The organism is Pseudomonas fragariae (ex Marin et al. 2024), from assembly GCF_059621105.1.
Window position 1 is genome coordinate 2982230 of the sequence record NZ_CM184369.1, and the last position, 115343, is coordinate 3097572.

At 60.9% G+C, this 115343-nt stretch carries 85 protein-coding genes and 1 pseudogene (1 of these 86 cut by a window edge); 58 read left to right on the forward strand and 28 right to left on the reverse strand.

Going from position 1 to position 115343, the window contains the following annotated elements; genetic code table 11:
- The 3 genes from AC54XV_RS13235 to AC54XV_RS13245 all read right to left on the reverse strand — a co-directional run.
- On the reverse strand, window positions 1–572 hold the 5' portion of the coding sequence (locus AC54XV_RS13235; protein WP_024638776.1) for an ABC-F family ATPase. Its footprint begins 1018 nt before the window's first position; 572 of the gene's 1590 nt are visible here — the first part of the coding sequence; the start codon lies at window positions 570–572; its stop codon lies beyond the left edge, outside the window.
- Window positions 573–948: 376 nt separating this feature from the next.
- Complete coding sequence (locus AC54XV_RS13240; RefSeq protein WP_024638775.1) at window positions 949–1782, reverse strand: WaaZ-like lipopolysaccharide core biosynthesis protein; 834 nt, start codon at window positions 1780–1782, stop codon at window positions 949–951.
- A gap of 614 nt (window positions 1783–2396) precedes the next feature.
- A complete protein-coding gene (locus AC54XV_RS13245; RefSeq protein ID WP_024638774.1) occupies window positions 2397–2636 on the reverse strand; it encodes a hypothetical protein in 240 nt (79 codons plus the stop codon).
- A 153-nt stretch (window positions 2637–2789) separates the two neighbouring features.
- On the opposite strand from AC54XV_RS13245, the gene AC54XV_RS13250 reads away from it, so the two are divergent.
- From AC54XV_RS13250 to AC54XV_RS13320, 15 genes are all read left to right on the forward strand, one after another.
- Window positions 2790–3491: a DUF3053 domain-containing protein gene (locus AC54XV_RS13250; protein WP_003402740.1), complete on the forward strand. Its 702-nt coding sequence runs from the start codon at window positions 2790–2792 to the stop codon at window positions 3489–3491.
- 109 nt (window positions 3492–3600) lie between these two features.
- The gene (locus AC54XV_RS13255; protein WP_024640960.1) at window positions 3601–4146 is read left to right on the forward strand and encodes a GNAT family N-acetyltransferase; all 546 of its coding nucleotides are present in this window, start codon (window positions 3601–3603) and stop codon (window positions 4144–4146) included.
- Window positions 4147–4176: 30 nt separating this feature from the next.
- Entirely contained in the window at window positions 4177–4800 is a 624-nt protein-coding gene (locus AC54XV_RS13260; RefSeq protein ID WP_024640961.1) for a glutathione S-transferase family protein, read from the forward strand.
- A 70-nt stretch (window positions 4801–4870) separates the two neighbouring features.
- Window positions 4871–5296, forward strand: coding sequence for a DUF3830 family protein (locus tag AC54XV_RS13265; protein ID WP_024640962.1), 426 nt, complete (start codon window positions 4871–4873; stop codon window positions 5294–5296).
- A gap of 115 nt (window positions 5297–5411) precedes the next feature.
- The gene (locus AC54XV_RS13270; protein ID WP_024640963.1) at window positions 5412–5855 is read left to right on the forward strand and encodes a hemerythrin domain-containing protein; all 444 of its coding nucleotides are present in this window, start codon (window positions 5412–5414) and stop codon (window positions 5853–5855) included.
- A gap of 48 nt (window positions 5856–5903) precedes the next feature.
- Window positions 5904–6263, forward strand: coding sequence for a hypothetical protein (locus AC54XV_RS13275; RefSeq protein ID WP_024659648.1), 360 nt, complete (start codon window positions 5904–5906; stop codon window positions 6261–6263).
- 367 nt (window positions 6264–6630) lie between these two features.
- Complete coding sequence (locus AC54XV_RS13280) at window positions 6631–7479, forward strand: transporter substrate-binding protein (RefSeq protein WP_024640965.1); 849 nt, start codon at window positions 6631–6633, stop codon at window positions 7477–7479.
- Between the two features lie 63 nt (window positions 7480–7542).
- Complete coding sequence (locus AC54XV_RS13285) at window positions 7543–8205, forward strand: amino acid ABC transporter permease (RefSeq protein WP_003345502.1); 663 nt, start codon at window positions 7543–7545, stop codon at window positions 8203–8205.
- Between the two features lie 9 nt (window positions 8206–8214).
- A complete protein-coding gene (locus AC54XV_RS13290; protein ID WP_024640966.1) occupies window positions 8215–8877 on the forward strand; it encodes an amino acid ABC transporter permease in 663 nt (220 codons plus the stop codon).
- Window positions 8874–9659, forward strand: coding sequence for an amino acid ABC transporter ATP-binding protein (locus AC54XV_RS13295; protein ID WP_058398600.1), 786 nt, complete (start codon window positions 8874–8876; stop codon window positions 9657–9659). The genes AC54XV_RS13290 and AC54XV_RS13295 overlap by 4 nt, the downstream gene beginning before the upstream one ends.
- Before the next feature lie 40 nt (window positions 9660–9699).
- Window positions 9700–10086 (forward strand): RidA family protein, encoded by a 387-nt coding sequence (locus AC54XV_RS13300; protein WP_003317642.1) that lies wholly within the window; start codon window positions 9700–9702, stop codon window positions 10084–10086.
- A gap of 81 nt (window positions 10087–10167) precedes the next feature.
- Entirely contained in the window at window positions 10168–10932 is a 765-nt protein-coding gene (locus AC54XV_RS13305; protein WP_011267731.1) for an IclR family transcriptional regulator, read from the forward strand.
- Window positions 10933–10948: 16 nt separating this feature from the next.
- Window positions 10949–12154 carry an amino acid deaminase gene (locus tag AC54XV_RS13310; RefSeq protein WP_024660095.1) on the forward strand — a complete coding sequence of 402 codons (1206 nt, stop codon included), beginning with the start codon at window positions 10949–10951 and terminating at the stop codon, window positions 12152–12154.
- A 27-nt stretch (window positions 12155–12181) separates the two neighbouring features.
- Complete coding sequence (gene kdgK, locus AC54XV_RS13315; protein ID WP_024641603.1) at window positions 12182–13105, forward strand: 2-dehydro-3-deoxygluconokinase; 924 nt, start codon at window positions 12182–12184, stop codon at window positions 13103–13105.
- A gap of 129 nt (window positions 13106–13234) precedes the next feature.
- Window positions 13235–15727, forward strand: a complete 2493-nt coding sequence (locus AC54XV_RS13320; protein WP_058398601.1) for a UvrD-helicase domain-containing protein — start codon at window positions 13235–13237, stop codon at window positions 15725–15727.
- 10 nt (window positions 15728–15737) lie between these two features.
- Here AC54XV_RS13320 and AC54XV_RS13325 read toward each other — a convergent pair whose 3' ends face one another.
- Window positions 15738–16004, reverse strand: coding sequence for a DUF1652 domain-containing protein (locus tag AC54XV_RS13325; protein ID WP_003319126.1), 267 nt, complete (start codon window positions 16002–16004; stop codon window positions 15738–15740).
- A 388-nt stretch (window positions 16005–16392) separates the two neighbouring features.
- On the opposite strand from AC54XV_RS13325, the gene AC54XV_RS13330 reads away from it, so the two are divergent.
- A complete protein-coding gene (locus AC54XV_RS13330; RefSeq protein ID WP_003402721.1) occupies window positions 16393–17472 on the forward strand; it encodes a polyamine ABC transporter substrate-binding protein in 1080 nt (359 codons plus the stop codon).
- A gap of 6 nt (window positions 17473–17478) precedes the next feature.
- Here the strand turns inward: AC54XV_RS13330 and AC54XV_RS13335 are convergent, their stop codons facing one another.
- The 3 genes from AC54XV_RS13335 to AC54XV_RS13345 are packed head-to-tail and all read right to left on the reverse strand — an operon-like array spanning window position 17479 to window position 20051.
- Window positions 17479–18192, reverse strand: coding sequence for an ABC transporter ATP-binding protein (locus AC54XV_RS13335; RefSeq protein WP_024638765.1), 714 nt, complete (start codon window positions 18190–18192; stop codon window positions 17479–17481).
- Window positions 18193–18195: 3 nt separating this feature from the next.
- Window positions 18196–19044: an ABC transporter permease gene (locus AC54XV_RS13340; protein ID WP_003402718.1), complete on the reverse strand. Its 849-nt coding sequence runs from the start codon at window positions 19042–19044 to the stop codon at window positions 18196–18198.
- Complete coding sequence (locus AC54XV_RS13345) at window positions 19041–20051, reverse strand: aliphatic sulfonate ABC transporter substrate-binding protein (RefSeq protein WP_032620021.1); 1011 nt, start codon at window positions 20049–20051, stop codon at window positions 19041–19043. Before AC54XV_RS13345 ends, AC54XV_RS13340 begins: the two co-directional genes overlap by 4 nt.
- Before the next feature lie 620 nt (window positions 20052–20671).
- Here AC54XV_RS13345 and AC54XV_RS13350 point away from each other — a divergent pair.
- Window positions 20672–21358 (forward strand): hypothetical protein, encoded by a 687-nt coding sequence (locus AC54XV_RS13350; protein ID WP_024641812.1) that lies wholly within the window; start codon window positions 20672–20674, stop codon window positions 21356–21358.
- A gap of 19 nt (window positions 21359–21377) precedes the next feature.
- On the opposite strand, the gene AC54XV_RS13355 is transcribed toward AC54XV_RS13350, so the two are convergent.
- Window positions 21378–22373 carry an aldo/keto reductase gene (locus tag AC54XV_RS13355; protein WP_058398602.1) on the reverse strand — a complete coding sequence of 332 codons (996 nt, stop codon included), beginning with the start codon at window positions 22371–22373 and terminating at the stop codon, window positions 21378–21380.
- A 204-nt stretch (window positions 22374–22577) separates the two neighbouring features.
- Here AC54XV_RS13355 and lexA point away from each other — a divergent pair, with 204 nt between their 5' ends.
- From lexA to AC54XV_RS13380, 5 genes are read left to right on the forward strand one after another with little or no spacing between them, the layout of a single operon-like run.
- On the forward strand, window positions 22578–23195 hold the full coding sequence (lexA, locus tag AC54XV_RS13360; protein ID WP_011267741.1) for a transcriptional repressor LexA: 618 nt from the start codon (window positions 22578–22580) through the stop codon (window positions 23193–23195).
- Entirely contained in the window at window positions 23195–23815 is a 621-nt protein-coding gene (imuA, locus tag AC54XV_RS13365; RefSeq protein ID WP_058398603.1) for a translesion DNA synthesis-associated protein ImuA, read from the forward strand. Before lexA ends, imuA begins: the two co-directional genes overlap by 1 nt.
- A 7-nt stretch (window positions 23816–23822) precedes the next feature.
- Window positions 23823–25253, forward strand: a complete 1431-nt coding sequence (locus tag AC54XV_RS13370) for a Y-family DNA polymerase (RefSeq protein WP_024638760.1) — start codon at window positions 23823–23825, stop codon at window positions 25251–25253.
- Window positions 25250–28345: an error-prone DNA polymerase gene (locus tag AC54XV_RS13375; protein WP_058398604.1), complete on the forward strand. Its 3096-nt coding sequence runs from the start codon at window positions 25250–25252 to the stop codon at window positions 28343–28345. The genes AC54XV_RS13370 and AC54XV_RS13375 overlap by 4 nt, the downstream gene beginning before the upstream one ends.
- A gap of 55 nt (window positions 28346–28400) precedes the next feature.
- Window positions 28401–29252 (forward strand): urea carboxylase-associated family protein, encoded by an 852-nt coding sequence (locus AC54XV_RS13380; protein ID WP_058398605.1) that lies wholly within the window; start codon window positions 28401–28403, stop codon window positions 29250–29252.
- A gap of 4 nt (window positions 29253–29256) precedes the next feature.
- Here the strand turns inward: AC54XV_RS13380 and AC54XV_RS13385 are convergent, their stop codons facing one another.
- Complete coding sequence (locus tag AC54XV_RS13385; protein WP_024660102.1) at window positions 29257–30186, reverse strand: magnesium transporter CorA family protein; 930 nt, start codon at window positions 30184–30186, stop codon at window positions 29257–29259.
- Window positions 30187–30190: 4 nt separating this feature from the next.
- Entirely contained in the window at window positions 30191–31777 is a 1587-nt protein-coding gene (locus AC54XV_RS13390) for a RimK family ATP-grasp domain-containing protein (RefSeq protein ID WP_058398606.1), read from the reverse strand.
- A gap of 93 nt (window positions 31778–31870) precedes the next feature.
- On the opposite strand from AC54XV_RS13390, the gene AC54XV_RS13395 reads away from it, so the two are divergent.
- Together AC54XV_RS13395 and AC54XV_RS13400 are read left to right on the forward strand one after the other, a co-directional pair.
- Window positions 31871–33019, forward strand: a complete 1149-nt coding sequence (locus tag AC54XV_RS13395; RefSeq protein WP_058398607.1) for a GNAT family N-acetyltransferase/peptidase C39 family protein — start codon at window positions 31871–31873, stop codon at window positions 33017–33019.
- Entirely contained in the window at window positions 33016–33918 is a 903-nt protein-coding gene (locus tag AC54XV_RS13400; protein WP_058398608.1) for a polysaccharide deacetylase family protein, read from the forward strand. Before AC54XV_RS13395 ends, AC54XV_RS13400 begins: the two co-directional genes overlap by 4 nt.
- 20 nt (window positions 33919–33938) lie before the next feature.
- Here AC54XV_RS13400 and AC54XV_RS13405 read toward each other — a convergent pair whose 3' ends face one another.
- The 4 genes from AC54XV_RS13405 to AC54XV_RS13420 all read right to left on the reverse strand — a co-directional run bounded on the left by AC54XV_RS13405 (window position 33939) and on the right by AC54XV_RS13420 (window position 38535).
- Window positions 33939–35198, reverse strand: a complete 1260-nt coding sequence (locus AC54XV_RS13405) for a metal-dependent hydrolase family protein (protein WP_053275807.1) — start codon at window positions 35196–35198, stop codon at window positions 33939–33941.
- Complete coding sequence (locus AC54XV_RS13410) at window positions 35195–36505, reverse strand: MFS transporter (protein WP_058398609.1); 1311 nt, start codon at window positions 36503–36505, stop codon at window positions 35195–35197. The genes AC54XV_RS13405 and AC54XV_RS13410 overlap by 4 nt, the downstream gene beginning before the upstream one ends.
- Before the next feature lie 188 nt (window positions 36506–36693).
- Window positions 36694–37605, reverse strand: a complete 912-nt coding sequence (locus AC54XV_RS13415; RefSeq protein ID WP_024660106.1) for a LysR substrate-binding domain-containing protein — start codon at window positions 37603–37605, stop codon at window positions 36694–36696.
- 24 nt (window positions 37606–37629) lie between these two features.
- Window positions 37630–38535, reverse strand: a complete 906-nt coding sequence (locus AC54XV_RS13420) for a LysR substrate-binding domain-containing protein (protein ID WP_011267752.1) — start codon at window positions 38533–38535, stop codon at window positions 37630–37632.
- A gap of 150 nt (window positions 38536–38685) precedes the next feature.
- On the opposite strand from AC54XV_RS13420, the gene ydiJ reads away from it, so the two are divergent.
- Window positions 38686–41733 carry a D-2-hydroxyglutarate dehydrogenase YdiJ gene (ydiJ, locus tag AC54XV_RS13425; RefSeq protein ID WP_024641124.1) on the forward strand — a complete coding sequence of 1016 codons (3048 nt, stop codon included), beginning with the start codon at window positions 38686–38688 and terminating at the stop codon, window positions 41731–41733.
- 129 nt (window positions 41734–41862) lie between these two features.
- On the opposite strand, the gene yghX is transcribed toward ydiJ, so the two are convergent.
- On the reverse strand, window positions 41863–42750 hold the full coding sequence (gene yghX, locus AC54XV_RS13430; protein ID WP_003402674.1) for a YghX family hydrolase: 888 nt from the start codon (window positions 42748–42750) through the stop codon (window positions 41863–41865).
- Window positions 42751–43156: 406 nt separating this feature from the next.
- Between yghX and AC54XV_RS13435 the strand changes: the two genes are divergently transcribed.
- The 11 genes from AC54XV_RS13435 to AC54XV_RS13485 all read left to right on the forward strand — a co-directional run bounded on the left by AC54XV_RS13435 (window position 43157) and on the right by AC54XV_RS13485 (window position 54650).
- The gene (locus AC54XV_RS13435) at window positions 43157–44212 is read left to right on the forward strand and encodes a GGDEF domain-containing protein (protein WP_024638749.1); all 1056 of its coding nucleotides are present in this window, start codon (window positions 43157–43159) and stop codon (window positions 44210–44212) included.
- A gap of 107 nt (window positions 44213–44319) precedes the next feature.
- Window positions 44320–45270, forward strand: coding sequence for a LysR family transcriptional regulator (locus tag AC54XV_RS13440; RefSeq protein WP_032656052.1), 951 nt, complete (start codon window positions 44320–44322; stop codon window positions 45268–45270).
- Between the two features lie 318 nt (window positions 45271–45588).
- The gene (locus tag AC54XV_RS13445; protein ID WP_032656050.1) at window positions 45589–47049 is read left to right on the forward strand and encodes an NAD(P)-binding domain-containing protein; all 1461 of its coding nucleotides are present in this window, start codon (window positions 45589–45591) and stop codon (window positions 47047–47049) included.
- A complete protein-coding gene (locus AC54XV_RS13450; protein WP_011267757.1) occupies window positions 47046–48020 on the forward strand; it encodes an ABC transporter permease in 975 nt (324 codons plus the stop codon). The genes AC54XV_RS13445 and AC54XV_RS13450 overlap by 4 nt, the downstream gene beginning before the upstream one ends.
- Window positions 48017–48937 (forward strand): ABC transporter permease, encoded by a 921-nt coding sequence (locus tag AC54XV_RS13455; RefSeq protein WP_032656047.1) that lies wholly within the window; start codon window positions 48017–48019, stop codon window positions 48935–48937. The genes AC54XV_RS13450 and AC54XV_RS13455 overlap by 4 nt, the downstream gene beginning before the upstream one ends.
- Window positions 48934–49947, forward strand: coding sequence for an ABC transporter ATP-binding protein (locus AC54XV_RS13460; protein WP_011267759.1), 1014 nt, complete (start codon window positions 48934–48936; stop codon window positions 49945–49947). The genes AC54XV_RS13455 and AC54XV_RS13460 overlap by 4 nt, the downstream gene beginning before the upstream one ends.
- Window positions 49937–50950, forward strand: a complete 1014-nt coding sequence (locus AC54XV_RS13465; protein ID WP_011267760.1) for an ABC transporter ATP-binding protein — start codon at window positions 49937–49939, stop codon at window positions 50948–50950. The genes AC54XV_RS13460 and AC54XV_RS13465 overlap by 11 nt, the downstream gene beginning before the upstream one ends.
- A gap of 51 nt (window positions 50951–51001) precedes the next feature.
- Window positions 51002–52567 carry an ABC transporter substrate-binding protein gene (locus AC54XV_RS13470; protein ID WP_058398611.1) on the forward strand — a complete coding sequence of 522 codons (1566 nt, stop codon included), beginning with the start codon at window positions 51002–51004 and terminating at the stop codon, window positions 52565–52567.
- 69 nt (window positions 52568–52636) lie between these two features.
- On the forward strand, window positions 52637–53161 hold the full coding sequence (locus AC54XV_RS13475) for a CMD domain-containing protein (RefSeq protein WP_032656113.1): 525 nt from the start codon (window positions 52637–52639) through the stop codon (window positions 53159–53161).
- Complete coding sequence (locus tag AC54XV_RS13480; RefSeq protein WP_011267763.1) at window positions 53161–53748, forward strand: peroxidase-related enzyme; 588 nt, start codon at window positions 53161–53163, stop codon at window positions 53746–53748. Before AC54XV_RS13475 ends, AC54XV_RS13480 begins: the two co-directional genes overlap by 1 nt.
- A gap of 104 nt (window positions 53749–53852) precedes the next feature.
- On the forward strand, window positions 53853–54650 hold the full coding sequence (locus tag AC54XV_RS13485) for a phosphodiesterase (RefSeq protein WP_054092198.1): 798 nt from the start codon (window positions 53853–53855) through the stop codon (window positions 54648–54650).
- Window positions 54651–54678: 28 nt separating this feature from the next.
- Here the strand turns inward: AC54XV_RS13485 and AC54XV_RS13490 are convergent, their stop codons facing one another.
- Both AC54XV_RS13490 and AC54XV_RS13495 read right to left on the reverse strand, forming a co-directional pair.
- Entirely contained in the window at window positions 54679–55014 is a 336-nt protein-coding gene (locus AC54XV_RS13490) for a DMT family transporter (protein WP_003402657.1), read from the reverse strand.
- 24 nt (window positions 55015–55038) lie between these two features.
- Window positions 55039–56154, reverse strand: a complete 1116-nt coding sequence (locus tag AC54XV_RS13495; protein ID WP_058398612.1) for a type III PLP-dependent enzyme domain-containing protein — start codon at window positions 56152–56154, stop codon at window positions 55039–55041.
- Window positions 56155–56706: 552 nt separating this feature from the next.
- On the opposite strand from AC54XV_RS13495, the gene AC54XV_RS13500 reads away from it, so the two are divergent.
- Genes AC54XV_RS13500 through AC54XV_RS13575 form a run of 16 tightly spaced genes read left to right on the forward strand, consistent with a single transcriptional unit; the run spans window position 56707 to window position 72466 of the window.
- A complete protein-coding gene (locus AC54XV_RS13500) occupies window positions 56707–57777 on the forward strand; it encodes a DUF6001 family protein (RefSeq protein WP_054092196.1) in 1071 nt (356 codons plus the stop codon).
- Entirely contained in the window at window positions 57774–58328 is a 555-nt protein-coding gene (locus AC54XV_RS13505) for a DUF6031 family protein (protein ID WP_011267769.1), read from the forward strand. Before AC54XV_RS13500 ends, AC54XV_RS13505 begins: the two co-directional genes overlap by 4 nt.
- Window positions 58325–59581 carry an aspartate aminotransferase family protein gene (locus AC54XV_RS13510; RefSeq protein ID WP_058398613.1) on the forward strand — a complete coding sequence of 419 codons (1257 nt, stop codon included), beginning with the start codon at window positions 58325–58327 and terminating at the stop codon, window positions 59579–59581. The genes AC54XV_RS13505 and AC54XV_RS13510 overlap by 4 nt, the downstream gene beginning before the upstream one ends.
- 12 nt (window positions 59582–59593) lie before the next feature.
- Window positions 59594–60061, forward strand: a complete 468-nt coding sequence (locus tag AC54XV_RS13515) for a type II toxin-antitoxin system RatA family toxin (protein ID WP_058398614.1) — start codon at window positions 59594–59596, stop codon at window positions 60059–60061.
- A gap of 1 nt (window position 60062) precedes the next feature.
- Window positions 60063–61172: an SDR family oxidoreductase gene (locus tag AC54XV_RS13520; RefSeq protein ID WP_058398615.1), complete on the forward strand. Its 1110-nt coding sequence runs from the start codon at window positions 60063–60065 to the stop codon at window positions 61170–61172.
- 34 nt (window positions 61173–61206) lie between these two features.
- Entirely contained in the window at window positions 61207–62223 is a 1017-nt protein-coding gene (locus AC54XV_RS13525) for a fatty acid desaturase family protein (RefSeq protein ID WP_024660695.1), read from the forward strand.
- 4 nt (window positions 62224–62227) lie between these two features.
- Window positions 62228–62740 carry a dCTP deaminase gene (locus AC54XV_RS13530; RefSeq protein ID WP_003410416.1) on the forward strand — a complete coding sequence of 171 codons (513 nt, stop codon included), beginning with the start codon at window positions 62228–62230 and terminating at the stop codon, window positions 62738–62740.
- A gap of 2 nt (window positions 62741–62742) precedes the next feature.
- The gene (dcd, locus tag AC54XV_RS13535; protein WP_058398616.1) at window positions 62743–63417 is read left to right on the forward strand and encodes a dCTP deaminase; all 675 of its coding nucleotides are present in this window, start codon (window positions 62743–62745) and stop codon (window positions 63415–63417) included.
- Complete coding sequence (locus tag AC54XV_RS13540; RefSeq protein ID WP_058398617.1) at window positions 63407–65302, forward strand: PEP/pyruvate-binding domain-containing protein; 1896 nt, start codon at window positions 63407–63409, stop codon at window positions 65300–65302. Before dcd ends, AC54XV_RS13540 begins: the two co-directional genes overlap by 11 nt.
- Window positions 65299–66477 carry a hypothetical protein gene (locus AC54XV_RS13545; RefSeq protein WP_032656021.1) on the forward strand — a complete coding sequence of 393 codons (1179 nt, stop codon included), beginning with the start codon at window positions 65299–65301 and terminating at the stop codon, window positions 66475–66477. Before AC54XV_RS13540 ends, AC54XV_RS13545 begins: the two co-directional genes overlap by 4 nt.
- Window positions 66478–66501: 24 nt before the next feature.
- Entirely contained in the window at window positions 66502–67638 is a 1137-nt protein-coding gene (locus AC54XV_RS13550; RefSeq protein WP_058398631.1) for a hypothetical protein, read from the forward strand.
- The gene (locus tag AC54XV_RS13555) at window positions 67635–68681 is read left to right on the forward strand and encodes a hypothetical protein (protein ID WP_058398618.1); all 1047 of its coding nucleotides are present in this window, start codon (window positions 67635–67637) and stop codon (window positions 68679–68681) included. Before AC54XV_RS13550 ends, AC54XV_RS13555 begins: the two co-directional genes overlap by 4 nt.
- A 12-nt stretch (window positions 68682–68693) precedes the next feature.
- Window positions 68694–69281: a hypothetical protein gene (locus tag AC54XV_RS13560; RefSeq protein WP_024641584.1), complete on the forward strand. Its 588-nt coding sequence runs from the start codon at window positions 68694–68696 to the stop codon at window positions 69279–69281.
- Window positions 69278–70861, forward strand: coding sequence for a hypothetical protein (locus AC54XV_RS13565; protein WP_058398619.1), 1584 nt, complete (start codon window positions 69278–69280; stop codon window positions 70859–70861). The genes AC54XV_RS13560 and AC54XV_RS13565 overlap by 4 nt, the downstream gene beginning before the upstream one ends.
- Window positions 70862–70899: 38 nt before the next feature.
- Window positions 70900–71697 carry a TIGR01458 family HAD-type hydrolase gene (locus AC54XV_RS13570; RefSeq protein WP_496718890.1) on the forward strand — a complete coding sequence of 266 codons (798 nt, stop codon included), beginning with the start codon at window positions 70900–70902 and terminating at the stop codon, window positions 71695–71697.
- A gap of 28 nt (window positions 71698–71725) precedes the next feature.
- Window positions 71726–72466: a GntR family transcriptional regulator gene (locus AC54XV_RS13575; protein WP_011267779.1), complete on the forward strand. Its 741-nt coding sequence runs from the start codon at window positions 71726–71728 to the stop codon at window positions 72464–72466.
- 40 nt (window positions 72467–72506) lie between these two features.
- Here AC54XV_RS13575 and AC54XV_RS13580 read toward each other — a convergent pair whose 3' ends face one another.
- Complete coding sequence (locus tag AC54XV_RS13580) at window positions 72507–73397, reverse strand: LysR family transcriptional regulator (protein ID WP_024641581.1); 891 nt, start codon at window positions 73395–73397, stop codon at window positions 72507–72509.
- Between the two features lie 101 nt (window positions 73398–73498).
- Between AC54XV_RS13580 and AC54XV_RS13585 the strand changes: the two genes are divergently transcribed.
- Window positions 73499–73912: a (R)-mandelonitrile lyase gene (locus AC54XV_RS13585; protein ID WP_003402624.1), complete on the forward strand. Its 414-nt coding sequence runs from the start codon at window positions 73499–73501 to the stop codon at window positions 73910–73912.
- Here AC54XV_RS13585 and AC54XV_RS13590 read toward each other — a convergent pair.
- The 8 genes and pseudogenes from AC54XV_RS13590 to AC54XV_RS13625 form a co-directional block, all read right to left on the reverse strand.
- A pseudogene (locus AC54XV_RS13590) lies at window positions 73889–74191 on the reverse strand (3-hydroxyacyl-CoA dehydrogenase NAD-binding domain-containing protein); the annotation flags it as partial. The gene AC54XV_RS13585 and the pseudogene AC54XV_RS13590 sit on opposite strands and share 24 nt — an antisense overlap.
- A gap of 148 nt (window positions 74192–74339) precedes the next feature.
- Entirely contained in the window at window positions 74340–74996 is a 657-nt protein-coding gene (gene dhaL, locus AC54XV_RS13595; RefSeq protein WP_024641580.1) for a dihydroxyacetone kinase subunit DhaL, read from the reverse strand.
- A gap of 3 nt (window positions 74997–74999) precedes the next feature.
- Window positions 75000–76001, reverse strand: a complete 1002-nt coding sequence (locus AC54XV_RS13600) for a dihydroxyacetone kinase subunit DhaK (protein WP_058398621.1) — start codon at window positions 75999–76001, stop codon at window positions 75000–75002.
- A 40-nt stretch (window positions 76002–76041) separates the two neighbouring features.
- On the reverse strand, window positions 76042–77157 hold the full coding sequence (locus AC54XV_RS13605; RefSeq protein ID WP_003402615.1) for an erythritol/L-threitol dehydrogenase: 1116 nt from the start codon (window positions 77155–77157) through the stop codon (window positions 76042–76044).
- Between the two features lie 29 nt (window positions 77158–77186).
- Window positions 77187–77942: an SDR family oxidoreductase gene (locus AC54XV_RS13610; protein WP_058398622.1), complete on the reverse strand. Its 756-nt coding sequence runs from the start codon at window positions 77940–77942 to the stop codon at window positions 77187–77189.
- 208 nt (window positions 77943–78150) lie between these two features.
- On the reverse strand, window positions 78151–79161 hold the full coding sequence (locus AC54XV_RS13615; protein ID WP_011267783.1) for a substrate-binding domain-containing protein: 1011 nt from the start codon (window positions 79159–79161) through the stop codon (window positions 78151–78153).
- A gap of 43 nt (window positions 79162–79204) precedes the next feature.
- Window positions 79205–80182, reverse strand: coding sequence for an ABC transporter permease (locus AC54XV_RS13620; RefSeq protein ID WP_058398623.1), 978 nt, complete (start codon window positions 80180–80182; stop codon window positions 79205–79207).
- Entirely contained in the window at window positions 80179–81666 is a 1488-nt protein-coding gene (locus tag AC54XV_RS13625; RefSeq protein ID WP_011267784.1) for a sugar ABC transporter ATP-binding protein, read from the reverse strand. Before AC54XV_RS13625 ends, AC54XV_RS13620 begins: the two co-directional genes overlap by 4 nt.
- A 279-nt stretch (window positions 81667–81945) precedes the next feature.
- Between AC54XV_RS13625 and rpiB the strand changes: the two genes are divergently transcribed.
- From rpiB to AC54XV_RS13640, 3 genes are all read left to right on the forward strand, one after another.
- Complete coding sequence (gene rpiB / locus AC54XV_RS13630) at window positions 81946–82407, forward strand: ribose 5-phosphate isomerase B (protein WP_003402606.1); 462 nt, start codon at window positions 81946–81948, stop codon at window positions 82405–82407.
- 67 nt (window positions 82408–82474) lie between these two features.
- Window positions 82475–83455 carry a sugar-binding transcriptional regulator gene (locus tag AC54XV_RS13635; RefSeq protein WP_003369595.1) on the forward strand — a complete coding sequence of 327 codons (981 nt, stop codon included), beginning with the start codon at window positions 82475–82477 and terminating at the stop codon, window positions 83453–83455.
- A gap of 69 nt (window positions 83456–83524) precedes the next feature.
- Complete coding sequence (locus AC54XV_RS13640) at window positions 83525–85900, forward strand: glucose/quinate/shikimate family membrane-bound PQQ-dependent dehydrogenase (RefSeq protein ID WP_024641577.1); 2376 nt, start codon at window positions 83525–83527, stop codon at window positions 85898–85900.
- Between the two features lie 87 nt (window positions 85901–85987).
- Here AC54XV_RS13640 and AC54XV_RS13645 read toward each other — a convergent pair whose 3' ends face one another.
- Window positions 85988–86761: a helix-turn-helix transcriptional regulator gene (locus AC54XV_RS13645; protein WP_024641576.1), complete on the reverse strand. Its 774-nt coding sequence runs from the start codon at window positions 86759–86761 to the stop codon at window positions 85988–85990.
- Between the two features lie 288 nt (window positions 86762–87049).
- On the opposite strand from AC54XV_RS13645, the gene AC54XV_RS13650 reads away from it, so the two are divergent.
- Together AC54XV_RS13650 and AC54XV_RS13655 are read left to right on the forward strand one after the other, a co-directional pair.
- On the forward strand, window positions 87050–96547 hold the full coding sequence (locus AC54XV_RS13650) for a non-ribosomal peptide synthetase (RefSeq protein WP_496718897.1): 9498 nt from the start codon (window positions 87050–87052) through the stop codon (window positions 96545–96547).
- Complete coding sequence (locus AC54XV_RS13655) at window positions 96544–114324, forward strand: amino acid adenylation domain-containing protein (protein ID WP_496718899.1); 17781 nt, start codon at window positions 96544–96546, stop codon at window positions 114322–114324. The genes AC54XV_RS13650 and AC54XV_RS13655 overlap by 4 nt, the downstream gene beginning before the upstream one ends.
- A 117-nt stretch (window positions 114325–114441) precedes the next feature.
- On the opposite strand, the gene AC54XV_RS13660 is transcribed toward AC54XV_RS13655, so the two are convergent.
- Window positions 114442–115110: a helix-turn-helix transcriptional regulator gene (locus tag AC54XV_RS13660; RefSeq protein ID WP_024638725.1), complete on the reverse strand. Its 669-nt coding sequence runs from the start codon at window positions 115108–115110 to the stop codon at window positions 114442–114444.
- Between the last annotated feature and the right edge of the window lie 233 nt (window positions 115111–115343).

Consider the following 115343-nt stretch of genomic DNA (forward strand, 5'->3'; position numbering starts at 1 on the left):
ATGGTGTTGATGTCCAGGTGGTTGGTCGGTTCGTCGAGCAGCAGCACTTCCGGATCGGAGAACAGTGCCTGCGCCAGCAGAACGCGCAGCTTCCAGCCCGGCGAGACTTCGCTCATCGGACCGTTGTGCTGTTCGATGCCGATACCCAGGCCCAGCAGCAGTTCACCGGCGCGGGATTCGGCGGTATAACCGTCCATTTCCGCAAACTCGGTTTCCAGCTCGGCAACGGCCATGCCGTCGTCTTCACTCATTTCCGGCAGCGAATAGATGCGGTCGCGCTCGGCCTTGACCTTCCACAGCTCTTCGTGACCCATGATCACGGTGTCGAGCACGGTGAACTCTTCATAGGCGAACTGATCCTGGCGCAGCTTACCCAGACGCACGTTCGGCTCCAGCATCACCTGCCCACCCGAAGGCTCGAGGTCGCCACCGAGGATTTTCATGAACGTGGACTTGCCGCAGCCGTTCGCGCCAATCAGGCCGTAACGGTTACCGGCGCCAAACTTGACCGAGACATTCTCGAACAAGGGTTTGGGGCCGAACTGCATCGTGATGTTAGCTGTGGAGATCAATTACTTTACCTATCAATAACGTGGGCAATAACCGGGGGAGCGCTGGCGTCAGCAGGTGTGGTGTTCAGGACCCCACCGAGGCTGTTCAGTCCGCTCCGTCCGAGCATGAGCTGACCCAACGGGCATACGTCTACAGCAACGGCAGCCTGCCATGACTGCGTTGCCGGGATATGAATGTGGGGGTTCACGCCAGACATTGGCGCGCATTGTCGCATAGGTCGGGCGGCAGTGACATGGTGGTCGGCAGAGGATTACCGAGTTTAACGGGGCGGGGCAGGGCTGGCGCCTGTTTCAGCACCCTTCGCCGAGGGCAAGTGCGTATGCCTGAGACAAGCAGGCTGCGTTGCTGGCAGTACTCTTTGATGGCGAAATACTATTATTGAAGTGCGCAACTGACTTTGTGGCGAACTTCATCAAGGCTCAACTTGGGAATGACCTCATGCGGTACTCGCGAGCTGTCCGAGACATTGAATACCTGGAAGTCGCTCCCGACGACCTGTTTCGACATCAGCTCCAGTGAAGGAAGAATTCTGGATTCGTAATGCTGGTCCAGACCGCAGGGTGAGCAATTGTCGCTGGAGGACTCATAGAATCGGCCCACGGACTGATTCATATCGAAACCGACCAGAAAGACGTTATCGAAACCAAGGTGATAAGACAGTTGCAGCGCCAGATACATGACAGTACGTGCGTCGAAAAAACCAAGTTCCAGATTCTTGCTGAAACCGATATCCCGGCTTCTGCTACTCCATAACGAGCGCTTTCTGACCAGTGCATCTTCTCGCGAGCATAGCGCCGCCATCGTCGATAATCTCGGCGATTTCTTCAGTGCATAAGCGCGTCCGGAAGGTCTGGGGATGTCGCCGCGAAACTGATCTTCCCAGAGGCCTACGTTCTCGCTGGAGCGCATGGCAGCGGCGAACAGCTCAGGTTGCTGGTTGGGGAAATCCCTGTCGGAGCACACGTAGAACAACGGCTTTATGTTCGTGCCTGCGAACATCGAGAACGCGCCGTTCATGGTAATCATGGGGATGCGCGAGAACTCTTCGATCGGGAAATCCTTTGCTGATTTCCCGGAGCCAATCAGGAAGACCGGCCCTTTTTTAGTGCCCTTGCATTGGCTGAAATCAAGCACGCGCGTCGGTTCAGGCATGTGCTTGTCAACAGCATTGCGTACGTAGCGCGTCGAATGAATTGATTGACTAGTCATGACAACCTTGTAAGCACTCGTGGCAAATTAGTTAGGGCATTTCACGGGCAACATTATCGGCTGGTGGCTATTAATTCAATATTTATGAATCTCAAAAGAGTATCACACTGGAAACAACAGGCTACATAGCGCGGGCGCTGATTCAGGAAATGCGCTATTCACTAGATGGTTTTCGCATGCAAGGTCAGATAGGTGATATTGATTTAATATTGATTGGCCACTACTTGATGGCAGCTGGACAGGTTGCTGTTCACAGTCAAAGCTTGGCTAATTGGATGCATGACGATCAGCCATAAACAGGTATCAAGGGCGATACATGTGCGCGGGTCAAGTTGGACGAATTCATTCACAGGAGGGTTTTTCTGCAAGGCCCGGTGATCACCGGGCCTGCCATTTCTGGTGCGTGTTGACGGTTAGTCGGATTTCCTTTCCTGCTTCTTCCTCCTGAACCAGCTTCCCAGCGCGTGGAAAGGGTGAATGAACATCGCAATCGCTCCAAGCAGAAAGACGATGGAGACAAGGATCAGACCCAGGCCCTCGTGTGCAAACATAGTGATTGACTCCTGTTGTCACTTTGTCGGTCCGTTGAAGACTAGCCGCTGAAACGTTTCACCTCATGAAGAAATGTTAAGGAACTTTCCTGGAAAGGCTTCAAGAGGCAACTCTGCGCCGGGCAGACCCTCGCGCGGTTTAGCGCAGACGCCCGGTTTTGCTCCGCCAAACCAGTCGGTATGAGCGTTGGCCCTGCCGGATGAGGTTTTGATGCTGCGTGCAATATTTATCTGCAACCGGGTTCGGCAGGCCTCTTTCTGCTCGTCGAAGGCCTCGCGCTGCGTAACGTTTGCACCGCCCATCACCCAAAACCCTCAAGCGCCAGGTGGCATTCCTACAAGTATCTTCAGTGCTGTCGCGGAACTAGATGAGGCGACGACGAGACTATAAGCACGCTCGCGTTCAGCAGGCGTGGCCTGTGAGCGTGCATTCTTATGATCCCGGAGGTTACTGACATGAAGTCCCTTTTCCGCCCAGCTTTGCTGCTGGCTGTCGCTTTACCCCTGTTCCTGGCTGGCTGCGGCGACAAGGAGCCCGAGCAGCGCACTGCGTTCACCCAGTTCCTGCAAACCCGAATTGTCGACAAGCCGGGCGTACATGTTCCCAAGCTGACGGATGAGGAGAAGAAGACCTTTGGTGACTACACCTCGCACTACGCGGTCATCTCCGACTTTGGTGCAGGCATGGACACAGCGGTGCAGCCGCTCGCCGGTTTGATGCAGAAAGGCTCTTTTCATTCGGTCAGCGATGTCATTCAACGCCGCGCTGACCTGGCCGCCGTGCAGACCGGCCTTGACGAAGTGGGCGAAAAGCTGACCATCGAGCAGGGCAAGGCAGACGCTGCACGCGCGAAACTCAAGCAGCCGGAAGACCTCAAGGTGGTTTATGACAAGGCCTACGACCGAACTGTCAGCGTACCCGCCAACACCTTCCGTGAAGTGCTGCCGCAGATAAAGGGCACCTTTTCCAGTGGTCTGAAGGTTGCCGATTATGTGGACGCGCACAAATCGCAGATCGATATCTCGGGTTCGACGATCACCGTCAAGGATCCTGTGGTCCAGACCGAGCTCAACAAACTGCTGCAAGAGCTGAACGAGCAGGGCAAGAACGCTCAACAAGCCCAGTCCAAGCTGCAATCGCTGATGACCGGCCGCTGATATCGAGCTGCTGCGCCTGAAGTAACGGCCCGGCCCTGATGCCGGGCCGGTCCTTTTGTCAGGTATGATTCGGCCATCTGTCTGCCGGATGCCGGGAATCAACCGCCTGATGACTAACCCCTCTTCAATGACCATTACCCAGCGTGAGGCTTGCTCTGCGGATGCGTTGTGCCTTGCGGCGCTCGGTATGCAGGTTTTTCTCGATACCTACGCAACGCAGGGCATTCGACAGTCCATCGCCCGCGAGGCGCTGGAGGCGTTTTCGCCTGCGATCTTTGCGCAACTGCTTATCGAGCCGACAACGTTCATCGTCGTTGCCGAGTCGCAAGGGCATTTGATCGGCTTTGCCCAGGTCGCGTTGCGCACCGACCACGCAATGCTCGGTGTGTCGAACGCCGCCGAGTTGCAACGCCTCTATGTGCAGGAGCGCTTCACAGGGCGTGGAGCGGGGCGGCTGCTACTTGAAGCCGCCGAGCGGCGTGCAGCAATCCGTGGTGCCTCGCTGTTATGGGCGACGGTCTGGGTTGGCAATCCGCGCGCGCTGGCGTTTTACCCTCGTCAAGGCTATGAATGGAAAGGTACGCCGCACTATGTGTTTCAGGGCGAGACACATGAGAATCAACTGTTTGCCAAACCGCTGATGACTACTGACTGACACGACGTTGCTGTGCAACAAGGACGCTGAATGCTGCGCATACTGGGCAAGACCTCCTCGATCAACGTACGAAAAGTGCTCTGGACGTGCGAGGAGCTGAAGATACCCTTCACTCAGGAAGACTGGGGGTCAGGCTTCAAACCTGCCAACACCGATGAGTTTCTCGCGCTCAACCCGAATGCCATGGTGCCGGTTATCGTTGATGATGACTTCGTGCTTTGGGAGTCCAACAGCATCATTCGCTATCTGGCCAACCGTTATGCTGGCGGTCATGTTTATCCACTGGATCCACGTGCCAGGGCGCAGACCGATCAGTGGATCGACTGGCAAGGCTCGGAGCTGAACAGATCATGGAGTTATGCCTTCATGTCACTGGTGCGACGCTCGACCGAGCACCAGGACCCTGTCGCCATGGCCGCGTCCTGTGCCCAGTGGGCCAGGCATATGCAGATACTCGACAGGCAGCTGGAAAAGACCGGCGCCTATGTCTGTGGCGAGCGTTTTACCCTGGCTGACATCCCCATCGGTCTTTCAGTCAATCGCTGGTTCGAGACGCCTCTCGAGCATCCCGACCTGCCCGCCGTCAATGCGTATTACGAACGCCTGAGCCATCGTTCCGGCTACCTTCTGTACGGGCGCAACGGAACTCCGTGACGGTTCGTCGGGCTCGCGTTTATCCTTGGGCACCATTGTGAGCCTTGTTGCCTGTTAAGGAGTCGTCGAAGTGACCACCATCAAAATTACCGCGGGCGGATATGAGTTTCTGGCCGAAACCCATCCGGATGCGCCGCAAACGGTGGAAGCGTTTCTCAAGCTGCTGCCTTATCGGCAGAAATTCATCCATGTGCGCTGGAGCGGCGAGGGCTGCTGGGTGCCGCTGGATGATTATCAGCTGAAGCTGGATGACACATTGATCGGTTTCGAGAACGCAACCAGCCATCCTTCGGTAGGCGACATTCTTTTCTATCCGGGCGGTTACAGCGAAACCGAGATTATCCTTGCCTACGGCTCGTGCTGTTTCGCCAGCAAGATGGGGCAGTTGGCGGGCAACCATTTTCTGACTATTACCCAAGGCAAGGATAACTTGCGCAAACTGGGTGTGAAGACACTGTGGGAAGGCGCTCAGGATGTGGTTTTCGAACTGGCTTGAGTCGGCCGCCATTGGGCGATAGGCATTTGCCAGTATTTGTTGGAACTGCTGATCTTCGCCAGGGGTCTAGTCCACGATGCTTCCAGCTCCCGGAAGCCGACCTGGAGACATGACCGTGAATATTTTCGAAGCCCTGCGCGAAAGCCATGACCGTCAACGCAGCTACGCTGATGCCCTGATCAAGACCAGTGGCGACAGTGCCGAGCGCGAGAAGGCCTACAAACAGCTCAAGGAAGAGCTGCAGGCCCACGAAACGGCCGAAGAACGGTTTTTCTATATCCCTCTGATGGCCCACGACAATGGCGTGGACCTGAGCCGTCACGCCATTTCCGAGCATCACGAGATGGACGAGATGATGGAAGAGCTCGATGAAACCGAGATGTCCAGTCCAGCCTGGCTGGCCACTGCGAAAAAGCTGTCGGAAAAAGTGCATCACCACCTCAAGGAAGAAGAACAGAAGTTTTTCCAGATGGCGGGCAAATTGCTCGACGAAAAGCAGAAACAGAGCTTGGCCGGCGAATACGTGAAGGAATACGAGGAGCAATTGGCTGAAGGTTGATAGCGCGGTGCAGTGCTAGAATCGGCTTTTTATCAGCGAAGGCATGACATGAAGTTTCTGTTTCTGACGAGCGTGACGGTGATTGCCGCAACCGTATTGACCGGGTGTGCAGCGCCTTCCAGCTCCGCACGTGCCGCAGGACCCTACAAGGTCCTGTCGAGCGCCAAGCAGGATGCTGCCGTTGCCCAGTGCATTCAGGTGACCTGGCAGAACGAAGCCATGTTCGGCACGTCTTCTGACGTGTTCCTGCATGACCTGTCCGGCGGCGGTTTCACCGTGTTTACCACCGAGTCGACCTACTTTGCTGACGTGCGTGGCAAGGGCCCGACCACTGCCGTCGAGTTCTATGCCCCGCAAGGCGATGCCCAGGCCGCGTTGCGCTCTGCGGCCATTGCTACCTGTCTTTAAGCCTTTTCCCCACTCGACACCTCTCGTTCCCACGCTCCAGCGCGGGAACGCCGTTCTGGCCGCTCTTTGTGCCCGTGCCCGTGCCCGTGTTTAGGGCTTATTTGCGTTGATACTCCACGCCCGATAACAGCGCATGCGCACAAGAGTGGGGCCTTACCACTCAAATGTAACAATCGGTAGCGTTACCTGCGGGCTTCGTCCCCGCTTTCCCGACTCAATCCCAAATTCCAGTCTGTTGATTTGTTTCGACTTTTTCATGGGGTGTTTTCCGCGCGTCCTCTATGGCACACTTTCTGCTGTCTATTCCGTTGTTACATACCTATATCCGCTATAGCGGAATAACGAATACTTCGGCGGAGTTTAAGTCATGCATCGCGGACCTTCCTTTGTGAAAGCTTGTGCTTTTGTTCTTTCAGCCTCATTCATGGCCAATACGGTGCAGGCAGCCGAAGGCAGCAAGCTCGATGCAGTATTGAAACGTGGCAATCTGGTGGTAGGGACGGGCAGCACCAATGCGCCTTGGCACTTCCAGGGCGCGGACGGCAAGTTGCAGGGCTTCGATATCGACATTGGCAGAATCATCGCCAAGGGCCTGTTCAATGACCCGGGCAAGGTGGAATTTGTCGTACAGTCCTCGGATGCACGTATCCCCAACCTGCTGACCGACAAGGTCGACATCAGCTGCCAGTTCATCACCGTTACCGCCAGTCGCGCACAGCAGGTGGCATTTACCCTGCCTTACTACCGCGAGGGTGTGGCCCTGCTGTTGCCTGCCAATAGCAAATACAAGGAAATCGATGACCTGAAGGCGGCAGGTGACGATGTGACTGTTGCTGTACTGCAGAACGTGTACGCCGAAGAGCTGGTGCATCAGGCGCTGCCCAAGGCCAAGGTCGATCAGTACGACAGCGTCGACCTGATGTATCAGGCGATCAACTCCGGGCGTGCCGATACAGCGGCCACCGATCAGTCTTCGGTCAAGTACCTGATGGTGCAGAACCCTGGCCGCTACCGTTCGCCTGCCTTTGCCTGGAGCCCGCAAACCTATGCCTGCGCGGTCAAGCGTGGCGACCAGGACTGGCTGAACTTCGTCAACACCGCGTTGCATGAAGCCATGACCGGTGTCGAGTTCCCGGCTTACGCGGCGTCTTTCAAGCAATGGTTCGGTGTCGATCTGCCGGTGCCTGCAATTGGTTTTCCGATGGAATACAAATAAGTCCACTCTGACCTTCAGCGGCAGGGCGGGCCCTCGGGCTTTCCCTGCCAGGTACGGGCAAGCATGAATTACCAATTGAATTTTGATGCCGTGTGGCGCGACTTCCCCAGTCTTCTGGCGGGGTTGGGCCTTGGTCTGGAACTGGCCCTGATCTCGATCGCGATTGGCTGTGTGATCGGGCTGGCGAATGCATTTGCGCTGCTGTCACGCTACAAGGCGTTGCGTATTGTTGCGTCGATCTACGTCACGGTGGTGCGCAATACGCCGATTCTGGTGTTGATCCTGCTGATCTACTTCGCGCTGCCCGGGCTGGGCATTCGACTGGACAAGCTGGCGTCATTCATCGTCACCTTGTCGCTGTACGCCGGTGCCTATCTGACCGAAGTGTTCCGTGCCGGGCTGCTGAGCATCCACAAGGGGCAGCGCGAAGCGGGGCTGGCGATCGGTCTGGGCGAATGGCAGGTGCGGGCCTACATCATCGTGCCGGTGATGTTGCGCAATGTATTGCCGGCACTCTCCAACAACTTCATTTCGCTGTTCAAGGACACCTCTCTTGCGGCCGCCATTGCCGTACCGGAGCTGACCTATTACGCGCGCAAGATCAACGTCGAAAGCTACCGGGTGATCGAAACCTGGCTGGTGACCACAGCACTCTATGTGGTGGCCTGCTACGTGATCGCTCTGCTTCTGCGCACCCTCGAACAACGTTTGGCGATTCGCCGCTAGGAGGCTGTCATGTATCAACCCCCTGGCTGGTTGCAGGAATTGTGGAATGCGCGGGAAGTGCTCTGGTCCGGCTTTATGACCAGTATCCAGTGCTCGGCGCTGGCGATTGCCGCAGGTACGCTGATCGGCATGCTGGCCGGTCTGGTGCTGACTTACGGCGGTTTTTTCGCCCGCTTGCCGATTCGGCTCTATGTGGATCTGATTCGCGGTACCCCGGTGTTCGTGCTGGTGCTGGCGGTGTTTTACATGGTGCCGGCGCTGGGTTGGCAGATCAGCGCGTTTCAGGCCGGCGCAATAGGCCTGACGCTGTTCTGCGGCTCTCACGTTTCAGAAATCGTGCGCGGCGCCCTGCAGGCCATTCCCCGTGGCCAACTGGAAGCCGGCAAGGCCATCGGACTGCGCTTTGGTCAGTCGCTGCGCTACGTGTTGCTGCCTCAGGCCATGCGTCAGATCCTGCCGACCTGGGTCAACTCCTCGACCGAGATCGTCAAGGCGTCAACGCTGCTTTCGGTGATCGGTGTGGCTGAACTGCTGCTCAGCACCCAACAGGTGATCGCGCGCACGTTCATGACCCTGGAGTTCTACCTGTTTGCAGGTTTCCTGTTCTTTCTCATCAACTACGCCATCGAACTTCTTGGGCGGCAAATCGAAAAGCGGGTGGCATTGCCATGACACAGACTCATAACCCTGGCCCGGCGCTGCTCAGCATCGAGGGCCTGCATAAATCCTACGGCGCAGTGGAAGTGCTCAAGGGCGTCGATCTGCGCATGCAGAAAGGCAATGTCGTGACCTTGATCGGTTCCAGCGGCTCGGGCAAGACCACCTTGCTGCGCTGCGTCAACCTGCTGGAAGAGTTTCAGGGCGGGCATATCCGCCTTGAGGGGCAGGACATCGGCTACAGCAATGTAGACGGCAAGCGCACCCGCCATCCGGAGCGTCTGATCGCGCAACACCGGGCAATGACCGGCATGGCCTTCCAGCAATTCAACCTGTTTCCGCACCTCAGTGCCTTGCAGAACATCACCCTGGGCTTGCTCAAGGTCAAGAAGATGCCCAAGGATCAGGCCGTTGCGCTGGCCGAAAAGTGGCTGGACCGGGTCGGCCTGCTGGAGCGGCGTAATCATTTCCCCGGTCAGTTGTCCGGTGGCCAGCAGCAGCGTGTGGCGATCGCCCGCGCCATTGCCATGAACCCCAGCCTGATGCTGTTTGACGAAGTCACTTCGGCACTCGATCCGGAACTGGTGGGCGAAGTGCTGAGCGTCATCAAGGACCTGGCCGAGGAGGGTATGACCATGCTGCTGGTGACGCACGAAATGCGTTTCGCCTACGAAGTGTCGGACCAGATCGTGTTCATGAATCAGGGCCGTATCGAAGAGCAGGGGCCACCCAAGGTTTTGTTCGAGCAGCCGAAGTCGGCGCGCTTGAGCGAGTTTCTCAAGAACATCCGTTTTTAAACGTTCACCACGTCCAATGCTTCAAGACAAGGAAAAACTCATGACTATTACCCGTTATGGCGCAGGCAGTACAGCAGGGGGCGGCCAGCCACGCCCATTCGCCCGCGCAGTCGAGGCTGACGGCTGGCTGCACGTTTCCGGCCAGGTGCCTGCGCAGGATGGCGAGATTATCGTCGGCGGCATCGTCGAGCAGACGCACCAGACCATGCGCAACCTGATCGCAATTCTTGAGGAAGCCGGTTATGCGCTCAAGGATGTGATCCGGGTCGGCGTGTGGCTGGAAGACCCGCGGGACTTCTGGAGTTTCAACAAGGTGTTCGGTGAGTACTTCACCCCGGAGCATGCACCGGCACGCGCTTGCGTTCAGGCGAGCATGATGGTCGACTGCAAGGTCGAAATCGACTGTATCGCTTACAAGCGCAAGTAGCAGACGTGCAGCTACACGTTGCAAGCCGCAAGCCCGATCACCTGAGGCTTTTGGCTTGCCGCTTTCCCAAGGAATGAACTCATGACCGAAGACACTATCAAGCGCCGGGCACGTGGACTGGACCGGGCGTTCGATATCCTGGATTTTCTCAAGGAAAAGGCCAGGCCCATGCGCCCCAATGAGATTGCCAGCGGCATCGGCAGCCCCAAATCGACGGTTTACGAGCTGGTGGCCTCGCTGCTGGAACGGCGCATTCTGGAGACAGTGGGCAAGGACGGGCATGTCTATCTTGGCCGTCAGTTGTATTTCCTGGGGCAGGCACACTTGCGGCACTTCGATTTCACTCGCGAGGCCGAAGCCTGCCTGTGCGAGATCGTCAGCCAGACGCGGGAAACTGCGCAGATGTGCCTGCTCAATGGTCGCAAATACACCGTGGCACTGATGAAGGAGGGCGAGCGTCATTTCAGGATTTCTTCGGACATCGGCGAAAACGCGCCCATCCCATGGACGGCGTCCGGGCGTCTGTTGCTCAGCCACCTGAGCGATCAGCAGATCATCGACCTGATCGACCCCGACGATTTCATTCTGCCGGGTGGCGAACGTCTGCCGCTGGAGACCTTTCTTCGGGAAATCCGCAAGGCCGGCGAGGAGGGCTTCTTTTCCTTCGACAGCGTGGCTGACACCTTCACCCACTGCTTCGCCGCCCCCGTGAACAACGAACACGGTCAGTGCATCGCCACGCTGTGCATCGTCGCGCCGCGTGCCGACGCCAAGACCCACTACGACGACTATCGGCGGGTGCTGATCGACAGCGCCAATGGCCTGGCTCGCCGTATCAATGAATAACCGCAGGAGATTACCGATGAGCACCGCCGTAATGGACAAGGGTACTGCGCAGCCGGGTGACAGCCTGGTCAGTGATGTCAGCCTGCCCGCACTGGTGATTCACAATCACGCGCTGCAACACAATATTCGCTGGATGCAGCAGTTTGTCAGCGACAGCGGTGCAGAGCTGGCACCGCACGGCAAGACCAGCATGGTGCCCGCGCTGTTTCGCCGGCAACTGGACGCGGGCGCATGGGGCCTGACCCTCGCCACGGCAGTCCAGACGCAGGCCGCTTACGCGCATGGCGTGCGCCGGGTGCTGATGGCCAACCAACTGGTCGGTGCGCCGAACATGGCGATCGTTGCCGACATGCTGGCTGATCCGATGTTCGAGTTTCACTGCATGGTCGACCATCCGGACAATGTCGCTGCGTTGGGCGAGTTTTTCGCTGCGCGTGGCCTGCGTTTGAACGTGATGATCGAATACGGCGTACCCGGCGGGCGTTGCGGCTGCCGTAGCGAAGAACAGGTGCTGGCGCTGGTCGACGCTGTTCTGGCTCAACCGGCGCTGGCATTGACCGGCATTGAAGGGTACGAGGGCGTCATCCACGGCGACCACGCTATCGAAGGCATCAAGGCCTTTGCCGCGTCACTGGTGCGTCTGGCTGTCGACCTGCAGGACAAGGGCGCCTTCGCACTGGATCGCCCGATCGTCACGGCGTCCGGCTCGGCCTGGTATGACCTGATCGCCGAGGCATTTGACGCTCAGGCGGTTCGCGAGCGCTTCCTCAGCGTGCTGCGGCCGGGCAGCTATGTGGTGCATGACCACGGCATCTACAAGGACGCGCAGTGCTGCGTGCTGGATCGGCGTGCCGAATTGAGCGAAGCGTTGCTGCCTGCCCTGGAAGTCTGGGCGCATGTGCAATCCATGCCGGAACCGGGCTTTGCAGTGATTGCCATGGGCAAGCGCGATGTGGCCTACGACGCCGGGTTGCCCAATCCGCTGCTGCGTTACAAGCCAGGCGTGCAATCGACTGCCGGTGACGATGTCAGCGCCTGCAAGGTGACGGCTGTCATGGACCAGCATGCATTCATGAGCGTTGCACCCGGATGCGAGTTGAAGGTCGGCGATATCATTTCCTTCGGCACCTCGCACCCGTGTCTGACGTTCGACAAGTGGCGTTCAGGTTGCCTGGTGGATAATGACCTGCGGGTAATCGAGCCTTTCAGTACATATTTCTAGTCAAAATATTTGCAGGAGTATCGTCACATGAGCCTTCCCCGGGTCGCCCTTATCGGCGAATGCATGATCGAACTGCAACAGCATGCTGATGGCAGCCTGCGCCAGAGCTTCGGCGGCGACACGCTCAATACCGCGGTATACCTTTCCCGATTGCTGGGTGAGCGGGCCAAGGTCGACTACGTCACGGCGCTGGGCGACGACAGCTTCAGCGATGCGATGTGCCGGATCTGGGCGGACGAGGGCATCGGTCTGGGCAAGGTGCAGCGCCTGCCTGGACGCTTGCCGGGGCTCTACTGCATCCAGACCGACGCCAATGGTGAGCGGCGTTTCCTCTACTGGCGCAACGAAGCTGCCGTGCGCGACTGCTTCATGACCCCGGCGGCCGAGCCGATCCTGGCAGCGCTGGCCAGCTACGACGTGCTGTATTTCAGCGGCATTACCCTGGCAGTGCTTGGCGAGCAGGGGCGTGCCAAACTGCTGGAGGCATTGGCGCGCGCGCGTCAGCGCGGTGTCAGGGTCGCCTTCGACAACAACTATCGTCCGCGGCTGTGGGCCAGTGTCGAGCAGGCCCGCGAAGCCTACCGTGCGTGCCTGCAGCATGTGGATCTGGCCTTGCTGACCGAAGACGACGAGCAGGCGCTGTATGGCTATGCCGACAGCGAACAGCTGCTGGCCGCCTATCGCGGGCGCGGCATCGGTGAAATCGTCGTCAAGCGTGGCGCCCAGAGTTGCCTCGTCGAAGCCGGCGGCGAACGTTTCGACATCGCAGCGCAGAAGGTCGAGCGTGTGGTCGATACCACGGCTGCGGGAGACTCGTTCAGTGCCGGCTATCTCGCGGCCCGGCTCACGGGTGAACGCCCGCTGCAGGCGGCGGAAGCAGGGCATCGCCTGGCCAGTATCGTGATCCAGCACCCGGGCGCGCTGGTGCCCAAGTCGGTCATGCCAGTCTGATAGCACTTGCCACGGAACATGCAGTTGATCGGCTAACACACTGACAGACAAGCATATCGCTGGAACCCGCGCGAAAATCCGGCCACCATAGGCGACCTTTTCGCCTGCGAGCCCACCACCGGAGTCTGCGTGCCTGACGACCTGCCTTCTGCGCTTCCTCATGACCTGGATGTCGACCTTGTACCGCCCCGGCAATTGCCGTTTTTCCGACGCCTGTTGGCGCGGCTGATGGGGCGCGGCCTTACCGGGCTGCGCTCGCAGCACGCGCCCTCATGGTCGCAGGGGCATGCCGACGGTTATCTGAACGGCCACATCGAAGGCGTGCGTGAAGGCTATGAAGAGGGTTATCTGGATGGCCAGGAGTCGGGCCGTCAGGTGCTGGTCATCAGCGATACCCGGCCAGCCCGGCATCGTGGCCCCAAGGTCGACGATCATCTGTTCGATGACTGGCGACTGGCGCTCACACCTGAACTGAAAAAGCGCATCAAGGCCGATGTCGCCGAAAAACTCCCCGCACATGCCCAGCCCAGCGCGGCGCAGTGGAAGATGATTTTCAGCGATACGCCGTCTACCTACGTGATTGCCGGGGCCGGCGCAGGCAAATCCACGTCGCTGGTCCTGCGGATTCTGTTGCTGCATCACTACCTGGGCTTCGAACTGAACGCCATGACGGTGGTGACCTTCACCCGTGAGTCGCGCAAGGACTTCATCAGCAAACTGATCGATGTCATGGCCCTGTGGGGGCATGCGCTGGAGCAAAAGCAGGCGCGCGAGGTGGTACGTACCTTCCATTCGCGCATTCTGCCGCTGGTGCGCAGCCTGCCGGGGTTTGAGCAGCTGCGCGCGTTCGAGAACCTGAGCAGTCAGTCTTCCGGCCTGGAAGAGGCGGACAGCAACCCCTTCGACTTGCGGATCAACGATGCGCAGCGCCAGCAACTCAATCTCTGCTACCGCGATCTGTACGCCGGCAACGAGCGTTTTCGCGAAGTCATGGCGCCGCTGTATCGCCATGCCCTGCAGCTCAAGGAACTGGACCGCGATCACCCTGATGTGCAGAAACGGGTCGCCGTGACCGAGCTGTCCTCGAAACGCGATGAGGAGTGGTGCGACACCGTTGAAGATCTATGGATTCGCGCGGGAGCCTGGCCTATAAAAGGCATTGAGCCCATGCGCCAAGCTGTTGAAATAAATGGTTTTCCGTTTTCTTTTCACGGCTATATCGCCGAGCTGGATGCCTGGGTCGTGCTGGGTCTGGACGCCAGTGAGGACCAGCAACTCAAGCGGCCGGGCGCCAAGCTGCCGGTGTGGGCAGAGGGCGTGATAAAGCGCACGCTGTTTCAAGCTTTCTGCAGTAAGCCATTGATATGGTTGGATAACTACCAGTCGGCCAATGAGGTTTTGCAATCGCTGGCAGGGGAAGCCGCCGCGGGGCCTGGATTCGATTACCGGGTCAAGGGCGAACTCGGTGCGGCACCCTTGCTGGACTGCTTCGTCACGGCCGCCAGCTTCATCGAGAACCTGGGGCTGGATGTGCCGAGCGCCGTGTCCGAGATGAGTTTTGCCAGCGATGACCCGGACCGCTTCTTCTTCGAAGCACTCAGCCTGTTCTGGAAAGCCTTTGAAACGCACCTGCTGGCTCAATCGCCGCCGATCATGACCTACAACCGCATGTTTGCCTTGTTCGGCGAAACCTCACCCGAGAACCTCAAGCACGTCAGTGACCCGATGCTCAGACCCTTGGCGCATTTGATGATCGACGAGTTCCAGGACGTCTCGCCGCAGATCGTTTCATGGTTACGCGCCAGCCTGCGCGAAATCAGGCGTCGTGGTCCGGCGTTGCACACGGGCCGCATCGCCCAGCATTCATCGCTGCTGTGTGTCGGTGACGATTGGCAGTCGATCTACGGCTGGCGCGGCAGCTCGCCGAAGTACTTCATGGAGTTCGCAAAGGAGTTTTCCTCCCCGGCGACCACCAGGGTCATGCTCAGTGACAACTTCCGCAGTCATCAGCACATCATCGACGCCGCCGAGCACATCGTCCGTGCGGCCCCGGCCATCCCGGGCAAGAAGGCCCGCGCCAGCGGCCTGCTTCAGGAGCTGCTGCCGGTCAAGGTACTGGATCGCGATGAGGACGAGCTTGCCGAGCGGGTCGCCGAGCATTACCACGATGGCGACTCGATCCTGCTGCTGTACCGCAAGGGCAGCGAGAAGACGCGCTTCTCGGCGCGCCTGCAGGCATTGATCGACGCTGATTCGGCAAATGGCGCGCAGAACCGTCGCATCAGAACGCTGACCTACCACAGCTCCAAGGGCTTGCAGGCGGATGCCGTATTTTTGCTGGGCGATTGTCAGCATCTGACCGTCTCGCCCTACAAGAATCAGGTTTACCGGTTGGCAGGGCTGGGAGATACGAATGATCTTCAGCCATTCGATACGGCACAGAAGGATGAAGTCTTGCGTCTGGCCTATGTCGCCATTACTCGTTCGGCGCGGCACTGTTATTGGTATATCGATGAAGGCGCCACTTCAGGAGACGCTGTTCAGATGCCCAAAGCGTCAGACAGGATTGCCCGCGACAAGCCTTTCTTCGAAGACCTGCGTAACAGGGTTCGTGCCGGCTGAGGCATTCATGTCAGATAAAACCGGCGATCTGTCGTTGCGTATGAGTGCCGAATAATTCCAGCTCATCCTCGATGGCTTCGATGATGCGCTCCACGTCTGCGGCATTCATCACGGTAGAACAGGGCAGACCGGCAATGGCGACCACGGTTTCACCGCTGGCACGGTCGAAAAGTCGCGCAATCATGCTCCCTGGCGCATCCATCGAGGCTTCGAAACCCACGGGGTGGAAGTGCCAGCGCATCAATTGGCATGCATTGGGGAATGTGACTTTAGTCATGACGAGGGCCCACCTGAATCAATCGAGCACTTCCTTTGCTCCAATGGGTAGGCAGACAGCCAGAATGCGTCCGGTAAGCCATGATGACGAGGCGATGACCAGCGCTACAGATCATCGGTCGGTCAAGTTGCTTTCCAGCAGGATCGCTGAGCGGTCTGACGAACATTGAAAGTAGCATCTGCCAGCACCGTTCTGGAAAAATTTTTTATGACGAAGCACAAAAAAATCAATTATATGACTTGTGTCATTAGAAGGTATTAATAGGCACGCTCCATGCATTTGCAGAGCCGCTGCCGCAAGTCCTTCAATGGAATGAATTTGCCGTGACGAAGATGGTTTTCGTGCCGGGTCTGGGGCAAGCTGTCGCTATTGACCCGAGGAACCGCACATGCTGAAAAAATCCCTTGCCGCACTGGTGTTGCTGGCCTCGACCAGTCACGCGGCAGAGACGGTCAATATCTACAACTGGACGGACTATATAGCGCCGGACACCCTGAAGAATTTCGAAGCCGCCACCGGTTTCAAGACCACTTACCAAACCTTTGAAACCAATGAAGCGCTGAACGCAAAGCTGCTGGCTGGCCACTCCGGTCACGATGTGGTTTTTCCGTCCATTCATTTCATGGGACGACAAATCCAGAACGGGCTGCTCAAAACCCTCGACAAGCGGCAGTTGCCCAACTGGAAAAACCTCAACCCGGTCCTGCTCAAGGCGCTGGAGGGCAGTGATCCCGGTAATCAGCATGGCTTCCCTTATCTGTGGGGCAGTACCGGCATCGGCTATGACTCGACCAAGGTCAAGGCCATCCTCGGCAAGGATGCACCGCTGGATTCATGGGATCTGGTGCTCAAGCCGGAAAACATGAAAAAGCTCGCCCAATGCGGTGTGGTATTTCTCGACAGCGCGCCGGCTCTGCTGCCGATCACCCTGAATTACCTTGGCTTGCCACCACACAGCGAAGTGCCTGACGACTACCGCCAGGCAAAGGCGGTACTGGACAGCGTGCGGCCATACGTACGCAATTTCAGTTCTGCCGATTACATCGCCGACCTCGCGAAGGGCAGAATTTGTGTCGCGGTGGGCTATTCCGGGGATATTTCCCAGGCTCAGGAGCAGGCACAAAAAGAAGGCAATGGCATCACCATCGACTATGCCGTTCCGAAGGAGGGCGCGCCCATGTGGTTCGACATGGTCGCCATCCCGGCTGACGCCACCGATATCAAGGGCGCCTACGCGTTCCTGAATTACCTGCTGCGCCCCGAAGTGATCGCCAACATCACCAATACCGTGCATTACGCCAACGGCAATGAAAAGGCAGACGCGCTGATAGGTCCCGGCCTGTGGACCGATACCACGGTGTACCCGGACGCCGACATGTTGAGCCGCCTGTTTGTGATGTCTCAGGTCCCGGACACTATCGATGCGTTGCGCGAGAAGCTCTGGGACAGTTTCAGGGCCGACAGGTAACGTTGCTCAGATGACATGAGCCTGTTGCAGTTCGGTCAGTGCCTGAGCCTTCAACCGGGCCAGCAGCGGATCGCGACGATCCCTTGGCGTCTGCAGCCCGACCGGTAATTGGTGGGTGATTGTGCCGGGGCGGCTGCCCATCACCAGCACGCGGTCGCTCAGGTACAACGCCTCGTCAACATCATGAGTCACCAGCAACAGGGTAATGGCATGGCGCGCAGCCAGTTGCAGCAGCAGGTCCTGGAGCTTCATCCGGGTAAACGCATCGACTGCGCTGAACGGCTCATCCAGCAGCAACACCGCCGGGTGCGAGTACAGGCCGCGCGCGATGGCCACGCGTTGCGCCATGCCCCCGGACAGCGCTTTGGGCAAGGCATCGGCAAAACCGGACAGGCCCACTTCTTCGATCAATTGAGCGACCCAGCGGCGGTCGTAGCGATCATCGTCACTGAAACCGATATTCTGTGCGACGGTCAGCCAGGGCATCAGGCGCGGCTCTTGAAACACGAACGCCACTTCGCCCTGAATACGCTGCACCGAACCACTAAATTCCTGCTCCAGCCCGGCGACAATCCTCAACAGCGTGCTTTTGCCGCAGCCGCTGGGGCCGAGCAGGCTGACGATTTCACCTGACTGTAGCGACAGATCGATGCCGTGCAGCACGGTATTACCCGCGAACGCCTTGTGCTGGACGCGTATGTCCATCAGTGATTCCGGCATCTATCAACCCTCACGGCTTTGCCCGTTGAATGTATCGCGCCAGGCCAGGAAGCGTTTTTCCAGGCTTGCCAGCAGGCCGTCGCTGAGTTTGCCCAGTGTCGCCAGAACGATGATCGCCGCCAGCACGATGTCCGGACGCGAGGTTTCGCGCCCGTCACTGAGCAGGTAGCCCAGGCCTTTGGTGGCAGCGATCAGCTCGGCAGCCACCAGAAACATCCACGACAGGCTCATGCCGCTGCGCAAACCGGTAAACAGGCCGGGCAGGGCTGCGGGCAGAAGAATGCGCCGGGTCAGGCGATAGCGGCTCAAGCCATACATCTGGCCGACTTCCACCAGCTTTCGGTCAATGCCTCGAATCGCGGCCACGCCGTTGAGGTACACCGGAAAGAACGCACCAATGGCAATCAGCACGATTTTCGATGTTTCGCCAATGCCCAGCCACAACAGCAGAAGCGGCACCCATGCCAGACTCGGAATGGAGCGAAGCCCGGCGAATGTAGGCTCCAGATACGCTTCTGCCTCGCGACTGAGCCCCACCCACGCGGCAAACACCAGGGCCAGACTCGCACCGATCGCAAAGCCGCTGAGCACACGCAACAGACTGGCGCTGATGTGCTTCCACAACGCACCGTCCGCCAGGTCGCGCAGGGTCAGCACGATCTCGCTGGGCGCTGGCATCTGGTAGGCAGGCAGCCAGCCGATGCGTACGATCATTTCCAGCAAAACGATAATCACGGCCGGCACCACCAGGCCCTTGAGTGGTGTTCTGTAGCGCTGCCAAAGCGTTCGTTGTGCCTTGTCCGGCACTGTTGCCTGCGCTGAGGCAGGCAACGACTTGTCCCTGCGGGTCATGGCGTGGCGATCACGGCTTTGGAGAATTCAGGCGTGATCAATTGATCAATGACCTGTTCGACATTGACGCCTTTGCGCACCAGATCCTCGGAGACCAGAATCGGCGCTGCGGCCTTGGACGCTTCCACGTCTTTCGCGCTCAGTTGCGGGGTGCTCAGGTCTGTGCGGGTCAATTGCAGCCTGGCGACTTCCAGCGGCAGGCCCGACTCGGCCGCCAGCAGCCTGGCCAGCTCGTCAGGGTTTTTCACTGCCCATTCCCGGGCTTGTTCATAAGCGCTCAATACTGTCCTGATCGCCTGAGGATGTTCCTTGGCGTAGGTTTCCGTGACGCTCAGTACGCCATAGCTGTTGAAGTCCTTGTTGCGGTAAAGCAGGCGCGAGCCGGACTGGATTTCACTGGCCGCCATGTGCGGGTCAAGCCCTGCCCAGGCATCTACGTCACCTTTTTCGAGGGCGGTGCGTCCATCGGGATGCTGCAGGTGCAGCAGCTCGACATCATCCTTTTTCAGCCCGGCCTTCTGCAGCGCGCGCAAGGTGAACAGATAAGGGTCGGTGCCTTTGGTGGCGGCTATTTTCCTGCCTTTGAGCTCGGCGACCGATTGCAGCGGCGAATCCTTGCGCACCACCAGTGCGGTCCATTCTGCCCGGCTGTAGACATACACCGACTTGATCGGGCTGCCGTTGGCCCGCGCCAGCACCGCAGACAGGCTGGCCGACGATGCAAAGTCGACGCTGCCGCTGTTCAGGTACTCCAGCGAGCGGTTGCTACCCTGGCTCAACACCCAAGTGACTTTCGCCTCCGGCAGGGCTTTCTCCAGCCAGCCAAAATGCTTGAGCGCCAGGCTGACCGGCGAATAGTAGGCGTAGTCGAGGCGGATTTCCGCAGGTGCGGTCTCGGCGGCTTGCACTGTGCCATTGAGGCTCAACGCCAATAGGCAGGAGCTTGCCATCCAGCGAATCAGCGCGCGGGGAGACAGCAACCGAAAAGAAACGGGGGGTTGTGGCATAGTGGCATCCAGGTCAGGAAAACTAGAGCCGCAGCGACCGGTTGGTATATTCCAAAACAGGCAGTTCGCAGGGCGTGAAATTCAGAAAAGGAATATTGCACGCTCTATGCCAAACACCAGAGTGCTTGAATTCCGGGGTTTTACGCGGCTTTCCGGCGTCTTTGATGTTGATCTGACAACGGTCTGTTGAATGGCTGTTGCCAGGCAGACAGTCGGGTTTGATGACTCATCTTTCGACGATTTTTTGACATTTTCCCTGCTTGTCAGGCGATTTTTTTTGCCGGTATTGCAACAGAATCGTTTTTTGACACTCTTAATCGTCCACATTCTTAATTTCGAAACATGTGCGCACTAGGCTCTGTACGAAAAGTCGGCGAGCGAAGGTCAGGCGAGGCAAAAACAGGCGAGGAAGCGGAGTCTACGTGTTGTAAATGAGCATTCCGAGCCTGTTTTTAACGAAGCATCACCGAGCGCAGCCACTTTTCGTACAGAGCCTAAGATTCGCGCGTGACCCTTTTTGACTGATCCGCAGAAATTTCCAGGGCGAGCTGCACAAGCCTGCGTATTCGCACCAGCCAAGTGGCTGTCCCCTTTCAAATGCGCACCGGACTCAGAAAATAATGAATATGCCGAAAATGTCTTCCATCAACCGACTTCAGCGCCGCCTTGCGTGGTGTTTCTTCCCCTCCGTGCTGGTGGCTTCTGCCCTGGTCCTGTTCACCATGGGCAAAGGCGTGCATGCAGAGCCCAAGAATGGTATCCAGACACTGGTATTTCTGCGTCATGCCGAAAAGCCGGCCATGGGGCTGGGGCAATTGAACTGCCAGGGGCTCAACCGGGCGATAGAGCTGTCGGAAGTCCTGCCCAGGGAATTCGGCAAGGCTGACTTCATCTTCGCCGCCAATCCGAGCCGACATGTGGAAGAGGGTGAGGGCGACCAGTCCTACAGCTACGTTCGTCCGCTGATGACGGTAGGGCCCAGCGCAATCAAACTGGGGTTGCCCGTCAACCTTGACTTCGGTGCCAACGACACCGCAGACCTGGCCGATGAACTGATGCAGGACAAGTACCACAACGCAGTCATCTACACCGCCTGGTCGCATGGCTATCTGCCGGAGCTGATCAACAAGGTGGCTGAAGAAGCGTCCGGCAAGAGCACCAATTTGCTGGATGACTGGACAAACGATGATTTCGACTCGGTGATTGTCGTCACCCTGAAATGGGTCGATGGCAAAGCCACGCTCGATTACAAGAATCAAAAGCAGGGCCTCAACAACGGCGCCGAGACCTGCCCTGAAGCGACCTGATGCCCAAGCGCAACGGTTTTCAGCCGTTGAGAGACTTCATCGACGCCGCGTTATAGCGCTCACCGGATGCCGACCCCTGGACCGGGAAAATCGCCTCCAGCTGGGCAAGGTCATCGGTACTCAGCCTCAATGAAGCCGCTGCCACGTTGCTTTCCAGGTATTTGCGCTGCTTGGTGCCGGGGATCGGAATAATGTCATCTCCTTGGGCAAGCACCCAGGCCAGCGCCAGTTGCGACGCGCTGATGCCCCTGGCCGTAGCCAGTGCCTTGACCTTCTCGACCAATTGCAGATTGCGATTGAAGTTTTCGCCCTGAAACCGTGGGGTGAAGCGACGGTAGTCATCGGCCGCGAAGTCGTCCGGGGTGCGCAATTCACCGGTCAGAAACCCCCGGCCGAGCGGGCTGTACGCCACGAAGGCAATGCCCAGACGGCGGCAGGTGGCAAGCACGCCATCCTGTTCCGGATCGCGTGACCAGAGTGAGTACTCGCTCTGCACGGCCGCCAATGGATGCACCGCGTGGGCCTTTTCGATGGTCGCGGCACTGGCTTCGCAGATGCCTATGTGGCGAACCTTGCCAGCCTTGACCAGTTCGGCCATGGCGCCAATGGTGTCCTCGATGGGCACCGTGGGGTCGATACGGTGCTGATAATAGAGATCAAGGTAATCGCTGTTCAGCCGCTTCAGGCTGGCGTCGATGGACTGGCGAATGTACGCCGGGCTGCCATTGACGCCACGCGCATGCGGGTCGTCGCCACGGACGATGCCGAACTTGCTGGCCAGGTAGATACCTTCACGCTTGCCCTCGAGGGCACGGCCAAGCAAGGCTTCGTTGGTGTGCGGGCCGTACATGTCAGCCGTATCGAAAAAGGTGACACCCAGCTCCAGTGCGCGGTGCAGGGTGGCGATGGATTCCTTTTCGTCGATGCCGGTGGTGTAGAAGTCCGACATTCCCATGCAGCCCAGCCCGAGGGCGGACACGTGCGGACCGAGTTGACCCAATTGGCGCGTGATCACAATGAGTGCTCCTGATCGTTGAAAGAGCGGTCGAGTTTCGCCTCTTTGCGTGGCTCAATAAACCGGGTGTTTCTTATTTCACTGTTGTTGAAATCCAAACAATGCTGACCGTAGTGGTGGTCAGCGCCTGTCGGTGGGCATGCAACACCGCGCCTCTTGAATCCGACAAAGCGCGCTAGTCACACCATACCGAATGGAGTACAAATGTACTCCATGAGCACATTATCTCCTCGACGCAGCGCTATTCTTACCTTCATCCGCGATCGCATCGCGCAGCAGGGGCAATCACCGAGCCTGGCGGAAATTTCCGAGGCTTTCGGTTTTGCTTCGCGTAGCGTGGCGCGCAAACACATTGTGGCCCTGACTGAAGCCGGGCTGATCGAAGTCGTTCCGCATCAGGCACGGGGCATTCGCCTGCTGAACACTGAGCCACGGCCCGAATTGCTGGAAATTCCGGTCCTAGGGCGCGTGGCGGCGGGCGTACCGATCGGGCCTGATCTCGATATCCACACCACGCTGCACCTGGACCGCAGCACCTTTACCCGTGTGCCGGACTACCTGCTGCGCGTGCAGGGCGACTCGATGATCGAGGACGGCATTCTCGATGGCGACCTGGTGGGCGTGCACCGTAACCCGCAGGCCAGTGACGGGCAGATCGTGGTTGCCCGTCTGGACGGCGAGGTGACCATCAAACGCCTGCAACGCCGTGCCGACCAGGTTCGCCTGTTACCGCGCAACCCGGCCTACGAACCGATCATCGTCACGCCCGATCAGGACTTCGCCATCGAAGGCGTGTTCTGCGGGCTGGTGCGTCGCGAATGATGGGCGCGGTGGTCAGCCTGGACGCCTTGCTGGATGAGCGCAGGGTCTGGAAAGGGCGTCAGCAGAGCGCGCCACAGGTCAGCCCGCAGCCCAGTGGCCATGCGTTGCTGGACGCTGCCTTGCCCACCGGCGGCTGGCCTGCTGCGGCCCTGACTGAAATCCTCATCCCGACCAATGGCAGCGGCGAACTGCGCCTGCTGTGGCCGAGCCTGGCGCGGCTTTCCGCGATCGCTGAGCGCATTGTGCTGGTCGCACCGCCCTATATTCCGTACCCACAGGCGTGGCTGGCCGCCGGCGTCGATCTGCGCCAGTTGGTGGTGATCGAGGCGAGTAACCGCGATGCCTTGTGGGCTGCCGAGCAATGCCTGCGCTCCGGCAGCTGTGGCGCGATCGTGTGCTGGCCCGGCATGGTCGATGACCGTGCGTTGCGACGCTTGCAGGTGGCTGCCGAAACCGGGCAGACCCTTGCCTTTGCCTGTCGCCCGCAGCAGGCCGCCGCCAATCCTTCACCTGCGGCCCTGCGCATAGCGCTCGATACCCGTCCCGCACAGTTGCGGGTACTCAAATGCCGGGGCGGACTTGCGCCGCCTTTCCCCATTCCGTTCCCGACCGACGCTTGAGGTTCTTATGCTCTGGGCCTGTGTCTTGCTGCCGCAACTGGCGCTGGACGGCGTCATGCGTCGTCACGGCAACCCCGATGAACCGCTGGCGCTGATCAGCGGCAGCGCTCAACGTCGCGTGTTGCAGAGCGTCAATCCGGCTGCGCGTGCGTTGGGTCTGAAAGCCGGGCAATCGCTGACCGCAGCCCAGGCGCTGGTGCCCAACTTCACCACGATCGAACATGACCCGGCCGATATCGAGCGTTTGCAGCAACTGCTCGCGGCCTGGGCCTACGGTTTCAGTTCCAATGTCAGCCTCAAGTACCCGCGGGTGCTGCTGATGGAAATCGAATCCAGCCTCAAGCTGTTCGGCCCCTGGCCGGTGTTCGAGGCGCGTTTGCGGGAAGAGCTGACCACACAGGGTTTCCGCCATCGCATCGTGGTCGCGCCCAACCCGATAGCCGCGCGAATGCTGGCCAATATGCATGACGGGCTGAGCATCGACTGTCCGCATGAATTGCGTCGCCGTCTGGAGCAGATGCCACTGGAACGCATCGGCCTGAGCCGCGACACCGCTACCGCCCTGACACGCATGGGGCTGCGCAGTGTGCGGCAGGTGCTGGCGCTGCCCCGCGATACGCTGGCTCGGCGGTTTCCGGCCAGCGTGCTGCAGCACCTTGATACCTTGCTCGGCGAGCGCCCCGTGGCGCTGGAGTGCTACACGCCGCCGGACTTTTTCGATGTACGCATCGAGCTGAATTTCGACGTCGAGTCCCATCAGGCCCTGTTGTTTCCGCTCAAGCGGCTGATCGCCGATCTGGCCTTGTTCCTGGCCGGACGCGACAGCGGTGTGCAGCGATTTTCCCTGCACCTCGAGCATGTGCCAGGGCCGGAAACCGTCGTGCCGGAGACTGTCGTACCGGTCGGGCTGCTGAGCGCCGAGCGCGATGCGTCGATGCTCTTCGAACTGGCCCGCGGCAGGCTGGAGCAGGTGCTGGTCGCGTCGCCGGTACGTGCCGTGCGCCTGCTGGCGCGAGACTTGCCGGATTTCGTCCCGGCGCACCGTCAGTTGTTCGATGAGCGCGTGCAGCAGACCTTGCCCTGGGAGCAACTACGCGAGCGCCTGCGGGCGCGTCTGGGCGACGAGTCGGTCAATGGCTTGCGCGCCCAGGCCGATTATCGTCCCGAATGTGCCTGGCAAGCGCACAGCAGCAGTAAACCGGTCCTGCCAGCCAGAGGCTTCACGCGTCCAGGCTGGCTGCTGCGCGAGCCTCAGCCGCTGCCAGTGCAGGCGACCCGTATCGTGGCCGGGCCCGAGCGAATCGAGTCCGGGTGGTGGGACGGCGGCGATGTGCGCCGCGACTATTACCTGGTCGAAACCGCCAGTGGCCAACGCGCCTGGGCGTATCGCGCGGTTGGCGAGCAGGGTGAACTGCTGCTGCATGGCTGGTTCGCATGACCCGCGAATACGCCGAGCTGCATTGCCTGTCCAACTTCAGCTTTCAGCGGGGTGCCTCGAGCGCACGCGAGTTGTTCGAACGGGCGTTACGCCATGGCTACAAAGCGCTGGCAATTACCGACGAGTGCACCCTGGCCGGCATCGTACGCGCCTGGCAGGCGTCAAAAAGCACCGGTCTGCCCTTGATCGTCGGCAGTGAAATGCACATCGAAAACGGCCCGAAAGTCGTCTTGCTGGTGGAAAACCAGGCAGGCTATGAGGCGCTGTGCAAACTGATCACGGTAGCGCGCCGCCGGGCCAGAAAAGGTGAATACCGCGTGTTGCGCGAAGACTTCGAGCCTGCGCCGGACGGGTTGCTGGCCCTCTGGCTGCCGGACCTCGACGGCGATGCTCAAGCCTGTCTGGCCGGCGGACGCTGGTTGCGTGAGCGATTTACCGAGCGCCTGTGGCTGGGTGTCGGGCTGCACCGTGGCCCGGATGACGAGCAGCGGCTGGCCGACCTGCTGGCGTTGGCACAATCGCTGGGTATTCCGGCAGTGGCCAGTGGCGATGTGCACATGCACGCGCGTGGCCGGCGTGCCCTGCAGGACACCATGACTGCCATCCGCCACCACACCACAGTGGCCGAGGCAGGTCATCTGCTGTTTGCCAATGGCGAGCGCCACCTGCGGCCACTGGATGCGCTCAGCGAGCATTACCCGGACTGGCTGCTGGCCGAGTCGGTGCGTATTGCCCGGCGCTGCACGTTCGACCTGGGCGATTTGAAGTATGAATACCCGCATGAACTGGTCCCCAAAGGCCAAACCTCTACGTCCTGGCTACGTGAACTGACCGAACGCGGCGTTCGCAGGCGCTGGCCGGGCGGCCTGACACCGGCCACCCGTGCGCAGGTCGAGAAGGAACTGGCGCTGATCGCGGAAAAGAAGTTCGACAGCTACTTTCTGACCGTGCATGACATCGTGGAGTTTGCCCGCAGCCAGCACATTTTGTGTCAGGGGCGCGGCTCGGCGGCCAACTCGGCAGTGTGTTATGCGCTGGGGATCACTGAACTGAACCCGGAACAGAGCAACCTGCTGTTCGAGCGCTTCATTTCCAGAGAGCGCAACGAGCCGCCGGATATCGACGTGGATTTCGAGCATGACCGCCGCGAAGAAGTCATTCAGTACATCTTCCGGCGCTATGGCCGGGGCAGGGCCGCGCTGACGGCCGTCGCCAGCACCTATCATGGCTCCGGCGCAATGCGTGACGTGGCCAAGGTGCTGGGCTTGCCGCCAGACCAGATCAATGCCCTGGCCGAAGCCTTCAGCCGCTGGAGCGATTCACTGCCGTCGCCTGAGCGCTTGCGCGAATACGGCTTCGATGCCGACACGCCGATCCTCAAGCGCGTGCTGGCGCTCACCGGCGAACTGATCGGTTTTCCCCGGCACCTGTCGCAACACCCGGGTGGATTCGTGATTTCCGAACACCCGCTTGAAACGCTAGTGCCGGTCGAGAACGCCGCGATGGCCGACCGCACCATCATCCAGTGGGACAAGGACGACCTGGACCTGGTCGGCCTGCTGAAAGTCGACATTCTTGCACTGGGCATGCTCAGTGCCTTGCGCCGCACGTTCGATCTGGTGCATTTGCACCGCGGCCAACGATGGACCCTGGCGACTCTTCCGGACGACGACCGGAAAACCTACGAAATGATCAGCCGCGCCGACACCATCGGCGTGTTTCAGATCGAGTCGCGTGCGCAGATGGCCATGCTGCCGCGCCTCAGACCGGAAAAATTCTACGACCTGGTCATCGAAGTCGCCATTGTCCGGCCAGGGCCGATTCAGGGCGACATGGTTCACCCGTACCTGCGGCGGCGCAATGGTGAAGAGGACGTCACCTATCCGCCCAAGCTTGAATCGGTGTTCAAGCGCACCCTGGGTGTGCCGCTGTTCCAGGAGCAGGTCATGGAAGTGGCCATTCTGGCCGCCGACTACACGCCGGGCGAAGCGGATGAGTTACGTCGCGCGATGGCCGCATGGAAACGTCACGGCGGGCTCGAGCCGCATCGCGAACGGCTGCGCACAGGCATGCTGAAAAACGGCTACGAAGCGGACTTTGCCGACCGGATCTTCGAACAGATCAAGGGCTTTGGCAGTTATGGTTTCCCCGAATCCCATGCTGCCAGTTTCGCCCTGCTGACCTACGCCAGTTGCTGGCTCAAGTGCCACGAACCGGCAGCGTTCACCTGCGCGCTGATCAACAGCTGGCCAATGGGGTTCTATAGCCCGGATCAATTGCTGCAGGACGCACGCCGCCATCACATTGAAATTCGCCCGGTGGATGTGCGTTACAGCGATTGGGATTGCTCGCTGGAGCCGCTCGATCATCCTGACCGCACGCGCAATCTGGCGATTCGCCTGGGGCTGCGCATGGTCCGTAGCTTTCGTGAGGAAGATGCCCTGCGCATCGAAGCGGCGCGCGCGAAACGCCCGTTTGTCGATGCCACGGACCTGACGTTGCGCGCCGAACTGGACGCGCGCGCCGCCGAAGCGCTGGCGGATTCCGGTGCCTTGCGCGGCCTGATCGGCCATCGGCACCGGGCGCACTGGGAAGTCGCCGGGGTTGAGGCCCAGCGCCCGCTGTTCGACGACCTGCCCAGCGAAGAAACCCAGGTAACCTTGCCGCTGCCGACCGTGGCCGAAGACCTGGTGGCCGACTACTCAACGCTGGGCACCACCCTGGGCCCACACCCGCTGGCCTTGCTGCGTAGGCAACTGGCTGCCAAGCGCTTTCGCAGCTCACAAGACTTGTTACACCTGGAAAACGACCGGACCCTCAGCGTGGCGGGGCTGGTCATTGGTCGTCAACGACCGGGCACTGCGAGTGGCGTGACCTTCGTCACCCTGGAAGATGAGTTCGGCATGGTCAACGTCGTAGTCTGGCGCGACCTGGCCGAGCGTCAGCGCAAGGTGCTGGTGGGTTCGCAATTGCTGCAGGTGTTCGGGCGACTGGAATCGAAAAGCGGGGTGCGGCACCTGATTGCCCAGCGCCTGTACGACCTGACGCCGCTGCTCACCGGACTGGATGTGCGCAGCCGGGATTTTCAGTAATCGGGCCTGCAATTTGCAGTATCAATCGGCACATCCTGCCACCGAGAAGCCCAGTATGTACAAAGACTATCCAGCCGCTTACCAGGTCAGCAAAGGCGCGGCGCTGCAAGTCGACACTGCCTTTTATGAGCGCATCCGCACGAATACGCAGCAACGCACCCTCGTCGAACAGTTCGACGTACCGATTCGTACCGGGCGGGCCTGGAAGGTCAAGGCTGGCCAAGTGTTTCGGGTCACCACACCGGTGGGCCCGCAAGTCGGCGATTTCAATGTCTGGAACGCCAACGACCCCCGCGAGCGACTGTGGGCTGCGCGCACGCGGCAGTTGCAGGGCGCGCATGTCAGCACCCACGACCGGCTGTGGTCGAACCTGCCGTTTTTGCGGCCAATGGTAACCATCACCGATGACAGTCTGGCCAGTTACGGAACCGACGAGCACGGCGGCCGCCTGCATGACCTGCTCGGCACGCGCTGCGATCCCTACATCAACAAGATGCTGACCGGTGAAGACTTTCACCATCACTGCCACTCCAACCTGACCCGCGCAGTGCTGCCGCACGGGCTGACCGAGTTCGATGTGCATGATGTGCTGAACATCTTCCAGTGCACCGGCCTGAACCACGACGACCTGTATTTCATGAAAGCCTGCCCGGCGCAGAAGGGCGACTATCTGGAGTTCTTCGCGGAAATCGACCTGCTGTGTGCCTTGTCGACCTGTCCGGGTGGCGACCTGTCACTGCCGATGTGGGGGCCTGATGCGCAGGACCCGTTGAGCGTCTGCCGGCCGCTGGGCGTCGAGATCTATGACCTCGACGCGTCGCTGCTGGACGGCTGGCAGTCCCCCGAGCGCGCGGCCTATAACGGCCTGCACGGTCTGCGGATCGCCAAGGCCGATTGGGAGCAATAACCGCTCAGGCTGCGCGCGCCATTCTGCGCAGCCCCCAGACCATCACCGCCCCCATCCCGAGCATGGCCAGCAGCAGTGCCGGGTAAGCCACCCACCAGTGCAGCGGTGCGGTCATCATGCTGAATTCCGACATGCCGCCGATCCCGGCAATCAGGTTCAACGGCAGAAACACCACATTGATCAAGGTCAGTTTGCGCAGCAGGGTGTTGGTGCTGTTATTGACCAGGTTGCCGCGCGCATCCATCAGACCGGCGAACACCGTGGAATAGATCTCCGCCTGTTTGTAGCACTGATCGTTCTCGATGATCATGTCGTCGATCAGCGCCAGGCTTTCTGCTGGGTATTGCCTGGCTTGCGCATGATTGCGCAGACGCGTCAGAACCGCACCGTTGCTGTGGATGGCGTTGATGTAATACACCAGACTTTCGCTGAGGTTGAACATCTGCAGCAAATGGCGGTTTTCCAGTGAAGAGTTGAATTTCTGCTGCAATTCCCGGGCGACCATCTTGATGACTTTCAAATGGCCCAGATAGTGATGAATGTTGTTGAACAGCAGCTCCAGAAGGATATCCAGCGGCTGGTTCAGCGGGCGGTGCGCGCCCAGCGCGCTCAAGGGTTGCTCGTCATCACAGATCAGCACCAGCTGGTCCCGGCTCAGCAGCACGCCAAAGGACGAAACGTCGAACGAGAAGCTGTCCTTGCCCGAATAGTTCTCGGGGCGTTTCCAGATGACGAACAATGCATCAGGGTGAAACTCGATGCGCGAAATTTCGTCCGGGTCGAGTGCCGAGGCAACAGCGTGCTCATCAAGGTGAAATCGCTCCAGCAATAATCTGCGTTCTCCGGCATCCGGTTTGCTGAACCACAGCACATGGGCCTTTTGCGGATCACATGCCAGCAACTGGTTGTTGTCGAGTTTCAGGCCCTGAATCATCGTTTCACCATGCCTGACCGAGGCGCTTGAGCTCCAGACGGCGGACGAACTCTTCCAGCACCAGGCTGTACAGATCATCCTGCAGATAAGCGTCTTCGATGCCGGCATCCAGGTTCGGGTTGTCGTTGACCTCGATCACCACCACTTGATCGCCTGACTGTTTCAAGTCCACGCCATACAAGCCGTCACCAATCAGGTTGGCGGTCTTGAGCGCCAGCTCGACCACGGCGCGCGGCGCTTCGTGCACCGCCAGCGTGCGGCATTCGCCAATCACCTCGGCGCCGATCGCCTTGTGGTTGTAGATCTGCCAATGCCCCTTGGACATGAAGTACTGGCAGGCGAATATCGGTTTGCGATTGAGAATGCCGATCCGCCAGTCGTACTCGGTGTAGAAAAACTCCTGAGCCAGCAGCAATACCGAGTGCTCGAACAACTGGGTCGTCGCCGTGTGCATTTCCTCGGGTGTACTGACCTTGATCACACCTCTGGAAAAGCAGCCGTCAGGGATCTTCAATACCAGCGGGAAGCCCAGGCGTGTGGCCACGTGCTGCAGTTCTTCCGGGCGGTCCTTGTAGAGAATTTCCGTTCGCGGCATGCCCAGATCGTGGCTTTTGAGCAGGTCGGTCAAATACACCTTGTTGGTGCAGCGCAGGATCGAGGTGGAGTCATCCATGACCACCAGCCCCTCGCTTTCGGCTTTCTTGGCAAAGCGATAGGTGTGGTTGTCGACGCTGGTGGTTTCGCGAATCAGCAGCGCGTCGTACTCGGCCAGCCGGGCGTAGTCTTTCTTTTCGATCAGTTCGACATCGATGCCCAGGCGCTGACCGACGCGGATGAAATTGGCCAGCGCCTCAGGGTTGGAAGGCGGCAGTTGTTCCTGCGGGTCATGCAGAATCGCCAGGTCGTAGCGGGCCATGCGCCGCGAACTGGGCTGGCGCCAGACGTTGCGGCTGAAGCCTTCCAGCGCCGTGGCGAACTCATCCTGCTGATCCTCGCGCAGACGCGGCAGAGCACCGGCCTTGATACCGGCAATATGCCAATTGTCGCGCTTGCGAAACTCCACCATCAGGATCGGGCAGGGGAAGACTTCAAACAACTGACGGGCAAGATCCTTCAACGGATCAAGTGTCGTCTGGCCGAAGTACAGTGTCAGGGTAAAGCCTTCGGTGTCGTCATAGGGATGATCCTCAAGTGCGGTTTCCAGCAACTTGTCCAGGTCATCGAGGGCCAGGCCGTAGAGTGACTTGCGGGTCAACTCGCTGATGGTCTTTACCGAGGGAATGACATTGTGCTGACGCGCTTCGGCGAGCAGGGAACAGTAATAACCGTGGCCCAGGTATTTGTAGCTGCGGCACAGGTTGATGACTTGCACACGCCTGCCTGCCGTGGCTTTCAGCGGTTTTTCCAGGTAGTCCTGGGCGCTGATCAAGTCTTCGCTGGGGAAGTACGATGCCCAGTCTTCGAGCCGTTCGACAATAATCACCAGTTGCCTCTGCGCTGCAAAGAGTGTTGCGGGGTCTGCACGTCGGGCTGTTGCTGAAAGCGCAAGTTGCGCAGATACTTCGTTCATCTTCACCTGTGCCGCTGACATGTGTAATCGATCCGATGGGAAACAAGTCCTTTCTATTAAGCATGTGCTTTTTGAAATGTCCCGTTTCGTTACACAACTTTTACGGCGGTGCAGATGGACTTTATATTTCGAGATGCAGTTGAAACCGATGTCGATGACTTGCTGCTTCTGGAGAACCAGTGTTTTGACGGCGACCGTCTGACCGCGCGCAGCTTTCACTGGATGATCCGCCGCGCCAATGCCAGCCTGATCGTCGCCGAGCAGGCCGGACAGCTCACCGGCTATGCGCTGGTGCTGTTTCATCGGGGCACCTCGCTGGGGCGCTTGTATTCGCTGGCGATTGCCGATGCAGCGCGGGGCAAGGGCCTGGGCAGGCAGTTGTTGCAACGTGCCGAGCAACAGGCCGTGGGCCGCGACTGCGCTTACCTGCGCCTTGAGGTGCGCCCCGATAACGGCGCTGCCATCGGGCTTTACGAGCGCAGCGGTTATCGGCGTTTCGCTCAGGTCGATGACTATTACCAGGACCATGCCCCGGCCTTGCGCTACGAGAAGCGCATCGTTGAACACGCCCGGCTGGACAGTCGCTCAGTGCCTTACTACCAGCAGACCCTGGAGTTCACCTGTGGCCCGGCCTGTCTGCTGATGGCCATGAAAGCCCTGCAACCTGCGCGCTCGATGGGCCGTGGCGAAGAATTGCAGATCTGGCGCGAGGCGACCACCGTGTTCATGACCTCCGGCCATGGCGGTTGCAGCCCTCAGGGGCTTGCGCTGGCGGCTCTGCAACGGGGCTTTGCGGTGAAGCTGCTGGTGTCGGTCTCGGGCCCGTTGTTTCTGGGCGGCGTGCGCAGTGACAACAAGAAACAGGTGATTCGCCTGGTTCACGAGCAGTTCTGTGAGGCGCTGCAAACCGCCGGGGTGCACACACTGCCCAATCGCTCGCTGAACCTGCCAGGCCTGCTGGCCGATGGCGGCAAGCCGCTGGTGCTGATCAGCAGTTACCGCCTGACCCGTTCCAAGGCACCGCACTGGGTGATGGTCACCGATTGCGACAGCGATTTCGTCTACCTGCACGATCCCGATATCGATCACAGCCTGCATCGGCAGGCCATCGACTGCCAGCATATGCCGGTAAGCCATGCCGACTTCAACCGCATGAGTTGTTTCGGTGCCGATAAACTTCGGGCCGCAGTGATTGTGTTTGCCGCGCCTGTGGATGATCATGCGTGCGCTTCAGCAGACCGGCCACAGGACTCTCTACCGTGATTAAGTTCGTGCTCAAGGCTTTTTGCGTACTGGCCATCGCTGCGAGCCTGTCGGCCTGCATCAGCGCGCCGATCCCGCTGACCGCGAAAACCGCCGCGCAGCTGCAGCAACAGCCTCCGGTGCGCTTTCTGCTGACCTTCGACGATGGCCCGAGCGCCTCGACGTTCTACAACCCCAGCATCACCGTGCTCGACAGCCTGGCGGACAATCCGCTGCAGCCGGGCATCAAGGCGGTGTTCTTCGTGCAGACCGGCGCAACCGGTGCGGGTAACAGTGATCAGGGTTGGGCGATCATGCGCCGTCAGCATGATGAAGGGCACCTGCTGGGCTTTCACACCGCCACGCCGCACCACACCAACCACCGTTCGCTGAGCGATGAGGAACTGGAGCAATCCCTGACCCAGGGCTGCGCGATCATTGCGTCGATCACGGGCGTGCCGACTACCTTGCTGCGTCCGCCGTTCTGGAACTACGACAAACGCACCTTCAGCGCCTATCAGCGCCACCATCTGCAGGTGCTGCTCACTGACCTGAGTGCCAATGACGGCAAGATCTGGGGCTATAACTTCAGCCTGCGCCGCCGTTCCAATATGGTCAGCCAGCTCTCGCGGGTGCGCGAGCGCATTGCCGCCGGCGAGCTGCCTGCGGTGGATGGCGTGATTCCGGTGGTGGTGACCTTCCATGACCTGAACCGCTACACCGCGCGGCATGCGCGGGAGTACTTGCAGATACTGGTCGACAGTGCCGGGCAGACCGGCGTGCGGCTCGCCGACAAACCGTTCTATGACGACAGCGGGCAGTTGCAGCGCGCGGCACTGGCCCGGACGGTCAAGGAGGCGGGCGAGCCTGTCAGCTTGCCCGGCGTCTGGAACTGGATCTGGGACCACAACGCCCACTGACGACACGCACTGACCAGGCGTCAGACCAGGGTGTTCTTGCGCACATGACCGCCCTGAACAATCATCGCCAGGTGTTCGCCCTGACCGACCAGGCAACTGATATCGCTCAGCGGGTCGCCATCCACCACCAGCAGATCAGCGATCGCACCGGCGGCGATGCAGCCCAGTTCGCCTTCGCGCTGAAGGATCTGCGCCGCGACACTTGTGGCACTGCGCAGCGCTGCCAGATTACCCAGCAGTTCTGCGCGAATCTTCAATTCATGAGTCTGGTACTCGTGCATTTCGCCCAGCAAATCCGAGCCATAGCCCATCGGTACGCCCGCTTCGGCGAACAGCAGCAGGGCATTGCGCCCGGCCTGGCGCACATCCTCGATCTTGGCGACCGAGTCAGCCGGCAGCCCAAAGCGTTCGCCATATTCGGCGAGCATTTCGTAAGTGACTTGAGTCGGCACCGCAAATGCGCCTTTTTCAGCCATGAGCCGCGCGGTGTCGGCATCGACCAGATTGCCATGTTCGATGGTTCTGACGCCGCATTCGATGGCGCGGCGAATCGCCCGAGCGGTGTAGGCATGCGCCATGACGTAGGTGTTCGCGGCGGCGGCCTCGTCGACGATGGCGCGGATTTCAGCTTCGCTGTATTGGGTGTTGGCAATCGGGTCGGTCGGCGAAGAAACACCGCCCGAGGCCATGATCTTGATCTGGTTGGCGCCTTGCTGCAGCTCTTCGCGCACCGCCAGGCGCACGTTGTCGACACCATCCACCACGCGGGCGATGGCCCCGGCGCGGAAGCAGCAGGAGCAGGGCTCGTTGAGCAGCAGTTCGCCGCGTGCGCGCATGTCGCCATGCCCGCCGGTCTGTGACAGTGCCTTGCCCGATGCGAAGATGCGCGGGCCGGAAATCAGCCCCATTTGAATCGAACGGGCCAGTGCCCAGTCAGCGCCCCCGGCATCGCGCACGGTGGTAAAACCACGGTCGAGCATCGCCGCCAGAATCGGCAAGGCGCGGTACATGATGATTGCGTTGGGTTGCAGGGCGTTCATGCCCAGGTTGGCGTTGGAAGCCAGCACATGCACATGGCAGTCGATCAGGCCGGGCATCAGTGTTCTGCCACCCAGATCGATGACCTGAGCGCCTGCCGGGGCCGGCTGACCCTCGGCACGCACCGCGACAATGCGCTCACCCTCGATCACGACCTCCTGGCCCGAAATCAGTTGTCCTTGTTGCACGTCCAGCAGGCGGCCGTTGCGCAGGATCAGGCGTGTGGGTTCAGTGTTACTCATGGGTAAGCTCCAGACAGGGGTTGATGGGCCGCAGGCGCACGGTCGCGATAAAGCAGTGCGCCAATACCGCTGACGAGGGCGGCGAACATGATGTAAAAGGCTGGCGCCAGGTTGCTGCCGGTCGAGGCAATCAGCCAGGTGATGGTGAAGGTGGCAAAGCCGCCGAAGAGGGTGACGGCGAAGTTGTAGGCCACCGAAAGCCCGGTGGACAGCACGTGGGTGGGCAGCAATTCACCGAAGGCTGCGAGGATCGAGCCGATGTAAGCGGAAATCAGCAGGCCGAGCACCAGCTCGAAGATCAACAGTGAAAACAGCCCTGGCATCTGGTTGATGAACAGAAACATCGGGTAGGCGCTGAGGAAGATGGCAATGGCCGAGCCCAGCAGCCAGGGGCGATGCCCGCTGCGGTCGGCCAGGGCGCCGACAATCGGCGTGGCGACGATCAGCACCGCGCCGCCCATCATGCCCGCGCTGAAGCCCATCCATGACGGCAGACCAAGCACGCGCTGGGCGTAGGACGGGATGTAAAACAGGATCGCATAGGTACAGACGGTCCACAGCACGACCAGCGAAAAGCTGATCAGGGTCTGTCGCGGGTAAGTCTTGATCACTTCGCGCAGCGGCGATTCGACCGGTTTGGCAGCCTTGTAGGCAGGTGTCTCGTCAACCCGGCTGCGAATATAGAAGCCGACCGGCCCGATCAGCGTGCCAATCAGAAACGGCACCCTCCAGCCCCAGCTTTCGAGCTGTGCCTGGGTCAGGTAACTGGACAGCACCGCGCCCAGCGCGGAACCCAGCAGCACCGCGACGCCGATGCTGGCCTGAATCCAGCTGGAGTAGAAGGCTTTCCTGCCCTCAGGCGCATGCTCGGTCAGAAACGCCGTGGCGCTGCCCATCTCGCCACCGGCAGAGAAGCCTTGCAGCAGGCGCGCCAGGACAATCAGCAGCGGCGCCAGATAGCCGATCTGCGCGAAGCCGGGTGTCAGCCCGATGATCAGCGTACCCAGCGCCATCAGCAGGATGGTCAGCGACAATGCCGCCTTGCGTCCGCGCTTGTCGCTATAGATGCCCAGCACAATGCCGCCCACCGGACGCATGAAAAAGCCGACCCCGAAGGTCGCCAGCGCCAGCAGGTAAGACGTCAGTTCGCTGCCGGTGGGGAAGAACACCTTGGCGATGATCACCGAGAAGAAGCTGTAGACCGTGAAGTCAAACCATTCAAGGCCATTGCCGATCACCGTGGCGACTACCGCGCGGCGTGCCTTTTGTTCATGGGGGCGTGAAGCAGAGGATTGTAATGTGCTCACCGGATAAGCTCCTGCATGCGATACACGCAGGGAAGCCCCCTGCATCGGCTGCATTGATTGAGGGGCAGGGTGGTTGTGAGTGCGGCTGAGTCAGGTCTTTTTGCCCGTTTCAGTCGAGAGTAGGCGCTGGGCGGATTTTAAGAAAACGCTTATTACGCAGATTTGCATGCGCCAGACGCATGCAGGTTTCAGGGCGCTGAAGCCAGTGTGGCGATTTCGCCCGCCAGCCATTTCTCGAAGGCGCGTGCGGCACGCCGAGGCGTCTTGCCGCTGGGTGTCAGCAGGTAGTAGCCACCTACCGCGCCGACGCTCTTGCGGCAGGCGGGCACCAGCGCGCCGGACTGTACGTGGCGGTCGATCATTGGCTGCCAGCCGAGCACGATGCCGTGCCCGGCGACCGCCAGATCGACCAGCACCGGATACAGATTGACGGTCATGCGCTTACGGATCAGCGAGGCATCGACACCCTGGCGGCCGAACCAGTCACCCCATGACAACCATTGACGCTGGCCGTCTTCGAGCATCAGCAGGCAATGATCCAGCAACTGCACGGGCTCCAGCAGACGTCCGTCCAGATAGTCGGGCGAGCAGTAGGCATTGACCGATTCGGCGAACAGCAGACGGCTGTCGAGACCCGCCGGTGAGACTTCGCGGAGAAAATACAGCGCCAGATCGAATTCGGCGCGAATCAGCGAATCCAGCCCGTCGACCACGCGCAGGCGGATATCCACGGCCGGGAAGGCATCGCGATAACGTCCCAGCAAAGGCCCCAGCCACAAGGCCGCCACGCCACTGGAGCAGGCCAGGGTCAGCTGCTGATCGCCGCTGTGAGTGATCACCTGAGCGGTGGCCTCGGCGCACAACGTCAATACGCGCTGGATCTGCTCGGCGTAAATCTGCCCGGCGACCGTCAGATGAATGCGCTTGTGCTCGCGACGAAACAGCGCGCGGCCGAGAAATTCCTCCAGTTGCGCGACCTGACGGCTGACCGCGCTCTGGGTCAGGTTCAGTTCGCTGGCGGCACGGGTGAAACTGCCATGCCGGACGGCAGCTTCGAAAGCGATCAGGTTCTGCAGCGGCGGAAGGGGCTCGATACGCACAGTGGCTCCTGTTGCGGGCAGGTTTTACAAAGTGTCGGGAAACGGCGTCGACAGCAGCCAGTCCCTGAACACGCACAGCGATGGCAGGTTCTGAAAACGCGTGGCGTAGGCCAGGTAATAATTGCGTCCGCTGTCCAGGGGCTCGAACAGGGTGACCAGTTCGCCACTGTGGATTTCGTCCTGCACCAGAATGCGCGGGACCAGCGCGACACCAATGCCGGCCGCGACGGCCTGGATCAGGTGCGAGGTCAGTTCGAAGCTCGGACCGGGGCGCATGATGTGATGGTCCAGCCGATTACTGTCGAACCAGTCCGACCAGGCATTGGGCCGCGACACCACGCTTAGCAACGCATGCTGGGCAACCTGCGCCGGGGTCATCGTCTTGTAGCCGGCAAGGGCAGCCGGGCTGGCAATCACCACCAGTTTTTCACTGACCAGCGGATGCGCGATGTAACCGGGCCAGTTGCCGTTGCCGGCACAGATGATCGCGTTCATTTCGCTGGCGGCGGGCGTCAGGTCGGCATGCACGATGCGTGAGTGGATATGCACCACATAGCCCGGATGCCGGGTGTAAAAGTCATTCATGCGTGGCAGCAGCCACTTCGAGCCGAAGGTCGGCAGCACGGCCAGATGCAGCGTGCCGCCTTCGGCCTTGTGCGCGATGGTTTGCAAGGTCGCACTGCGGATGCGGCCCAGCGCGGCAGCCAGCTCATGCTGATACAGCGCGCCTGCGGTAGTCAGCTCGATGCGTCTGCCGTCGCGCTTGAACAGCTCGACTTCCAGTTGTGCCTCCAGCGCCTGCACCTGCCGGCTGACGGCGCTCTGGGTCAGGGCCAGTTCGTCTGCGGCCTTGGTGAAGCTGCCATGCCGGGCGGCCGCCTCGAAGGCGAGCAGCAGCGACATGGAGGGCGTCAGTCTTCGGGTGTTCATTCATAAAACTCATGGAAAAACGGCAGGTTTTACGTTTGCACTGAAGCATGACAGGCAGGAGAATCACGCTAACCGTTGATAACGCCATGCATTCGAGCGTTTCGAAGCATACGTGCTTTGCATATAAAACGCCTAGCGAGGAAGACCACCATGATTGCGCTGCTGAAACCGACCTCTGAGCAGATCGGTCACTATGACCGTTTCCTCAATGCCCTGGCGGAGGCCGGCTTTCGTGGCGAAATAGCCCGTGACCACGGTTCGCGCACCGTACTGGCCACTGACAACTCCATCTACCAGCGCCTGCCACAGGCTGCCGTGTTCCCGATGGACAGCCATGACGTCGCAATCGTCGCCCGGCTGGCGGCGCGGCCCGAGCACCAACAGGTGGTGTTGACCCCGCGTGGTGGCGGCACCGGGACCAACGGGCAATCACTGACCGACGGGGTGGTGGTCGACCTGTCGCGACACATGAACGCTATTCTCGAGATCAACGTCGAGGAACGTTGGGTGCGCGTGCAGACCGGTGTGGTCAAGGACCAGCTCAATGCCGCGCTCAAGCCGCACGGGCTGTTTTTCGCGCCGGAACTGTCGACTTCCAACCGTGCCACGATTGGCGGCATGATCAACACCGATGCCAGCGGGCAGGGCAGTTGCACCTACGGCAAGACCCGTGATCACGTCCTTGAGCTATCGACCGTGTTGCTGGGCGGTTCGTACGTCAACAGCCATGCACTGAATGTCGAACAACTGGCCAGCGAGCAGGCACGCGTCGACCGCGCCGGCGACGTTTATCGTTGCGCGCAGCAGATTGCCGATACGCAGGCACAATTGATCAAGGATGTTTTCCCACCGCTTAACCGCTGTCTGACCGGTTACGACCTGGCGCACCTGCGCGAGGAAGACGGGCGTTTCAACCTCAACAGCGTGCTCTGCGGCTCTGAAGGCTCGCTGGGTTTTATCGTCGAGGCCCGACTCAACGTCCTGCCGATCCCCAAACATTCGATTCTGGTCAACGTTCGCTATGCCGGTTTCATGGACGCCCTACGGGACGCCAAGGCCTTGATGGCGCACAAGCCGCTGTCCATCGAGACCGTGGACTCCAAGGTGCTGATGCTGGCCATGCAGGATATCGTCTGGCATGGCGTGGCCGAGTATTTCCCCCAGGACCCTGCAACGCCGACGCTGGGCATCAACCTGATCGAATTCAGCGGCGATGAGTTGAGTGAAGTGGAGCAGCGCGTTCATGCGTTCGTTGCGCACTTGCAGACTGACACGTCGGTGCTGCGTCTCGGCCACACGCTGGCGGCTGGCAGTGCGGCAGTGAATCGCGTCTACACCATGCGCAAGCGCTCGGTGGGGCTGCTCGGCAACGTCAAGGGTGAAGCCAGGCCGCAGCCGTTTGTCGAAGACACTGCCGTGCCGCCGGAAAATCTTGCCGATTACATTCAGGAGTTCCGTGCGCTGCTGGACAGCCACGGCCTGCAATACGGCATGTTCGGCCATGTGGATGCCGGCGTGCTGCACGTGCGGCCGATTCTGGACATGAAGGACCCCGCGCAGGCTGCGCTGATTCGGCCGATTTCCGACGCAGTCGCGGCGCTGACCAAGCGTTATGGCGGGCTGCTGTGGGGTGAGCATGGCAAGGGTCTGCGTTCGCAATACGTGCCTGAATATTTCGGCGAGTTGTATCCCGCGTTGCAGGCCCTCAAGGCCGCCTGCGACCCGTTCAACCAGCTTAACCCCGGCAAGATCGCCACGCCTGCCACAGTGCCCGACGCGCGCCTGACGCTGGTGGATGAAGTGACGTTGCGTGGCGATCTGGATCGTACGATCGATGAACGGGTCTGGCAAAGCTACGACAGCGCGTTGCACTGCAATGGCAATGGCGCCTGTTACAACTATGACACCGACGACGCCATGTGCCCGTCATGGAAAGCCACCCGTGACCGCATTCACTCACCCAAGGGCCGCGCTTCGCTGGTCAGGGAATGGCTGCGTCTGCAAGGCGAGCAGGACGTCAATGTCCTCACCGCCAGCGCCAGGGCGCGCAGTGCCAATGTGCTGAAAAGCCTTGCCGAGCGAACCGTCAACAGTGTCGCCAGGGTGGCGGGGCAGAAGGATTTCTCCCACGAAGTCTACGACGCCATGGCCGGTTGCCTGGCCTGCAAGTCCTGTGCGGGACAGTGCCCGGTGAAAGTCAATGTGCCCGAGTTCCGTTCGCGCTTTCTCGAGCTGTACCACAGCCGCTACCTGCGCCCGATCAAGGATTATCTGATTGGCTCGCTGGAGTTCAGCATTCCGCACCTGGCGCGCTTTCCGAAGCTGTACAACGCGATCATGGGCGCAAGGCCGGTGCGTTACCTGCTCGAACATGTGGCCGGCATGGTCGACAGCCCGTTATTGAGCCTGACCGACTTCCGTGCGGCTTGTGCTCGCTGGAATGTGGGCATCGCCACGCCGCAGCGTCTGGCCGCATCGAGCGAGGAGGAGCGCAAGCGCACGGTGGTGCTGGTTCAGGATGCATTCACCCGATACTTCGAAACCCCGCTGGCGGCAGACTGGCTGGAGCTGATTTCACGTCTCGGTTATCAGGTCTACCTCGCACCGTTTGCGCCCAATGGCAAGCCGCTGCAGGTGCAGGGTTTTCTGCAGGCGTTCGAGAAAGCTGCCGGTTTCAACAGTCAGTCGCTGGGCAAGCTGGCCGGGTACGGCATCCCGCTGATCGGTCTGGACCCGGCCATGACCCTGGTTTACCGCCAGGAGTACAGCAAGACGCTGGGCAGCGAGAATGTGCCCGAGGTCATGCTGCCGCAGGAATGGCTGGCGTCCACAGTCGAGGAAGGTGGTGATGGCGCGTCGGCAGAAACGTACTACTTCCTGCCGCATTGCACTGAAAAGACCAACGAGCCCGCCAGCGTCGGCCTCTGGCAGAAAGCCTTTGCCCGCGCCGGGCTCAAGCTGGAGGTGCTGGCCAGTGGTTGCTGCGGCATGTCCGGCACCTATGGGCATGAAACCCGAAACGCGAAAACCAGCGATACCATCTACCGTCAGTCCTGGCAGCCACTGGTGGCGCGGCACGGCGGTGAAGGTCGACTGGTCGCCGATGGCTACTCATGCCGCAGCCAGGTCAAGCGCCAGGATGGCAAGGTGGTGCAGCATCCATTACAGGTACTGCTGGAACGGGTGAGGGCGCTATAAGAGAGGACGCAGAGCGTCCAGAACGGCATGCCCACGCGGAGCGTCGCACGATAGTGGCATTTTCCAGCGTGGGAATGCCTTGCGTGACGCTCAGCGTCACCGATCTGCGTCGCGCCGTTCGGTCAGAACTTAAACCAGGTACTTGTTGAACCACCCCAATGTACGATCCCAGGCCAGTTTGGCCGCTGCTTCGTCGTAGCGTGGGGTGGAATCGTTGTGGAAACCATGATTGGCGCCCGGATAAATGTACGTTTCGTACGTCTTGCCCGCCGCTTTCAAGGCTTTTTCATAGGCTGGCCAGCCTTCGTTGATGCGGGTATCCAGTTCGCCGTAGTGAATCATCACCGGCGCCTTGATCTTCACCACGTCTTCGGCGTTGGGCTGACGCCCATAGAACGACACCGCAGCACCCAGTTCCGGATACGCGACCGCAGCAGCATTGGCCACACCGCCGCCGTAGCAGAAACCGGTGATGCCGACCTTGCCGGTGCTGGCGTCATGCTTCATCAGCCACTCGATGGCGGCAAAGAAGTCGTTCATGAGCTTTTCCGGGTTGACTGTCTGCTGCAGCTCACGGCCCTTGTCATCGTTGCCTGGATAGCCGCCGACCGATGACAGCCCGTCAGGTGCCAGCGCAATGAAACCGGCTTTGGCAACGCGGCGCGCCACGTCTTCGATGTACGGGTTCAAGCCGCGATTCTCATGTGCGACAACCACTGCCGGTACTTTCCCGGTAGCTTTGGCCGGGCGTACCAGATAGCCGCGAACCTGACCGTGCCCGTTGGGCGAAGGGTAGGAAACATACTCGGCAATAATGTCCGGGTCGGTGAATTCCACCTGTTCGGCCAGCGCGTAGTTGGGGCTCAGCGAGGCAAGCAGCGCGCTGGCGGTCATGCCGCCAAAAGTGAACAGCGCTGCTCGGTCGAGAAACTCGCGCCGATTGATCCTGCCGTGCGCGTAGTAGTCATAGAGCTCAAGCAGTTCAGGAGCAAAGTCTTTTGCAGTGAGACGTTCCATCGGTACGCTTCCTTCCGAATCATTCAGGGCTGCCTGCGTCTGGGCGGGCTGACGAGCAATACGTGATCGACACAAGGTCCGCTCCCGATAGTATTTGCGGAGCATCAGGATCGCTACTGTAAAACGACGAAAAACCGCCATCCGCTGCCCGTGGGTGCAAACTCACTGCGTAATGCCAGATGCTGCCGACACGGCCGGCGGAATATGAAAAAGTCAGCCACGGGATTGCACTACCCGGGCTCAATGATGTCCATTTGAATCCTTCCGGCATTCACTGGGTTCGGGCGCTGCAGACAAACATATTATCCAGTCGCTGTATAAAGCGGCGTCGGTTCAGGCCGACAATACGTCATGATCTCAACCCTACGCCGAGGGTCATATTCCACCTGCATTTCGAGATAACGTGATGATGAGCCTTCCGACGGAAGACCGCACCCAGCTGTTCAAGGACACGGCTATCCAGTTCTGGAAACACATCACCCCGATCGTTTATGTCGCTCTGGGCATTCACTGTGTGTTGCTGACAGTGTTTCTGGGGCTGGGCATGAAGATCATGTGGATGGCGAACATCGTCAGCACGCTGATTTACGTCAACTGCATCTACCTGATCCGCAGGGGGCGGCATCGACAAGCCGGACAACTGATGTGCCTGGAGATCATCGGCCATGCCGTGCTCGCGACATGGCAACTGGGCTGGGAAAGCAACTTCAGTTTTTACATATTTTGCGTGATTCCGGTCATTGCCTTCACGTTTCAACTCAACGTCATCAGACGCATTGCCTACAGCGTGGCGATTCTGCTGTCGCTGGTGGGCTGCTTCGTTTTTCGCCGATACACGGGGCAGGGAACCGGTCTGAGCCAGAACGTGCTGGATGCGTTCGGTATCGTCAACGTACTCACAGCCACCACTCTGTCGATTTACGCCACTGCACTGTCGGTACGTTTCACCTCGTCGATGCAACTGAGCCTGTTTCATATCGCCAACCGCGACAGCCTGACCAATCTCTACACGCGCAGACGAGTGCTGCATCGCATACGCGAACTGGAAGCCAGGCGGCAGGGGCTGTCGGCTTCGTTGATCCTGCTCGACATCGATCATTTCAAACAGATCAATGATATCCATGGGCATGAAACCGGCGATGTGGTTCTGCAACGGGTGGCCGAGATCATCGGTTCAAGCGTACGCAGCAGCGATATGGCGGCACGCTGGGGCGGCGAGGAATTTCTGGTGCTCATGCCGGACACTACGCCCGAAGATGCGCTGCGCGCGGCCGAACGTATCTGGCGGCGTATCGCCGAAGAGGCCGGGCGGATCAATGAGCGCATCATCGCCGTCAGCGCTACAGTCGCGGTGGCGACCATCGCCACGGGCGAGGCGTTCCAGCTGGCCCTCAATCGTGCCGACACGTCGCTGTACATGGGCAAACAGCAGGGCCGAAACCGGGTAATGATCGCCGGATGAGGTGCTTGCTCACGCCAGGCGCTACCAGCGTGTAGACTTTCGCGCTTTGAACCGGGGAGCACTGTGTCGTGCTTCCTCATCGGCGATGTATCGATCAAGGCATGCTTATGGATTTGCGTCAGCTCGAAGCCTTCGCGGCGGTCATGTCGGCAGGCAGTGTCACGGCGGCAGGGAAAATGCTCGGCCGGTCTCAACCCTCGGTCACCCGGGCCATTCAGGAACTTGAGCAGGAGCTGGGCTTTGCGTTGTTCGAACGCAGCGGGCCTAAGGTCACGCCTACCCACAAGGCGTTCATGATGTATGGCGAGGTGGAGAGTGCGCTGCTGGGTGTGCGCAACATCCGCCAGCGTGCGCAGCACATTGCCCAGGAGGAGAACCACCAGATCAAGCTGGTGGCGATCTCGGCCCTGGCGGCCGGCCTGCTGCCCACAGCCTTGTCGCGGCTGCCCGAGCACCTGCGCCCGCAACAGATTCAGTTGCAGAGCATGTCTCCGGAGAACGTGGTTCAGGCCGTCCTGTCGAAAACCATGGACCTGGGAGCGGTCAGCCTGCCGCTGGAGCATCGTGGTCTGCAAATCCACTGGATCGGCGAGGCGCCTTGTGTGGCGGTATTGCCCGCCGATTCGGCGCTGGCCGCTCATGGGGTGCTGTCGATGGAGCTGCTGCGTCAGCAGACGCTGATCACCATGGCCAACCCTTATCGCTTTCGTCGACGCATCGACAAGGCGTTTCAGGAGGCGGGTGGTCAGCCGCCGCGCATGCTGGACACCAATACGTCGCTGATTGCCATGCAGATGGCCAGGGTCGGGCTGGGCATTGCGCTGGTCGATCCGTTCACGGCCATGGGCGTGCCGGTGCAAGGCGTGGTCGTCAGACCGATCGCCTGCAACATTCCGTTTTTCTTCGGGCTGATTTCAGCCTTCGCCAGCCCGTTGTCGGATGTGACGAGCGCGCTGATCGATGAAATTGCCGACAGCGCAAAAATCCTCTTGCCGGAAATGATCATGCACGAAGCCAGCGCGCACGATGCCCTGTTACAGAGCATTTATGCCGAGTAAGAGGGCAATGCATACAGCCTTCAGGCCCGGGCGTTGGTAGCGCCAGTCGTGGTGCGCAAGACTGAAGATCGGACGCAGCTCGCCCATGAATACCCTGGGTAACGCCTCGTTTTACGGCTCGTAAAGTCCTTTAATATTCTATTTGGGAATATAAATATGCTTTTTTGCGCGTTGCGAGAATAAAAATCGGCTTTTACTATTCTAATTAAGCATTCAAAGGCTTCAAGAATTCATTTATCACACTATTGGAATGATTCTTGAAGTGCTTTGAATCAAGGCTCGGGCTTGTAGCCCGATCATTTTTTCGAGTACCGATCAATGTCCGATGTGAATGCACTCGCTGGCCTGGCTGCTCTGGAAGCTCGCTTGCAGCAGGATCTGGCCTGGCTGGATCTGCCCGCCAGGCCATGGGTCAAACCCAGGATCAGCGCAGGGCAGGCCGTGCTCGACGTGGCGATCATCGGCGGAGGCATGGCCGGCCTTGCCCTGTCCGCAGAGCTGCGCAATCTCGGTGTCGCGGCGGTGATTTTCGATCAGTCACCAGCAGGTTTCGAAGGCCCTTGGGCCACCACGGCGCGAATGGAAACCCTGCGTTCGCCAAAGCAGCTGACCGGACCGGCACTGGGCTTGCCAGCGCTGACGTTTCGCGCCTGGTACGAAGCGCAATTCGGCGCCGATGGCTGGGCGTTGCTGGACAAGATTCCACGTTTGCAATGGGCCGAGTATCTGCGCTGGTATCGCAAGGTGCTGGCCCTGGACGTACGCAATGAGCACCGTATTAGCCGGGTAGCGCCCAGAGCGGACGGTCTGATTGAACTGGACGTTGTCACGCCGGTACAGACGCGGTTTCTGTTGGCCCGCCATGTGGTGCTCGCCACGGGGCGTGACGGTCTGGGCGGCCCTTGGGTGCCCGACTTTGCCCGGCAGTTGCCGGAGCATTTGTGGACGCATTCGGCGTCGGGTTTGCAGGACAGCTGGTTCGCCGGCAAGCGCGTTGCAGTCATCGGCGGTGGTGCCTCTGCGATGGACAGCGCCGCCACGGCGCTGGAGGCCGGCGCAACGCGGGTCGATCTGCTGATCCGGCGCGCCGAGCTGCCGCGCATCAACAAAGGCAAGGGCGTCGGTAATCCCGGCATGGTGCATGGCTACTGGCGCCTGCCGGACATCTGGAAATGGCGCATTCGCCACTACCTCAATACCCAGCAGGTGCCACCGCCGCGCGGCAGTACGCTCAGAGTGTCCGCTTCCGGCAAGGCGCGGTTCATGCTCGACAGCCCGGTGCTTTCCGTCGAACAGAGCGCTGCCGGGGGCGTCTGGCTGAATACGCCGAAGGCGCGTATCGAGGCGGATTTCGTGGTATTTGCCACCGGGTTTCGCACCGACTTCCGCCAGCGTCCGGAGTTTGCGCCATTCTCTGCGCAGATCCGCGTCTGGCAGGATCGCTTCGAAGCCCCGAGCGGCGAAACCGATGCGGAACTGGCTGTGCTGCCGGATCTGGGTAACTGCTTCGAATTTCAGGAAAAGACCCCAGGCGCCTGCCCGGGGCTGAACCACATTCACTGCTTCAGTTATCCGGCCGCGTTGAGCTATGGCGCGGTGTCCGGGGACATTCCTGCCATCAGCGAGGGCTCCAAACGTCTGGCCCATGCGCTGGTCGGGCAGTTGTTCAACGAGGACATCGCCCTGCATTTCGACACCATGCTCGATTACGCCGAGCCAGAGCTGCTGGGCGATGAGTGGGTCGTCAGCCAGCCAGACGCCGCAGAGTTGCGCCAATGATTGGCTGGGCGCTGCGTCGGTTGACTCAGTCGTTGCTGGTCATCCTGTTGATGACGCTGGTGGTGTTCGTCGGCCTCAATGCCATCGGCAACCCGATGGACATTCTGGTCGGTGAAGACCTCAATCAGGCCGAGCGTCTGCAGGCCATTGCGCATTTGGGCCTTGACCAGCCGCTGTGGCAGCAGTACCTGATTTTTCTCAAGGGCGCGATTCACGGCAATCTGGGGCAAAGCTTCGTGTATCACGAGGATGCCATGCGCCTGATTCTGCAGCGTTTGCCCGCAACGTTCGAACTGGCGTTCAGTGCCCTGTTTCTGGCGGTGGTCATCGGTGTGCCGCTGGGCATGTTTGCCGGTATGTACCCCGAGCATCCGCTGTCCCGGTTGATGATGGCCGCCAGCATTGTCGGCTTCTCGCTGCCAGCCTTCTGGGTGGCCTTGATGATGATCATGCTGTTCTCCATCACCCTCGGCTGGCTGCCGGCCAGCGGCCGCGGCGAAACCCGTGAGTGGCTGGGCGTGCAATGGTCATGGCTGACGCTGGACGGTTTGCAGCACCTGCTATTGCCGGCGCTGAACCTGGCGCTGTTCAAGATTTCGCTGGTGCTGCGCCTGACCCGTGCGGGCGTGCGCGAAGTGCTGCCCCAGGAATTCGTCAAGTTCGCCCGGGCCAAGGGCCTGTCACCGATGCGCGTGATGTGCATGCACGTCATGCGCAACACCATGATTCCGGTGGTGACGGTGCTGGCCATGGAACTGGGCTCGACCATCGCCTATGCCGTGGTGACTGAAAGCATCTTTGCCTGGCCGGGTGCCGGCAAGCTGATTCTCGACAGCATCAACATGCTCGACCGCCCGGTGGTGGTCGCTTACCTGATGGTGGTCGTGGTGATTTTCGTGGTGCTCAACCTGATCGTCGACGGCTTGTATTACCTGCTGGACCCACGCGTACGCATCGAGGCATCGCGATGAATGTCATTGAAAAAGCCCCGATCGGCAGGACGCTGCTGCAGGCCCAGTCGCCCTGGCGACGCGTGTTCACCGAGTTCTTCAGCTCGCCCACGGCGGTGACGGGCCTGGTGGTCCTGCTGATCATTGTGCTGGTTGCAGCCCTGGCGCCGTGGATTGTGGTGCAGAACCCCTACGACCTGATGCAGCTCAACGTCATGGACGCGCGCATGCCGCCTGGCAGCCTCAATGGGGACAGCGGTTACACCTATTGGCTGGGCACTGACGGGCAGGGCCGCGATCTGGTCTCGGCGATTATCTACGGGCTGCGCATCAGCCTGTGGGTCGGCATTGGCTCGGCGTTGATTGCGGCAGTGCTCGGTACGCTGCTCGGGCTGGTATCTGCGTATGTCGGCGGCTGGCTCGATGCCTTGTTGATGCGTCTGGTCGACCTGCTGCTGTCGTTCCCGGTGATTCTCATGGCGCTGATGATCCTTGCCTGGCTGGGCAAGGGTGTCGGCAACGTGATGCTGACCCTGATAGTGCTCGAATGGGCCTATTACGCGCGCACTGCACGCGGTCAGGCGCTGACCGAAAGCCGCCGTGAATACGTCGATGCGGCGCGCGGGCAGGGCGTGGGGCCGCTGCGTATTGTGGTTGGCCACATTCTTCCCAACTGCCTGCCACCGCTGATCGTGATCGGCGCCTTGCAGATTGCCCGCGCCATCACACTGGAAGCGACCCTGTCGTTTCTTGGCCTGGGCGTGCCGGTCACCGAGCCGTCGCTGGGGCTGCTGATTGCCAACGGCTTTCAATACATGCTCAGCAATGAATACTGGATCAGTCTGTTTCCGGGCCTGGCGCTGTTGATCACGATCGTTGCAATCAATCTGGTCGGTGACCGTTTGCGCGATGTCCTGAACCCGAGGTTACAGCGATGAGCGTGCCTGAAATGTCGTCTGTGCCTGACGCAGTCCAACAGCCGACCCTGGAGGTGCGCAACCTGTGCACTTCGTTTCATACCCGCGCCGGGGTGTTGCCAGCGGTGCGCGATGTGTCACTGCGCGTAGAGCCGGGACGCATTCTCGGCCTGGTGGGTGAGTCCGGTTCGGGCAAGTCGGTCACCGGCTTTTCGATCCTCGGCCTGGTCGATGAACCCGGACGCATCAGCGGCGGCCAGGTGCTGTTCAAGGGGCGCGATCTGACCAGGCTGTCTGCCTCACAACTGCGTGGCATTCAGGGCAACCGGGTAGCGATGATCTTTCAGGACCCGATGATGACCCTCAATCCGGTGCTGCGGGTCGACACGCAAATGATCGAAGCCGTACGTGCCCACAGCCCGCTGAGCAGGCGCGAGGCCCGCGAACACGCCAGCCGCACGCTGGCGCTGATGGGCATCGCCAGCCCGGAAGAACGTCTGCGCGCCTATCCGCATCAGTTGTCCGGCGGCATGCGCCAGCGGGTGGCGATCGCCATCGCGCTGCTGCATGCACCGGACCTGATCATCGCCGATGAGCCGACCACGGCGCTGGACGTGACCATTCAGGCGCAGATTCTCAGTGAAGTGCAGAAGCTGGTGCGCGAGCAGGGCACTTCGCTGATCTGGATCACCCATGATCTTTCCGTGATCGCCGGGCTGGCTGACGATGTGGCGGTGATGTACGCCGGGCGCATCGTCGAGCAGGGTCCGGTCGCCGATGTACTGGATCGTCCGCAGCACCCCTACACACAAGGGCTGATCGACAGCTTGCCAAGTCGCAACCAGCGCGGCCAGCGCCTGCGGCAGATCCCGGGCATGGCGCCCGACCTGCTGTCGATGCCGGTCGGTTGTGCTTTCGCAGCGCGCTGCCCCAGAGCCTCGCAGGTCTGTGCGCAGGAGCCGCAACCCCACCAGGCGCGACCGGGCCAGACGGTTCGCTGTTTTCACCCAGGAGCGGCCGATGCCCAGTGATCAGATTCCCCTCATCGAGCTGCATCAGGTCAGCAAGACCTTCGGCAAACCCGTGGATGAGCGCTCCCTGCAGGGGCTCCTGCAACGGCTGCACCTTACGCGCCCGAAACCGCTGACCCATGCCGTGGATCGTGTCGATCTGCGCATTGCGCGCGGTGAAGTGGTCGGGCTGGTGGGCGAGTCGGGTTGTGGCAAATCGACCCTGGGGCGCATGGTTGCCGGGCTGCTGCCGGTATCCTCGGGCACCACATCGGTAGACGGCAAACCGCTGGAGAGCCTGACCCCGCAGGAGCGCAAGGCGCTGCGCCTGAAAGTGCAGATGATTTTTCAGGACCCTTCGTCAAGCCTCAACCCGCGTCTGCGTGTCGACCGGATCGTCGGCGAAGGTGCGCTGTTGCACGGCCTGACCGACCGCAAGGGCGCAGATGATTACGTCAGTGCGCAATTACAGCGTGCCGGGCTCAGCCCGCAATTGCGCCAGCGCTATCCGCATCAGTTCAGCGGTGGCCAGCGCCAGCGCATCGGGATTGCCCGGGCGCTGGCGGTGCAGCCGGAACTGCTGGTGTGCGACGAGTCGGTGGCGGCGCTGGACGTGTCGATTCAGGCGCAGATCCTCAATCTGTTCATGGATCTGCGCGACGAGCTGGGCCTGACCTATCTGTTTATCAGCCATGACCTGGGCGTCGTCGAGCACCTCTGCGACCGGGTCATCGTGATGTACCTGGGTCGTGTGGTCGAGACGGCATCGGTCGATGACTTGTTCGCGCGGGCCAATCACCCGTACACCCAGGCTTTGCTGGCGCAGATCCCGCGCTTCGATATTCGCAGTACCCGTTATGACGCGATCCAAGGGGAAATCCCCAGCCCGCTTGACCCGCCTGCCGGGTGTCATTTCCACCCTCGCTGCCCGCACGCCATGGCGCGCTGTCGCGAGGAAGTTCCAGCGCTGCGGGAGGTTTCGCCGAATCACCAGAGCGCCTGTCACCTGAATGACCAACGCTGAACGGGCACCTCAAGCCCGTTACCCTCTGCCATTGCGTACAAGGAACCACCCATGAAACCACTCGTTCGTTCATTGCTGGCGTCGGCCCTCTTGCTGGCCGCCGGCGGTGCCACGGCACAGGACTTGCGCATCGGTTACGCCGACCCGGTCTCGTCCCTCGACCCACAGCTGAACAATTATGCAGGCGACCGCTCGGTAGCGCTGCATGCCTTCGAATCGCTGGTCAGCCGCCGTGACGACAAGACCCTGCCAGGTCTGGCCAAGAGCTGGAAGGTGGTGGATGACACCACCTGGGAGTTCGCCCTGCGTGATGACGTCAAATGGCAGGATGGCACGCCGCTGACCGCTGATGACCTGGTCTTCTCCTTCGAGCGCGCGCGAAACGTGCCCGGCAGCGTGGCCTCGTATGCAGGTGCCATGCGTACCGTTGAATCGATCAAGGCCAGGGACGATCACACGCTGATCATCAAGACCCGTTCGCCCAATGCCAATCTGCTGCCGGACATCGATTCGATCTATATCGTCAGTCGCCATGCCGGTGCGGCAGCCAGCAGCGCCGATTACAACTCGGGCAAGGCGATGATCGGCACAGGGCCTTACAGGTTTGTCTCGTTCGTGCCGGGCGATCGCACGATATTCGCTCGCAACGACAATTACTGGGGTGGAAAACCGACCTGGGACAAGGTTGATTTCCGTTTCATCGCCAACGCCGCCAACCGTACCGCGGCCTTGCTGGCAGGCGATGTCGACGTGATCGACAAGGTATCGCCTACCGATGTGGCGCGCCTGCGCAAAACGCCGAACGTCAATGTCTTCGCCTATCAGGGGCTGCGTGCGCTGATCATTCAGCCGAGTTTCCGTGCCGGTCCGAACGAATTCATTCGCGACAACGCGGGCAAGCCGTTGGCCGAAAACCCGCTGCTGGATGTACGCGTGCGCAAGGCGCTGTCCCTGGCGATCAATCGTCCGGCCATCAACGAGCGCATCATGCAAGGCACCGTCACCGAAGCCAATCAATGGATGCCGGCCAACACGTTCGGTTACAACCCGCAGATCAAGAACATCCCTTATGACCTCAAGCAGGCCAAGGACCTGCTGGCGCAGGCAGGTTTCCCCGAAGGCTTCCAACTGACTGTGCATGTGCCGGGCGACCGTTATCCGCAGGCACCGGAGGTCATGCAGGCGGTGGCGCAGTTCTGGACGCGGATTGGCGTCAAGGTTCAGCTGGAGGTATTGCCGTGGGCGGTGTACGCGGGCAAGGCGAACAAGAATGAACTGGCGATCAGCGTGATTGCCTGGGGCAATGGCACCGGCGAAGCGGCCTATGCCCTGACCAATATTCTGACCACGGTCGACAGCAGCAAAGGGCAGGGCGCTTCGAACTGGGGCCATTACAGCAATCCGCTGGTGGACAAGGCCCTGGCTGATTCGACCGCTGAATTCGACGAGGCCAGGCGGCGCAAGATTCTCCAGGACTCGGTGCAGATTGTCAGCGATGACGTCGGCATCATCCCGCTGTTCCATTACCAGAACATCTGGGCAGCGCGCAAAGGCCTCAAGGTCGAGCCACTGGTCAGCGACCGCACTGCAGCGACCATGGTCACCGAGCAGCCTTGATTTTCTTCCATGACCGCGCCGCTTTTGCCAGCGCTGCGCGAATGCAACCACAGCCTCGCAGGACCTTTCATGACATCGACTGAACATTCAACGACACCGGACGTGCTCGACAGCCTGCTGGGTATCGCGCCGGGCAGCCCGCTGCACGCGGTTCGGCATGCGCGGGACAAGGTGGCCCTGGCAACCCAGGGCAGCCAGGACTTGTTTTTCGACCCGGCACTGGCGCACAACCTGTCACTGAGCGAACGCCTCTGGGTGGCCTACTACGCAACGCTGCTGAGCGGGCAGCCGACCCTGAGCGGGTATTACCTGTCGCAGCTGCAGACGGCCGGCGCCGAGGCAAACGTGCTGGCCGATGTGGACGCCAGCCGAATCGATCTGCTGGAGGATCAGCGTCTGGCGGCGATCCTGCGCTTTACGCGAACCTTGATCGAGTCTCCGGTACACGGCGATCAAAGCGCATTGCAGGCGCTGCAACAGCAGGGCCTGAGCACCGCTGAAATCGTGGTACTGGCGCAACTGATCGCCTTTCTGTCCTACCAGGTGCGTCTGGCCGCAGGGCTGGGTGCTTTAAAGTCTGCCGGAGCAGCCTGATGAGCGAACTCATAGAAATTGAAGGTTTCACCAATCAGGTGCTGGGCTGGAAGGCCTGGTTGCCCACCGTTGACCTCGACAGCGCGAGCGCCGAGCAGGTCGCTGTGCTTGAAGAAAGCCATCCGCAGGCCAAGACCTCGGATTACTACCTGACGCTGGCCCATCATCCGGACATTCTTCGCCAGCGCTCTCAGGCGTTCAACGCGATCATGTACGCCCCCGGCGGCCTGTCGCGCGCCGAACGAGAGCTGGCAAGTACCGTGGTGTCGCGTATCAACCGCTGCGTGTATTGCGCGTCGGTGCATGCGCAACGCTTCGAACAACTGGCCAAGCGCAATGACGTCATCGCCCAGGTGTTTGCCGACCCCGCGACGGCAGGCACCACGGCGCGTGAAAAAGCGATTGTGCAGTTCGCCATCGACCTGACGCTTGAACCGGCTTCGCTCAACGCCGGGCATATCCAGACGCTGTACGAACAGGGGCTGGACGAGACACAGGTACTGGACCTGATTCACGCCATCTCGATATTTGCCTGGGCCAACCGGCTCATGCTCAACCTGGGGGAGCCGGTGTTTCCCGAGGTGTGAGGGTGGCAGTGGCCAGGGCCGGTGATTGAGGTGCAATCTGGCCCGGTCGTTGCAGGTTCACTGCATGAGTGAACACGCGACCCGGACACGATTGAGGTAATGGAATGCTGATAGCACACATTTCGGACACACATGTACGGCCCAGAGGGCAACTCTATCAAGGCGTGGTGGACTCCAATGCCATGCTGGCCGCCGCCGTCGACACGATAAACGCCCTCGACCCAGCACCCGATCTGATTTTGTTCAGCGGTGATCTGGTGGACGAGGGGCGGCCCCAAGAGTACGCGATGGCTCGGGAGTTGCTGCAACCGCTACGGCAAAAACTGCTGATGATACCGGGCAACCATGATCATCGGCAGAACCTGCGCGACGCCTTTGCCGAGCACGATTACTTCATCAATGATCAGGATTGCAGTTTCGTTTACTCGGGTTCTGCGCCGGTGCGCATTATCGGTCTGGATATCAGCGTCCCCGAGCAGCATCACGGCGATATGACCGACACGGCGACCCGGTGGCTGGACAGCACACTGGCGCTGGAGCCGGACAAGCCGACGCTGATCATGATGCACCAGCCGCCGTTTTCAAGCGGCATTCCCTACATCGATGCATATCGCTGTGAAAGGGGCGAGCGACTGGCGGAGGTCGTCAGCAGATACCCGGCCATCGAGCGCATCGTCTGCGGGCATATTCATCGCTTCATGCAGCTGCGCTTCGGCGGCACGCTGATGTGTACGGCACCGAGCACGACGACGGCCATCGCCTTGCGACTGCACCCCGAGGCTGCCGACGCCTCCTATGTCGAACCGCCTGCATTGCTGCTGCACCACTGGAAAGCCGACACGGGCCTGATCACCCATTGGGTGCCGATAGGCCGCTTCGAAGGACCTTTTGACTTCGCCTGAACGGGGATGACCCTGACAGCGCAGGCTGTCAGGTCGCCTGCTCCTTGGCCAGATTGACCAGGATGATGCCCGCGATGATCAGGCTGATACCGCCAATGGCCATCAAAGTGGGCACCTGTTGGTAGCGAAACGCTGCAATGACGGTGATCAGGGTGATGCCCAGGCCTGACCACATGGACGTGATCAGTGACATGGGCAAGTCTCTTTGTGCATACCCCAGACACACGATGCCAAGGCCATAGCCTGCTATCGAGGCAATGACCGGAACCCAGCGGGTGAAGCCGTTGCTTTCTTTGAGTGCAATAGTCGCTACTGTTTCAGCGACGATACCTGCAAGCAGGAACAAATAAGCTTTTATGAGCATGACGGCAGATCGCTTTTCAGGCATTCAGGAAGGGAGAGAGATGATGCGGTCGGCGTAAAATCCGTTGAACGGCGTACGCAAGGACACCGAGTAAGCGCCGGTCGATTGGAACTCCAGCCAGTCACCCTCCCTGATATCGCTGGCGAGCGTGTAGGGGAAGGCCAGGCGATCCATGCTGTCGCAGGTGGGGCCGAAGATATTGAAGATGGTTTCCGCCGAGCCGCTGTAAGGGGCAGCGTCTCGCCACACGCGTGCGGGAAATTGCAGCCATTGCTGGGCGGAGAGCAGACCGCCAAAAATACCGGCGCCGCAAAAAACACTGTGTTCGCGTCTCGACAGCACCCGTGCAAACAGCGACATGCCGCCGTAGACCAGGCCACGACCCGCTTCGCAGATCAGGTTCAGATCCTTCAATGTCGGGCTGGTCTGAATGTGCTCGCAGACCCTGCCAACCAGGTCCGGCGTATTACCCATGGAGTTCAGGTAATTGCCCGGAAACCCGCCACCGATATCCAGGTGCCTGACATGCTGGGCGGTGTCGCGCACGATGGCGTCCGCGTCATCGAGGGCTGCCAGCCACGGGCCGTCTTCAATGGCTTGTGAACCGACATGGAAGGACAGCCCGAGTGACCAGTCAGTGCTAGCCGCCACTTGATGCACCAGTTGCGTCGCCAACGCCGGACTTGCCCCGAATTTGCCTCTGAGATCATAAACCGCCGTCGACTCGGAGGGCGCGTAGCGCACGAACATGCTGATCGTGCTGTCACGCTCGGGCAGTACGTCCCGCAACTTCGAGAGTTCCTCCTCACTGTCGAGCACAAATGAACGTACGCCATGTCGATAGTAGGCCTCGTGCAGGCAGTGGCGGGATTTCACTGGATTCATCAGGTATTGAACTGCGTTGGGCAGCGTGTTGTGCACCGTCTGCACCTCGGCAAGCGACGCCACGTCAAAATGATTGATACCGCCCTGGCTCAAGGCTTCAAGCACGTGCACGAGTGGATTGGCCTTCATTGCATACAGCACGGTACCTGGAAAACCGCCGCTGAATTGCTGCGCATTCTGGGTGATCCAGCGCGGGTCAACGGTATAGAAGGTGTCGTTGGTGTCATCGGCTAATTGTGCAAAAAGTGTGTCCACGTTGAACGCCTCTGGTTTCGAAGTGTGGGCAAGTTTCGAGCAAGCTTCGTGCCACGGCTTTATCGAGTGGCTGAACAACTTAACGAGAACACTTTAATAAACATGTATACAAGACGGCCCACCAAAACAGGGCGATTTTAAAGTGTTCGAATCGGCGTGGTGCAGTTAAGTGCAGGCGCTGAAATAATAAACACAGGTAGCACTTTGCTATTTCCAAAAGTGGCTTATAAATAATTTGATACATATATTAAAGTAGTCATATTCAATGCCTGATCGTAAAAAATCCAATGAATCTAAAGGTTTGGCGTTCGACAGATAACACTCAGGATCCGCGTTGGCGGTTATCTGACGCCTTGCCAGTAGACGATGATCAATAACGGTGGCACGCCACTTGCTGTGTACTCCATCGTGAAGTAATGGTGCTTGTTCCATTGCGTCAGCGCTCGCGTTAACGACGACAACGTAATTCATGGTCATGGATCAGGCAGGGGGCTGCTCGGCACGCCGAATAGCAGCCCCAATGAAGTCACCGTTATCGAGTGGAAGGTATACATGGACTTTCGTGCTTTTTATTCAGGCAACGCCCGGCAGTTTCTGGCCACGCGCCAACTCGCTTTTGCCGAACTTGAAGAGGTTGTAAAACGCCAGTATGCCGATGCACAACTGGCCTTGATCAGTAGTTCTCCAGTACATGGCATCGCTAACGCGGCCAGTGATATAGATCTGATATGCGTAACCGATGGTCGGCAGTCCGATCAATCGATGGCCTCGCAGATCTACCACAATGAACACCATATGGAAGTGGTGGCATTTGCCCGCGAAGAAGTTGACAACGCGTTCTCCCGACTGGCAACGGACGCACACCAAACCACCGCCCAGAAACTCGTTGCGTTCAAACAGTGGGACAAGCAGCAGGCGGTATCGCGAAAGTACCTGGAGCGTCTGGTCTGCGCGGTGTCGACCGATCAGTCGCTGCCTTATCTGGACAGTCAGAAGGACCTGAGCTCGATCTGGTCTGCAGCAGCGTTCGATGACTTTCGCCAAAGTGCCTGCTTCTCGGTGCTGGCCTGGCGCAGTGGCGAATACCGCGCGGCCGCCGCCTATGCCTGCAACGCCGCACTGTTTCTGATGAACGCGACGCTGGCCAGCCACGGTTGGGTCAACTCCAATCGCAAGTGGACGCTGTTGCGCTGGGACCGCGCGCTCAACAGGTACGGCATGCTGGCGGACGACGGCCTTGCCCGCGCCATCGGGCAGCTCTGGCAGCGCGCCTATCCGGCCTGCGGCAATGGGTTGCAGGGCGCAGACCTCATGCACTTGTGTGAATTGACTCAACTCGCCGAGCAGACGTTCGCCTGCGAGGCCGCCTACGCCGAGCTGCTGCCGGGTATCGAGCGCTCCGCCGCCAGCAGGTTTCTGCCGGGGGTCGACTTCGTGCTCACCGACAACCAGCAGGCGACCCTGTTGACGCATCTGGATGTGCCGGAATTGCGCAGCACCCGCCCGATCGACCTGGCCGAGCAATCCCGGGAAGAGGCTGCGTATTTTCTGCGCGCCGCACGGGCCGGGCTGGTCAGTTTCTCACTCAAGGATCAACACCCTATGCAGGGAGCACACGCATGATTGCCAGCACACAAGCAGCCGTTCGCCAGTGGTTTCCCCGGCTCGCTGGCGGCTATGTATACCCGGCGGGCCTCTACACGAAAAAGCTGATATCAGTGGCCTGGTTGCTCATGACCGAGCTTGAGGCGTATCTGGAAGACCTCGAAGGCGCCGCGGACGAGCCGCTGGTGGTGGATGCATTGAGAATCAAGCTGGCTGAACTGATGGTCGACATCGACTGCCGTCTTGCAGGTGCCGACACCCCGAACGAGCTGCACCAGTTCGCGTTGTTCAGCGAGTACGGCCTGACCGACGTGATTGCCCACACAGGCCCGGTCGCCGTCGAATGGCTCGGCGTTGCCGCTGACAGCGCTGCAGGTCACGACCATGAAGCAGAACGGCTGATCGAACTGTTCAAGGAACTGCTGGAAGCCTTTCCCGGAAAATTGTTCAACCCCTTGCTGCCGGGCACTCAGGGTCAGGTGTTGCGAACCCTGCGCGACTGGGACCGCTCCTGCCGCCTGGCAGGTGGTGATGCTGCCTTTCTGGCACCTTTGATGAGGTCTCTATGAACAGTCATGTCATGAGTGCGCCGGCGAGCGTGCCTGCGCGCAAATCCTCATTCGTCGAACGCTACGGTGCGGTGTTTGGCCGTGAGCAAGGCCTTATGTTGCGCATGGCCGGGCTGACCGCAGCCGAACACTTGGCCGAGGGGTCGTGGATAACCGACGACACCGGCCGCCGCTGGCTAGACTTCGGTTCCTTCGGGCTCCACCTGCTGGGCCACCGGCACCCTCAGGTCGTGGCTGCGCTGACGCGACAGGTCACATCACTGGGGCTTTCCAGCCGGATCCTGGCCAACGAATCCAGCCTGAGTGCCGCCGAGCGGCTTGTGACGTGTGTCGGCCGTCCGGGCAACGGTGTGCTTTACGGCAACAGCGGTTCGGAGGTCATCGAAGCAGCCCTCAAGCTGGTGCGCATGCAGACCGGCCGGCGGCGAGTCATCGCCTTGACCCACGCCTACCATGGCCGGACCAGTGGTGCGCTTGCGGTCAGTTATGGCTATCGCGGGCACGCCGCGCTGATGCACGCCGAAGATGTCGTGTTCATTGCTGCCGGTGATCTCGCCGCTGCACGCCAGGCACTGGCAGAGGGCGATATTGCCGCAGTGATCGCCGAGCCGGTTCAGGGCGAGGGCGGAATCAGGCCGGTCGACCTGGATTTTCTGGGCGAACTTGCAGGTCTGTGTCGCGAACATGGCGCGTTCATGATTCATGACGAGATTCAATCCGGCCTGGGGCGCAGCGGATCGTTGATCTGCGGCGCGCCCGCCGACATCGTCGTGTTCGGCAAAACCCTGGGCGGTGGTGTGTTTCCGGTGGCCGCCGCCATTTACGACAGCAGCCGCTTCGGTGCACCGGCGCGTGATCCGGTCGTGCATGCCTCGTCCTACGCTGGCAGCGCGCTGGCGGGAGCCGTGGTCAACGCTGTGCTCGACGTGGTCAGCGATCCCGCATTCTGTCAGCGCGTCAACCAGCTGGGGCAGGTGGCCATGAGCATCCTGCGTGAGCGTTTACAGGACTGTCCTGCCGTGGCTGAAGTGCGTGGCAGCGGCCTGATGATCGGGGTGGAATTCACCTCCAGCAACTATGTGGCGCAGACCCTGATCGAAGCCGCGCAGCGCAATGTGCTGCTGGCGTTCTGCCTGAGCGCAACCTCCGTGCTGCGGGTGTATCCCGACGCGACCATCTCCCGAGACCACCTCGAACAAGGCATCAACAGTTTCTGTGATGCCGTCGATGCGGCTTATCGCTCCATTCAATGACGGAGAATTCCTATGCCTGATGTATCAACCAGTGTTCTTCTCGGTGACTTCGAGCCTGGCGAGGTCTGGCCGATTCTCTCGGACTTCGCTCGCTATCCCGACTTCATGAGTGATGTGCTGGAGGTGATCGTTCACCCCCGGCAGAGTGAATACGTTTCCAGTACGTGGCGCGTATTGATCAATGGCAGCGAGCTGACCTGGACCGAGCAGGACTGGCTGGTGACGGAAGAGCGCATCGAGTTCAAGCAGACCGATGGCGACCTTGAAGTCTGGTACGGCGAGTGGCTGCTGATCCAGCGCGAAGACGGCTTGCACGTGGACCTGAACGTCACCTTCGACCTGGGCATCCCGTCACTGGCCGAAGTACTGCACCCGATCGGTGAACGGGCGATTCGCGCCAACAACATCCAGATGCTGGACGGGATACGCAATCAACTGCTCGCTCGCCGTCATCAGCGGGTTGCGGCAGGGGGCTGCTGATATGCGCTCGACACTGATCATCACCGGGGCCAGTGGTGCGCTGGGCTCCTGGTTCGTGCGCGACTGGCTCAGTCAGCATCCGGCCTCGCATGTGATTGCCTTGTGCCGTTCCGCGCAGGCGGCCAGTCGCTGTCTGCAGGATTTGCCTGCGCACAGCCGCTCGCGGCTCGAATGCCGGATCGCCGATCTGACAGACGCCGACTCCCTGAATGCGCTGGCCGCCACGCTGCCCACCATCGAGTGCGCCACGGCAGTCCATCTGGCTGCCGATGTGGCCTGGGACAAGAGCTTCGAAGAGATGCACGAGTTGAATGTCGAAGGTGCGCAACTGTTCTGCGGCTTTGTCCAGAAGCTGGTGCGCAAGCCGCATTTCATTTACGTGTCCACAGCGTTCACCCGTTGTGAAGGCTGGACCTATCGCAATGGCTATGAGGAAAGCAAGGCAGCGGCAGAGCGTGGTTTGCGTGAGACTTTCGGCACGCAGATGCCGATTTCCGTGTTCAGTTGCAGCCTGGTCATCGGCGCGACCAGCGATGGTGCAATCAGTCGTTTTCACGGCCTGTACCCGCTGATTCGCTTCATCAATGCCTTTGCGCCGCCTTTTCTGGTCGGCAATCGCCAGGGGTTGTTCGATCTGGTGCCTATCGATTGGGTGGTGGACGAATTGATCCATCTGGTCAGTCATTGCGTGGCCGGTGGCGAAGCACGTGAGGTCGTCGCCTCGGCGGGGGATGCACGCCTGCCTTATGAGCAGGTGATCCGCATCATCGAGTCGCGCGTCGATCATGCGCGGCAGCAAGCGGGTATTGCGCCCTTGACCCCGGCACCGATCCTGCGCAGCCGGCAATGGGCATTCCTCAAGCGCTCGCTGGTCGCATGGCGGCCCGAAGGTATTTCGACCCGGGATTTCCGCTATTTCGAGCGCCTGTTGCAAATCTATGGCGTGTACGCCGAAAGCGATCTGGTCAGGCCACCGTTGAACGTCCGGAACCCGGCACCCGGCGCGGAAGTGTTTTTACCCAAAGCGGTGGATTACTGGCTGGCTCATGCGCCCGAGGCACGGATCAGCCTGGACAAGCTTGTCGCGAAATCGGCGGCAATGCACGGCTAGCAGGCCCTTTCAACGATTGAACGGGAGATGGAACATGGCAGACACAATCGAACTCGACACGATGGACAGTGGCGCTTACGACCGACGCTCCGAGCGTGCCACGTTGGCACGCGACAACCTGTCACTGACCTCGGATCTCAAGCAACTCAGCCACTGGCGGCAGGCATTGCAGATAGGCGTGCAGTGGGCGGTGATCGTCGCCGCAGTCACGCTGGCCGAAGTCAGCGACTCGACGCTGGTGTGTCTGATCGCGGTAGTTGTCATTGCGACGCGACAGCACGCGTTGCTGGTACTCATGCACGATGCGGCGCATTTGCTGATCAGCCGTGACAAGCGGCGCAACGATCTGATCTCTAACGTATTCCTGACGTTTCCCCTGACGTTGAGCACGTCACGCTACCGGGCTCACCACATTGCCCACCACAAGCACCTCAACACGCCCGACGATCCGGACTACGCCGATGCCTTCGCACCCGCCAGTTCCGGACTGTTCTGGCAGGCTCTGCTGCGCGACATCAGTGGGCTGTCGACCCTGCAATCGCTACGCACGATGGACAGCTTCAGCGTGATCGGACTGTTCACTCACCGCGTGCCGTCGACCCGCATCGAGCGCTATCAGGCAATGGCCTTTTATGCCTGCGCCGCACTGCTCATCACGGCTTTGCAGGCCTGGCCGGGCGTGCTGCTGTACTGGCTGGCGCCACTGGTGTTCTTTCTGCCGCCGATTCTGCGCATTCGCAGCCTGTCGGAGCACGCAGGGCTTTCGACCCAGAGTGTGAAGCGCGATGCACGCAGTGTCAGTCCGGGCTGGCTGGAACGAGGGCTGTTTGCGCCGTGCAATATCAATCGGCACTGGGAGCATCACCTTTTTCAACAGATACCCAGCTATCACTTGGGCACCTTGTCCCGGCGTCTTGCCCGGAGCCTGCCTGGTTCAGCTGCGGCCTGCAGCACCCAGGGCTACCTCTTGGGGGAACGCAGCATGCGCGCCGAATTGTATGGTGCCAACGGCCGGGCGCGTGCCGTGGCCTCTCTGGATCAGGAGGCTTGAACCCATGATGCTGACCGGTTCTGAAATAGTGAAGATGCGCGAGGTCGGCAGTGTCGTCATCGAGCCCTTCGACCCTGCACATGTCGAAGTCAACTCGTACGGCTGTCACCTGGCGGATCTGCTTCTGGAGTACCGCAGCGACCGCATCGATCCTCACGGTGAGCTGGAGGTGGTCGAGCACCATATTCCGCCCGAAGGCTTCGTGTTGTACCCCAACCGTTTTTACCTGGGTGCGACTGCCGAGCAGATCGGCGGTATCGATTTCGCCAGCGAGCTTTACGCCAATGTGTCCACGGCGTCCTGTGGCGTTTTCATCCAGACCAGTGCGCCGCTCGGTCACACCGGTGCGGCCATCAGCTGGACGCTGGAAATCGTTGTGACTCAACCGGTGCGGGTCTATGCCGGCACCAAAGTGGCCAAGGTCTGCTTCTGGGCGAACTTCGGCATGACCACCTGCTACGCGGGACGCTACTTGGGCTCCAAGAGCACCGTGCCCTCGAAAATCATTCTGGATTGACCATGATATTGACCGGTAGTGAAATCGAAAATCGCGTGCGTTCGGGTGAAATCGTCATCAGTCCGTTTTCCCATGAGAACGTCAACCCCAACAGCTACAACTTCCGCCTGCATGACCAGATGAAGGTCTACGAAGACGATGTGATCGATGTGCGCGCCGAGGCGTCGACGCGAACCATCGAGATCGGTCCGGAAGGCTTTGAATTGCAGCCCATGAAGCTGTATCTGGCCTCGACCATAGAAACCATGGGCAGCACCCATTTCGTACCTACCTATGCGGCTCGGTCCTCGATCGCCAGGCTGGGCATGTTCATCAACCTCTCGGCGCCATTGGGCGACATCGGTTTCGTCGGGCGCTGGACCTTGCAGCTGTATGCGCTCAACCGCATACGGGTTTACCCCGGCATGAACATCGGTCAAATGATGTTCTGGAACGTCAAGGGCGATATCGAGCTGTATTCCGGAAAGTACCAGGGCGCGACCGAGGCTTTCGCGTCCCGCATCTTCATGGATTTCGAAAAGACGCCGCGTCCGCAGCCGCTGGTGCCCAACCTTGCGCCATTTCCCGTTGTAGCAGCCCAGGAAGAGGTCGATGCCGCGCCCGAGGCGCTGGCCGGCAGGCCCGGGCGAATGGCCACCGAGATTCCACTGATAGCAGGAGGCCGTCGTGTCCAGTAAATACTTGACCTTGAAACATCTGGCCGGTGATCTGCCGGTGCCCGCGCTGAGCGCTCTGCATGACGCCGATTACCGCGTGTTATGGCAGGACTTTGCAAACCGCAAACAGGCCATTGAGGACACGCTGAAAACCGTGCGCATCACCGCCGGTGCCTTTCTTGACGAGCACATGGACAGAATCGCCCGGTTCGCCGAGTTCGAGTGGAGTGACGCTGCCGACGGCCATCTTCAGGCATTGCTCGGGCAGGCAGGCTTTGACGCCGACAGCGAACTTGCCGTGCGTTCTTCGGCGAATATCGAGGATGGCAATCAGCACAGTTTTGCCGGAATCTTCAGCACGCATCTGTCGGTCAAGGGATTGCCGGCGCTCAAGGCTGCGATTCTGGATGTCTGGCGCTCCGGGGTTTCCCGTCAGGCCATTCTGGAACGCCTGCGGGCGTCGATGCTGGAAACACCGGTGGAGATGACGGTGATCATGCAGCGCATGGTCAAGGCTCGCTTCGCCGGCGTCGCGTTCAGCCACGATCCGCTGACCGGTGAGGCCGTGACGCTGATCGAAACGGTTGCCTCGCTGGGTGAAGCGATGGTGTCCGGTGTAGAGAGGGGCATGTCGGCGCGGATCGGTGACCAGCAATTGCTGGACTGTGACCCAGCGCTGGAACCGCACACCGCATTGCTGCTGGAGGTGGCCGCCCTGGCCTCCAGGGCTTCTGCGGCGCTGGGTATGCCTGCCGACATCGAATGGGCGGTGGATGAGGGGCAAGTCTGGCTGCTTCAGGCAAGACCCGTCACCAGTCTGCGCGAGGCGCGCAGCCTGGAGCCGGTGCTGGAGTGGGCTGAGCTCTACCTTGCCAGTGACGAAGCTCTGACGGAATTCCGTCCATTGCCTGCCTTTGCGCAGTATTTTCGAAGCAAGCGCCGCCCGCTGGCCTTGTTCGCGCAAACCCACGACGTCTCGGCTGGCCAGGCATTGCTGATTAAGGCCAATCGCCAGGGGCTGCTCGAACCGACAATGAGCCAGGCACTGCTGGACAGGCTCAAGACCGATCAAGTGGTACTGGATTTCTCCGATCAGGTGCGCCAGCAGATTCTCGAGCGTGGCGCACTGCGTGAGCGGCTGCTTGAACTCAGCGATGAGCGGGTGGTGTGTTTCGTGCTGCGCGAGTTTCTGCAGGGTGAAACCGGGCTCATCACCCAGGCGTGTGATGACGGCTCGACGACCTGTGAGTGGTCATCGGAAGGTTTGCTGGCGATCAATCGCGGCATTGCCGGCACTCAACGCGCGCGCCTGGCGACGAACGACCCGAGTGGCCCCGCCGATGCGCCACAACTGCACAGCATCACCCATGCGGCGGGCGCGCTGCTGGGCTCGGTGCAACTGGAGTGGGTAAGGGCAGGGCAACAGTTGCACCTGATCGATTTTTCGCCGTTGTCGACGTTCGTGCAGGTGCAGGACGCAACGGAAATCCGCCTGATTTCGCCAGGTTATGCCGACGGGCCGGTGGTCTTGGTCACGGCGGGGCGACAGCTGGAAGAACTGAGTATCTCGGCCACCGTTTCAATCAATTCGATCCCTTCGTCCAGCTCGCTGGGTGTCGAACTGGAAGAGCTTGAGCGGCAACTGCGTGTTCACGACGGGCAGGCGATTGTGGTCTCGCCGCGCCCTTATGCGGCCCTGGCGGCATTGCTGCCTTTCGCGCGCGGTTTTGTCTTCGAACAGGCGTCCATGCTTTGCCATCTTTCGATTCTGCTGCGTGAACACGGCATTCCCGCCGTGGAGTCCGAGGCGCTGTATCAGCAGGGGCTTGCCGGGCAACGGATCACTTTCAGCCACAGCCCGAAGGCGCTGCCTCACGCGGTCAACGAAGTACGGGAGCTACAATGACTACGGATATTTCACTGCTGTTTTTCGATCCGCACACCCTCAACGGCAGCCTCGATTCTGCGCTGGTTGCCATTGTCGACACAGAGGCAGCGCGAGCCCGTCACTCGGACAACGGTCTGTTCATACCCAGCGGTACGTTGCATGCGCAGTGGCTTTCCAATGCCCATCACACCCATGTGCCGATGCCCATGAAGGACTTCGACTTTCAGGTCTTCAATGCCGGGCAACGCAAGCGCACCCAGGACAGTCGTTCGCGCATGCATATGCTGGATCCGACGCTCAATCGTCGACCCTCCGATCAGGCCTTGATGGCCACCCTGGCGGTGATGCATCACCCCGATAAATGCAGCGTTTATCACTATGTCCATGAGGGCGAAGCCGGGGCCTTGTTCCTGCATTTGATGGATGTCGAACCGGTCGAACGTGCTTCCTGGAGGGCCTGGCAGCGTTTGGCCAGATCCGCTGCTGCGCGTGTGGCCGTTTCGCAACCGATGCTTAGCGATGACTGCTGGTACGTGCGCTGGCGTCCGGAAATGGAGCTGGAGCGCAAATTCACCTCGTTTCAGATACCTGACATGTGGCAATTGTCCACCGCGATGCACAAGGCGTTCGGAGAAGGCGCTTTCAAGGACCTGGTGCTGGAAATCGACCGTGACTTTCAAACCTACGACTATGAATCGCATATCTTCGAAGTGACTGGCGACCCTCTGGAAACCGGTTATATCTCGTTCATTCCCCAGGCCGACGGGCTGATGGCGGTCAAGCGCAAATGGTTTCTCGAGAACGCGGAATTGCGCCGCGAGGACTTCAACACCGATCAGCCGGTGGCGTTTGCCGACATCGAAACTCACGCCCGCTCGATGACCTCGGCCAACCTGCGTCGGCTCAAGCCGTTCAGGCGCACCCGGATCGACATCAATTTCGAATCGCTGAGGACCGGTAATGGTTTCGGGGCGTACTTCGATGTCTGTCGCATGGTCGACGGGAGTGCGGAGTTCGCCCAGGTCGAAGTCGAATATTGCCGCAGCAGGACCCTGCACACGCTGCGCGAGGTGGAGGAAGACTTTGAAACCGTCTCCAACGTGATGCGCGACTTTCTGGCGGAGCGGCACCCGCCGTTTCAGCAGGATCTCTATTCGAAACTCGACTTTGCCCGTGAGGCGAGTCGGCTCTGAATTCACTTTGCCGGGGAGATGACCATGTCGCAATCCACGACCACGCAGACGGCTATTGTGTTTGGTAGCTGGAAAATCCGTCATCAGGAGCCGTTCGGCAGCGATGACCACAGGTTGTATGCCATTGCTGCGGACACGGCGTTGCTGGGTGAACTGACCGCCGTCGCTGACCTGCGAGGCCGCCACCGGGTACTGGCACGCTGGGATGCCGACGGGGCGATGCTCCTTGAAGATTCGCACGGCGCGCTGGGCGACGAAAGCTGCCACAACCTGTCCGGTGCCGCCATCCCGCTGGCGATCATCCGCTTGCAGGCGGACCAGGTACACATCAGCCATTTGCTCAATCGCATTGATGTGCATCGTTCGCTGTTTGTACAGCCGCCGCTTGAAATCGAGCAGCCTGCCGTCCCGCAAAACCTGTTGATCGCGCTGCGCAATGCGTTCGAGCGCAACCATCTGGCGATCAACAATTGGGAATGTCGCTACGCCACCAGCGAACAGACCTACGTCGAGTCCTTCGAGCTGGCACCTGATTGCCATGCGCGAATGCTCGGCGAGGCCTGGTTCGACGCCAGTTTCAGCCCGGTAATGGCGCCGTTCACCAGTCAGTGCGGTGACGAATTTCAGGTCTGGGACCACCAGGTCACCGCCGCCAGGGCGGAAGACGGTGGTTATGTATGGGTCGAGCACTGCAGCCGCAAACGCAAGCTGGCGGTCAATGAACCCATCGTGCAGCTGTTTCGCAGTGCGCCGGGCAGCCTGTCCGGCACCGTAAGGCACCTGTCGCTGGGCTCCCCGACGCTGGAGGCCATGGCCATGAACATTGACAGCACGTTGCAGGCGCTTGGCGAGTACCGACGTTACGCGTTCAGTGCCCCGTGCGAATCCGTGGACAGCGGCAACCTCTTCGCGATCACCTTCGAGACCTGCATGCCGCTCGATTCGCAGGCGGGGAGTACGACGCGTGGTGAGGTGCGTTTTCTCAAGTGCCGGGGCGCGATAGACCCTCAGTCGGTCAATGCCGATCTGCGCAGGCTGATGGAGCATCTGCAGGCATTTCTGAGCGAACGTCGCCAGGAGTGCTGGCCCCTGACTGATCGTTTTGCCTTCCTGCATTCGCCATCACCCTTCATCACCCGCCCGGAGAGCCTGCACTCATGAGCCGTTATCTTTGCAATGGACGCTATCGATTTGAACTGGACGATCAGACCTCGGGCTCGGCACTGGCCCAGCGGCTGCGGGTGTTCCTTGCGCCTTACTTTGCCGAAGTGGACGACGACGGCCAGACAGCCGTCGACCTGAGGCTGCGGCTGCACGACAGCGCGGCATTCAACCCGGAGTGGATGGGCCTCTGCGTGACGCCCGACATCATCCGCGAAACCTACGCTCCCGGCTTTACCCTGCGCGTGTTGCGTGGCCATGACCCGGAGACAGGGATGGACTACGCCTGGGATGCCGATACGCGGGTCGGTTACCGGATTGACCGAGCGCGTCACACGGTTGATTTTCATGGCGACGAAAATGCATTCATCCACTTGATCGAGCTGGTGCGTTATTACGGGCTGCTGGTCGAACAGGCCAAAGGCAGTGTGATCATGCATGCCTCGGCGGTGGTCGGGCCGGACGGCGGGATTGCTGCCATCGGCGGTGCAAAGGGGGCAGGCAAGACCACCACCATGCTCGACCTGGTGCTGTCCGATGAGTACCTGTACTTTTCCGGGGACAAGCTGCTGCTGGACAGCGTCGACGGTCGGATTCGCGCCCGCGGCTGGCCGGATTATCCGCATGTCGGTGTCGGCACATTACGTACACATCCAGAACTGGCAAAGCGACTCGATCTGGCAGCGGTGGCCGATGATCTGTCGATCGCGCATACCGAAAAACGCCTGTGCAAGCCCGAAGCCATGCGCGCCGCACTCAAGGCCAGCCCGGAGGGCTGTGGATGGCTGGAGACCGTCATCCTGCCCAACGTGTCGGCGCGGGGCAAATTGCGGGTCGATGCAATGGGCCGCGATGCGATTCTGGACCAGATCCACTCACCCACACTGTTCGAGTGGCCGCATCGTTTCGTTACCTCGACCTGGCACGGCTTGCTGGATGCCGGTTCGCTGACCGACAGCGTGCCGCCGCAAATTGTCCGTGGGCTGCTCGGTGTGCAGTGGCAAAGCCGCGTGGGCGTGGCGCGCGAGCTGATCAGCGCCTGATAAGGAGATCCTATGAACCACGCTAACCAATTGCGTCTGGCGCTGGTGGCCCCCAGCGGTTCCGGGAAGAGTACAACCGCCGGGTTGCTGCGTGAGTATTTTGAAACAGCCGGGCTGCCGGTCGAGGTCATCAAGCTCGCTCAGCCCCTGTATGAGTTGCAAGGCATGTTTTATGAGCAGGCCGGGGTGCAAGTGGCGAGCGGCAGCCAGAATCAGCGTTTGCTGGAGTGCATCGCACGCGAGCTGAGGGATCTGGACAGCCAGTCGCTGGTCACGAACTTCGCCCGACGATTGGCCCGATCCTGCGCGCAAGTGGTCATCAATGATGACCTGCGCGACGACACCGTTGACTGGCCGTACCTTCAGGCGCAAGGCTTTCAGGTGATCAAGGTGCTTGCCGATTCATCCGTGAGACAAACGCGTCTTGGACAACGAGGCGACATCAGCGTGGTGGAAAACAGCGCACTGGATCTGCAGATGCGTCGGATCGAAGCGGATTACGTGCTGCCCAACAGCGGCTCGCTCGAGCAGTTGAAGCAGCGTGTCGCTGTAGTGGCCCGGTGGGCGTTGGACGACTCTCAACGCCGGATCGCTTCATGAAGGGCGCTGATCCGCTGGTCTGGCTGTTGATCGACGGGTTGTCGTGGGAGCTGGTCAAGCGTTACCGGGCAGGACAGCCTGGACGGCCCTCGGCGCAGTGGCCGTGTTACCCCTTGCTGCCACTTTCACCCAATTGCCAGACGCCGCCATCACTGTTGTCGATCTTCAGCGGCGCACCGGTCAGCGAGCACGGCTTGACGGGCTATCTCGTCCCTGCGCCAACGCCGCAGGACTGCCTGGCGGTGGCGGATGCTTTTGAGGGCTGGCCGCGCCACATCGATATGGTCTGGGATGAATGGGCGCGCCAGGGCATCACTTTTCGCCTGTGTGCCGTGCCCTTTGTCCAGCCCGACAGGCTGGGTGACGCATTGCTTGGGCAAAGCTGTGTCTATCAGGGTTTTTCGCTGCGCCCTGAGGTCATTGAAAACGGTGGCTGGCTGCGTATCGAGGCCCTGAATGTGCTTGCCAGGGTCAGTCTGCAACAGGACGGCGCTGTGCTCGACTGGCCAGAAGACCATGGCCGTGCTGCGTGCCGGTTGCCGCTGGGCAGCACGGTGCACGTGCCGTTGTCGGGGCAGGCCCCAGGCAATGTGTGCAAGGCGATTGCACTGCGTGCGGTGCACATCGAAAACCGTGTTTGTGTGATCAGCTTCGGTTACCGTGAGGTCCAGGCGCTTGATCTGCAGGGCGACGCCGGCAAGGCTTACGTGGCCAATGACCTGACGGTGCTGTATCGCACCGGACAGTTGGGCAAGCGGCTGGATGAGGGCGGGCAGGGCGCTGCGGAATGGCTGCTGCTGGAACTGATGCGCGAGATGCATGAAAGCTTTTGCGACGACATTGTCGGCGCAGTCAGGGCCGGTGATGCACAGCGTGTCATCGGTTATTACCCGGTGGTGGATCTGCTGTCACATCATTTGCTCAAGTACCTCGCGCCAGACTGGGCCAGCGAATTGATGCAGGCGGTCGGACAACGCCTGTTCGACGAGATAGCGGGGTGGGTCGATGAGCTGATCCTGCGCTGCGTCGATGCCGCCGGTGGCGAGGTACGCTGCGTCGCTCACTCGGATCACGGCATGGCACCTGTCCATCACGATCTTTACCCCAACAGTTTTTTCGAGCAGCAGGGCTGGCTGGTCTATGACGCATCAGGCGTGCCGGATATGCACAAAAGCGCGGCGCTCTTTCATCCGGCCGACAACGGTCTGGTGCTGTTCAACACGGCGCGACTGGCGCTGTCCGGACACGACCCTGGCTCAGTGACCGAGGCCTGGCGCAAAAGCCTCGCACAGCCGTTTCGAGATGAGTGGACGATGTTCGAGTGCGCCGGCGGGCAGGTCTTTGCCGAAGGCTGGACGGGCGGCTGCTACTGGCAGGCTCCGCGAGGCACGCGACTGCTGGCCACTCGTTCAGAACACGCCGTTCGCGTCAGCCGAAAAGGTGGCGACCACACGGTATGTGCCACTGACCCGTGGTTGCGTGGCGTATTGCTGGACGCCAGCAGCACGCCCTTGCCACGTCCTGCCGACGCTGAAGTGACATTGCCCGCGATTCGCCATTGGCTGACAGCCACATTCTGACACCTGACTCGATAATTTCAGTCACAGGGAGCTTATCCATGCGTTTCGACAGCCTGCTTTTCGATATTGACGGCACACTCCTGCTCAAGGGGCAGCCTCTGCCGGGCGCAGCCGATGCATTGAGCTTCGCGCGTTCCCAGGGTTTGAGGCTGCAATTGCTGACCAACACCACGGCGAAGATGCCCGAGGAGCTGGCAGAGGAGCTTTGTCGCGCCGGAATCGAGGTCGTCCCCGACGAAATCCAGACCGCCACCACGGCCTGTCTGGGCTATTTGCAGCAACATCCGCACCTCAAGTGCCATCTGCTGGTACCCGATTCGATACGGCCGGCGTTCAGTGGCATCGCTACAGACGATACGACCCCGGACGTAGTGGTCATCAGCGATATCGGCGAAGCCTTTGACTACGCCACGCTGAATCGCTGTTTCCGTATGTTGCGAGGCGGTGCTCGCCTCATTGCGCTGCAAAAAAACCTGTTCTGGTTCGATCGTGACGGGGAGCGTCTCGATTGCGGCGCCTTCATCGTCGGGCTCGAGGCCGCAGCACAGATACAGGCCCTGGTCATGGGCAAGCCGTCGCCGACGTTTTTCGAGGCTGCCTTGCGCAAACTCGACACTAGCGCCAGCCGCACTCTGGTAGTGGGCGACGACGTTCTGACTGACTGCGCAGGGGCGAAAGCGGTCGGTGCCAGCAGCCTGCTGGTGCGTACCGGAAAATATGACCCGAGGCTGTTCGAGGCCCATCGGCAAAACGTGGATGCGGTGATTGAAGGGATTGCAGATTTTCCACGCTGGTGGATGTCCGGCAGTGCCGCAGGTCATCTGCGCCAAGGTTAAGTAACTGGATTACAAGGACGAATCATCAATGCAGACAGCATGCGCCAAAAAGTTGAAAGAACGCCCGGAAACGCTATCCGAGCGGATTTACGCCCGGATCAAAGAAGACATTTCCGAGTTTCGTTTATTACCCGGCGAACGATTTACTGAAGGTGAAATAGCCGAGCGTGTTCAGGCCAGTCGTACACCGGTCAGGCAGGCATTGTTCCGGCTGGAGCAGGAAGGGTACGTGGAGGTTTATTACCGAAGCGGCTGGCAGGTGCGGCCCTTCGACCCTCATCACTTCGAGGAGCTGTATGACGTTCGGGTGGTGCTCGAGCTGGCGGCGCTCGCCAGGCTGGGTTTGATGGACCTGAGCGTCGAGCCGCTGATCGACGAACTCATACGCACCTGGCTGGTGCCGAAAAACGAGCGATTGAGAGACACCGATATCCTCGCCGGGCTGGGCGAACGCTTCCATTGCGCGTTGGTCGAGGCGGTGGGCAACCGGGAAATGGCCAGGCTGCATTACGAAGTCACCGAAAAGACCCGGACCATCCGGCGTCTCGAATTCAGCGCCTCCAGAATCGATGCAACGTACGAAGAGCATGGCAGTATTTTAAAGGCCCTCCTGCAACGTCGGCCGCGACAGGCTCAGCAATTGCTGGAAGCGCATGTAGAGCTCAATAAGGAGGAAGCGCGCAGAGCCACCCAGCATGTCTTGCGCCGCGCGCGTCATTACGCCGAGAAGAACGGCGAGCCCGCCAGATTGCGTGCGCAAGTGCAGTGAGCGGTTGCTACGGAGCTGCGCGTTTTGGTCGTTTGATCCATCACCGGTAAAGCAATGCTTCCAGTAACAGAGCAAACGCGGGCGATGCCTGGCGTCTGCTCGGGTAGTAGAGGTGGAAGCCGGCAAAGGTCGGTGACCAGTCTTCCAGCACCTGAATCAGACGTCCGGCTTCGATATGTTCGGCAACCAGATCGTGCGGAATGTAACTCAGCCCGAAGCCGTCGAGCGCCGCGTCCAGAAGCGGATAGACACCATTGAACGTGACTTGGCCTGTGACGCGGACGTTCAGGGTTTCGCTGTCTTTGGCGAACTCCCAGGCATACAGGCCGCCATTGGTAGGCAGGCGCAGATTGTTGCAGCGGTGCGCGGTCAGGTCTCTGGGCGTCTCGGGTTTCGTGCGGCCTTCGAAGTAGGCTGGAGAACCGACCACCGACAGACGCATGTCCGGGCCTATGCGGGTGGCGATCATTCCGTCCGCCACGGCTTCACCCAGACGCACGCCCGCATCGAACCCTTCGGCGGCGATGTCGACAAAGCTGTAGTCGCAACATACCTCGACACTGATGTCCGGGTATTTGTGCAAGAAGGTCTTGAGTACTGGCCGGATGATGAGGTCAAGCGAGTGATCCATCGCATTGATGCGGATCTTGCCGGCAGGGGTGTCGCGCAGGTCGCTCAGTCCTGCCAGCTCGATTTCGATTTCATCGAAATGCGGGCCGACTTTCTGGATCAGGCGTTCGCCAGCCTCTGTGGGCGATACGCTGCGCGTGGTGCGTGTCAGCAGGCGCAGGCCAAGGCGCGCTTCCAGGCTGCGAACGGTGTGACTCAGTGCTGATTGTGAAACACCCAGTCTGGCAGCTGCCTTGGTAAAGCTTCGCTCTTTGGCGACTGCGAGGAAGGCAAGCAGATCAGCGGCGTTTTCCCGAAGCATTGATGAGCCCTGTCGATAAGTATTTTCGAATTGTAGCCGATAGTCGCAATAGTTCTCGGCGGGTAGATTGGAGTGACTTCCAATAACGCTCAAGGATTCCCATGATTGTCATCAATTCCAGCGGCTCACAGCCTTCCGCCAGCGGCCCGACCGATTATTTCACCGGTACCGTGCGCATCGACGCGCCATTCAAGGGCTCGGAAGACGCGAGAATAAGCGGAGCCACGGTGACGTTCGAACCGGGCGCACGCACTGCCTGGCATACCCATCCCCTGGGCCAGACGCTGATTGTCACGTCAGGCGCCGGCCTGGTGCAGGAAAAAGGCCAGCCGGTTCGCACCATCAAGCCCGGCGATACCGTGTGGATTGCGCCCAACGTCAAGCATTGGCATGGCGCAACCGCAACGACGGCCATGACCCACATCGCTATTGCCGAGGTGCTGGACGGCGAGGTGGTTGACTGGATGGAACCGGTCTCGGATGGCGACTACCACGCGGCTAATAACAGCGAGTAACTTGCCCCAGCGCACTGCCTCGGCCATGACGCGTAACGCGTTGCCGCGCTTGGACAACTGATAAGCGTGCAGGGGATCGGTGATATGCGTTTCGTGCAGCATGGGCAGCGCAAGTAGTGCATCCACCGATGTGGTGGCCAGCGCCTTGGCCGCCGCATCGGCGTTGTCCTGACGCAGGTCGGCGAGCAATACGTGCCTGCCCGCGCTGACACGGCGGGCGATGGCTTGCCCTATGGAGCCTGCACCGATGACTACGATGATTTTTTTCGGGTTTTGCATGACCAGTTCCTCGGTGAAACTCGAGCGAATCCGCATCTGCAGATCAGCTTCGTGATGTCCGGATCACCTTATAGGCCTGTCATTTTTTCAACAATGGAGCATTATCGGGATAGACTCATGAATCATATTCATGAACTTCGGCTTTTGCTCATCTCAGCCTCGGCTGCACCGAATCCGCCAGTTGCGTCAGTATCAGGCAGCACGACACCGCGCCTGCATCCAGTACGCCGAGCGACCGTTCGCCGAGGCGACTCGCCCGGCCTATCTTCGCCACCAGATCACGGGTGGAGTCGCGCCCTTGTGATGCGGCGCTTTTCATCGCATCGAGCGCTGCGCTGAACGATTCACCCCGGGCGTGGGCCTGCTCGAAGGCTTCGACGGCCGGAATCAAGGTATCCATCAAGCATTTGTCGCCGACCCCGGCTTCGGTGATGTCCTGCAGTGAGGTGAGGCCGCCGCGCAGCAGGCTGGCGAAGGCCGCGGCGTCGATCTGTTCGCAGCCGCGCACCTGATCGGCCATGCCGATGAACAGACTGCCGTACAGCGGGCCCATGGAGCCGCCGATGCCTTCCATCAGGCTCAGGGTCAGTTCGTCCAGCGCTTCGGCGAGGCTCAGTTGGCGGCCTTCGATGGTACGACCGCAGTGGGCGAAGCCCTTGGCCATGTTGATGCCATGGTCGCCGTCACCGATCGCGCCATCCACTTCGCTGAGGTATTCGCGGTTGGCGACGATCACGCTCACCAGGTCGGCAACGATAGGAGTGCCCTGTTGTGCAGGGAGATGCGTAGAGAATTGTTCGCTCATGGTTCACTCCGCCTGGGTCATGCCGATGGAACGGCAAGGGTGGTCGATCAGTTTTTTCAGTTCGGCGTCCAGGCCCAGCAGCGTCAGGGTTACCCCCATCATTTCCAGCGATGTGAAGTAATTGCCCACGTAGCAGCGATGGATTTTCAAGCCCCGGGCCTTGAGCAGGCGCTCCACTTCGGCGTAGAACACGTAGAGTTCCATCACCGGCGTGGCACCGAGGCCTGAAACCAGTACGACTACGCTGTCGTCCACGCTGAAATCCCGGTCGGCCAGGATCGGCGCCAGAATGCGCTCGGCCATGGCCGCTGCAGGCTCGATGTCGATGACTTCGATACCCGGTTCGCCATGGTGACCGATGCCCAGCTCCATTTTGCCGTCGGGGATCTGAAAGTTGGGCTTGCCGACCGCCGCGATGGTGCAGGGCGTCAGGCCGATACCGATGGATCGGCATTGATCCACGGCCTTCTGCGCGACGCGGATCACGCCGTCCAGATCGTAACCGTTTGCGGCCGCAGCGCCGCCGATCTTCCACATGAAAATTTCCCCGGCCACTCCGCGTCGCTTGGCGATATCGGATTTCGGTGCCGAGGCCACATCGTCGTTGGCCACCACGGTACGCACTTGCAGGTCTTTGCTGGCGGCCATTTTCATCGCCAGCTTCACGTTCATGTTGTCGCCCGCGTAGTTGCCGTACAGGCAGGCGATGCCCGCACCGTGATCGGCCGCGCGGAAGGCATCGAAAAAGCTCTTGGCCGTAGGCGAGGAGAAAATCTCGCCGACCGCGACCGCATCCACCAGGCCGGGGCCGACATAGCCGAGAAAGGCCGGTTCATGACCCGAGCCGCCGCCGGTAACGATACCGACGCGTCCTTGATCAGAGGGACGGGTTTTGCTGATGACCCGCGGGTTACCTTCACTTTGCGACAGTTCGGGGTGCGCTACCAGAATGCCGCGCAGCATGTCCTCGACCACCTGGTCCGGATCGTTTATCACTCGGTTCATAACGCGATTTCCTGTGTTCTTTTTATAAGGATCGGGCGGATCAGGGTTCCAGAACCACCTTCAATGATTTATCACCGCGCTCCATGACGGCAAACGCCTCCTTGAACTGCGCCAGGGGGAATTTGTGCGTGACGACGTCGCGCATGTCGATCTTGCGGTTGCCGATAAAGTCGATGGCGCGCGGATACATGTAAGGGCCGAGGTGAGAACCGAGCACGTCCAGCTCCTTGCGGTCACCGATGATCGACCAGTCCACCGTGGCCTCATCGTTGAATACGCTGAACTCCACAAAGCGTCCGAGTTTGCGCAGCATCGCCAGGCCCTGATTGACCGCCTTATGGTGTCCGGTGGCTTCTATATAGATGTCGCAACCGTAGCCGTCGGTTATCTCACGGATCTTCGCCAGCACATCGACCTCGGCCGGGTTCCACACCTCGTCGGCACCCATGCGCAGGGCGAGGGCGGCGCGCTCGGGCTTCATGTCGAGAACGATGAGTTTTTTCGGGTTACGCATGCGCACCGCGCCAATGATCCCAAGGCCCAGTGTGCCGGCACCAGCGACGACCACAATGTCGTCGAAATCGACGTCGGCCCGTTCGGCTGCGTGCAGCGAGCAGGCCAGTGGTTCGATGAGGATGGCTTCGTCCGGGGCAATCGAGTCGGGCACCTTGTGAATGATGCCTTCCCTGGTAAAAATCATGTACTGGGCCATGGCGCCCTGCACGTTGTTCTGAAAGCCGTAAAGGTCGTGCTTCTGGCACATCCAGTACTGTCCGTGGTTACAGAAGCGGCAGCCCCAGCACGGCACGATCTGCTCGGAGATCACCCGGTCGCCGATCTGCACGCCACGCTTTTCGGCGCCAGGGCCGAGCGCCACCACGCGACAGACGAATTCATGGCCGGGAATCATCGGTGGTTTGACGTAGCGAGGCTGCTCGGCATCGCCCCAGAACGAGGGCGCGCCGCGATAGGTCTTGATGTCGCCCATGCAGATGCCACACAGCTCGACCTTGGTGAGGATTTCGTCGGGGCCGGGAGTCGGCACATCCACGGTTTCCAGCCGGTAGTCTTCCGGACCGTGGCAGACCACGGCCTGCATGGTTTTCGGGATGACCGGTGAAAGTTGTTCGGCAGTGCGTTCGGTGACGGTGGACATGACGATGAACCTCACGACAGAAAAATGAATTACTGGATGCTGTAGCCGCCGTCGATCACTACGTTTTCGCCGGTGATCATGCTGGCGGCGTCGCTGAGCAGGTACAGGGCCAGCCCGGCTATTTCCTCCGGCTGGGCGAAGCGGCCTGCCGGGATCTGCGTTTTGGCCCGTTCTCCGACTTCGCCCGCCCAGGCTTTTTTGCCCAGCGCGGTCTCGACGATGGTGGGCGAGATGGCGTTGACGTTGATGTGTGGTGCCCACTCCATGGCCAGCACTTTGGTCATGCCGACCACTGCGGCCTTGCTCGCGCAGTAGGCGACGTGCCGGTCCAGGCCAATGACCGCCGCCTGAGAGGCAAGATTGACGATGCGTCCGCTGCCTTGACCGAGCATGTGTCGCGCGCAGGCCTGGGCGACGAAGAAACTGGCCTTGAGGTTGATGTCCAGCGTCGTGTCCCAGGCCTCTTCGCTGACGTCGACAGCCTTGTCCAGCATGGCTACCCCGGCACTGTTGACCAGATAATCGATGCGCTGGAAATGCTCGAAGACGCTGTCGATGGTGCTGTTGACCTGATCGACCCGGCGCAGGTCGACCGCAATACCGATGTGCTCGCTGCCCAGGCCGGCGGCAACCTCGGCCACTGCCGGGTCACGGTCCAGCAGTGCGACCCGCGCGCCGCGCGCGACCAGCAGGCTGGCACAGGCAAGGCCAATCCCGGCTGCTCCGCCGGTGATGACCGCACAACGGCCATTGAGATCGAACGCCTTGTTCCAGAATTCAGACATGAAGATGACTCCTGTAGCGCTGTTTTTTTGAAGATTCAAACACGTTAGCTTTTGATTCTGGCCGAAGGCCGTGGGAGCGAACTTGTTCGCGAAGAGGCCGGTATGACCGCCGAAAATGCGTCGTTTGAAATACTGTCTTCGCGAACAAGCGAAGCGTCGCCCGCTTCGCTCCCACGCCCTTCGGGCAGAAGCGGGAATCTCAGACCGGTTACTTGCCGCCGCTGACCTGCTTGTACAGCGCATCGGCGTTGGCATCGGTGACCGGCACCCAGGGCAGGATGTAGTTCTTGTCGGTGCCGTCGCCCCACTTGACGTCCTTGGCGTAGCGCTCCCAGATCACCGACTGCGGCTTGTAATCCTTGCCGGCCAGGGTGCGAAGGGCGACATCGAGGGCACCCTGGGACTGGGCCTGGGCGTCCTGCAGAAAGGTCGTGATTTCGTTTTTCTTCGCCGCCTGAATGGCGTCAGGCATGCCATCGATGGAGGTGATCGGCACATCGGCAGGCTTCAGGTTGCGCGATTTCACCGCTTGCAGGGCACCGAGAGCCATGTCGTCATTCTGCGAAATGATCCCGGAAATGCCGCCGTTCTGATGCGCGTTGAGCCAGTCTTCAGTCAGGGTCTGGGCTTCGGCGCGGGACCAGTTGGCGGTCTTCTTCTCAATGATCTTGATGTCCGGGTGTTTGCTCAGGACTTCCAGTTCGCCTTTTTCCCGATCAATTTGCGCCGACTGGCCAATCGGTCCCTGGATGATCACCACATTGCCTTTGCCCTTGAGCTTGTCGACCATGGCCTGCGCCTGCAGACGACCGCCCTCGACGTCGTCGTTGCCGACGTAAGGCACTTTGTTGCCGGCAACCCGGGTGTTCGATGCGATCACCGGAATGTCGTTTTCCATCGCCCTGGCCACCGTGCCGACGCCGGCTTTGGTGTCGATGGGCACGAAAATGATCGCATCGTAGTGCTGGGTGATCATGGTCTCTATCTGATTGTTCTGGGTCAGCGCATCGTAGTTACCGTCGAACACGGTGATTTTCACGGTGCCGTCCTTGACCGCCGGATGCTCCTTGAGCTCACGCACCCAGTTCTGCATGAACTGCCCCTTGAGGCCATACACCGCCGCACCGATCTTGTAGGTCTTGCCATCGGCGGCCATGGATATACTGCTGGCGAGCAGGGAGAACGCCGCGACCGCGGCCAGGGATGTACCGAATTTCATGATGAGAACCTCATTATTGTTGTAGTCAGTCGTTCATGCCGGTCTAGCGTTTTTTCTTGCGCCACACATCAATCAATACTGCGAACACGATGATCAGGCCCTTGGCGACCTGCTGGTAATAGGAGGACACGCCAAGCAGGTTCAGGCCGTTGTTGATCACGCCGATCAGCAGTGCGCCAAACAGTGTGCCAACGATGCTGCCAGTACCGCCCGACAGGCTGGTGCCGCCGATGACCACTGCTGCGATGGCGTCCAGTTCGTAGGACATGCCGGCCTGGGGCAGGGCGGAGGTGGTTCTGGCGGACAGCACTACGCCTGCCAGTCCGGCGAGCAGCCCGGAAACCACGTACACCGAAAACATCACCTTGCGCACACCGATACCGGAGGTGCGTGCGCTCTTTTCGTTGCCGCCGACGGCGTACACGTAACGGCCGTAGGTGGTGTAGCGCAGTACCATCCAGAAAATCAGCGCGACCACCGCGAAGATAATGATCGGCACACCAATCGGGCCGATCCGGCCGATGCCCAGCGCCAGGTATTCTTCGGGCAGGTCGGTCACCGGGCTGCCGTCGTTGAGGATGAAGGTCATGCCGCGGGCGATACTGAGCATGCCCAGGGTGGCCACAAACGGTGGAATCGAAAGATTGGCGACCATGAAGCCATTGACCACGCCAAGCATGGCGCCGGCAAACATGCCTGCGCTGACCGCTGCCAAGAGGCCATAGCCTTGGGTCGCGACCAGTGCGCTGCACAATCCGGCGAACGCCAGAATCGAGCCGACGGAAAGGTCGATGCCCTTGGTCAGGATCACGTAGGTCATGCCGACCGCGAGAATGCCGTTGATCGAGGTCTGGCGCAGGATGTCCATCCAGTTGCGCCAGGTCATGAAATATTCGCTGGCAAAAGCCAGTACCAGGCACAACAGAATAAACACCAACGGCAGGCCGAAACGGTCGAGAGACAGGCGCAGGCGGCTGCGTGGAGACGCGGAAGCTGGGGCGATAATGGTTTTGGCATTCATGAGGCAAGACTCAACAGGACTTCCTGGGAAAGATCGGCATCGCTGCTGATAGTCACCAGCCTGCCACCCTTGAACACGGCGATTCGGTCACTGAGGCGCAGCAGCTCCGGCGCCTCCGAAGAGACCACGATGGCGGCCCCGCCAGCGCGTACGAACTGATCCAGCAGGTGATAGATTTCCTGCTTGGCACCCTCGTCGATGCCCCGGGTCGGCTCGTCGCAGAGCAGGCACACCGGCTCGGTCGACAGGCATTTGGCGAGGACGACCTTCTGTTGGTTGCCACCGCTCATCGACGCGACGGGCAGATCCAGAGAAGTCGTCTTGATCTGCAGGCGCTTGACCATGTCTTCGGCCAGTTTGTGCTCCTTGCGGGCATCGATCAGCGACCAGTTCGACAACTGCCGGTAGGCCGACAGTGCGATGTTGGACAGGATGCTGCCATTAAGTACCAGGCCGCTGTCCTTGCGGTCTTCGGTGACCAGTGAGACGCCCGCGCGAATAGTCGCTTTGGGCAGGCCGACCGGCAGCAGCTTGCCTTGCAGGGTGACGCTGCCGGAATCGGGTATGGTCAAGCCATACAGGCAGTTGAGAAACTCGCTGCGACCCGAGCCCATCAGTCCATAGATGCCGAGAATTTCACCGTGACGCACGTGCAGGCTGATGTCTTCGAATTCGCCGGTGCGACTCAGGCCTTCGACATTAAGGCAGCATTCGGCGGCGCATTCGCGACCTACCTTGTGATCGATACGCTGTAACTCCTGGCCGACGATGCCGCGTACCAGGTGTGCCCGGTCGATATCGGCCATACGTCCGCTTTCGACAAAGGCGCCATCGCGGAAGATGCTGTAATCGTCGGCAATCTGCGCCAGCTCGCTGAGGCGGTGGGAGACGTAGATGATGCCCGCACCCCGTGCAGCAAGCCGGCGGATGGCTTTGAACAGGGTTTGTGCCTCACGCTCGCCGATGGCCGAAGTGGGCTCGTCCATGATCATTACCGAACAGTCATGGCTGAAGGCCTTGGCGATTTCCACCAGTTGTATCTGCGCCACGCTCAGCAAATGCATGGGGCTGGTGGCGTCGACGTCGAATTCCAGCTCGTCCAGCAGTGCGCGGGTGCGTCGGTTCAGTTCCTTGCTGTCGACAATGCACCCGGCCCGACGTGGCTCGCGGCCCAGCCAGATGTTCTCGGCGACGGTCATGAAGGGGATGGGTTCCAGCTCTTGGGTGATCATCGCAATGCCGGCTGCCAGGGCATCGCCGGGACGACTGAACTGCACCGGCTCGCCGTTGAGCAGGATGGTCCCCGCATCACGTTGGGTGATGCCCATCAGAATGCTCAGGAAAGTGGACTTGCCCGCGCCATTGCCGCCGCACAGAGCGTGCACGCTCCCGGCTCGTAACGAGAGACGCCCGTCACGCAGGGCGGGGATGCCAGCGTAAGCCTTGGTGACGTGTTCAGCCTGGAGCAGTAATGGCTTGGCCATTGGCGTGTCCTCGTGCTGTGAATTCTTATTAGGTGCTGATGCGTTGCTCAGTGAGCATATGTGTATCAAATGAAATTCTGATCAGTCAATCTGTTTCCTATAAAAGTTTTGGAGTCCCGCGCTGGGGTCTCCCCTGCGGTCTTTCTGAGTTTTGGTTCAGTATTCACTGGAAAACTTGCTTGACAGAACCCGGCTAATGTTTCAGAAATGGCTGATCGGAATTTCACCGATTGAACATTTGGTCAAATAATAAGACCCCCGGCAGTGGAGCCTGATGCCATGAACACACCTTTCCCGGTGGCTATCGGATGTGATGAAGCGGGTTATGAACTCAAGGAATTATTGAAGCGCCATATCGAGTCGCTGGGTTATCCGGTGACCGATTTCGGTACTCATTCCGCGGCACCGGTGCTTTACCCGGACATCGCCCTGGCCGTGGCCACAGCGATCAACGCCGGACAGCAGCGGCTTGGCGTGCTGGTCTGCGGGACCGGAATAGGCATGGCCATCTCCGCCAACAAGGTCTTCGGCATTCGTGCGGCCCAGGCCCACGATACCTATTCGGCCGAGCGGGCACGCAAGAGCAACGATGCGCAAATTCTTTCCATCGGTGCACGGGTGATCGGCACGGAACTGGCGAAAAGCATCGTCAAATCGTTCCTGGAGTCGGAGTTCGAAGCCGCGCGCTCCGGCGCCAAGGTCGAGCGCATCAACGCGATAGAGCGTGACGGGCATCAATAGTCAGTGGACGGAACAGGGCGGGAGTAGGGAGAATGTGCCTTTGACGCCGAAACGGAAGCCCGTCCACATGAGTGACAGTACCCAGCGCATGGCCAGCGACATCGACCTGATGACTGAAGTCGCGATGCTCTATTACCTTGAGAACGTCACTCAGGAAGCCATCGCCAAACGCTTCGACCTGTCGCGCGCAAAAGTCAGCCGACTGCTCAAACGCGCACGCGATGAAGGGATTGTCGAAGTACGGGTGCTGCAGCACCCGGCGATGAACAACGAGCTGGAACTGGCGCTGGTCGAGCGGTTTCAGCTGGACAGGGCGTTGATTGCAGTCGACCACAGCGACCCGGATACCCAGCGCTCGGCGGTCGCCAGCCTGGTTGCCAATTACCTGAACAAGACCCTGGGCGACGGCATGATCGTCGCCGTGGGCATGGGCCGCAATGTGGGTGCGGTCGCGGACAATGTGTTCCTGCCGGTGACGCGCAACTGCACATTTGTCTGTGCAATCGGCGGTTCGCTGAAGGCGGGCGAGTACATGAACCCCGACCACATCTGCCGCCGTCTGGCGCTGCGTTTTGGTGGTGAAAGCGAAAGCCTGTACGCCCCGGCGCTGGTCGCCAACCCTGAACTGCGCAGTATTCTGATCAGCAACGACACCGTGCGCTCGACGCTTGACCGCGCGCGGCGTGCCGACATGGCGCTGATCGGCATCGGTGACATGAGCGAGAACAGCAACATGGTGCGCATGGGCTGGTTCTCCCCGCAGGAAATCGCCCAGGCCAGGCTGTCCGGCACGGTGGGTGACATGATGGGCTATGACTTCATCGACATTCATGGCCAGCCTGCGGTCAATGCCATACAGGGCCGGGTGATCGGTCTTACCGTGCAGGAATTGTTTCGTATCCCGGATGTAGTGGCCATCGCCAGTGAAAACACCAAGGCCGCCGCCACGCTGGGTGCCTTGCGCTCAGGCGTGATCAACACCCTGGCAACCACCGTCACCAACGCCCACACCATCCTTGCCCTGGATGACGCGACACGCAAAAACTGACACTACGGGCTAAATCCGTGGTCGAAAGCGTCGCGGCGCAAGACTGGATAACAATAAAGGGCAAGGAAGATGATTCTCAAAGTGACCGGTATCGTCATCGCGATACTCAGCCTCATTCTGCTGTTCATGGGTGCGCAACTGGTGGCTGCCGGCGGTTCACCGGCCTACTCGATGATCGCCCTGGGTTTGCTGGCCACAGCAACCCTGGTATTCCTGAAAAGAAAGTCGGCACTTACCCTGTATGCAGTGATGATGTGGGGGATTCTGCTCTGGATCATCTATGAAGCGGGCCTGGACAAATGGCAGTGGATCCCTCGCGGCGATCTGTTTGCACTGATCGGCCTGTGGCTGGCCATGCCCTGGGTCGTGCGGCCGCTTTATCAAGCGCGATCGAGCACCGATAAGCGTCGTTTTCATCCGTTGCTGGGCGGTACGCTTGGCGTAATGCTGCTGATCGTGATTGCGCTGATGTTTCACGATCCGTACCCGCAGCAAGGGCGGATCGACAGCGTGGCGACCGCCCGCAGCGCCGAGTCGGCAGGCAGTGACTGGGCTGCATATGGCGGTAGCAACGCGGGCCAGCGCTTTTCCAGCCTCGATCAGATCACCCCGGACAACGTCGGCAAACTGTCGGTGGCCTGGGAATACCACACCGGCGACCTGCGTGATGAGGACAAGGACGCTGGCGAGTACACCTTTGAAGCGACGCCCCTCAAGATCAACGACCGGGTGTACGTGTGCACGCCTCATAACGAAGTGCATGCACTGAACCCGCAGACCGGGCAACTGGCGTGGAAATACACCCCCGAGAAAAAACGCTCGTATTTGCAGCAGCACCAGACCTGCCGTGGCGTCAGCTATTATTCAGCGGCCTCCAGCTCTGCGGGTCAGCCACAACAGCCGGCTCAATGTGCCAAACGCATCATCACCGCGACTGCAGATGCCAGGCTGGTAGCGCTTGATGCTGACACCGGCAACCTGTGCAGCGACTTCGGCAGCGGCGGGGTGATCGACTTGAGCGTCAACATGGGCACGATCCGCCCGCACGCGCTGATGCAGACCTCCGCGCCACTGATTGCCGGCGAACTGATCGTGATCGGCAGCTCGATCATGGATAACGGTTATAACGACGGCAACCCGTCCGGGGTGATTCGCGCCTACGACGTCATCACCGGCCGGCTGGTATGGAACTTCGATCCGCAAAACCCGGACAACACCCAGCCGATAGCGGCTGACCAGAACTATCCGCAAGATACGCCGGTCGCTTGGGCGACCCTGAGCTCCGATGTCAAAAACGGTCTGGTGTACGTCCCGTTTGGCAACGCTTCGCCCGACGAAACCGGCACCCGGCGTAACCCCGACAGCAACACCGAGAAGTTTCGCGATGCACTGGTGGCTCTCGACCTGAAGAGCGGCGCGCTGCGCTGGAAATTCCAGACCTCGAACAATGACCTTTGGGATCGCGACAACCCATCGCAGCCCTCACTGCTGGATCTGGGAAAAGACGGTAGCCGCCAGCCTGCCCTGGTGTTGCCGACCAAAGTAGGCAACATCTTTGTGCTTGACCGACTGACGGGCGAGCCGATCGTGCCTGTCGATCAGGTCAGTGTGCGCACCGCGGGCGGTGTTGAAGGCGAGCGCTTTGCACCCACCCAGCCGGTCTCGCGACTTAACTTCATCCCGCCGGTGTTGACCGAGAAGTCCATGTGGGGCGTTACGCCTTTTGACCAGATGGCTTGCCGGATCGCGTACAACACCCTTCGTTATGACGGTAACCCTTGGACACCGGCCACCGAGTCGGGATCGCTGATCTATCCCGGCAACATAGGCGTGTTCAACTGGGGTTCGGTGGCCGTGGACCCTGACCGCCAGTTGCTGATCGCCGCACCGGTGCGCCTGGCGTATGTCTACAACCTGATCAAGCGCCCCGCGCAGGCCCGGGAAAAACGCCTGTTCACTCAGGAGGGCAAGCCCTACTGGAACGAGAACTTCGACGGTGACTATGCCATCCGTATTTCCAGATTCGCCTCGAGCCTTGGCATTCCGTGCACAGCGCCACCGTGGGGGACCATGGCCGGGGTCGATCTGACAACTGGCAAGACCCAATGGATGCGCCGGGTCGGCACCACCAAAAACCTCAAGACCAGCTTCATGCAGGAACGTTTTCCGGTCGGTTTTCCCATGGGCATGGTCGCCCATGGCGGTCCGATGGTGACGGCAGGCGGATTGGCCTTTCACGGCGCGACGGCGGATAACTTTTTCCGTGCCTATGACGTCAATAACGGCGAAATGCTCTGGGAATATGAGTTGCCCGCGGGTGGTCAATCCATTCCTTCGACGTATACCGGCAACGACGGCAAGCAGTACGTGGTCATTGCTGCCGGCGGTCACGGATCGCTTGGTACGACATTGGGCGACAGCGTGATTGCCTTCCGGGTTGATTGAACGCAGAAGCGTCTGTGCGAGAGGGCCTTTAGTGGCCCTTTTTCTTGGCGCGTATCGCTGCAGTTCATTCACCAGGGCACAGGCGCTTCAATCACCTGCCATCCAGCGCGCCAGGCCATGTCGTCCGCTGACGCCCAGCTTGGCGGTGGCGCGTTTGAGGTAGGTTTCCACCGAACTGTTCTTGACCTTGAGGCGCTGCGCCATTTCAGCCACGGTGCCGCCGGTCAGCAGGCCCAGGCAGACTTCCTGTTCGCGTGCTGACAGTGTCACCGAGCCCTGTGCGAGCCTGCCACTGAAGGCCTGATCCAGCGAGCCCGGCTCCGGCTCGAGGCGCGTGGCATTGTGGCTGGACTGAGCAAGGCTCTGCGCGTGGTGCTCGACCAGCGGCAACAGCGTGTCGGAGAGGCTCTTGAGCAAGGACAACTCTGTCAGGGAAAACGCCCGCAACGCGGTCAGTCGATAAAAACAGATGATCAGCCGACGTTCACCGTGGCTGGACACCAGATTGCACTGGTGGGTGTTGTGCTGAGGGTGTTGCGCGCTCAGCGGAGTCTTGAGCTGAATCAACAACGGGTCCTGCATGTGCAGAATGCTGGATAGCAGAGGATGGTCGATGGCCTCGCTGCCGGGAGGGTCATGCTTCAGGCCCGCGCTGCCCAGCGGATTGATACGACTGATGCTGCTCTCGCGCAGGTCCAGCGTCCATTCACTGAGGCCAAGCCCGTGAATGGGCACCAGCGAATCCACCAATTGCAGCATGTGCCCGGCAAAGGTCTCGTCGCCCGTACTGGACACCAGCTTGGCCAGTTGCAGATAGAAGCGTGGGTCGTCGTGGTACTCGAAATGTTGCGCCGTGTTCATCTTGAGCTTTCCTGATTCCGACCGCGCAAAACGGACCATGTCGACTGCTGCGCGGCAACTACTGATTGCACTTACTGATAAGCCTGATGATGGCACTTGGTCTCCGGGTATTCAGCCTAACCTTTCATCCTGCGTCTGTAACAAAAAACAGGGACAGGATTGCAATCCGCTGAAAGTGTATCTGCGGTGGCATTTGGCCGTACGGCACTGTCCGGGTTAAAGGGGCCATACACAGGTGGGACGGCAGTGCTTAATCCGCTGCCTACCCGCCAAGAAGGACCTTGAGCCATGCTCGCCACCAGCGCCGCAACCTACCCATTGACCGCTGCTCAGCGCGACGTCTGGCTTGATCAGATCAGTCGCGGTGACTCCCCGCTTTATAACATCGGCGGCTACCTGCAACTGTCTGGAGCGGTCGACCCGGTGACGCTGCACAAGGCGCTGGAGCAACTGGTTTGCGCACATGAAGTGCTGCGCACGGTCCTGATGCCCGGTGCCGGAGCGGATGGCATGCCGCTTCAGTCGTACGCGGCTTGCTTGCCGGTGTCCTTGCCGTTGCACGACGTCAGCGGTTATCCCGAGCCGGAACAGGCAGCGCGAGCGCTGATCAATGACAACATGCGCCGCCCGTACGTGCTCGATGGCAGCCCGTTGCTCGACTTCTGTCTGATCCGTCTGGCTGATGACCGCCACTGGCTGGCAGGCCAGGCCCACCATCTGATTCTCGATGGCTGGGGTTTCGGACTGTTGTTCAAGTCCCTCGGCGAGCTTTACAGCGCATTGATGGCAGGTAAAGACCTCGAACTGGTTGCACCGGGCTACAGCGACTTCATTGCCGACGATGCACGTTATCAGGCGTCGCAACGCTATTCGCTGGACAGGGCTTATTGGCTGGAAAAATACCGTGATTTGCCGGAGCCGTTGCTGGTGTCGCGCTATCACAACCGCCGAGCGAATGACCCGGCGCCGTCCCACGCCTGGGTGCAGCCGCTTCCTGGTACCTTGCATGCGCGCATGAAACAATTTGCCGAGCGTCACAACTCGTCTGCGTTTCATGTACTGCTGGCGGTTCTGCATGTCTATTTCACGCGCACTGCGCAACGTGACGAGTGGATTGTCGGGCTGCCGCTGCTCAATCGCAGTGGCGCGCGCTTCAAGGCGACGCTGGGTCACTTCGCTCAGGTCAGTGCCGTGCGCATGGCCTTCGACGAAGGGCTGGACTTTGGTGCATTGGTGGTCGAAGTGCGCGACGCACTGAAACGTGACTTCCGTCATCAGCGCTTCCCCTTGAGCGAGCTCAATCGCAGCCTCGAATTGTCACGTGAGGGAAGGGCGCAACTGTTCGAAGTGTCGGTGTCCTACGAGCTGGAAGACCATGGTTACTGCTACACCGATGCGCAGGCGCAGACTGTAAAGGTGTCCAATGGCTACGAGGCGACGCCGCTGGCCGTGCACTTGCGCAGCAACAGTTGCAACGACGAAGCCTCACTGCACCTGGTTCACCACCGTGCCTGGATCGAAGATGACGAGGCCCAGGCGATCGCCGGACGTTTGCTGCACATTCTGGAGCAGGGGCTGGAAAACCCGGCACTGAAGATTCAGGACTTTCACCTGTCAGTACCTGCCGAACAATTGCAGCTAACAGCCTGGAACCAGACTGAACGCGTTACGGGCGACGAGCAACTGATTCATCGACGCATCGAACAACAGGCCCGTACCCGTCCCTATGCCGTGGCGGCGATTTTTCAAGGGCAACACCTGACCTACGCGCAACTGAACTGTCAGGCCAATGCGCTGGCTCAGCGTCTGATCTACCAGGGCGTACGCCCTGATGATCGCGTGGCAATCGTTTCGCGCCGTGGTCTGGAAACCCTGGTAGGGCTGCTGGCTATTCTCAAGGCGGGGGCGGCTTATGTGCCCATCGATCCGTCGCACCCGCGCGAACGCCTGCACTATCTGCTCAGTGACAGTTTGCCGGTGGTGGTGCTGACCCTGTCTTCGCTGATCGAGCGTCTGCCGCCGCTGGCAATGCCGCTGATCGAACTGGACCACTGCATCGACGGCCAGGGCGCCGAAAAAAATCCGCAGGTAGCGGGGCTGGGCAGCGACAATCTGGTTTACGTCATTTACACATCCGGCTCCACTGGCCAGCCCAAGGGCGTGATGGTGGAGCATCGAACCCTGGCCAATCTGGTTGACTGGCACTGCCAGGCTTTCGATGTGAAGGCGGGCAGTCATACCTCCTGCCTGGCCGGTTTCGGTTTCGATGCGATGGCCTGGGAGGTCTGGCCGACCCTGTGCGCTGGTGCAACCCTGCATGTGGCGCCGGTCAAGGAAAGTGGCGAGGACATTGAAGCCATGCTCGACTGGTGGCGCGCCCAACCGCTGGACGTGAGCTTTCTGCCCACCCCGGTGGCCGAGTATGCGTTCAGCCAGAGCCAGGACCATCCGACCTTGCGCACCCTGCTGATCGGCGGCGATCGCCTGCGGCAGTTCACTCACAACCGCCGTTATGCCGTGGTCAACAACTATGGTCCGACCGAAACCACCGTTGTCGCTACCTCCGGTCAAGTGCTGGCCAACGGCTCGCTGCACATTGGCGGCCCCATCGCCAACACCCGTGTTTACGTACTCGATGAGCACTTGCAAGCGATGCCCGTCGGTGTTCCCGGTGAGCTTTACATTGGCGGCGAGGGTGTTGCGCGGGGCTATCTGAACCAGCCGCAACTCACCGACGAGCGCTTTGTTGTCGACCCGTTCAGCGATATGCCGCAGGCGCGCATGTACCGCAGTGGCGATCTGGTGCGCTGGAACCGCGACGGTAGCCTGGATTACCTGGGGCGTAACGACGACCAGGTGAAGATTCGTGGCATGCGCATCGAGCTGGGCGAAATCGAGGCGGTGCTGGCCAGTCTGGACGGCGTGAAAGACGCAGTCGTGCTGGTTCGCGATCTCCATCTGCTGGCCTGGTTCACTGAAACCTCCACGGTCGACATCGACACGCTGGGACCGGCAATGCGCGCACGCCTGCCGGGCTACATGGTGCCGCGCGCCTTTACCCGGCTGGCGTCACTGCCGTTGACGGCCAACGGCAAACTTGACCGCCGTGCGCTGCCTGACCCGGACCCGGCGTACCTGCTCGGCAACGCTTATGAAGCACCGCAGGGCGAAGTGGAAATCGCCATGGCGGCCATCTGGGCGCAGGTGCTGGGCATCCAGCGCGTAGGGCGGCACGACAACTTTTTCGAACTGGGCGGCCATTCCCTGCTGGCCGTCAGTCTGGTGGAGCAACTGCGCAAGGCCGGACTCAAGGCGGATGTGCATGTGCTGCTCAGCCAGCCGACACTGGCCGCTCTGGCGGCATGCCAGGCGGACGTCAGCACCTTCAAGGTGCCGACAAACCTTATTCCGGCAGGCTGCAAGCAGATCACTCCGGGCATGTTGAGTCTGGTGTCGCTTGAACAGTCAGCCATTGATCGCATCGTCGCCAGCGTGCCGGGTGGTGCTGCCAATGTGCAGGAGATCTACCCGCTGGCACCGTTGCAGGAAGGCATTCTCTATCACCACCTGACCGCAGAACAGGGCGATCCCTATCTGCTGCAATGGCGTCTGGCGTTCGACACGCCAGAGCGCCTGTACAGTTGGGCCGCAGCCTTGCAGGAAGTCATCGACCGCCACGATATCCTGCGCACCTCGGTGGTGTGGCAAGGGCTGGAAAGCCCGCAACAGGTGGTCTGGCGTAACGCCGAGCTGACGGTACAGGCCATCGAGTTCGAAGCCGAAGACCCCGAATCGACCGTTATCGATCGCCTGCAACGCCAGTTCGACGCCCGTCATCATCGACTGGATCTGACTCAGGCTCCCTTGATGCGTCTGGTGCATGCCCAGCAATCGTCGAGCGGCGAAACCGTTGCCGTTCTGCTCTTTCATCACCTGGTGCTGGATAACACTGCGATGGAGATCGTCAGCCGTGAGATGCAGGCGTTGCTGTTCGGTCACCGCTATGACCTGAAGACGCCGGTGCCGTATCGCAATTACGTGGCGCAAGTACGCCTGGCCAATGACGAGGCAAGCCACACAGCGTTTTTCACTGAAATGCTCGGTGACGTCGACGAGCCAACCCTGCCTTTCGGCATACAGGACGTGCACGTCGGCGGCAGTGACATCGAAGAGGAGCGACGTGCTCTGGACCCTGAACTGGCCCTGCGGCTGCGCGAGCAGGCACGCCTGCTCGGGGTGAGCGCTGCAAGTCTGATGCACGTTGTATGGGCGCGGGTTCTGGGCGTACTTGCCAATCGTCGCGACGTGGTGTTCGGCACTGTGTTGCTGGGACGCATGGGTGGTGAGGGCGCTGATCGGGCGCTCGGTGTTTTTATCAATACCTTGCCGCTGCGCGTGGATACAGCGCTGGACACTCGTTCAGCCGTCAAGGCGGTTCACGCTAGGCTGTCTGCGTTGATCGCTCACGAGCAGGCTTCGCTGGTACTCGCTCAGGGTTGCAGCGCGGTGGCTTCAGGTTCACCGCTGTTCAGTGCGTTGCTCAATTATCGTCACAGCGCTGAGGTAAAACCGCAGGACGGCGAGGGGCTCTGGCAAGGCGTGCGGGTGCTCGGTGGTGATGTACGCAGCAACTATCCGCTGACCCTTTGTGTGGACGATCTGGGCGAAGGTTTCGACCTGCATATGCTGGCGCAGCAGGGTATGGGTGCCGAGCGTATCACTGGCTGGGTGCTCAACACGCTGGAGCATCTGCTGGACACGCTGGAACAGGCGCTGCCGCTGCGGCTGGAAAACGTTCCGATTCTTGACGCGGCAGAGCGCAACCATCTGTTGCTCGATTTCAACGGCAGCGAGCAGCCGTTCCCGCAAGACTGCACCGTCAACGCGTTGATCGAAGCGCAGGCTGCCAGCCAGCCGCACAGCCCTGCGGTGATTCAGGGGGGGCATGTACTGACCTACGCTCAGCTCAACGAGCGCGCCAATCGCCTGGCCCATCATCTGATTGGCCTGGGCGTCAAAACCGATGAACGCATCGCCCTGTGCCTGCACCGTGGTCCCGCACGCCTGGTTGCCATGTTGGCGGTGCTCAAGGCCGGTGCGGCCTACGTGCCGGTCGACCCGGTCTATCCGGCCGAGCGTATTGCCTACCTGCTGCAGGACAGTACGCCTCGCGTGGTTCTGACTGAAAACTCGACCCACGATCTGGCCGGCGATACTGAACGGGTGAACATCGAGCAGGCGGACTGGCTGGGTTCTTCCGGCAATAACCCCTGCGTTGCGGGCCTTGATGCGCAAAAACTGGCTTATGTCATCTACACCTCCGGCTCCACCGGCCAGCCCAAGGGCGTCATGGTCGAGCACTGCACGCTGGTCAATCTGGTGCACTGGCATTGCCAGGCGTTCGCTCTGCAGGCTGGCAGTCATACGGCGAGCGTGGCCGGTTTCGGCTTCGATGCGATGGCCTGGGAAGTGTGGCCAGCGCTGTGTGCCGGTGCGGTGCTGCATCTGCCACCGGCCGAGGTCGGCAACGAGCACGTCGATGAGTTGCTCGACTGGTGGCTGGAACAGCCACTTCAGGTCGGTTTCCTGCCGACCCCGGTGGCCGAACAGGCCTTCAGACGCCCGCGCCAGCACCCGACGTTGCGCACGCTGCTGATCGGTGGCGACCGTTTGCGTCAGTTCGACAGCGACCCTGGCTTCTCCGTGATCAACAACTACGGCCCGACTGAAACCACTGTGGTGGCGACCTCTGGTGCCGTGCAGCCGTGCGGGCCGTTGCATATCGGCGGCCCGATCGCCAACACTCGCGTGTATGTGCTGGACGAGCAGTTGCAGCCGGTGCCGGTGGGTGTCATCGGCGAGCTGTATATCGGTGGCGCGGGGGTTGCCCGTGGGTATCTGAATCGTCCGCAAATGACCGAAGAGCGTTTTATCGCCGACCCGTTCAGCGCCGCAACGCAGGCGCGCCTGTATCGCAGTGGCGATCTGGTGCGCTGGAATGCCGATGGCAGCCTCGACTACCTGGGACGCAATGACGACCAGGTGAAAATCCGCGGCATGCGCATCGAACTGGGCGAAATCGAGACGGCGCTGGCCAGTCAGGCCGAGGTGCAGGACGCCGTGGTGCTGGTGCGCGGTGAACGTTTGCTGGCCTGGTTCACCGAAAGCGCGCCCGTCGAACCCGAAGCGCTGCGCGAGGCGTTGCGTGCACGTCTTCCCGCACACATGGTGCCGCTGGCCTTCACACGCCTGGACGCGCTGCCGCTGACCAGCCATGGCAAGCTCGACCGCCGGGCCTTGCCGGACCCTGAGCTGGAAGCGCTGACCAGCCAGGCCTACGCGGCACCCGTGGGTGAAACAGAGATCCTCATGGCTGATCTCTGGGCGCACGTGCTTGGCCTGGAAAAAGTCGGCCGGCATGACAACTTCTTTGAACTGGGCGGCCATTCGCTGCTGGCGGTCAGTCTGGTCGAGCGCCTGCGCAATGCCGGGCTCAGCGTCGATGTACGCGTCCTGCTCGGTCAGCCGACCGTCGCCGCGCTGGCCGCATCGGTGGGCAAAGGGCGTGAAATCCCGACGCCGCTCAATCGCGTTCCGGCGGGCTGCACATACATCACGCCGGACCTGCTGAGCCTGTCACAGCTCGACCAGACGACCATTGAGCGCATTGTCGCCACAGTGCCTGGCGGCGCGGCCAATGTTCAGGAAATCTACCCGCTGGCGCCCCTGCAGGAAGGCATCCTCTATCACCATCTGACTGCCGAGCAGGGCGACCCGTACTTGCTGCAATTGCGCATGAACGTCGACAGTCAGGAGCGTCTTGAGGCGGTGGCCGCTGCCTTGCGCGAAGTCATCGCCCGGCACGACAGTCTGCGTACGGCGATCGTCTGGGATGGGCTGGAGACGCCGCAACAGGTGGTCTGGCGCCAGGCGGATCTGCTTGTCGAGCGTGTGCCAATGGCGCAAATCGACACCCCGGCGGGTTCGGCACGCATGGACTTGAGCTGTGCGCCGCTGATCCGTCTGGCCTACTGCCCGGACGCGACCGGTCCTGGCCTGTCGGCAACACTGCTGTTCCATCACATTGTGGTGGACGCCACTGCGCTGGAAGTCATGCGTGAGGAAATGCTCGCCCATCTGCGCGGCGAGCCGGGTCCGACGCAGCCCGCCGTGCCGTATCGCAACTATGTGGCCCAGGCGCGTCTGGGTGTCAGCGAAGCGGAGCATGAGGCGTATTTCCGCGAGCAACTGGGCGATATAGACGAGCCGACATTGCCATTCGATCTGCGCGATGTGCAGGGTGACGGCCATTGCATCGAGGAAGCCCGGCAGATGCTGCCCGATGCGTTGCTACAGCGCCTGCGCACTCAGGCGCGGCAACTGGGTGTCAGCGTCGCCAGTCTGTTGCATCTGGCGTGGGCGCGGGTTCTGGGCGCGGCCACCGGCAATGACCGTGTGGTATTCGGCACCGTGCTGCTGGGTCGCCTGCAGGGCGGTGCGGGTGCTGATCGTGGCATGGGGATGTTCATCAATACGCTGCCGCTGCGGGTCGATCTGGGCAACATCAGCGTACGCGACGGAGCACGCGACACGCATGCCCGACTGGCGGCACTGCTTGGCCATGAGCACGCATCCCTGGCTCAGGCACAGCGCTGGAGCGGGGTGGCAGCGCCATTACCGTTGTTCAGTGCAATCCTCAACTATCGACACGCAGCTGGCCAGGCGCGCCAGGATGCGCAGCTCGATGCATGGCAAGGCCTGGAAATTCTGACCAGCGAGAAGCACACCAACTACCCGTTGAGCCTCAACGTCGACGACCTGGGCGGCAGCCTGCGCCTGAGCGTTACCGTGCCACCCCGGGTAGGGGCGCAACGTATCTGTGCTTATGTGCAGCAGACGCTGACGGCCATGCTTGACGCCCTTGAAGGCCAGCCGGATCTGCCGGTGCAGCATCTGTCGGTAATCGGCGCTGAGGAGCGGCAGCGTTCGCTGGTCGACTTCAACGCCACAGCGATCCATCACGATCTTCAGCAAACCCTGCACGGACTGTTCGAAGCCCAGGCAGTACGCACGCCGCAGGCAATTGCCCTGCGCGCCGGACGTGCGCAATTGAGCTATCGCCAGCTCAACGAGCAGGCCAACTGCCTGGCGCATCACCTGATCGATCTGGGCGTGCGGCCTGATCAACGGGTAGCGATCTGTGTCGAGCGCGGCCTGTCGATGGTGATCGGGCTGCTGGCGATCCTCAAGGCCGGTGGCGCTTACGTACCACTGGATCCGGGTTACCCGCGCGAGCGTTTGCAGTACATGGTCAAGGACAGCACGCCGGTCGCCTTGCTGGTACAGGGCAGTACCCGTGATCTGCTCGACGACGAGCACGCGCTGCGGATCGATCTGGACAGCGTGACCTGGGACGCGCAGCGTGATCAGAATCCGCGTGTTCCCGGCCTGACGGCAGAGCATCTGGCGTATGTGATTTACACCTCGGGTTCCACCGGCACGCCGAAAGGGGTGATGGTCGAGCACCGTAATGTCAGCAACCTGGTGCAGTGGAGCTCGGTGTTGTGCCCACCTGCCTCGGGCACGGTCTTGCTGCAAAAGACCCCGATCAGCTTCGACGCCTCGGTCTGGGAGATCTTCTGGCCCCTGAGCAGCGGTATTCCACTGGTGCTGGCCCGCCCTGACGGCCAGCGCGATCCTGCCTACCTGGCGCAAGTGATTCAGGAGCGCCAGGTCAGCGTGGTGCAGTTCGTTCCTGCGCTGTTACAGCAGTTCCTCGATCTGCCGCAGAGCAGCGCGTGCAGCAGCTTGACCGACGTTGTCTGCGGGGGCGGTGAGCTGACCGTGGAGATGGCGGCGCAGCTGCGCAAACGTTTGCCGGAGGTGCGCCTGCACAACGTGTATGGCCCGACCGAAACCACAGTCGATTGCAGTGTCTGGACGCTGCAACCCGACCAAGCCGTGCCGGACACTGCCCTGCCTATCGGGCGTCCGATCAGCAACACACGGCTGTATGTGCTCGACGCTTATGACCAGCCCGTACCGCAGGGGGTTATCGGCCAGCTGCATATCGGCGGTGCCGGGGTGACGCGTGGCTATCTGAACCTGCCGAAGACCGATGCCGAACGTTTTATCGACAGCCCTTTCGTAGCAGGCGACCGCCTGTACCGCAGTGGTGATCTGGTACGCCAGCGGGCAGACGGCAACCTCAAGTTCCTTGGCCGCAATGACGATCAGGTGAAGATCCACGGATTACGCATCGAACCGGGCGATATTCAGGCCTGCCTGATCAGCCATCCGGGCATCGAACAGGCCATCGTGCTGGTGCGCGACGAGCAACCGGGCGGGCAACGGCTGGTGGCCTATTACACCGGCACACAGTTGCCGGTCGAGACCTTGCGTGAAGTGCTGCGTGCGCAGTTGCCGGATTACATGGTGCCCGCACTGTTCGTGCATCTGGACGCCATGCCGCTGAGCCCCAACGGCAAGCTGGATCGCAAGGCGCTGCCTGCGCCCGGGCAGGATGCGCTCCTGACCCGCCCTTATGAAGCACCGCAAGGCGAAACCGAAGTCTTGCTGGCCAGGCTCTGGAGCGAACTGCTCGGGGTCGGGCAGGTAGGCCGTCACGACAACTTTTTCGAGCTGGGCGGTCATTCGCTGCTGGCGGTGAGCCTGACTGCGCGCCTGCGCCAGGAAGGCATCGAGGCCGACGTCCGGGCGCTTTTCGAACAACCTACGCTGGCGGGCTACGCAGCCATCACAGAGAACATGGAGATTACCCTGTGAGCATCAACGAACTCTTGGCGACACTCAAAGCTCACGAAATCCACCTGACGGTCAAGGACGGTCAACTGGTGGTGCAGGGCAATCGCCGTGCCTTGACCGATAACGGCTTGCTGGAGCATCTGCGTGAGCATAAGCCGGCGCTGATCGAGCTCATCGAACAAGGCGATTATCAGAACGGCAAGCGTGGCGCACCGGCATTGCCAGCCAACGGCATCGAGCAGGGTTGCGAGCGAATCACCCCTGAAATGTTGACGCTGGTGAAGCTTGATCAGGCGGCTATCGACCTGTTGATGGACGCGATACCGGGAGGTGCCGCGAATGTCCAGGACATCTACCCGCTGGCGCCGCTGCAGCAAGGCATTCTTTATCACCACGTCAGCGCCACCCAAGGCGATCCCTATGTCATGCAGGTGCAATTCGCCTTTTCTGATCAGGCGCGTCGGGACGCGTTCGCCGAGGCGCTGCAAAGCGTCATCACCCGGCATGACATTCTGCGCACCTCAGTACACTGGAAGGGGCTGGAAACCCCGGTGCAGGTGGTCTGGCGCCACGCTGAACTGAAAGTCGACAGCTCGCCGCTCGCGGCAGACCTGACGATGGATCTGGGCCAGGCCCCGCTGATGCGCCTGGTCTGCCATGCACCCGTAGCAGGCCAGCGGGTCGAGGCTACGCTGCTGTTCCACCACATTGCCATGGACCATAGCGCTCTTGAGGTCGTGCGCCATGAGGTCCAGGCCTGTCTGTCGGGACAAGCCGAAATGCTGGGCGTGCCGGTACCGTTTCGCAACTATGTCGGGCAAGCGCTGCTGGGTGTCAGCGAGGCTCAGCATGAAGCGTTTTTCCGCGAGATGCTGGGTGATCTCGACGAACCGACGCTGGCCTACGGTCTGCAGGATTTGAGCGGTGAGGGCGATGCAATCGAAGAACACAGCATCACCCTCGATCAGCAATTGTGTCAGCGCCTGCGCGCTCAGTCGCGAACCCTGGGCATCAGTGTCGCCAGCCTGTTCCACCTGGGCTGGGCACGGGTGCTGGCGGGCCTCGCCGGACAGTCGCGGGTTGTGTTCGGCACCGTGCTGATGGGGCGCCTGCTGGGTGCCGAAGCCACAGAGCGGGCGCTGGGTATCTTCATCAACACCTTGCCGCTGCGCCTCGATCTGGACGAGCAGGGCGTGCAAGCCGCAGTGCGCGCCACCCACCAGCGCCTGACCGCGCTGATGCGCCACGAACACGCACCGCTGGCACTGGCGCAGCGCTGCAGTGGGGTAAAAGCGCCGACGCCGTTGTTCAACGCATTGCTCAACTACCGCCACAGCGCGCCGGCGCAGGCGTCCGGTGAAACATGGCAAGGCATTGAGGTGCTGCAGGCTCAGGAGCGCAGCAATTATCCGCTGGTGCTGAGCGTCGATGATCTGGGCGAAGCCTTTGGCTTGACGGCACAGGCCACCGCAGGCATCGACCCGCACAATATTTGCGCCTATATGCAATGGACCATGGAAAGCGTGGTCGATGCGCTGGAGCAGACGCCACAAATGCCGGTCGATCAGCTTGATATCGTGCCCGCCAGCGAGCGTGCGCGATTGCTGCTGGACTTCAATGACCGACGTGCCGACTACGAACGCAGACTGACGATTCATCAGCGCATCGAGCAACTGGCAGAGCAGCAGCCTGATGCTGTTGCCGCACAGGTAGGTGCACAACACCTGAGCTACCGCGAGCTGAACGCGCGCGCCAATGCGCTCGCTCATCATTTGATCGGTCTTGACGTACAACCCGATGACCGCGTGGCGGTGGTGGCACGACGCAGCCTGGAGACGCTGGTCGGCTTGCTGGCGGTGCTCAAGGCCGGTGCGGGCTATGTGCCGGTCGATCCGGCGCACCCGGACGAGCGCATTGCCTATCTGCTCGGCGACAGCGCGCCGGTTGCGGTGTTGGCTCAACCGGCCTTTGTCGAACGCCTGCAAGGGTTGGGCTTGGCGGGATTGAACACACCGCTGATCGAACTGGACCTGGCAAGCTGGCCAGAGCAGCAAGACAACCCTCACATCGACGCGCTCGATTCGACCCATCTCGCCTACGTGATCTACACCTCGGGTTCGACCGGCCAGCCCAAGGGCGTAATGGTCGAACATCGCACGCTGAACAATCTGATCGACTGGCACCGTGAGGCCTTCGATCTGCGTGCGGGCAGTCATACCGCCAGCGTGGCGGGCTTCGGGTTCGACGCCATGGCCTGGGAAATCTGGCCAGCCTTGTGCGCCGGGGCGACGCTGCACCTGCCACCGGCCGAGATCGGCAATGAACAGCTCGATGCGCTGCTTGACTGGTGGATCGCCCAGCCATTGCAGGTCGCTTTTCTGCCCACACCCGTGGCCGAATACGCCTTCAGTCGCAATCTGCGTCATCCAACCCTGCGCACGCTGCTGATCGGCGGTGACCGGCTGCGCCAGTTCCATCGCGATCCAGGCTTTGCGGTGATCAACAATTATGGTCCCACCGAAGCCACAGTGGTCGCCACCTCCGGTCGTTTATTACCCGACGGCAGCCTGGATATCGGCAAGCCGGTCGCCAACACGTCGATTTATCTGCTTGATGAGCGCCAACAGCTGGTTCCGCTCGGGGTGCCGGGTGAGCTGTATATCGGTGGCGACAGTGTGGCCCGCGGTTACCTGAATCAGCCGCAACTGACTGCAGAACGCTTTGTGCATGACTCGTTCGCCGGGCAACCACAGGCGCGCATGTACCGCACCGGCGATCTGGCGCGCTGGAATGCCGATGGCACCCTGGAATACCTGGGTCGTAACGACGATCAGGTGAAAATTCGCGGGGTGCGTATCGAGCTGGGTGAGATCGAAAACCAGTTCAGCCAATTGCCGGGTATCGAGGAAGCACTGGTGCTTGCTCGCGAGGACGAACCGGGGCAACCGCGGCTGGTGGGTTACTTCACTGAACGCGCAGGCGCTGCTTCCAGCACCGTGGAGCAATTGCGTACCGCGCTGCTGGCCCGTCTGCCGGGTTATATGGTGCCCGGCGCATTGGTACGCCTGGAAAGCTGGCCGCTGACGGCCAACGGCAAGGTCGACCGCCGTGCCTTGCCGGTACCCGATCGCACCGCGTTGTCGACCGGCGAATATCAGGCCCCGCAAGGCGATCTGGAGAGCGCACTGGCCCTGATCTGGAGCGAGTTGCTGCAGGTCGAGCGCGTAGGGCGTCATGATCGTTTCTTCGAGCTGGGCGGTCATTCGTTGCTGGCCATGCGCATGGTTTCTCAGGTGCGTCAGCGCCTGGCACTGGAACTGGCCCTTGGCGACCTGTTTGCCGACAGTTCGCTGATCGCGGTCGCACACTGCCTGAGCGCTGCCGCACGCAGTCAGTTGCCGGCCATCGACGTGCAGCCACGCAACGGCCCGCTACCCTTGTCTTCCGCTCAGCAGCGCATCTGGTTCATGGCGCAAATGGAAGACGCCAACAGCGCCTACAACATCTCGCTGGGCCTGAAATTGAGCGGTCCACTGGACAGCCGTGCCTTGACGCGTGCGCTGGAGCGCATTGTGGCCCGCCACGACAGCCTGCGCAGCCGCTTCAGTCAGGAGGACGACAATGCCTGGGTAGAGGCCGCGCCTGTGACTGAAGTGCCGCGCATCTGCTGGCAGGACTTACGTGATCAGGACCCACAAGCGCTGCAGGCCGTGATCAGGGAAGAGGCCGCGCAGCCCTTCGACTTGCAGCACGACCTGCCGATCCGAGGCCGTTTGCTGTGTCTGGCTGAAGACCGTCACGTCTTGTTGCTGACCGTGCATCACATCGTTGCCGACGGTTGGTCGCTGGGCGTGCTGACCCGCGAACTGACCGCGCTCTACCAGGCATTCAGTCAAGGGCAAGAGGACCCGCTGCCCGCACTGGCGCTGCAATATGGCGATTACGCCGTATGGCAACGCAACTGGCTGGACGACGAGCGATTGAGTCATCAGGCCGATTACTGGCAGCAGACGCTGACGGGAGCGCCGGTATTGCTGACCCTGCCCACCGACCGTCCACGTCCTGCGCATCAGGATTACACCGGGGCCAGCGTCGCGCTGGATCTCGATCCGCGTCTGAGCACCGACCTCAGAGCCTTCTGTCAGGCGCAGTCGGTGACACCGTTCATGCTGTTCATGGGCGCATGGGCCGTATTGCTGGCGCGGCTGTCCGGACAGGAGGAGGTGGTCGTCGGCATGCCGGTTGCCAACCGCCGTCGTGCCGAAATCGAAGGCTTGATCGGGCTGTTCGTCAATACCCTGGCCGTGCGTGTCGATACGTCGGGCGAGCCGGATGTGGTGACGCTGCTGGAGCGCATCAAGGCCCGCGTGGTGGAAGCGCAGGATCATCAGGACCTGCCTTTCGAACAGGTCGTGGAGCGTCTGCGGCCGCCGCGCAGCCTCGCGCACAGCCCGCTATTCCAGGCATCACTGACCTGGGACGGCAGCCAGGGGCTGGAATTGCAACTGGGCGATATGCAGCTCGAACCGCTGGATGAACAGGCCGCATTCGCAAAATTCGACCTGGCGTTGAGCGTCAGCGATGGTCCTGATCATTTCCGCTGCATCGTGGAATATGCCACAGCGCTGTTTGACCACGGCACCATCGAGCGCCACCTGAATTATCTGGAGGCGATACTGCGGGCCATGGTGGCTGACAGCCAGACGGTGGTGAGCCACATTCCGCTGTTGTCGGAGGCCGAGCGTCGGCAGTTGACCGACGGGTTCAATGCACCTGATGCGGTTTATCCGCAAGAACAGACGCTGCACAGCCAGTTCGAAGCGCAAGCGCAGCGCACGCCGGATGCGATTGCCGTCAGCTATGAAGAGGAGTCGTGGAGCTACGCGACACTCAACGCCCAGGCCAACAGGATCGCGCATCGCCTGATTGACATGGGCATCGGTGCGGACGACCGGGTCGCCATCTGCACCCATCGCGGCCTGCAGATGATCGCCGGCCTGCTGGGGATTCTCAAGGCCGGTGCCGCCTACGTGCCGCTGGACCCGGCTTATCCTGTTGAACGTCTGGCTTATACCCTCGACGACAGCGCACCGGTAGCGTTGTTGAGTCAGCGGTCAGTGCAGGGCACCTTGCCAGTCTCGCAAGTGCCGGTTATCTGTCTCGACGACGACTTGCAGGACGAATCCGTCTGTAATCCGCAGGTGCCGGTAACGCCCGGCAACCTGGCTTATGTGATCTACACCTCCGGGTCCACCGGTAAGCCCAAAGGCGTGATGATCGAACATCGCAACGTCGCGAGACTGTTCTCGGCCACCGAAGAATGGTTCGGTTTCAACCAGCAGGATGTCTGGGCGCTGTTCCATTCGTTCGCCTTCGACTTTTCGGTCTGGGAAATCTGGGGCGCGTTGCTGCATGGCGGGCATTTGGTGATTGTGCCGCAACTGGTCAGCCGCTCGCCCGAAGATTTCTACACACTGCTGTGCAGCACCGGGGTGACGGTGCTCAACCAGACGCCGAGTGCGTTCCGTCAGCTGATTGCTGCACAGGGCAAGAACGGCCAGGCGCATTCGTTGCGCAAGGTGATCTTCGGCGGTGAAGCGCTGGACACCGTGATACTCAAGCCGTGGTATGCCCGCAACGTGAACGCCGGCACACAACTGGTGAACATGTACGGCATCACCGAAACCACGGTGCATGTGACCTATTACCCGTTGCAGGCCGAAGACGCCCAGCGCCTCGGCGCCAGCCCGATCGGCAGACGCATTCCCGATTTGCAGCTGTATGTTCTCGATACACGCGGCGAGCCGGTGCCGATGGGCGTGGTTGGCGAGCTGTATGTCGGCGGTGCCGGTGTGGCGCGGGGCTACCTGCACCGTGAAGCTCTGACGGCTGAACGCTTTCTCGACAACCCGTTCAGCAACGCAGCGAATGCGCGGATGTACCGTACCGGTGACCTGGGCCGCTGGCTGGCCGATGGCAGTCTGGAATACATGGGCCGTAATGACGAACAGGTCAAGATTCGCGGTTTCCGTATCGAACTGGGTGAGATCGCAGCGCGCCTGAACGATCATCCAGATGTTCTCGACGCTGTGGTAGTGGCACGCGAGGATGTGCCGGGAGACAAACGACTGGTTGGCTATTACACCTCGGCTGAAGATAAAGCCGGGCTGGATATCGAACAGTTGCGTGCCTGGCTGTCGGGCCTGCTGCCCGAATACATGGTGCCTGCCGCCTATGTACGGCTGGCCAGCCTGCCGGTGACGGCGAACGGCAAACTGGACCGCAAAAGCCTGCCGGCACCGGACCGCGACAGCATCGCCAGCCGGGCCTATGAAGCGCCGCAAGGACCGATCGAAATCGCTCTGGCAAGCTTGTGGGCCGAGCTGTTGCGTGTGGAGCAGGTCGGTCGTCAGGATAATTTCTTTGAACTGGGCGGCCACTCGTTGCTGGCCGTGACCCTGATTGCGCGTATGCGTCGTCTGGACATGCGTGCGGACATTCGCGTTCTGTTTGTCCAGCCAACGCTGGCGGCGTTGGCCGAGGCCGTCGGTCACGACACTGAAATCAATGTGCCGGCCAACCTGATCGATGCGCACTGCCAGCGCATCACCCCTGAACTGCTGCCCCTGGTGGCGCTGGATCAGCCCGCCATTGAGCGTATCGTGGCGCGGGTGCCGGGCGGTGCCGCGAATGTGCAGGATATCTACCCGCTGGGCCCGTTGCAGACCGGTATTCTTTATCACCACCTGACCGCCGGGGACCGCGATCCTTATCTGTTGCAGCCGCAGTTCGCGTTTGCCAATTCCTCGCGTCTCGAGGCTTTTTGCCATGCCTTGCAGCGGGTGATCGAGCGCAACGATATTCTGCGCACCGGGTTGTTCTGGGAAGGTTTGCAAGCACCGGTACAAGTGGTCTGGCGTCAAGCGCCTCTGCGGGTTGAAGAAACAGCCTTGCAAGACCTGTTCAATGCGCCGCGCATGGACCTGACGCAGGCGCCGCTGCTGCAGCTGGTCTATGCCCATGATCCGGCCAACCAAAAGATCGCAGCGGTGCTGCGCTACCATCATGTGATCATGGACCACATCGCCCTTGATGTATTGAGCCATGAGTTGCAGGCCATCCTGCTGGACAACGAAGCTCAGCTTGCAGCGCCCGTGCCTTACCGAAACTACATCGCCCACGTTGTGCAAGGGCCTGGCGAGGACGCCCATGAAGCGTTCTTCCGCGAGCAGTTGGGCGATATCGATGAACCGACCTTGCCTTACGGCCTGGCGATGGCATCCGCAGAGCAGATTCCTGGCGATGCACGGCTCACGCTGGACAGCGACCTGTGCCGGCAGATCCGCGATCAGGCAAGGCAGTCGAGTGTCAGTGCCGCCACCTTGATGCACCTGGCCTGGGCGAAGGTACTGGGCCAGTTGTCCGGGCGTGACAGCGTGGTATTCGGCACCGTGCTGCTTGGACGCCTGCGCGGCGGTGAAGGGGGCGAGCGCGCCTTGGGGGTGTTCATCAATACCTTGCCATTGCGCATGGATCTGGGCGGGCATTGCGCGCGCAGTGCGGTGCTCGACCTTCATGGTCGTCTGGTCGGGATGCTCGCCCACGAGCACGCTCAGTTGGCTCTGACCCAGCGCTGCAGTGCCTTGCCGGCTGGCGCGCCACTGTTCAATACGCTGCTCAATTACCGCCACAGCGCTGTGCCTGAGGTCGATGACCAGGCGAACAACACGGCATGGCAAGGGATTGAGGTCGTGCACGCAGAGGAGCGCAGTAACTACCCGCTGACTTTGAGTATCGATGACTTCGGCGATGGTTTCAGCCTGACAGCCCAGGCTGCGCCGGGTATTGATCCGCAACGGATTTGCGCCTACGTGCAACAAGCCCTTGTCCATCTGGTGCAGGCCCTGGAGCAGCAATCGGCAACAGCTCTGATCGAATCATCGGTGCTGCCGGAGGCAGAATGCGAGCGTCTGTTGGTCTCGTTCAACGATACCCGGCGTGACTACCCACGCGGGCAGCCCGTGCACCGTCTGTTCGAGCGTCGCGCCGCGCTGCATCCGCATGCAGTGGCGGCCGTGCATGGCCGCCGCTCACTCACTTATGGTGAGTTGAACGAACGCGCCAACCACCTGGCTCACTATCTTCTGGGACAAGGTGTGCGGCCCAACGAGCATGTGGCGATTTTGCTGCCGCGCTCGCTGGAACTGCTGATCAGCCAGTTGGCGATCGGCAAATGCGCAGCGACCTACGTGCCACTGGACGTCAATGCGCCTGCCGAACGCCAGCATTACATGCTCGATGATTGCCAGGCGAAATGTGTGCTGACACAGAGCGCTACCTCGCTGGGCTCGACGGTGCAACGCATCGATCTGGACCAGTTGAACCTTGACGACCAGCCTGCGCATGATCCGGGTCTGCCTCAGGCGTCCGACACCGCGGCTTACGTCATGTATACCTCCGGCTCGACGGGGGCTCCGAAAGGCGTACGTGTGGCCCATCGCGGCATTGCCAGGCTGGTGTTGAACAACGGTTATGCCGACTTCAACGAGCAGGACAGCATCGCCTTTGCCTCCAACCCGGCGTTCGATGCCAGCACCATGGAAGTCTGGGGTGCCTTGCTCAACGGTGGACAGTTGCTGGTGATCGAGCACACCACGCTGATCGACCCGATGCGTTTCAGCGCGGCCCTGCGTCACGGCAATGTCAGCGTGCTGTTCTTGACCAGCGCACTGTTCAATCAGTACGTGCAACTGATCCCCGAGGCACTCAGCGGTCTTCGGCTGTTGCTTTCCGGCGGTGAGCGCGCCGATCCGGCGAGCTTCCGCACGCTGCTTGCCCAGGCTCCGGGCCTGCACCTGTTGAACGCGTACGGCCCCACGGAAACGACCACCTTCGCGACAGCCTGCGAAGTCCGAGCGCTGGCCGATCACGCCGAGTCGGTTCCGATCGGCAGACCTATCGGTAACACGACGGTCTACGTACTCGACGCTCATCAGCGCCTGACACCGTTGGGGGCGATTGGCGAGCTTTACATTGGCGGCGATGGTGTGGCGCTCGGTTATCTGAATCGCCCGGACCTGACGGCAGAGAAGTTTATTGCCGACCCGTTCAGCGATCAGCCCGGCGCGCTGCTGTACCGCACCGGCGATCTGGGCCGCTGGCTGGAGGACGGTCAGCTGGAATGTCTGGGACGCAACGATGACCAAGTGAAAATCCGCGGCTTCCGTATCGAGCTGGGCGAGATCGTCAATTGCCTGCACCAATTGCCTGGTATCAGGGAGGCTGTGGTTCTGGCGCGCGAGGATGAGCCGGGGCAGGTGCGTCTGGTTGCCTATTTCACCAGTCGACTGGACGCCGAGGCACCTGCACCCGAGCAAATGCGTGCTCACTTGCAGGCTAACCTGCCGGAATACATGGTGCCTGGGGCCTTTGTCGAGCTGACCGCTTTGCCGTTGACGGCCAACGGCAAGCTGGACAGCCGTGCGCTGCCCAAACCGGATCACTCGTCGCTGTTGGGACTGGCCTACGAGCCACCGCAGGGCGAGATTGAAATCGCTCTGGCGCAGATCTGGGCTGAAGTGCTGCAGCTCGAGCGGGTCAGTCGTCACGATCACTTTTTCGATCTGGGCGGGCATTCCCTGCTGGCCATGCGCATGGTGTCGCAGGTGCGTCAGCAGATGGGCATGGAGTTGCCATTGGGCGAACTCTTCGCGCTGGGCGAACTGGCAGCCGTGGCCAGTGCGCTGGCTGGTGCCGGACGCAGTGAGCTGTCAATGATCCTGCCTGCGCCACGTGATCAGTCGCTACCGCTGTCGTTTGCCCAGCAGCGTTTGTGGTTTCTGGCACAAATGGAGGGCGGCAATCAGGCTTACAACATCCCGCTGGCCCTCAGTCTGCAAGGATCGCTGGATGTCGCTGCGTTGACAGCCGCGCTTGGGCGGATCGTCGAGCGCCACGAAACCCTGCGCAGCCGCTTCATTGCCCGCGAGGAGGGGGCTGAAGTCGTGTTCACAGCTCCGACAGCCATGGCGTTCCTGCACATCGAAGACCTGCGTCAAAACCCGCAAACCCTGGCCGAACGCGTTGCAGCAGAGGCCACCGCAGCGTTTGATCTGACGCGGGGGCCGCTGATCCGTGGCTGCCTGCTGCAGGTGGAAGACGAGCGGCACGTGTTGTTGCTGACCGTGCACCACATCGTCTCCGACGGCTGGTCGATGGGCGTGCTGACCCGCGAACTGCATGCGTTGTATCCGGCGCTGCGCCGTGGCGAGGCCGATCCACTGCCAGCGCTGAGCATTCAATACGCCGACTATGCGGTCTGGCAGCAGGGCTGGATGAGCGGTGAGCGCCTGCAACACCAGGCGGCCTACTGGCGGCAGGCGCTGGAAGGCGCACCGACACTGCTGACCCTGCCAGCCGACCGGCCGCGTCCGGCGCAGCAGGATTTCGCCGGTGCCAGCCTCAATGTACGGCTGGATGGGCAACTGACTGCCGGCCTGCGTGCGCTGGCTCAGCGGCAAGGTGTCACGCTGTACATGACCTTGCTGACTGCGTGGGGCGCACTGCTGGCGCGGCTTTCAGGTCAGGCCGAGGTGGTGGTCGGCAGCCCGATCGCGGGCCGTGGTCGCGCCGAGCTGGAAGGGCTGATCGGCCTGTTCGTCAACACGCTGGCCATACGCATCAACACGGCATCGGCACCCACCGGTGATGTGCTGCTGGCACAGGTCAGGGCGCGGGTCCTGGAGGCTCAGGACCACCAGGACCTGCCGTTCGAGCAGGTGGTGGAAATCGTCCGGCCGACACGCAGCCTCGCCCACGGGCCTTTGTTCCAGACGACGCTCAACTGGCTGGCCGGGGAAACTGCGTTACCGGAGATGGACGGGCTGTCGCTGGCGACGGTCGAGCAGCAGAGTCAGGTCTCCAAGTTCGATCTGTCGCTTAACCTCGGCGAACAGGGTGATGCCTTGTTCGGTACGCTGGACTACGCCACTGCGCTGTTCGACGAGACAACGGTGCAGCGCTATTGCGGCTATTTCGAACAGTTGCTGCGCACGCTGGTGAATAACCAGCAGGTGGTGCTCGCTGATATACCGCTGGTGGGCCTGCAGGAGCGCGAGTATCTGCTCGAAAGCCTCAACGCCAGCGCGGTGAGTCTGCCGCAAGGTCAGACCATTCATGCCCTGATAGAAGCACGCGCCGAAGGCATGCCCGAAGCCTTTGCCGCCAGGGTCGGCGAGCAGTCACTGAGCTACGCACAGATGAACCGTCAGGCCAACAGCCTTGCCCATCATCTGATCAGCCTGGGCGTGCGCCCGGATGATCGCGTCGCGGTCGTCGCGCGCCGTGGGCTGGACACGCTGGTGAGCCTGCTGGCCGTGCTCAAGTCCGGTGCCTGCTATGTGCCGGTGGATCCGGCGCACCCCGATGAGCGCATAAACTATCTGCTGGCCGACAGCGCGCCAGTAGTGGTGCTCGCTGAACAGGCTTTCATGGCGCGCCTGCCTGCACTGAAGGTGCCGTTGCTCGCGCTTGATCGATCTCAATGGCCTGAAAAACCGGCAAATCCGCTGGTATCGGGCCAGACGCCCGGCGATCTGGCGTATGTGATTTACACCTCCGGCTCGACCGGACAACCGAAAGGCGTGATGGTCGAACACCGCACGCTGGCCAATCTCGTCCACTGGCATTGCCAGGCGTTCGCTTTGCACGCCGGCAGCCACACGGCCACTGTGGCCGGCTTCGGTTTTGACGCGATGGCCTGGGAAATCTGGCCGGCGCTCTGTGCAGGGGCAACGCTGCACATCCCGCCAGCGGAGATCAGCAACGAACAGCTCGACCTGCTGCTCGACTGGTGGCTCGCGCAGCCCCTGCAGGTGGCGTTTTTGCCGACACCGGTGGCCGAATATGCGTTCAGCCGCGAGCTCTACCACCCGACGCTGCACACGCTGCTGATCGGCGGCGATCGCCTGCGGCAGTTCCACCGTGAGCCGGGTTTTGCCGTGATCAACAACTATGGCCCGACCGAAACCACGGTGGTCGCGACCTCCGGTCGTCTGTTGCCTGACGGCAGCCTCGACATCGGCAAGCCGATCGCCAACACCCGCGTGTACCTGCTGGATGAGCAGCAGCAACTGGTGCCGACCGGTGTTGCCGGCGAGCTGTACATCGGTGGTGAAGGCGTGGCGCGGGGTTATCTGAATCAGCCGCAACTCACTGCCGAACGCTTCCTCAGTGACCCGTTCTGCGATAACCCGCAGGCGCGCATGTACCGCACCGGCGATCTGGCGCGCTGGAATGCCGACGGCACGCTGGACTACCTGGGACGTAACGACGATCAGGTGAAAGTCCGCGGTATGCGCATCGAACTGGGCGAAATCGAGGCGCAACTGACCTCGTTGCCGGGTATCGAGGAGTCGCTGGTGGTGGCGCGCGAGGACGAACCTGGACAGTCACGTCTGGTGGCGTACTTCATTGAGCAAGGCCCGCGCTCGGCCCTTGATATCGCCAGGCTACGTGCCGACCTGCTGGACCGTCTGCCGGGCTACATGGTGCCGAGTGCGTTCGTGCGCCTCGATGCCTGGCCATTGACCGCTAACGGCAAGGTCGATCGACGTGCCTTGCCGGTGCCGGATCGCGACGCCATGCCAGGGCGTGAATACGAGCCGCCGCAAGGCGAGCTGGAAATGGCCCTGGCCGACATCTGGAGCGATTTGCTGCAAGTCGAGCAGGTAGGGCGCACCGATCACTTCTTCGAACTCGGCGGCCATTCGCTGCTCGCCGTTACTCTGATCGCACGCATGCGTCGCCGTGGCATGGATGCCGATATTCGCGTGTTGTTTGCCCAGCCGACCCTGGCCGCCCTGGCGCGTGCCGTCGGCAGCGGCGCTCAGGTGAAGATTCCGGCCAACCTGATCGGTACCGATTGCACATCAATCACCCCGGACCTGTTGCCGTTGGTGAAACTGGATCAGGCAGGTATCGATCGCGTTGTCGCCAGCGTGACCGGCGGTGCGAGCAATATTCAGGACATCTACCCGCTGGGGCCTTTGCAGGCGGGTATTTTCTATCACTACCTGTCCGCCGCCGAGGATGATCCCTATCGCTTGCAGGCACGCTTCGCCTTTGCCGACCGCTCGCGACTGGAGGCCTTCAGCCAGGCGCTGCAACAGGTCATCGCCCGCAACGACGTATTGCGCACTTCACTGTGCTGGGAAGGCTTGGAAACGCCTGTGCAAGTGGTCTGGCGACATGCCGATCTGCCGGTGATCGAGGTGCCGCTGGCGGCGCTGGATAATCCCGAGCCGCTGGAACTTGTACGTGCACCGCTGCTGCGGCTGATCCACGCCGATGACCCGGACAACGGGCGTATCGTCGCGGTCCTGCTGTTCCATCACTTGATCATGGACCACGTTGCCCTGGACCTGCTGAGCCAGGAATTGCAGGCGGTGCTGCTCGATGAGGCAGCGCAACTGCCTGCGCCAGTGCCTTACCGCAACTACATCGCGCAGACCTTGCTGGGGGCGGGTGACGATGCGCATGAAACGTTCTTCCGCGAGCAATTGGGCGATCTGGATGAGCCGACCCTGGCCTACGCCCAGACCTGGTTGCCAGGGCCGGAGGTTGCAGGCGAGGCCCGACTGCGTCTGGATGCGGACCTGAGCAGGCGGTTGCGTCATCAGGTGCGGCAGCTGGGTGTCAGTCCTGCCAGCCTGATGCACCTGGCCTGGGCTCAGGTACTGGGCCGATTGTCCGGGCGTGACAGCGTGGTGTTCGGCACCGTACTGCTGGGTCGCTTGAACGGCAGCGAGGGCGCCGACCGCACGCTCGGGGTGTTCATCAACACCTTGCCGTTGCGCATCGACCTGGCCGATCAGAGTGCACGCGATGCTCTGTCACAGACCCACCGCCGCCTGACCGGATTGCTTGCCCACGAACAGGCTTCTCTGGCAATCGCGCAGCGTTGCAGCGCCTTGCCTGCAGGCGCACCGTTGTTCAGTGCACTGTTGAACTACCGCCATAGCGCGGTGCCCGGTGAGGCAAACGAGGCTGCCGGCAAGGCCTGGCAGGGCATTGAGCTGTTGCAGTCGGGCGAGCGCAGCAGCTATCCGTTGACGCTCAGCGTCGATGATCTGGGCGAGGCGTTCGACCTGACTGCGCTGACCTCGAAAGGCATCGATGCCCGACGTGTTTGTGCGTATCTTGCCTGCGCCGTGGAGGGGCTGGTCGACGCCCTTGAACAGGCACCTTCGGAACCGATTCAGGCACTGAATATTCTGCCCGGCACCGAGCGAACCGAACTGCTCGATGGCTTCAATGCCGATCGCCTTACGGCGGAGTGCCCGCTGCCGGTTCATCTACGTATCGAACAGCAGGCGTTTGATCAGCCGAACGCATTGGCCGCTCAGGCGGGCGATCAGCATTTGAGCTATCGCGAGTTGAACGCCCGTGCCAACGCATTGGCCCATCACCTGATCGGGCTGGGCGTACGTCCTGACGACCGGGTGGCGGTGGTCGCGCGGCGCGGTCTGGAGACCCTGACAGGTCTGCTGGCAGTGCTCAAAGCCGGGGCGTGCTACGTACCGGTCGATCCTGGCCATCCGGATGAACGCATCAGCTACCTGCTGGAGAACAGCACACCCATGGTGGTGTTGGCTCAATTCGACCTGCTGACACGTTTGCCCGAACTGCAGGTGCCGGTGATCGCGCTTGATCGCCCGGACTGGTCACAGCGCACCGACAACCCGTCCGTGCCGGAAATGACCACGCAGCATCTGGCTTACGTGATTTACACCTCGGGGTCCACCGGGCTGCCCAAGGGCGTGATGGTCGAGCACCGCACGCTGAACAATCTGGTGGATTGGCACTGTGAAGCCTTCAACCTGCGTGCCGGCAGTCATACCGCCAGCGTTGCCGGGTTCGGTTTCGACGCCATGGCCTGGGAAGTCTGGCCTGCGCTGTGTGCCGGTGCGGTGCTGCACCTGCCGCCTGCGGAGATTGGCAACGAACAGCTCGATGTGCTGCTCGACTGGTGGCTGGCCCAGCCGCTGCAGGTGGCGTTTCTGCCGACCCCGGTGGCCGAATATGCCTTCAGCCGTGAATTACACCACCCGACGCTGCAGACCCTGTTGATTGGCGGTGATCGCTTGCGTCATTTCAACCGTGATCCCGGTTTTGCCGTGGTCAACAACTACGGCCCGACAGAGACCACGGTGGTGGCCAGCTCTGGCCGGATGCAGCCAGGCAAGGTGTTGCACATCGGCAAGCCGGTTACCCATGCCCGACTGTACGTACTGGATTCGCGTGGCCAGCCCGTGCCACTCGGGGTGCCCGGCGAGTTGTACATCGGCGGCGCTGGCGTGGCTCGTGGCTATCTGAACCGTGCGGACCTGACCGCAGAACGCTTCCTCGACGATCCGTTCAGCGACAGGCCCGGTGCACGGATGTATCGCTCCGGCGATCTGGTGCGCTGGCTGTCCGACGGGACGCTTGAATACCTGGGCCGCAACGATGATCAGGTGAAGATCCGTGGCGTGCGTATCGAGCCGGGCGAGATCGAACAGCACCTGGCGCAATGCCCGGGCGTCGGCGAAGCGGTCGTGACCACCCAGCGTCTGGACGATGGCACGTTGCGTCTGGTGGGCTACTTCACCCGTCGCGATGCGTCGCTCGACAGTGCCGCCTTGCGTGCGCATCTGTTGGGGCACCTCCCGGAGTACATGGTGCCTGCGGTGTTTGTAGGCCTTGATGCGCTGCCATTGACCCAGAACGGCAAGGTCGACCGCAAGGCGCTGCCTGCGCCAGACCTGACCGCACTGGCAAACCTCGCTTACCAGGCGCCTTCAACGGCTCTGGAAGAGCGTCTGGCGGACTTGTGGGCCGAGGTTCTTGAAGTCGGGAAAATCGGCAGGCACGACAGCTTCTTCGAACTGGGCGGCCACTCGCTGTCGGCCATCCGTCTGGTCAGCCTGCTGCAAAAGGCAGGCGTGTCGCTGACGCTGGCCGAGCTGTTCCAGCACCCTAGCGTTGCAGCGCTGGCCGGATTGCTCGATCAGCGTCCAGGGTCGCCGGATGCGGCTCGCGAGGTGATCACAGTGCGCGCCGGTGGCAGCGAATCACCGTTGTTTCTGCTTCACGACTTCACCGGGCTGGATGCTTATTTTCCGGTGCTTGGGCAACATCTGCAGGGCGACTTTCCGATTTACGGCTTGCCGGGTATTGGCCTTGGGCAGCAGCAATTACGCACCATGGAGTGCCTGGCTGCGCGGATGGTGGAACGCATTCGTCAGGTCCAGCCGCGCGGCCCGTATCGACTGGCCGGCTGGTCGTTTGGCGGGGTTCTGGCCTATGAAGTGGCCACTCAACTGCTGGGCATGGACGAGGCCGTGACATTCCTCGGTCTGATCGACAGCTATGTGCCACGCCTGACCGATCAGGGCAAGGCGCGCTGGCAGGGACCTGACTTGCTTGAGCGGCAACTGCTCTCGCATTGCACTGCGCACTGGCAGGCCCAGGCAGGTGAGGGCGCTGCGAAGTTGGCGCGTCTGAACTCATTCAGCGAGCAAGCGCCGCTGCCGGACTTCGCGACGCTGTTGCAACTGTGCCGTGACGAAGGCCTGTTGTACGAGGAACTGGCGCTGGCGAGCGATCAGCAATTGCACCATTACCTGGACCGGGAAGTGGCGCATGGTCAGGCCCTGGCGCATTACCAGCTGGAACCGCTCAGTCTGCCGATTCACCTGTTCCGCGCCGAACAGCGTCCAATGGCGCCGATCGCAAGCAGTTCGACTCTGGGCTGGGGTGAGATTCTCTCCAGAAATCAACTGCAGTGCGTCGATGTCCCGGGGGACCATATGACGATGATGCAGGCACCGCACGTGGCCGTGCTTGGTCTGAGCATCGTTCAGGCGTTGCACAGCGCGCCTGCCACGCCACCGCCAACGCCGGCTCATCAGTCGCTGCTGGCCATCCAGAGTGGGCGTGACGGGCATGCCCCCGTGTTTTGCGTACCCGGAGCCGGTGACAGCGTCACCAGTTTCATTGGCCTGGCCGAGGCGCTGGGGCCGGAATGGCCGATCCACGGCCTGCAACCGCGCGGCCTGGACGGTCGCAGTGTTCCGCACAGCCGGGTGGAAGCGGCAGCGCAGAGCCATGTGCAGGCCATCGAAGCGCTGTATCCGAAAGGCCCGCTGCATCTGGTCGGGCATTCTTTCGGCGGCTGGGCGGCGCACGCCATGGCGGTCAAACTGCAGGCCCGTGGCCGCGAGGTTGTCTCGTTGACCCTGATCGACAGCGAGGCGCCTGGCGGCGAGGGCCTGGACGGCAAACCTTATACCGCCACCGCCGTGCTGGAACGCCTGGTCGAGGCGTTGCAGTTGTCCAGCGGACGAAGCCTGGAGCTCGACCCGCTGGCGTTTGCCGACAGCGATACGGTCACGCAAATGCACCTGCTTCAGCAGGCCATGGTGCGCGTCGGGTTATTGCCGCCACGCCTGGCGGCACAGGCCCTGCAAGGGATTGTCCGCACGTTTGCCAGCGCCTTGCGCACGGTCTATCGACCTGAGCCGGGAGGCTACAGCGGCAGGGCAAGTCTGGTCCTGGTGAATGACCCGCAACTGGATGCGCTGGACAATCAACTTGAGCATGCCGCTTGCGCAAGCCAATGGCAGCACTTGCTGCCGCAGCTTTCACTCTGGCAAGGGCCGGGCAACCACTTCAGCGTCCTGAAAGCGCCGGACGTCTACAGCCTGGCAGCCTGGTGGTACGACGGATTGGCAGTGGGTGTGGGGGAAACGCAATGACTTGGTGGGTATTGATAAAGCGTGATTGCGGGCGCAAGGAGGTCTTGCGTCGGAGGCGGTGAGGGTGGATCCGGGAGGGGCGATCGGTATCGCCCCGTCCTTTGCATCAACTGGCGGTCAGCAGGTTGAAAAAACGCCCGCTGATGAGCCATACATCCAGCGCATCAGTGAATTGCGACCGCTGATGCCCAGCTTGATCGCCGCGCGGCGCTGGTAACTGCCCACGGTATTGACCTTGAGTGCGAGTCGCTCGGCCTGCTCAAGCGCGGTATGGCCGGCGAGCAGCCCCAGGCACACTTGGGTTTCGCGTTCGGACAACGTCAACCCTGTTTCACGCAGTCGTTCCTGAAAGCGCTTTTCAATGCTTTCCGGCTTTTTATGCTCGATGCCGGGCATTGCCGATTGCAGGGCATTGACATGTTTTTCAAGTATCGAAAACAGCAGAGGGGAAATGTCGCCCAGCTGTCGGCGTTCCTTTTCTGAAAATTCATGCGCGGGAAGCGCCCGAAATACAGTTATTTTACAACTAAAGCTTTCCGAGGCCTGATCAGGGTAAAGATGAATCGAGTCACTGAGCAACAGCGTGCCCCGTGATGACGTCACCGTCTCGTTAAAGACCGTCGGTGCAGAGGCGGGTGGCGTTTGCCAGGGCTGTGGCAGTGAGGAGAGGTGCGTGGCATCTACCGCAAGCTGAGTATCGATCAACTTGTGGAACATGCTGGAAAAATTCCCGCTACCGATGCTGGCTATGGCCCTGCCGATCTGCGGAAGTAGTGTGTTAGGCATGTAGTCATCCATGAGTTTAAAACTGCTGACAATGGTGTAGACGCTGTAAGCATGGCGCGGTCACATCAACCTGCTGTTGGCGTTTGCGCCACGAAAACAGCGTTAGATGCCCGCTAGAGCATCTCCAGTGAAGTACAGCAAAGCGTATCGCCCTGAGGTTACCTAAATACTTCACTATCAGAAAGAGTGATGGTCATCGGTCGGACGGCGGGCAAGGAGGTCGCAGAAATGGT

What these genes read in the sequence shown, in the direction of transcription:
- AC54XV_RS13240 (WP_024638775.1), bottom strand. Translation starts at nt 1,782, where the DNA reads ATGACTAGTCAATCAATTCATTCGACGCGCTACGTACGCAATGCTGTT.
- AC54XV_RS13245 (WP_024638774.1), bottom strand. Translation starts at nt 2,636, where the DNA reads ATGGGCGGTGCAAACGTTACGCAGCGCGAGGCCTTCGACGAGCAGAAA.
- AC54XV_RS13250 (WP_003402740.1), top strand. Translation starts at nt 2,790, where the DNA reads ATGAAGTCCCTTTTCCGCCCAGCTTTGCTGCTGGCTGTCGCTTTACCC.
- AC54XV_RS13255 (WP_024640960.1), top strand. Translation starts at nt 3,601, where the DNA reads ATGACTAACCCCTCTTCAATGACCATTACCCAGCGTGAGGCTTGCTCT.
- AC54XV_RS13260 (WP_024640961.1), top strand. Translation starts at nt 4,177, where the DNA reads ATGCTGCGCATACTGGGCAAGACCTCCTCGATCAACGTACGAAAAGTG.
- AC54XV_RS13275 (WP_024659648.1), top strand. Translation starts at nt 5,904, where the DNA reads ATGAAGTTTCTGTTTCTGACGAGCGTGACGGTGATTGCCGCAACCGTA.
- AC54XV_RS13280 (WP_024640965.1), top strand. Translation starts at nt 6,631, where the DNA reads ATGCATCGCGGACCTTCCTTTGTGAAAGCTTGTGCTTTTGTTCTTTCA.
- AC54XV_RS13285 (WP_003345502.1), top strand. Translation starts at nt 7,543, where the DNA reads ATGAATTACCAATTGAATTTTGATGCCGTGTGGCGCGACTTCCCCAGT.
- AC54XV_RS13290 (WP_024640966.1), top strand. Translation starts at nt 8,215, where the DNA reads ATGTATCAACCCCCTGGCTGGTTGCAGGAATTGTGGAATGCGCGGGAA.
- AC54XV_RS13295 (WP_058398600.1), top strand. Translation starts at nt 8,874, where the DNA reads ATGACACAGACTCATAACCCTGGCCCGGCGCTGCTCAGCATCGAGGGC.
- AC54XV_RS13300 (WP_003317642.1), top strand. Translation starts at nt 9,700, where the DNA reads ATGACTATTACCCGTTATGGCGCAGGCAGTACAGCAGGGGGCGGCCAG.
- AC54XV_RS13305 (WP_011267731.1), top strand. Translation starts at nt 10,168, where the DNA reads ATGACCGAAGACACTATCAAGCGCCGGGCACGTGGACTGGACCGGGCG.
- AC54XV_RS13310 (WP_024660095.1), top strand. Translation starts at nt 10,949, where the DNA reads ATGAGCACCGCCGTAATGGACAAGGGTACTGCGCAGCCGGGTGACAGC.
- kdgK (WP_024641603.1), top strand. Translation starts at nt 12,182, where the DNA reads ATGAGCCTTCCCCGGGTCGCCCTTATCGGCGAATGCATGATCGAACTG.
- AC54XV_RS13325 (WP_003319126.1), bottom strand. Translation starts at nt 16,004, where the DNA reads ATGACTAAAGTCACATTCCCCAATGCATGCCAATTGATGCGCTGGCAC.
- AC54XV_RS13330 (WP_003402721.1), top strand. Translation starts at nt 16,393, where the DNA reads ATGCTGAAAAAATCCCTTGCCGCACTGGTGTTGCTGGCCTCGACCAGT.
- AC54XV_RS13335 (WP_024638765.1), bottom strand. Translation starts at nt 18,192, where the DNA reads ATGCCGGAATCACTGATGGACATACGCGTCCAGCACAAGGCGTTCGCG.
- AC54XV_RS13340 (WP_003402718.1), bottom strand. Translation starts at nt 19,044, where the DNA reads ATGACCCGCAGGGACAAGTCGTTGCCTGCCTCAGCGCAGGCAACAGTG.
- AC54XV_RS13345 (WP_032620021.1), bottom strand. Translation starts at nt 20,051, where the DNA reads ATGCCACAACCCCCCGTTTCTTTTCGGTTGCTGTCTCCCCGCGCGCTG.
- AC54XV_RS13350 (WP_024641812.1), top strand. Translation starts at nt 20,672, where the DNA reads ATGAATATGCCGAAAATGTCTTCCATCAACCGACTTCAGCGCCGCCTT.
- lexA (WP_011267741.1), top strand. Translation starts at nt 22,578, where the DNA reads ATGTACTCCATGAGCACATTATCTCCTCGACGCAGCGCTATTCTTACC.
- imuA (WP_058398603.1), top strand. Translation starts at nt 23,195, where the DNA reads ATGGGCGCGGTGGTCAGCCTGGACGCCTTGCTGGATGAGCGCAGGGTC.
- AC54XV_RS13370 (WP_024638760.1), top strand. Translation starts at nt 23,823, where the DNA reads ATGCTCTGGGCCTGTGTCTTGCTGCCGCAACTGGCGCTGGACGGCGTC.
- AC54XV_RS13375 (WP_058398604.1), top strand. Translation starts at nt 25,250, where the DNA reads ATGACCCGCGAATACGCCGAGCTGCATTGCCTGTCCAACTTCAGCTTT.
- AC54XV_RS13380 (WP_058398605.1), top strand. Translation starts at nt 28,401, where the DNA reads ATGTACAAAGACTATCCAGCCGCTTACCAGGTCAGCAAAGGCGCGGCG.
- AC54XV_RS13385 (WP_024660102.1), bottom strand. Translation starts at nt 30,186, where the DNA reads ATGATTCAGGGCCTGAAACTCGACAACAACCAGTTGCTGGCATGTGAT.
- AC54XV_RS13390 (WP_058398606.1), bottom strand. Translation starts at nt 31,777, where the DNA reads ATGTCAGCGGCACAGGTGAAGATGAACGAAGTATCTGCGCAACTTGCG.
- AC54XV_RS13395 (WP_058398607.1), top strand. Translation starts at nt 31,871, where the DNA reads ATGGACTTTATATTTCGAGATGCAGTTGAAACCGATGTCGATGACTTG.
- AC54XV_RS13405 (WP_053275807.1), bottom strand. Translation starts at nt 35,198, where the DNA reads ATGAGTAACACTGAACCCACACGCCTGATCCTGCGCAACGGCCGCCTG.
- AC54XV_RS13420 (WP_011267752.1), bottom strand. Translation starts at nt 38,535, where the DNA reads ATGAACACCCGAAGACTGACGCCCTCCATGTCGCTGCTGCTCGCCTTC.
- ydiJ (WP_024641124.1), top strand. Translation starts at nt 38,686, where the DNA reads ATGATTGCGCTGCTGAAACCGACCTCTGAGCAGATCGGTCACTATGAC.
- yghX (WP_003402674.1), bottom strand. Translation starts at nt 42,750, where the DNA reads ATGGAACGTCTCACTGCAAAAGACTTTGCTCCTGAACTGCTTGAGCTC.
- AC54XV_RS13435 (WP_024638749.1), top strand. Translation starts at nt 43,157, where the DNA reads ATGATGAGCCTTCCGACGGAAGACCGCACCCAGCTGTTCAAGGACACG.
- AC54XV_RS13440 (WP_032656052.1), top strand. Translation starts at nt 44,320, where the DNA reads ATGGATTTGCGTCAGCTCGAAGCCTTCGCGGCGGTCATGTCGGCAGGC.
- AC54XV_RS13445 (WP_032656050.1), top strand. Translation starts at nt 45,589, where the DNA reads ATGTCCGATGTGAATGCACTCGCTGGCCTGGCTGCTCTGGAAGCTCGC.
- AC54XV_RS13450 (WP_011267757.1), top strand. Translation starts at nt 47,046, where the DNA reads ATGATTGGCTGGGCGCTGCGTCGGTTGACTCAGTCGTTGCTGGTCATC.
- AC54XV_RS13455 (WP_032656047.1), top strand. Translation starts at nt 48,017, where the DNA reads ATGAATGTCATTGAAAAAGCCCCGATCGGCAGGACGCTGCTGCAGGCC.
- AC54XV_RS13460 (WP_011267759.1), top strand. Translation starts at nt 48,934, where the DNA reads ATGAGCGTGCCTGAAATGTCGTCTGTGCCTGACGCAGTCCAACAGCCG.
- AC54XV_RS13465 (WP_011267760.1), top strand. Translation starts at nt 49,937, where the DNA reads ATGCCCAGTGATCAGATTCCCCTCATCGAGCTGCATCAGGTCAGCAAG.
- AC54XV_RS13470 (WP_058398611.1), top strand. Translation starts at nt 51,002, where the DNA reads ATGAAACCACTCGTTCGTTCATTGCTGGCGTCGGCCCTCTTGCTGGCC.
- AC54XV_RS13475 (WP_032656113.1), top strand. Translation starts at nt 52,637, where the DNA reads ATGACATCGACTGAACATTCAACGACACCGGACGTGCTCGACAGCCTG.
- AC54XV_RS13480 (WP_011267763.1), top strand. Translation starts at nt 53,161, where the DNA reads ATGAGCGAACTCATAGAAATTGAAGGTTTCACCAATCAGGTGCTGGGC.
- AC54XV_RS13485 (WP_054092198.1), top strand. Translation starts at nt 53,853, where the DNA reads ATGCTGATAGCACACATTTCGGACACACATGTACGGCCCAGAGGGCAA.
- AC54XV_RS13490 (WP_003402657.1), bottom strand. Translation starts at nt 55,014, where the DNA reads ATGCTCATAAAAGCTTATTTGTTCCTGCTTGCAGGTATCGTCGCTGAA.
- AC54XV_RS13500 (WP_054092196.1), top strand. Translation starts at nt 56,707, where the DNA reads ATGGACTTTCGTGCTTTTTATTCAGGCAACGCCCGGCAGTTTCTGGCC.
- AC54XV_RS13505 (WP_011267769.1), top strand. Translation starts at nt 57,774, where the DNA reads ATGATTGCCAGCACACAAGCAGCCGTTCGCCAGTGGTTTCCCCGGCTC.
- AC54XV_RS13510 (WP_058398613.1), top strand. Translation starts at nt 58,325, where the DNA reads ATGAACAGTCATGTCATGAGTGCGCCGGCGAGCGTGCCTGCGCGCAAA.
- AC54XV_RS13515 (WP_058398614.1), top strand. Translation starts at nt 59,594, where the DNA reads ATGCCTGATGTATCAACCAGTGTTCTTCTCGGTGACTTCGAGCCTGGC.
- AC54XV_RS13520 (WP_058398615.1), top strand. Translation starts at nt 60,063, where the DNA reads ATGCGCTCGACACTGATCATCACCGGGGCCAGTGGTGCGCTGGGCTCC.
- AC54XV_RS13525 (WP_024660695.1), top strand. Translation starts at nt 61,207, where the DNA reads ATGGCAGACACAATCGAACTCGACACGATGGACAGTGGCGCTTACGAC.
- AC54XV_RS13530 (WP_003410416.1), top strand. Translation starts at nt 62,228, where the DNA reads ATGATGCTGACCGGTTCTGAAATAGTGAAGATGCGCGAGGTCGGCAGT.
- dcd (WP_058398616.1), top strand. Translation starts at nt 62,743, where the DNA reads ATGATATTGACCGGTAGTGAAATCGAAAATCGCGTGCGTTCGGGTGAA.
- AC54XV_RS13545 (WP_032656021.1), top strand. Translation starts at nt 65,299, where the DNA reads ATGACTACGGATATTTCACTGCTGTTTTTCGATCCGCACACCCTCAAC.
- AC54XV_RS13550 (WP_058398631.1), top strand. Translation starts at nt 66,502, where the DNA reads ATGTCGCAATCCACGACCACGCAGACGGCTATTGTGTTTGGTAGCTGG.
- AC54XV_RS13555 (WP_058398618.1), top strand. Translation starts at nt 67,635, where the DNA reads ATGAGCCGTTATCTTTGCAATGGACGCTATCGATTTGAACTGGACGAT.
- AC54XV_RS13560 (WP_024641584.1), top strand. Translation starts at nt 68,694, where the DNA reads ATGAACCACGCTAACCAATTGCGTCTGGCGCTGGTGGCCCCCAGCGGT.
- AC54XV_RS13565 (WP_058398619.1), top strand. Translation starts at nt 69,278, where the DNA reads ATGAAGGGCGCTGATCCGCTGGTCTGGCTGTTGATCGACGGGTTGTCG.
- AC54XV_RS13570 (WP_496718890.1), top strand. Translation starts at nt 70,900, where the DNA reads ATGCGTTTCGACAGCCTGCTTTTCGATATTGACGGCACACTCCTGCTC.
- AC54XV_RS13575 (WP_011267779.1), top strand. Translation starts at nt 71,726, where the DNA reads ATGCAGACAGCATGCGCCAAAAAGTTGAAAGAACGCCCGGAAACGCTA.
- AC54XV_RS13580 (WP_024641581.1), bottom strand. Translation starts at nt 73,397, where the DNA reads ATGCTTCGGGAAAACGCCGCTGATCTGCTTGCCTTCCTCGCAGTCGCC.
- AC54XV_RS13585 (WP_003402624.1), top strand. Translation starts at nt 73,499, where the DNA reads ATGATTGTCATCAATTCCAGCGGCTCACAGCCTTCCGCCAGCGGCCCG.
- dhaL (WP_024641580.1), bottom strand. Translation starts at nt 74,996, where the DNA reads ATGAGCGAACAATTCTCTACGCATCTCCCTGCACAACAGGGCACTCCT.
- AC54XV_RS13600 (WP_058398621.1), bottom strand. Translation starts at nt 76,001, where the DNA reads ATGAACCGAGTGATAAACGATCCGGACCAGGTGGTCGAGGACATGCTG.
- AC54XV_RS13605 (WP_003402615.1), bottom strand. Translation starts at nt 77,157, where the DNA reads ATGTCCACCGTCACCGAACGCACTGCCGAACAACTTTCACCGGTCATC.
- AC54XV_RS13610 (WP_058398622.1), bottom strand. Translation starts at nt 77,942, where the DNA reads ATGTCTGAATTCTGGAACAAGGCGTTCGATCTCAATGGCCGTTGTGCG.
- AC54XV_RS13615 (WP_011267783.1), bottom strand. Translation starts at nt 79,161, where the DNA reads ATGAAATTCGGTACATCCCTGGCCGCGGTCGCGGCGTTCTCCCTGCTC.
- AC54XV_RS13620 (WP_058398623.1), bottom strand. Translation starts at nt 80,182, where the DNA reads ATGAATGCCAAAACCATTATCGCCCCAGCTTCCGCGTCTCCACGCAGC.
- AC54XV_RS13625 (WP_011267784.1), bottom strand. Translation starts at nt 81,666, where the DNA reads ATGGCCAAGCCATTACTGCTCCAGGCTGAACACGTCACCAAGGCTTAC.
- rpiB (WP_003402606.1), top strand. Translation starts at nt 81,946, where the DNA reads ATGAACACACCTTTCCCGGTGGCTATCGGATGTGATGAAGCGGGTTAT.
- AC54XV_RS13635 (WP_003369595.1), top strand. Translation starts at nt 82,475, where the DNA reads ATGAGTGACAGTACCCAGCGCATGGCCAGCGACATCGACCTGATGACT.
- AC54XV_RS13640 (WP_024641577.1), top strand. Translation starts at nt 83,525, where the DNA reads ATGATTCTCAAAGTGACCGGTATCGTCATCGCGATACTCAGCCTCATT.
- AC54XV_RS13645 (WP_024641576.1), bottom strand. Translation starts at nt 86,761, where the DNA reads ATGAACACGGCGCAACATTTCGAGTACCACGACGACCCACGCTTCTAT.
- AC54XV_RS13650 (WP_496718897.1), top strand. Translation starts at nt 87,050, where the DNA reads ATGCTCGCCACCAGCGCCGCAACCTACCCATTGACCGCTGCTCAGCGC.
- AC54XV_RS13660 (WP_024638725.1), bottom strand. Translation starts at nt 115,110, where the DNA reads ATGCCTAACACACTACTTCCGCAGATCGGCAGGGCCATAGCCAGCATC.